This window comes from Geodermatophilus amargosae, assembly GCF_041028265.1.
GTDB classification, from domain to species: domain Bacteria; phylum Actinomycetota; class Actinomycetes; order Mycobacteriales; family Geodermatophilaceae; genus Geodermatophilus; species Geodermatophilus amargosae_A.
Map to the genome: position 1 here is coordinate 1 of NZ_JABGCW010000003.1, position 115343 is coordinate 115343.

106 protein-coding genes and 1 pseudogene (1 of these 107 running past the window's edge) are annotated in these 115343 nt (G+C 74.9%); 30 read left to right on the forward strand and 77 right to left on the reverse strand.

The genetic code is table 11. The features are described from left to right. A partial coding sequence (locus HLV61_RS03390; protein ID WP_369252979.1) for a hypothetical protein occupies positions 1-327 on the reverse strand: 327 nt, incomplete at its 3' end. Positions 328-622: 295 nt separating this feature from the next. Here HLV61_RS03390 and HLV61_RS03395 point away from each other — a divergent pair. Beyond that, entirely contained in the window at positions 623-1387 is a 765-nt protein-coding gene (locus HLV61_RS03395; RefSeq protein ID WP_369252980.1) for a hypothetical protein, read from the forward strand. A gap of 183 nt (positions 1388-1570) precedes the next feature. Here the strand turns inward: HLV61_RS03395 and HLV61_RS03400 are convergent, their stop codons facing one another. Beyond that, positions 1571-2452, reverse strand: coding sequence for a glycerophosphodiester phosphodiesterase (locus HLV61_RS03400; protein ID WP_369252981.1), 882 nt, complete (start codon positions 2450-2452; stop codon positions 1571-1573). Positions 2453-3245: 793 nt separating this feature from the next. Between HLV61_RS03400 and HLV61_RS03405 the strand changes: the two genes are divergently transcribed. Next, the gene (locus HLV61_RS03405) at positions 3246-3974 is read left to right on the forward strand and encodes an alpha/beta fold hydrolase (protein ID WP_369252982.1); all 729 of its coding nucleotides are present in this window, start codon (positions 3246-3248) and stop codon (positions 3972-3974) included. A 187-nt stretch (positions 3975-4161) separates the two neighbouring features. After that, entirely contained in the window at positions 4162-4842 is a 681-nt protein-coding gene (locus tag HLV61_RS03410; RefSeq protein ID WP_369252983.1) for a GntR family transcriptional regulator, read from the forward strand. A 126-nt stretch (positions 4843-4968) separates the two neighbouring features. On the opposite strand, the gene HLV61_RS03415 is transcribed toward HLV61_RS03410, so the two are convergent. Both HLV61_RS03415 and HLV61_RS03420 read right to left on the reverse strand, forming a co-directional pair. After that, positions 4969-5487 (reverse strand): hemerythrin domain-containing protein, encoded by a 519-nt coding sequence (locus HLV61_RS03415; RefSeq protein ID WP_369252984.1) that lies wholly within the window; start codon positions 5485-5487, stop codon positions 4969-4971. 130 nt (positions 5488-5617) lie between these two features. Then, positions 5618-6448, reverse strand: a complete 831-nt coding sequence (locus tag HLV61_RS03420) for an oxidoreductase (RefSeq protein WP_369252985.1) — start codon at positions 6446-6448, stop codon at positions 5618-5620. 301 nt (positions 6449-6749) lie between these two features. Here HLV61_RS03420 and HLV61_RS03425 point away from each other — a divergent pair, with 301 nt between their 5' ends. Further along, positions 6750-8150: a glucose-6-phosphate dehydrogenase gene (locus HLV61_RS03425; RefSeq protein WP_369252986.1), complete on the forward strand. Its 1401-nt coding sequence runs from the start codon at positions 6750-6752 to the stop codon at positions 8148-8150. 23 nt (positions 8151-8173) lie between these two features. On the opposite strand, the gene HLV61_RS03430 is transcribed toward HLV61_RS03425, so the two are convergent. Continuing rightward, entirely contained in the window at positions 8174-8317 is a 144-nt protein-coding gene (locus HLV61_RS03430) for a hypothetical protein (protein WP_369252987.1), read from the reverse strand. A gap of 282 nt (positions 8318-8599) precedes the next feature. On the opposite strand from HLV61_RS03430, the gene msrA reads away from it, so the two are divergent. Continuing rightward, positions 8600-9115 (forward strand): peptide-methionine (S)-S-oxide reductase MsrA, encoded by a 516-nt coding sequence (gene msrA, locus HLV61_RS03435; RefSeq protein WP_369252988.1) that lies wholly within the window; start codon positions 8600-8602, stop codon positions 9113-9115. Positions 9116-9566: 451 nt separating this feature from the next. Continuing rightward, on the forward strand, positions 9567-9761 hold the full coding sequence (locus tag HLV61_RS03440) for a hypothetical protein (protein ID WP_369252989.1): 195 nt from the start codon (positions 9567-9569) through the stop codon (positions 9759-9761). Between the two features lie 19 nt (positions 9762-9780). Here HLV61_RS03440 and HLV61_RS03445 read toward each other — a convergent pair whose 3' ends face one another. The 5 genes and pseudogenes from HLV61_RS03445 to HLV61_RS03465 all read right to left on the reverse strand — a co-directional run bounded on the left by HLV61_RS03445 (position 9781) and on the right by HLV61_RS03465 (position 12369). Beyond that, positions 9781-10272, reverse strand: a complete 492-nt coding sequence (locus HLV61_RS03445) for a tryptophan-rich sensory protein (RefSeq protein WP_369252990.1) — start codon at positions 10270-10272, stop codon at positions 9781-9783. Further along, positions 10269-10709, reverse strand: a complete 441-nt coding sequence (locus HLV61_RS03450) for an SRPBCC family protein (RefSeq protein WP_369253391.1) — start codon at positions 10707-10709, stop codon at positions 10269-10271. The genes HLV61_RS03445 and HLV61_RS03450 overlap by 4 nt, the downstream gene beginning before the upstream one ends. Positions 10710-10784: 75 nt before the next feature. Then, positions 10785-11285: pseudogene (locus HLV61_RS03455) on the reverse strand (alpha/beta hydrolase fold domain-containing protein); the annotation flags it as partial. A 52-nt stretch (positions 11286-11337) separates the two neighbouring features. Then, complete coding sequence (locus HLV61_RS03460) at positions 11338-11895, reverse strand: hypothetical protein (RefSeq protein ID WP_369252991.1); 558 nt, start codon at positions 11893-11895, stop codon at positions 11338-11340. A gap of 9 nt (positions 11896-11904) precedes the next feature. Next, the gene (locus tag HLV61_RS03465) at positions 11905-12369 is read right to left on the reverse strand and encodes a hypothetical protein (RefSeq protein WP_369252992.1); all 465 of its coding nucleotides are present in this window, start codon (positions 12367-12369) and stop codon (positions 11905-11907) included. Between the two features lie 207 nt (positions 12370-12576). Between HLV61_RS03465 and HLV61_RS03470 the strand changes: the two genes are divergently transcribed. Then, entirely contained in the window at positions 12577-15873 is a 3297-nt protein-coding gene (locus tag HLV61_RS03470) for a BTAD domain-containing putative transcriptional regulator (RefSeq protein WP_369252993.1), read from the forward strand. Here HLV61_RS03470 and HLV61_RS03475 read toward each other — a convergent pair. Beyond that, the gene (locus HLV61_RS03475; RefSeq protein ID WP_369252994.1) at positions 15834-16268 is read right to left on the reverse strand and encodes a GNAT family N-acetyltransferase; all 435 of its coding nucleotides are present in this window, start codon (positions 16266-16268) and stop codon (positions 15834-15836) included. The genes HLV61_RS03470 and HLV61_RS03475 overlap by 40 nt on opposite strands. Positions 16269-16419: 151 nt before the next feature. Here HLV61_RS03475 and HLV61_RS03480 point away from each other — a divergent pair, with 151 nt between their 5' ends. The 4 genes from HLV61_RS03480 (at position 16420) to HLV61_RS03495 (ending at position 19457) form a co-directional block, all read left to right on the forward strand. After that, positions 16420-17208, forward strand: a complete 789-nt coding sequence (locus HLV61_RS03480; protein ID WP_369252995.1) for an SDR family oxidoreductase — start codon at positions 16420-16422, stop codon at positions 17206-17208. A gap of 5 nt (positions 17209-17213) precedes the next feature. Then, positions 17214-18914, forward strand: coding sequence for an FAD-dependent oxidoreductase (locus HLV61_RS03485; protein ID WP_369252996.1), 1701 nt, complete (start codon positions 17214-17216; stop codon positions 18912-18914). A gap of 123 nt (positions 18915-19037) precedes the next feature. Beyond that, positions 19038-19193 (forward strand): Zn-dependent oxidoreductase, encoded by a 156-nt coding sequence (locus HLV61_RS03490; RefSeq protein WP_369252997.1) that lies wholly within the window; start codon positions 19038-19040, stop codon positions 19191-19193. A gap of 39 nt (positions 19194-19232) precedes the next feature. Further along, entirely contained in the window at positions 19233-19457 is a 225-nt protein-coding gene (locus HLV61_RS03495) for a LuxR C-terminal-related transcriptional regulator (RefSeq protein WP_369252998.1), read from the forward strand. Here HLV61_RS03495 and HLV61_RS03500 read toward each other — a convergent pair. The 3 genes from HLV61_RS03500 to HLV61_RS03510 all read right to left on the reverse strand — a co-directional run bounded on the left by HLV61_RS03500 (position 19450) and on the right by HLV61_RS03510 (position 21170). Beyond that, positions 19450-19857, reverse strand: a complete 408-nt coding sequence (locus tag HLV61_RS03500) for a RidA family protein (RefSeq protein ID WP_369252999.1) — start codon at positions 19855-19857, stop codon at positions 19450-19452. The two genes, HLV61_RS03495 and HLV61_RS03500, sit on opposite strands and share 8 nt — an antisense overlap. After that, positions 19854-20186 carry an NAD(P)H-binding protein gene (locus HLV61_RS03505; RefSeq protein WP_369253000.1) on the reverse strand — a complete coding sequence of 111 codons (333 nt, stop codon included), beginning with the start codon at positions 20184-20186 and terminating at the stop codon, positions 19854-19856. Before HLV61_RS03505 ends, HLV61_RS03500 begins: the two co-directional genes overlap by 4 nt. 297 nt (positions 20187-20483) lie before the next feature. Further along, a complete protein-coding gene (locus HLV61_RS03510; RefSeq protein ID WP_369253001.1) occupies positions 20484-21170 on the reverse strand; it encodes a GOLPH3/VPS74 family protein in 687 nt (228 codons plus the stop codon). A gap of 147 nt (positions 21171-21317) precedes the next feature. Here HLV61_RS03510 and HLV61_RS03515 point away from each other — a divergent pair, with 147 nt between their 5' ends. From HLV61_RS03515 to HLV61_RS03535, 5 genes are all read left to right on the forward strand, one after another. Beyond that, positions 21318-21689, forward strand: a complete 372-nt coding sequence (locus HLV61_RS03515) for a CBS domain-containing protein (protein ID WP_369253002.1) — start codon at positions 21318-21320, stop codon at positions 21687-21689. Positions 21690-21913: 224 nt separating this feature from the next. Further along, positions 21914-22519 carry a dihydrofolate reductase family protein gene (locus HLV61_RS03520; RefSeq protein WP_369253003.1) on the forward strand — a complete coding sequence of 202 codons (606 nt, stop codon included), beginning with the start codon at positions 21914-21916 and terminating at the stop codon, positions 22517-22519. A gap of 93 nt (positions 22520-22612) precedes the next feature. Continuing rightward, entirely contained in the window at positions 22613-23584 is a 972-nt protein-coding gene (locus HLV61_RS03525) for a quinone oxidoreductase family protein (protein WP_369253004.1), read from the forward strand. Between the two features lie 285 nt (positions 23585-23869). Next, positions 23870-24421, forward strand: a complete 552-nt coding sequence (locus HLV61_RS03530) for a hypothetical protein (RefSeq protein ID WP_369253005.1) — start codon at positions 23870-23872, stop codon at positions 24419-24421. Continuing rightward, entirely contained in the window at positions 24418-25899 is a 1482-nt protein-coding gene (locus tag HLV61_RS03535) for a glycosyltransferase family 2 protein (protein WP_369253006.1), read from the forward strand. The genes HLV61_RS03530 and HLV61_RS03535 overlap by 4 nt, the downstream gene beginning before the upstream one ends. Positions 25900-26071: 172 nt before the next feature. Here HLV61_RS03535 and HLV61_RS03540 read toward each other — a convergent pair whose 3' ends face one another. The 8 genes from HLV61_RS03540 to HLV61_RS03575 form a co-directional block, all read right to left on the reverse strand. Next, entirely contained in the window at positions 26072-27031 is a 960-nt protein-coding gene (locus HLV61_RS03540; RefSeq protein WP_369253007.1) for a VWA domain-containing protein, read from the reverse strand. Positions 27032-27062: 31 nt separating this feature from the next. Then, a complete protein-coding gene (locus tag HLV61_RS03545; RefSeq protein ID WP_369253008.1) occupies positions 27063-28112 on the reverse strand; it encodes a DUF58 domain-containing protein in 1050 nt (349 codons plus the stop codon). After that, entirely contained in the window at positions 28109-29434 is a 1326-nt protein-coding gene (locus HLV61_RS03550; RefSeq protein ID WP_440284465.1) for an AAA family ATPase, read from the reverse strand. Before HLV61_RS03550 ends, HLV61_RS03545 begins: the two co-directional genes overlap by 4 nt. A 316-nt stretch (positions 29435-29750) precedes the next feature. Beyond that, positions 29751-31193, reverse strand: coding sequence for a C40 family peptidase (locus tag HLV61_RS03555; RefSeq protein ID WP_369253009.1), 1443 nt, complete (start codon positions 31191-31193; stop codon positions 29751-29753). A 172-nt stretch (positions 31194-31365) separates the two neighbouring features. Beyond that, positions 31366-32901 carry an AMP-binding protein gene (locus HLV61_RS03560; RefSeq protein WP_369253010.1) on the reverse strand — a complete coding sequence of 512 codons (1536 nt, stop codon included), beginning with the start codon at positions 32899-32901 and terminating at the stop codon, positions 31366-31368. Between the two features lie 64 nt (positions 32902-32965). Next, positions 32966-33394, reverse strand: coding sequence for a DUF1772 domain-containing protein (locus HLV61_RS03565; RefSeq protein ID WP_369253011.1), 429 nt, complete (start codon positions 33392-33394; stop codon positions 32966-32968). Beyond that, positions 33391-33717, reverse strand: coding sequence for a hypothetical protein (locus HLV61_RS03570; protein ID WP_369253012.1), 327 nt, complete (start codon positions 33715-33717; stop codon positions 33391-33393). Before HLV61_RS03570 ends, HLV61_RS03565 begins: the two co-directional genes overlap by 4 nt. Beyond that, positions 33714-34472 (reverse strand): SIR2 family NAD-dependent protein deacylase, encoded by a 759-nt coding sequence (locus tag HLV61_RS03575; protein WP_369253013.1) that lies wholly within the window; start codon positions 34470-34472, stop codon positions 33714-33716. Before HLV61_RS03575 ends, HLV61_RS03570 begins: the two co-directional genes overlap by 4 nt. Before the next feature lie 202 nt (positions 34473-34674). Between HLV61_RS03575 and HLV61_RS03580 the strand changes: the two genes are divergently transcribed. Genes HLV61_RS03580 through HLV61_RS03590 form a run of 3 tightly spaced genes read left to right on the forward strand, consistent with a single transcriptional unit; the run spans position 34675 to position 39003 of the window. Further along, positions 34675-37539, forward strand: a complete 2865-nt coding sequence (locus tag HLV61_RS03580) for an aconitate hydratase (protein ID WP_369253014.1) — start codon at positions 34675-34677, stop codon at positions 37537-37539. 13 nt (positions 37540-37552) lie between these two features. Then, a complete protein-coding gene (locus HLV61_RS03585) occupies positions 37553-38308 on the forward strand; it encodes an SDR family oxidoreductase (RefSeq protein ID WP_369253015.1) in 756 nt (251 codons plus the stop codon). Continuing rightward, on the forward strand, positions 38305-39003 hold the full coding sequence (locus HLV61_RS03590) for a sirohydrochlorin chelatase (protein WP_369253016.1): 699 nt from the start codon (positions 38305-38307) through the stop codon (positions 39001-39003). The genes HLV61_RS03585 and HLV61_RS03590 overlap by 4 nt, the downstream gene beginning before the upstream one ends. Before the next feature lie 34 nt (positions 39004-39037). On the opposite strand, the gene HLV61_RS03595 is transcribed toward HLV61_RS03590, so the two are convergent. The 5 genes from HLV61_RS03595 to HLV61_RS03615 form a co-directional block, all read right to left on the reverse strand. Further along, on the reverse strand, positions 39038-39505 hold the full coding sequence (locus tag HLV61_RS03595; RefSeq protein WP_369253017.1) for an SgcJ/EcaC family oxidoreductase: 468 nt from the start codon (positions 39503-39505) through the stop codon (positions 39038-39040). Between the two features lie 43 nt (positions 39506-39548). Further along, positions 39549-41441, reverse strand: a complete 1893-nt coding sequence (locus HLV61_RS03600; RefSeq protein ID WP_369253018.1) for an ABC transporter ATP-binding protein — start codon at positions 41439-41441, stop codon at positions 39549-39551. A gap of 76 nt (positions 41442-41517) precedes the next feature. Continuing rightward, positions 41518-42291: an enoyl-CoA hydratase/isomerase family protein gene (locus HLV61_RS03605; protein ID WP_369253019.1), complete on the reverse strand. Its 774-nt coding sequence runs from the start codon at positions 42289-42291 to the stop codon at positions 41518-41520. Next, entirely contained in the window at positions 42288-42515 is a 228-nt protein-coding gene (locus tag HLV61_RS03610) for a helix-turn-helix domain-containing protein (protein WP_093578674.1), read from the reverse strand. The genes HLV61_RS03605 and HLV61_RS03610 overlap by 4 nt, the downstream gene beginning before the upstream one ends. A gap of 174 nt (positions 42516-42689) precedes the next feature. Beyond that, positions 42690-44291 carry an ABC-F family ATP-binding cassette domain-containing protein gene (locus HLV61_RS03615; RefSeq protein WP_369253020.1) on the reverse strand — a complete coding sequence of 534 codons (1602 nt, stop codon included), beginning with the start codon at positions 44289-44291 and terminating at the stop codon, positions 42690-42692. A 131-nt stretch (positions 44292-44422) separates the two neighbouring features. Here HLV61_RS03615 and HLV61_RS03620 point away from each other — a divergent pair, with 131 nt between their 5' ends. Further along, positions 44423-46537, forward strand: coding sequence for an SCO7613 C-terminal domain-containing membrane protein (locus tag HLV61_RS03620; protein WP_369253021.1), 2115 nt, complete (start codon positions 44423-44425; stop codon positions 46535-46537). Between the two features lie 45 nt (positions 46538-46582). After that, positions 46583-48421, forward strand: coding sequence for an SCO7613 C-terminal domain-containing membrane protein (locus HLV61_RS03625; RefSeq protein ID WP_369253022.1), 1839 nt, complete (start codon positions 46583-46585; stop codon positions 48419-48421). A gap of 99 nt (positions 48422-48520) precedes the next feature. Here HLV61_RS03625 and HLV61_RS03630 read toward each other — a convergent pair whose 3' ends face one another. Genes HLV61_RS03630 through HLV61_RS03665 form a run of 8 tightly spaced genes read right to left on the reverse strand, consistent with a single transcriptional unit; the run spans position 48521 to position 55483 of the window. Next, positions 48521-48895 (reverse strand): metal-sulfur cluster assembly factor, encoded by a 375-nt coding sequence (locus tag HLV61_RS03630; RefSeq protein WP_369253023.1) that lies wholly within the window; start codon positions 48893-48895, stop codon positions 48521-48523. Then, positions 48892-49359, reverse strand: a complete 468-nt coding sequence (gene sufU / locus HLV61_RS03635; protein ID WP_369253024.1) for a Fe-S cluster assembly sulfur transfer protein SufU — start codon at positions 49357-49359, stop codon at positions 48892-48894. The genes HLV61_RS03630 and sufU overlap by 4 nt, the downstream gene beginning before the upstream one ends. Beyond that, entirely contained in the window at positions 49359-50690 is a 1332-nt protein-coding gene (locus HLV61_RS03640; protein WP_369253025.1) for a cysteine desulfurase, read from the reverse strand. The genes sufU and HLV61_RS03640 overlap by 1 nt, the downstream gene beginning before the upstream one ends. Continuing rightward, positions 50687-51490: a Fe-S cluster assembly ATPase SufC gene (gene sufC, locus HLV61_RS03645; protein WP_369253026.1), complete on the reverse strand. Its 804-nt coding sequence runs from the start codon at positions 51488-51490 to the stop codon at positions 50687-50689. Before sufC ends, HLV61_RS03640 begins: the two co-directional genes overlap by 4 nt. Positions 51491-51505: 15 nt before the next feature. Beyond that, positions 51506-51859, reverse strand: coding sequence for a non-heme iron oxygenase ferredoxin subunit (locus tag HLV61_RS03650; RefSeq protein WP_369253027.1), 354 nt, complete (start codon positions 51857-51859; stop codon positions 51506-51508). Between the two features lie 2 nt (positions 51860-51861). Continuing rightward, entirely contained in the window at positions 51862-53196 is a 1335-nt protein-coding gene (gene sufD / locus HLV61_RS03655) for a Fe-S cluster assembly protein SufD (RefSeq protein WP_369253028.1), read from the reverse strand. Further along, complete coding sequence (gene sufB / locus HLV61_RS03660; RefSeq protein ID WP_369253029.1) at positions 53196-54638, reverse strand: Fe-S cluster assembly protein SufB; 1443 nt, start codon at positions 54636-54638, stop codon at positions 53196-53198. Before sufB ends, sufD begins: the two co-directional genes overlap by 1 nt. Beyond that, a complete protein-coding gene (locus HLV61_RS03665; protein ID WP_369253030.1) occupies positions 54635-55483 on the reverse strand; it encodes a helix-turn-helix transcriptional regulator in 849 nt (282 codons plus the stop codon). Before HLV61_RS03665 ends, sufB begins: the two co-directional genes overlap by 4 nt. A 248-nt stretch (positions 55484-55731) precedes the next feature. Here HLV61_RS03665 and HLV61_RS03670 point away from each other — a divergent pair, with 248 nt between their 5' ends. Further along, positions 55732-56673, forward strand: a complete 942-nt coding sequence (locus HLV61_RS03670; RefSeq protein WP_369253031.1) for a COX15/CtaA family protein — start codon at positions 55732-55734, stop codon at positions 56671-56673. A 219-nt stretch (positions 56674-56892) separates the two neighbouring features. Here the strand turns inward: HLV61_RS03670 and HLV61_RS03675 are convergent, their stop codons facing one another. Beyond that, on the reverse strand, positions 56893-57807 hold the full coding sequence (locus HLV61_RS03675) for a heme o synthase (protein WP_369253032.1): 915 nt from the start codon (positions 57805-57807) through the stop codon (positions 56893-56895). A gap of 357 nt (positions 57808-58164) precedes the next feature. Here HLV61_RS03675 and tkt point away from each other — a divergent pair, with 357 nt between their 5' ends. From tkt to pgl, 5 genes are all read left to right on the forward strand, one after another. Next, positions 58165-60390 carry a transketolase gene (gene tkt / locus HLV61_RS03680; RefSeq protein ID WP_369253033.1) on the forward strand — a complete coding sequence of 742 codons (2226 nt, stop codon included), beginning with the start codon at positions 58165-58167 and terminating at the stop codon, positions 60388-60390. Positions 60391-60423: 33 nt separating this feature from the next. Next, positions 60424-61530, forward strand: coding sequence for a transaldolase (tal, locus tag HLV61_RS03685; RefSeq protein ID WP_369253034.1), 1107 nt, complete (start codon positions 60424-60426; stop codon positions 61528-61530). A 231-nt stretch (positions 61531-61761) separates the two neighbouring features. Next, positions 61762-63279 carry a glucose-6-phosphate dehydrogenase gene (zwf, locus tag HLV61_RS03690; RefSeq protein WP_369253035.1) on the forward strand — a complete coding sequence of 506 codons (1518 nt, stop codon included), beginning with the start codon at positions 61762-61764 and terminating at the stop codon, positions 63277-63279. Positions 63280-63310: 31 nt separating this feature from the next. Then, positions 63311-64480: a glucose-6-phosphate dehydrogenase assembly protein OpcA gene (locus HLV61_RS03695; RefSeq protein ID WP_369253036.1), complete on the forward strand. Its 1170-nt coding sequence runs from the start codon at positions 63311-63313 to the stop codon at positions 64478-64480. Beyond that, positions 64477-65307 carry a 6-phosphogluconolactonase gene (gene pgl, locus HLV61_RS03700; protein ID WP_369253037.1) on the forward strand — a complete coding sequence of 277 codons (831 nt, stop codon included), beginning with the start codon at positions 64477-64479 and terminating at the stop codon, positions 65305-65307. Before HLV61_RS03695 ends, pgl begins: the two co-directional genes overlap by 4 nt. A gap of 54 nt (positions 65308-65361) precedes the next feature. On the opposite strand, the gene HLV61_RS03705 is transcribed toward pgl, so the two are convergent. The 23 genes from HLV61_RS03705 to HLV61_RS03815 all read right to left on the reverse strand — a co-directional run bounded on the left by HLV61_RS03705 (position 65362) and on the right by HLV61_RS03815 (position 89927). Continuing rightward, positions 65362-65745, reverse strand: coding sequence for an RNA polymerase-binding protein RbpA (locus HLV61_RS03705; protein ID WP_430537323.1), 384 nt, complete (start codon positions 65743-65745; stop codon positions 65362-65364). A gap of 106 nt (positions 65746-65851) precedes the next feature. Then, on the reverse strand, positions 65852-66085 hold the full coding sequence (gene secG / locus HLV61_RS03710; RefSeq protein ID WP_369253038.1) for a preprotein translocase subunit SecG: 234 nt from the start codon (positions 66083-66085) through the stop codon (positions 65852-65854). Positions 66086-66120: 35 nt separating this feature from the next. Next, entirely contained in the window at positions 66121-67932 is a 1812-nt protein-coding gene (locus HLV61_RS03715; protein WP_369253040.1) for an ABC transporter substrate-binding protein, read from the reverse strand. 28 nt (positions 67933-67960) lie between these two features. Next, complete coding sequence (tpiA, locus tag HLV61_RS03720; protein WP_369253041.1) at positions 67961-68776, reverse strand: triose-phosphate isomerase; 816 nt, start codon at positions 68774-68776, stop codon at positions 67961-67963. Positions 68777-68788: 12 nt separating this feature from the next. Next, on the reverse strand, positions 68789-69982 hold the full coding sequence (locus HLV61_RS03725; RefSeq protein WP_369253042.1) for a phosphoglycerate kinase: 1194 nt from the start codon (positions 69980-69982) through the stop codon (positions 68789-68791). Continuing rightward, on the reverse strand, positions 69982-70989 hold the full coding sequence (gap, locus tag HLV61_RS03730; RefSeq protein ID WP_369253043.1) for a type I glyceraldehyde-3-phosphate dehydrogenase: 1008 nt from the start codon (positions 70987-70989) through the stop codon (positions 69982-69984). Before gap ends, HLV61_RS03725 begins: the two co-directional genes overlap by 1 nt. Positions 70990-71066: 77 nt before the next feature. Beyond that, positions 71067-72797 carry a histidine kinase N-terminal 7TM domain-containing diguanylate cyclase gene (locus HLV61_RS03735; protein ID WP_369253044.1) on the reverse strand — a complete coding sequence of 577 codons (1731 nt, stop codon included), beginning with the start codon at positions 72795-72797 and terminating at the stop codon, positions 71067-71069. A gap of 153 nt (positions 72798-72950) precedes the next feature. Next, the gene (gene whiA / locus HLV61_RS03740; protein ID WP_425454189.1) at positions 72951-73925 is read right to left on the reverse strand and encodes a DNA-binding protein WhiA; all 975 of its coding nucleotides are present in this window, start codon (positions 73923-73925) and stop codon (positions 72951-72953) included. Positions 73926-74037: 112 nt separating this feature from the next. Next, the gene (locus tag HLV61_RS03745) at positions 74038-74970 is read right to left on the reverse strand and encodes a gluconeogenesis factor YvcK family protein (protein ID WP_369253045.1); all 933 of its coding nucleotides are present in this window, start codon (positions 74968-74970) and stop codon (positions 74038-74040) included. A gap of 41 nt (positions 74971-75011) precedes the next feature. Then, a complete protein-coding gene (gene rapZ, locus HLV61_RS03750; protein ID WP_369253046.1) occupies positions 75012-75995 on the reverse strand; it encodes an RNase adapter RapZ in 984 nt (327 codons plus the stop codon). After that, on the reverse strand, positions 75992-78067 hold the full coding sequence (gene uvrC, locus HLV61_RS03755; RefSeq protein ID WP_369253047.1) for an excinuclease ABC subunit UvrC: 2076 nt from the start codon (positions 78065-78067) through the stop codon (positions 75992-75994). The genes rapZ and uvrC overlap by 4 nt, the downstream gene beginning before the upstream one ends. Before the next feature lie 56 nt (positions 78068-78123). Then, positions 78124-79044, reverse strand: coding sequence for an alpha/beta fold hydrolase (locus HLV61_RS03760; protein WP_369253048.1), 921 nt, complete (start codon positions 79042-79044; stop codon positions 78124-78126). Between the two features lie 122 nt (positions 79045-79166). After that, positions 79167-79448 (reverse strand): hypothetical protein, encoded by a 282-nt coding sequence (locus HLV61_RS03765; protein ID WP_369253049.1) that lies wholly within the window; start codon positions 79446-79448, stop codon positions 79167-79169. Positions 79449-79536: 88 nt separating this feature from the next. Then, complete coding sequence (locus HLV61_RS03770; protein ID WP_369253050.1) at positions 79537-79950, reverse strand: universal stress protein; 414 nt, start codon at positions 79948-79950, stop codon at positions 79537-79539. After that, positions 79947-81515: a tripartite tricarboxylate transporter permease gene (locus tag HLV61_RS03775; RefSeq protein WP_369253051.1), complete on the reverse strand. Its 1569-nt coding sequence runs from the start codon at positions 81513-81515 to the stop codon at positions 79947-79949. The genes HLV61_RS03770 and HLV61_RS03775 overlap by 4 nt, the downstream gene beginning before the upstream one ends. After that, complete coding sequence (locus HLV61_RS03780) at positions 81515-82102, reverse strand: tripartite tricarboxylate transporter TctB family protein (RefSeq protein WP_369253052.1); 588 nt, start codon at positions 82100-82102, stop codon at positions 81515-81517. The genes HLV61_RS03775 and HLV61_RS03780 overlap by 1 nt, the downstream gene beginning before the upstream one ends. Beyond that, positions 82099-83094 (reverse strand): Bug family tripartite tricarboxylate transporter substrate binding protein, encoded by a 996-nt coding sequence (locus HLV61_RS03785; protein WP_369253053.1) that lies wholly within the window; start codon positions 83092-83094, stop codon positions 82099-82101. Before HLV61_RS03785 ends, HLV61_RS03780 begins: the two co-directional genes overlap by 4 nt. Positions 83095-83193: 99 nt before the next feature. Then, positions 83194-83613 (reverse strand): VOC family protein, encoded by a 420-nt coding sequence (locus tag HLV61_RS03790; RefSeq protein ID WP_369253054.1) that lies wholly within the window; start codon positions 83611-83613, stop codon positions 83194-83196. Between the two features lie 10 nt (positions 83614-83623). Then, the gene (locus tag HLV61_RS03795) at positions 83624-84043 is read right to left on the reverse strand and encodes a helix-turn-helix domain-containing protein (RefSeq protein ID WP_369253055.1); all 420 of its coding nucleotides are present in this window, start codon (positions 84041-84043) and stop codon (positions 83624-83626) included. A 158-nt stretch (positions 84044-84201) separates the two neighbouring features. Further along, the gene (locus HLV61_RS03800; RefSeq protein WP_369253056.1) at positions 84202-84381 is read right to left on the reverse strand and encodes a hypothetical protein; all 180 of its coding nucleotides are present in this window, start codon (positions 84379-84381) and stop codon (positions 84202-84204) included. Positions 84382-84644: 263 nt separating this feature from the next. After that, a complete protein-coding gene (locus HLV61_RS03805) occupies positions 84645-85445 on the reverse strand; it encodes an MBL fold metallo-hydrolase (protein WP_369253057.1) in 801 nt (266 codons plus the stop codon). A 14-nt stretch (positions 85446-85459) separates the two neighbouring features. Continuing rightward, complete coding sequence (uvrA, locus tag HLV61_RS03810; RefSeq protein ID WP_369253058.1) at positions 85460-88357, reverse strand: excinuclease ABC subunit UvrA; 2898 nt, start codon at positions 88355-88357, stop codon at positions 85460-85462. A gap of 139 nt (positions 88358-88496) precedes the next feature. Further along, positions 88497-89927, reverse strand: a complete 1431-nt coding sequence (locus HLV61_RS03815) for an amidase (RefSeq protein WP_369253059.1) — start codon at positions 89925-89927, stop codon at positions 88497-88499. 46 nt (positions 89928-89973) lie between these two features. Between HLV61_RS03815 and HLV61_RS03820 the strand changes: the two genes are divergently transcribed. Then, on the forward strand, positions 89974-90648 hold the full coding sequence (locus HLV61_RS03820; RefSeq protein ID WP_369253060.1) for an MBL fold metallo-hydrolase: 675 nt from the start codon (positions 89974-89976) through the stop codon (positions 90646-90648). 22 nt (positions 90649-90670) lie between these two features. Here HLV61_RS03820 and HLV61_RS03825 read toward each other — a convergent pair whose 3' ends face one another. The 3 genes from HLV61_RS03825 to HLV61_RS03835 form a co-directional block, all read right to left on the reverse strand. Next, the gene (locus HLV61_RS03825) at positions 90671-91435 is read right to left on the reverse strand and encodes a CPBP family intramembrane glutamic endopeptidase (protein ID WP_369253061.1); all 765 of its coding nucleotides are present in this window, start codon (positions 91433-91435) and stop codon (positions 90671-90673) included. Continuing rightward, the gene (locus HLV61_RS03830; protein WP_369253062.1) at positions 91432-92373 is read right to left on the reverse strand and encodes an NAD(P)H-binding protein; all 942 of its coding nucleotides are present in this window, start codon (positions 92371-92373) and stop codon (positions 91432-91434) included. The genes HLV61_RS03825 and HLV61_RS03830 overlap by 4 nt, the downstream gene beginning before the upstream one ends. 176 nt (positions 92374-92549) lie before the next feature. Continuing rightward, positions 92550-93506 carry a TerD family protein gene (locus HLV61_RS03835; RefSeq protein WP_369253063.1) on the reverse strand — a complete coding sequence of 319 codons (957 nt, stop codon included), beginning with the start codon at positions 93504-93506 and terminating at the stop codon, positions 92550-92552. Between the two features lie 97 nt (positions 93507-93603). Between HLV61_RS03835 and HLV61_RS03840 the strand changes: the two genes are divergently transcribed. After that, entirely contained in the window at positions 93604-95310 is a 1707-nt protein-coding gene (locus HLV61_RS03840) for an Hsp70 family protein (RefSeq protein WP_369253064.1), read from the forward strand. 1923 nt (positions 95311-97233) lie between these two features. Here the strand turns inward: HLV61_RS03840 and HLV61_RS03845 are convergent. The 5 genes from HLV61_RS03845 to HLV61_RS03865 all read right to left on the reverse strand — a co-directional run bounded on the left by HLV61_RS03845 (position 97234) and on the right by HLV61_RS03865 (position 102921). Next, positions 97234-99309, reverse strand: coding sequence for a S9 family peptidase (locus HLV61_RS03845; RefSeq protein WP_369253065.1), 2076 nt, complete (start codon positions 99307-99309; stop codon positions 97234-97236). 70 nt (positions 99310-99379) lie between these two features. After that, the gene (locus HLV61_RS03850; protein ID WP_369253066.1) at positions 99380-100354 is read right to left on the reverse strand and encodes an AIM24 family protein; all 975 of its coding nucleotides are present in this window, start codon (positions 100352-100354) and stop codon (positions 99380-99382) included. Between the two features lie 11 nt (positions 100355-100365). Continuing rightward, positions 100366-101010 (reverse strand): AIM24 family protein, encoded by a 645-nt coding sequence (locus HLV61_RS03855; RefSeq protein WP_369253067.1) that lies wholly within the window; start codon positions 101008-101010, stop codon positions 100366-100368. A 3-nt stretch (positions 101011-101013) separates the two neighbouring features. Next, positions 101014-101631: an AIM24 family protein gene (locus HLV61_RS03860; RefSeq protein ID WP_369253068.1), complete on the reverse strand. Its 618-nt coding sequence runs from the start codon at positions 101629-101631 to the stop codon at positions 101014-101016. A 165-nt stretch (positions 101632-101796) separates the two neighbouring features. Next, positions 101797-102921, reverse strand: a complete 1125-nt coding sequence (locus HLV61_RS03865; RefSeq protein WP_369253069.1) for a DUF475 domain-containing protein — start codon at positions 102919-102921, stop codon at positions 101797-101799. A gap of 271 nt (positions 102922-103192) precedes the next feature. On the opposite strand from HLV61_RS03865, the gene HLV61_RS03870 reads away from it, so the two are divergent. Then, a complete protein-coding gene (locus tag HLV61_RS03870) occupies positions 103193-104494 on the forward strand; it encodes a hypothetical protein (protein WP_369253070.1) in 1302 nt (433 codons plus the stop codon). Between the two features lie 11 nt (positions 104495-104505). Here the strand turns inward: HLV61_RS03870 and HLV61_RS03875 are convergent, their stop codons facing one another. From HLV61_RS03875 to uvrB, 10 genes are all read right to left on the reverse strand, one after another. After that, positions 104506-105324 (reverse strand): HAD family hydrolase, encoded by an 819-nt coding sequence (locus tag HLV61_RS03875; protein ID WP_369253071.1) that lies wholly within the window; start codon positions 105322-105324, stop codon positions 104506-104508. Beyond that, positions 105321-106448 (reverse strand): cysteine protease StiP family protein, encoded by a 1128-nt coding sequence (locus tag HLV61_RS03880; protein ID WP_369253072.1) that lies wholly within the window; start codon positions 106446-106448, stop codon positions 105321-105323. Before HLV61_RS03880 ends, HLV61_RS03875 begins: the two co-directional genes overlap by 4 nt. Next, on the reverse strand, positions 106445-107746 hold the full coding sequence (locus tag HLV61_RS03885; RefSeq protein WP_369253073.1) for a phosphoribosyltransferase domain-containing protein: 1302 nt from the start codon (positions 107744-107746) through the stop codon (positions 106445-106447). The genes HLV61_RS03880 and HLV61_RS03885 overlap by 4 nt, the downstream gene beginning before the upstream one ends. Further along, the gene (locus tag HLV61_RS03890) at positions 107743-108945 is read right to left on the reverse strand and encodes an HpcH/HpaI aldolase/citrate lyase family protein (protein WP_369253074.1); all 1203 of its coding nucleotides are present in this window, start codon (positions 108943-108945) and stop codon (positions 107743-107745) included. Before HLV61_RS03890 ends, HLV61_RS03885 begins: the two co-directional genes overlap by 4 nt. Before the next feature lie 23 nt (positions 108946-108968). Further along, a complete protein-coding gene (locus tag HLV61_RS03895) occupies positions 108969-110330 on the reverse strand; it encodes a VWA domain-containing protein (RefSeq protein WP_369253075.1) in 1362 nt (453 codons plus the stop codon). A 33-nt stretch (positions 110331-110363) separates the two neighbouring features. Continuing rightward, positions 110364-111008, reverse strand: coding sequence for a TerD family protein (locus HLV61_RS03900; protein ID WP_369253076.1), 645 nt, complete (start codon positions 111006-111008; stop codon positions 110364-110366). A gap of 117 nt (positions 111009-111125) precedes the next feature. Further along, positions 111126-111722: a TerD family protein gene (locus HLV61_RS03905; RefSeq protein WP_369253077.1), complete on the reverse strand. Its 597-nt coding sequence runs from the start codon at positions 111720-111722 to the stop codon at positions 111126-111128. A 236-nt stretch (positions 111723-111958) separates the two neighbouring features. Beyond that, positions 111959-113128 carry a TerC family protein gene (locus tag HLV61_RS03910; protein ID WP_369253078.1) on the reverse strand — a complete coding sequence of 390 codons (1170 nt, stop codon included), beginning with the start codon at positions 113126-113128 and terminating at the stop codon, positions 111959-111961. A gap of 263 nt (positions 113129-113391) precedes the next feature. Beyond that, positions 113392-114447: an alpha/beta hydrolase domain-containing protein gene (locus HLV61_RS03915; protein ID WP_369253079.1), complete on the reverse strand. Its 1056-nt coding sequence runs from the start codon at positions 114445-114447 to the stop codon at positions 113392-113394. Positions 114448-115027: 580 nt separating this feature from the next. Next, positions 115028-115343 carry the 3' end of an excinuclease ABC subunit UvrB gene (gene uvrB / locus HLV61_RS03920; protein ID WP_369253080.1) on the reverse strand. The gene runs 1811 nt beyond the window's last position, so the window shows 316 of its 2127 coding nt (coding positions 1812-2127); its start codon lies off the right edge, out of view — the gene reads right to left on this strand; its stop codon occupies positions 115028-115030.

Genomic DNA, 115343 nt, shown 5'->3' on the forward strand with positions numbered 1-115343 from the left:
GTCGACGGCGTCCCCGCTCAGGAGGGTCGCGTCCGGCCAGTCGAGGGGCTCTCGGAGCGTCGTCGACACCACCGTCGCGGGCGTGTTCGTCATCCGGGTGACCCAGGGGTCACGTACCTCGGACTCCTCGGTGCTCGAGGCCAGCATCTCCACGAACTGGCGGAACGTGGTGGCGCCGAAGACCATCCGCTGCTCCTCGCCGAACAGGTCGAGGCGGTGGGCCAGCAACTCGGGGCCCTGCTTGCCCCAGTAGCCGGTCCAGTCGCCGCCGGCGGCGCCGTAGCCGTCGAGGCTGGAGAAGACGTCGAACGTGTAGGTCGCGGTCATGACGCTGCCCTCCGGTGCGCTCGGTTCCCGTGGGTGCAGACCGGGACCACCGCGAGGACTCATCGCCGTCGAAGTCATCGCCCACACGACCACCAGCGGCACCCAGGAGCGGCAGCCGGCGGGCCTCGACTGCCCACGCCCGTGACGGCTGGGCTCGTGCGCCCACTCGGATGTCGGGGCCACGGGATCCCGACCCCGGACCATGCCCTGCAGGCGGACACCCCGGGGCCGCCGTCCGGCGATCCACGCGACCGGCTGACATCCTCCAGGAGTCGACGACGGACAGGAGCCCGACATGACCGGCGCTTTCAACCTCCCCAAGCCGGAGTTCGACATCGAGGCGACCGTCGACCGCGCGATGGCTCTGATCAACCGGACTCTCCAACCCTCCCTCGAGGAGGCCCAGAAGGTCGTCGACAAGGTCCGTGCCGGCAGGCCCCTGGTCGCCCCGGGCGATCTGGTCAATCCCGTGACGCGGGGCAACCGTCTCAGGGCGGCGCGAGCGGTCTCCTACTCCCTGCCGTCGATCCTGCCGGGTGTGGGAACGGCGATCTCGGCAGCCGCGGTCCCCGTCGCGTTGAGGGAGGTCCTGAAGGAGGCCGTCAGTGCGACGATCAAGGTGGGCCTGCTCCACGACAGGGACCTCACCGACCCCGACCTCACGCGCATCGCCGTCCTCCTGGTACTCACCGAGGGAGCGGGCAAGCTCGACAAGACCGGGAAGATCCGTCCCGCCGCCGTCCTGGGGCGTCACGCCTCGCTGGTGGGCAGGCCCGCCGCGTACGACGCCGTGGCGGCCCTGACGGCGGAGGAGCGGCGGGAGATCGTCGCCTCGCAGTCGGAGGTCCTCCGGGCATGGGCGCTGGCGGTCGGACCGCCACTGCTGGCCGGGACGTTGCCCTTCGGCGTGGGGCCCATGGCCGCCGCCAACTACATGCAGTACGTCCTGAAGGGCACGATCGCGGCCGCCTCCAGGGTCTTCGGGCCCGCTGCACCCGCGCCGGTGACCGTCGAGGAGATCCCCGAGAGCGAGGTCCGCCAGGACGATCCCCGGTCCTGAGCGACACGTCGGCCGTTCCGGGCAGACCTCTGCCGCCGGGAGCGACGGCCTCTGGTCGCCCGCGTACCGGCGCGATCGCGTCACCCCCTCACCGTCGCCGCCCAGGAGCCGTGCGGATCACCCGCTCCGGCGGCCCCGAGGTCCTCGACGTCGACGACCTCCCCGATGCCGTCCCGGCGACGGTCAGCCCGTGCTCATCGAGGGCCGCGGTCCGTCCCGTCCCAGGAGCTGCATCAGCAGCGCGGCCTCGTCCGTGATGATCGCGTCGACCCCCAGGGACAGCGCGAACTGCATGTCGCGCGGGCGGTTGACCACCCACACGTGGACCTGCAGGCCGGCCCGGTGCAGCCGTTCGACCAGGCCCGGGTCCTGGCGCACCAGCGCGAGCGACGGACCGACGGCGGTGCCGGCCGGGAGGACGGTCCGCGTCCGCGTCCGCGGCAGGATCTGGCGGACCAGGTGCACGGTGGGGAGATCCGGCGCCAGGACACGGACCCGCCGCAGTGCCGTCGGGGAGAAGCTCATGACCCGGACCGCCGGACGCCCCGACCACTCCAGCGGACGTCCACCGGCGAGCAGTCCGAACCGCCGGAGGCTCGTGATCAGGGCCGCCTCGACCTGGCCGGCGTGACGGGTCGGGTGCTTGGTCTCGATCGCCAACCGCACGCGCCCGGGCGAGGCCGTCACGTACTCCAGCAACCGGTCCAGGGTGAGCACCCGTCCGGCGTCCTCGTCGGGCTCCTCGTCGTCCTCGACCACGGGAGGCGACGGGCGGCCCCGGATCGCGGCACCCCGCGGTCGCCGGCGGACGACGCGGTGCTGCTCCAGCTCGGCGAGGTCCAGCGCCGAGACCACACCGCGGCCCGTGGACGTCCGGTTGATGCGGCGGTCGTGCACGCACACGAGGACGCCGTCGCGGGTCATCCGGACGTCGCACTCCACGGCGTCCGCCCCCAGGGTCAGCGCCTGCTGGTAGGCCGCGAGGGTGTGCTCGGGAGCCTCCGCCGAGACGCCGCGGTGGGCCACGACCTCGATCTCGGACGGTGCGCGCGGCGGCAGGCTCACGACGTCCGGGCCGCGGCCACACGGAGCCCGGTACGGGGCACACGGTCTCCTCGAACGGTCCGGGCACCGGGCGCGAGCACCGGGTCACTGTCGTCCGGCGCCAGGTCCCCCGTCCTGCCGCCGCTGGCACCGGCGACTACCCGGCGTCGGCCGGGTGACACGTGCGTCGGTCGCCCGGTACGTGGCCCCGCCCCGCGACGGGGTGGTGGGCCGGTCGTGAGCCACCGGCCGCCATCCCTGCCCTCGGGGAGGAGCCCATCGCCCCCGCTGTGTGCAAGGCGTGCAGATCGCCCGCTCCGGCGGCCCCGAGGTCGGTCCCGGAGGAAGGCCAGCAGATCCGCGTTGATCGTCTCGGCCTGCGTGGTGGGCATGCCGTGCGGGAGGCCGGCGTAGGTCTGCAGCGTCCCGTTCGGCAGCGGCTCGGCCGAGAGCGGCCCGGAGTCGGCGTAGGGCACGACCTGGTCGTCGTCGCCGTGCATGACCAGCACGGGCACGGTGACCTTCTTCAGGTCGTCGGTGAGTCGGTCCGGGAGAACGCGACGACCCCGTCATGTGGTCCTTGGCGCCGCCCATCGTCCCCAGCCGCCACACCATGATCGGCGGCACCGCGCTGATCAGCACCACCTTCGCGACCCGGTCCTGGCCGTGCCGGGTGACGTGGTGCGCGACCTCGCCGCGTAGGAGGGGCTTGACACCGTTGCCGGGATTGCCAATATATTGCATTTCTAGACCGCACGGGGCTGGCGACCGGTCTGGGAAGCGGCGCACGACAACCCCCGGAGGGATCGACGCGATGAACACCTCATCCGGCAAGCAGACGATCGTCCTGGTCCACGGTGCCTACGCGGACTCCTCGAGCTGGAACGGCTCGATCTCGGCCCTCCGGCGGGCCGGCCACCCCGTGGTCGCAGCCGCGAACCCGCTCCGCGGACTCGAGAGCGACGCCGAGTACCTGCGCGGTGTCCTCGCCGGCATCGAGGGACCGGTCGTCATCGCGGGCCACTCGTACGGCGGAGCCGTCATGAGCCACGCGGCCGACGGCAACCCGGACGTCACCGCCCTCGTCTACGTCGCGAGCTTCCTCGCGGAGCCCGGCGAGAGCCTCGCCGAGCTCGTCGCGAAGTTCCCGGGTGCCGAACTCGGCAGCGCCGCGCAGCCGGTTCCGTACCCCACCCCGGACGGTGGGACGGCGACCGAGCTCTACATCGACCGGTCGAGGTTCCCCGCCCTGTTCGCCGGGGACGTCGCGACCGACGTCGCGGAGCGGATGGCGGTCACCCAGCGGCCGCTCGCCCTCGCCGCGTTCGAGGCACCGGCCACGCGGGCCGCCTGGAGGTCCATCGAGTCGTGGGTGCTGCTGGCGGCACAGGACCTCGCCGTCCCCGCCGAGCTGGTGCGCTTCATGTCGGAGCGGGCGAACGCCCACCTCGTGGAGGTCGACGCCTCCCACGCCGTCACGGTCTCGCAGCCCGGCGCCGTCGCAGACGTCATCCTCGAGGCCGCGGAGAAGACCGCTCGCTGAGCCTCCGCCCCGGCCCCGGCGCGCGGGACCACACACGTCCGCCGGGGCCGGGGCGCCCTCGCCGGAAGACGATCCGGACGATCCCGATCGTGCCGTCCGGGATCCCGCGCGTCCCGGAGCACCCGCGACGGCGCTCGACCGGAGGAGCCTCGTTGCCGGGGACGCGCCCCGCGGTGCAATGTACTGCGTGCCGATCCCTCCAGGCGATCCTCGCCTCGACCGCAGCCTGCTCCGCGACGACGTGTACCGCCGCCTCCGCGACGGCATCGTCGACGGCACGTTCGCACCCGGCGAGCAGCTCAAGGACCTGGAACTCGCCACCTGGCTCGGCGTCAGCCGGACGCCCGTCCGGGAGGCGCTGCTGCGGCTCGCGCAGAGCGGCCTCGTCCTCGCCCAGCCGGGCCGGTCGACCGTCGTCAGCCCGCTCGACGTCCGGGAGGTCCGGGACGCCCGGGACGTCGTCGCGGCGATGCACGAGGTGGCGGTCCGCGAGGCCGTCCTGGCCCTCACCGAGGCGGACGTGGCGGCCATGCGCGAGGCGAACCGGCGTTTCGCCGCCGCCGTCGAGGCCGGCGACGTCGAGGCGGCCGTCCGTGCCGACGACGCGCTGCACGGCGTCCTCGTGACGATCTGCGGCAACCGGGCGCTCGCCACCGTGCTCGAGCAGTTCACCCCCACGCTGCGCCGCGCGGAGCGGCTGCGGTTCGGCTCGACGCAGGGCCGCGCATCGGTGGCACAGCACGACGAGCTGATCCGGCTCTGCGCCGCGGGTGACGTCGAGGGCGCCGCAAGCGTCGCCTACGACACCTGGCACAGCCTGCCGGCCGGCGACGAGCCGACCACCGACCCCTCGGACGGCGACGGATGACGCCGGGCGGCGGCGCTCGACAGCTCGTGGCAGTGCATCAGGGCGGAGCGCCCGGGCCCCAGGACGGCCGGCGCGCACAGGGCGTGTGCGGTGATCTCGCCGGAGCGGGGCCACCGGGGGTCCTGCTCAGAGAGACGGATCCCCCTCCGGCACCTCGGTCGTGACCACCTCGGCCACCTCCGCGTCCTCGCCGGACAGCCCGGCGGCCTGCTCGTGCTCGTCGTGGAACGCCAGCCAGCGCATCCCGAGTGCCTCGCGCTGCTCGTCGTCGACGGCCTCCTTGAACGGAGGGAAGAAGTCCGTCTCCTCCTCGCTCATGTGGTCGGCGTTGACCTGCCGCACGGCGCGCACCGCCTCCCACCAGTCCTCGCTGCCGATCTCGTGCTCCTCGACGGCGGCCGCGGCGTGCCGGATCTCGTTGTGGTCGTGCACGCCCTCCGCCGTCTCCTCCTCGCCGTCGGCCTCCTGGGCGAGCAGCGGGTAGAACAACTGCTCCTCGGCGACGGCGTGCACCTCCAGCCTGGCGTGCAGTGCCTCCCACGCGGCGGCGAGCTCCTGGCCGGACAGGTCCTCGAGCGCTGAGAACTCCCGCCGGAAGACCTCGTGCTCGGCCAGGACGAGGGCGGTGATCTCGAAGTCGGACACGCCGGACACCTACCCGCGCCGAGGTGAGGTAGGCGGACGGAGCAGGCCCGGTGCTCGACCACTCGTCGGCGACGTCTCCGGCCACGACCAGGGCCGCCGCGGTCATGCGCAGACGCTCGAGCGCTGGGGATCAGTCCGGGAAGTCGGTGCTGACGCTCAGCTCTTCCCACTCGTCGGCCTCGGCGAGGGCCGCGCGGAGCACCTGCCGGTAGCTGCTCAGGGCGTCGCTGCCCAGCAGCAGCACCGCCGGCGGATCGGCGGACTCCACGGCGGTGAGGATGGCCCGGCCGGCCCGCGCCGGGTCGCCCGGCTGGGTCCCGTGCGTCGTGTCGCGTTCCTTGCGTCGCCTGCCCGCCGTCTCGGCGTAGTCGTCGATCGGGGTCCGGGACTGGGTCAGCGAGCGACCGGAGAAGTCCGTGCGGAACCCGCCGGGCACGACGACGGTCACCGAGATGCCCAGCGGCCGCAGCTCGCCGCGCAGGGAGCCGGACATCCCCTCGAGTGCCGCCTTCGCCGCCGCGTAGTAGCCCGATCCCGGCGGGGTGACGTGCGCCCCGATCGACGAGACGTTGACGATCGCCCCCGCACGGCGCGCCCGCATCCCGGGCAGCACCGCCTTGATCATGGTCACCGACCCGGAGAAGTGGGTCTCGAACAACGCACGGACGTCGGCGTCCTCACCTTCCTCGACCGCGGCGCGGTACCCGTATCCCGCGTTGTTGACCAGGACGTCGACGGCGCCGAAGCGGTCCTCGGCCTGTCGGGAGACGGCCGCCGCCCGCGCCGGGTCGGTGACGTCCAACGCCGCGCCCAGCACGCGGTCCGGAGCCAGCTCCACGAGGTCGGCGACCGTCGCCTCGTCGCGCGCGGTGACCACCGCGTGGTGGCCGGCCCCGATGACCGCCTCGGCGAGGGCTCGACCGAGCCCGGTCGAGCAGCCGGTGATCAGCCAGGTGGGCATGCTGTTCCTCTCCGAGGGTGGTCCTGTGCGGGCTGCCGGGGCCCGGACGGGCGACCGCGACCGCTCCCGGTCCGCCGGCAGGTTCCCCAGCCGGGAACGGTCCCAACCACGCGGGCAGCCGCCGGCGGGCGGTCCACCGCGCACCGGTCGCCATGCGCGGACGGTCCCCTGCCGCGTGGGCGCCCGTCGCGGGGCACGGGGAGGATGGTCGGGCCATGGTCACAGCCCCGCTTCCTCCGCGACCGGACCCGTGGCCGGGACGCAGCCGACCCCCCGCCGTTCCCGTCCTCGGGGAGCACCGGTGATCGACCGGTTGCTCCTGCTGGGTGCCACGGGCGACCTCGCCGGGCGGTTCCTGCTGCCGGCGCTCGCCCGGCTGTCGGCCGACGGCCGGATGCCCGACGGTCTGCAGGTCGTGGGCGGCGCCGCGCAGGACTGGGACGACCGGACCTTCCGGTCGCACGTGGCGAGCCGGTTGCGCGAGCACGCCGGGGACGTCCCGCCCGCGGTACGGGACGCGCTGGTCGGTCGCCTGCGGTACCGGGCGGTCGACCCCGGAGCGGCCGGCACCGTCGCCGCCGCGGCGCGGGCCTTCGGCGACGACGGCGATGCCGCTGACCGCGCGGCGGTGGCCGTCTACCTGGCCCTGCCCCCGGCGCTGTTCCCCGCGATGCTGGGCGCGCTCGGCGACGCGGACCTGCCGGCCGGCAGCCGCATCGCGGTGGAGAAGCCGTTCGGTACGGACCTGGCGAGCGCCGTGGCACTGAACGGCCTGCTCACCCGCGTGACCGGCGGCGTCGAGGAGGCTGCGTTCCGCGTCGACCACTTCCTCGGGATGCCCACGGTGCAGGCGCTGCTGGACCTGCGCGCCCCCGGCCACCCGCTGGCACCCGTCTGGGACAGCGCGTCCATCGCGGAGGTCGAGGTGCTGTGGGAGGAGACGCTGGGGCTCGAGGGCCGGGCGGACTTCTACGACCGGACCGGTGCCGTCAGGGACGTGATGCAGAACCACGTGCTCCAGGTCCTGACCCTCGTCGCGATGGAGCAGCCGGCTCGGCAGACCGAGGGTGACCTGCACGCGGCCAAGCTGGAGCTGTTGCGGTCGGTCCGCGCGCTCTCCGCCGCGGAGGTCCCCGTCCGGACCCGACGGGCGCGCTACACCGCGGGGACGCTGAGCGGGACGGGCACCGCCGGCGGGCGGACCGTGCCCGGGTACACCGACGAGGACGGCGTCGACCCCGCTCGCGGCACCGAGACCTACGCCGAGGTGGTCCTGGAGCTGGACACCCCCCGGTGGGCGGGCACCCGGTTCGTGCTGCGCACCGGGAAGGCACTCGGAACGCCCCGCAAGGGAGTCGCCCTCCACTTCCGGACCGCCGCGCCGGCGGGCGACCCGGGAGACGCCGAGCGGGTGGCGGCCGACCGGTGGTGGATCGAGCTGGACGCGCCGGAGGCGGGCCGGCAGCCCGGTGCGCAGGTGGCAGCTCCGGGCGAGCGCACCGCCTACGGCCAGGTCCTGACCGACCTCCTGTCCGGCGGGAGCCGACTCTCGGTGAGCGGCGAGGAGGCCGAGCAGGCCTGGCGGATCGTCGATCCGGTCCTGCAGGCGTGGGCGCAGGACGCCGTGCCGATGCTGGAGTACCCCGCCGGCGCGGCCGGCCCTCCCCCGCTCGGGGAGAGCGCCGCCGCGAGGCGGGGGTGAGCGCTCCGGCGCGACCGGCGTCCTCAGCGGTCCGGCAGGGTGCTGAGCGACCGTGACCGCCGCTCCACGAGTTCGGCGTCCGTACCGCCGCGCTCGGCCCATCGGTGCGCGAGCACGCCCCCGACGAGGACCTCGTGCGGCGTCGGTTCCACGGCCAGCAGCGCCATGACCCCTCGTCGAGGTGGGCGTCGAGCGGTGGAGCCGCCGGGTCGACCTCCTCCTGTCCCGCGGCGGCGACGGCTGGCGGCACCAGCTCGGCCACCTCGACGCCGGTCCCCCGCGAGCTGCGCACGGAGGGCCTCGGGAGGAGGCGGCCGAGCGGTCGCCGGCGGGTCCTGCGCCGGGGGAGGCCGCCCTCGCCCGGGACGCCGACGGGGCGTCGGAGTCGCTCGTCCACCACCTGACGGGACCGGCGGGAACGCCGGGTACCGGCACGGTGTTCACCTGTCGTGACCACCGAGACCGCGATCCTCGCCGGCGGCTGCTTCTGGGGCGCGCAGGACCTGCTGCGCAAGCGCCCGGGCGTGCTCTCCAGCCGCGTCGGCTACTCCGGGGGCGACACGCCCCATGCCACCTACCGCAACCACGGTGACCACGCCGAGGCGGTCGAGATCGTCTTCGACCCCGGGGTGATCTCGTTCCGGGAGCTCCTGGAGTTCTTCTTCCAGATCCACGACCCGTCGACGAAGGACCGACAGGGCAACGACGTGGGCCGCAGCTACCGCTCGGCGGTCTTCTACACGAGCGAGGAGCAGCGGCGCGTCGCGCTCGACACGATCGCCGACGTCGACGCCTCGGGTCTGTGGCCCGGCAAGGTCGTCACCGAGGTGCAGCCGGCCGGCCCCTTCTGGGAGGCCGAGGAGGAGCACCAGGACTACCTGCAGAAGATCCCGTTCGGCTACACCTGCCATTACGTGCGGCCCGACTGGGTGCTCCCGCGCCGCGAGGCGCAGACCAGCCGATGACGACCTGAGGTCCCGTGGGTGCCGGCACCGGCACCCACGGGGCCGACACCCCGGTCACCGATCCCCCGGGGCTCCCTCCGCTGGCCCGCTGCCCCGACCCGCCGGCCCGTGGTCGAGGGCAGACGGGACCCGGCGCCGACGGGACCGCGTGTGGCCTGCCCCCCGGTCGAGGTGCACGCGTGCCGTCCAGACCACCGAAGACGGTGGACCCGAGGTCCTGGACGTCGTCGACCTCCCCGTCCCCGGCGACGGCCGGCAGCTCGAGGTGAGTACAGCCGGCGTCGACTTCGCCGACACGCACCACGCCCGGTACGGCGACTGACCTCATCCGGACCGTGCCGGTGACCCGGCCGATCTCTCCCCTCCTGTGGGAGCAGCACTCCTGGGGCGACTGTCATCCCAGCGGGTGGACGGCTCGACCCGCAGCACCGTCGATCGACGAGGAGACGCCGTGGCAGTGCTCGTGCTCGGTGCCGTCGGCAGGACCGGTGGTGCCGTGGTCCAGCGGGCGCAGACCGTCGGACACCAGGTCACCGCCTTCGTCCACCACGCCGGCGCCTGCGACCGTCCGGCCGGAGTGGTGGTCGCGGAAGGAGACGCGGACGCCGTGGCCGCCGTGGCCGCCGCCGCCGCCGTGGGTGGGTGATGGGATCGGTGCCGGCACGTCAAGCCCGGGGGGCGGGACGATGCCCCCGCGCGGGTGTCGGGTTCAGTCGCCACAGCCGGTAGGTCCACGGCAGGTCGTACAGCAGCACGTAGGCCGTGTACGGGGCCAGCGCGTTGCGCGAGCGTGCGTCCCCGGCGACCGACCACTGGAGCGCCACGAGCGGGACCACGAAGGCGCACAGCCCGACGAAGCCCGCACGAGCACTCCGGCGGCCGAAGAAGACCCCGTTCCAGGCCTCGTTGCCCATGAGGACCGCCAGGCCCCACGCCGTGCTGCGGGCGTCTCGACGGTCGATGGTCCGTGCCAGCACGTAGCCGACGATCCCGTAGTAGAGCGCCCCCACGCCCAGGAAGGCGGGCATCGGCAGCTGCCAGCGCGGCGCGGTGAGGCCATGGAACCAGGCCATCGCCGGCTTCCCGATGAAGGCGTTCCCCACGACGGCGGCCGCGCCCGCGCAGGCGCTCGCCCGGAGCACGGATCGCCGCCTCACGCCGCACTCGTCCCCGTGCCGCCGTCGGCGACCGCGCCGGTGTGCGCGACCGCGCGCGCCGGGTCCTCCGCCCGCCTCTCGAGCGCCTCGTTCATCGCCACGAAGGCGGGCAGGGTGTTGCGGTCCAGCGACGCAGCCACGAACGGGACGAGGACACCCCGGAAGACCTCCGACTGGACCAGCCGGGTGCCGCCTGCCCGCGGCTGCAGCGCGAACGTGTGCTCGGCGTCCGTCAGCCCGGGCAGGCCCAGCCTGCCACGCCACCGGAGCAAGACCGGCTGCATCGTCGACGTCAGCCGCCGGCCCGGGCCGACGGCTCCCTCTGCCCACACGATGAACGGGTTCCACGCCGGGTACGCGGCGAGATCGGTCAGCACCTCCCACACCCGCTCGGGCGTGGCTCCGACGTCGATCGGGGCGGACAGTCGCGTGGACACGACGTTCTCCTTCGAGGGTCGAGGGGTGTTGCGGGACGTGACAGCGGCACCGAGGGTGGGGTGGGCGTGCAGGGCGCCGGGCTCCGCGAGGGAGTCGACGGCCACACCCCCGTCCAGGAGCCGCTGTCGTAGCAGGCGGGCGTCGTGGACGAGGATGTCGCGGGTCCCCGCGGTGACCTGCACGGGCGGGAGTCCGGCCAGGTCGCTGTGCAGAGGGGACAGCCGGTGGTCGCCCAGCCGGTCCGGCCGGCGTAGGCCGCGACCGACGGTTGCAGGAACCGGCGGCTGAGGACCGGGTCGTCCGGCTCGGTCCCGGGGATCTGCGGATCGGCGAGGCCGGGTCGACCCACGGCGCCACGAGCACGAGTGCCGCGGGCAGGGACTCTGCGTGGCGAGCGGGGTCTGGGTCGCGGCGAGCGCGAGGGCGCCGCCGGCGCTGTCCCCCGCCAGCGCCCAGCGCCCCGGTCGGAGCGCCCCGGCCGACACCAGGGCCTGCAGGGCGGCGACGACGTCGTCCAGGGCCGCCGGGTGCGGGTGCTCGGGCGCCAGACGGTGGTCGACCATGACGGCCGCCATCGACAGCGGTCATGGTGTCCTCCTCCGAGCCGGGGACGAGCGGCGCGGGCGGTCAGGAGGAGATCGACGACAGGACAGGCGGAGCTGACGGCTCCCCTGCCGGTTGCGGCCGGCGCGCCCGGAACCGCCGCAACCCCCAGAGGACGGCGGTGTCGCAGATCAGCAGCCCGACCAACCCGGGCACGGTCATCGCCCATCCGGTGCCGTCGCCGACGACGACACCCCACAGCAGCTTCCCGCCGGCCATGGCGTTCAGGAGGACCAGGCCCCAGCCCACCGACCGCCGCCAGAAGGCCAGGCAGTAGGCGGTCAGCGCCAGGGGTGCGAGCGTCGCCTGCACGAACTTCTCGAGGTCCCAGGTACCGGTGATCCACTCCCGCTCGAAGTCGAGGAACTCCAGGATCTGCGGATCCGGCTGGGCGGGCGCCGGGAACCAGAAGATGCTGGTGGCCAGCGCGACGAGTGTGCCGGCGATGCCCCAGCCGCTGCGCCGGTGGGCGAACCAGGCCAGTGGGATCAGGAAGAGCGGCCTGATGTACCAGCTCAGCGGGTTGGCGTGCCGGTCGAAGGCCCAGTCGCCGAAGTCGGCGAGGAGCTGCGCGAGGTCCATGACGTTCTCCTAGAGGTGGGTCGGTGCGGGTGCGCGGGGACCTGACTGCGGTGCCGTCGAGGCGGAGGCGGGCAGCCGGGAGGCCAGGACCACCAGCGCGACGGCGGCCAGGCTGACCGCGGCGAGCGAGATCGACTGCAGGACCTGGTCGGTGACGGTCGGCAGGACCGACACGTGCGCCTGGTGGTAGAGCTGGTGCGGCAGGTTCGTCACGACCACGGCCAGGCCGACGGCGCGGGCGAGCCAGACCCCTCCGGTGAGCAGCGCGACGAACGCGACGGTGCCGACGGCGAGGTTGCCGAGACCGACGTCGCGGAGCAGGTGCTCGTTGTAGGGACCGTCCGGGCTGACCCAGTGGTGTCCCATCCCGGGGAAGTCGGCATAGAAGGACGCCGGGAGGACGGCCTGCCAGAGGCCGATCCCCAGTCCGAACAGGGCGAACCACCCCAGCAGGACCTTGACGGCGAGACGCATGGGGCCTCCGGAGGAGCGCGGATCCGGGCGGGGGTCGGTGGGTCACCGGCGTCCCCGGGGAGACCGTCGGGCCCGGCCCTTGACGGATCCGGGGCATCCGCTTGACGGGACGCGGAGGGCGGCGACGGCAAGGGGCCGGGATCGGGCCGCCGCGCGGCAGGATGGCCCGACGGCGAGCCCGGCGGGTGCCGGAGAGGCAGGTGCGCGGTGCAGTTCGACGTCCTCGGACCGCTCCAGGTCCTCGATGCTGGTCGCCCGCTGGCCCTCGGGCGGCCCAAGCAGCGCGCCGTCCTCGCGATCCTGCTGCTCGACGCCGGCACGGTGGTCCCGCTCGACCGGTTGGTCGAGGAGCTGTGGGGCCCGCACGCGCCACCGCAGGCCCTCGCCTCGGTGCAGGCGTACGTCTCCCACCTGCGCCGGCTGCTGGAACCGCAGCGCCTACCCGGGGCGCCCGCGACGGTGATCGTGAACCAGGCGCCGGGCTACCGCCTCGTGGTCGGCCCCGACGACGTCGACGCCGCGCGCTTCGAGGCCCTCGCGCGGACCGGACACGACCTCCTGCAGCAGGGGGAGGCACCGCGCGCGGCGGAGACGCTGCAGACGGCACTCGGGCTGTGGCGCGGGCCGGTCCTCGCCGACCTCGCCGATGCCCCGTTCGTGCAGGCCGAGCGGGCCCGGTTGGAGGACCTCCGGCTGACCGCGCTGGAGGACCGGCTGACGGCCGACCTCCGCACCGGTCGGCACGCCCGGATCGTCGCCGAGCTCGAGCAGCTGACCGGCGAGCACCCCTTCCGGGAGCGCCTGCAGGGTCTGCGCATGGCCGCGCTCTACCGCTGCGGGCGGCAGGCCGAGGCCCTGCAGAGCTACCAGCAGTTCCGCGCGCAGCTGCGCGAGGAGCTCGGCCTGGACCCCGGCCAGGCGCTCCGGCACCTCGAACGGGACATCCTCTGCCAGGACCCGCGACTTGACGGGACGGCGACTGCCACGGACTCCGGGAGCACGCCCGCGCCGGCGCCCGTCCCGACGCAGGTCGTGTCCCGCACCACCGTCGGGGCCGCGGACGTCGGAGCCCCGGCCAGGCCCGGCGGTCCGGTCGGGCGCGAGGCACAGCTGCGGGTGGTCGACGAGGCGCTGGCTGGCACGGCGACCGGCCGGGGACGGATCATCCTGGTGGCGGGCGAGCCCGGGATCGGGAAGACGAGGCTGGCCGAGGAGGCGGCGCGGCGCGCCCGCGCATGCGGGGTGGCGGTGGGCTGGGGGCGCAGCGACCAGGACGCCGGGGCCCCGCCGTTCTGGCCGTGGACGCAGGTGTTCCGGACCCTGCTCGGTGACGGGACGCCCGGAGCTGCCGGCGCCGGGCCGGGCCCCCACGCCGTCGAGCTCGCACCGATCCTGCCGGAACTGGCCGACGGCGGCCCCCGGCCCCCCGCACCCGTGATCGACCCGGAAGCGGCCCGCTTCCGGGTCTGCGAGGCAGCGACCGCGGTGCTGAGGGGCCTCGCCTCCGGCCGACGCCTGCTGGTGGTCCTCGACGACCTGCAGTGGGCGGACGTCGCCTCCCACCGGCTGCTGAGCCACCTGGCCACGACGGTGGCCGACGCACCCGTCGTGGTGCTGGTGACCTACCGGGACCCCGACCTCGACGCCGGGGAGCCACTTGCCGACACGCTCGCCGAGCTGGCACGGGCGGTCCCGGTGGACCGGCTGGAGCTGGGCGGTCTGGAGGTCGCGGACGTGGCCCGGGTCATGGCGTCCCACGCCGGCACGGACCCCGACGACGAGCTGGCCCGGCTGGTCGGGGACCGCACCGGCGGCAATCCGTTCTTCGTCATCGAGGTGCTCCGCCTGCTCGCCGCCAACGGCTGGCCGGAGCGGACCGCGGGCGAGGCGGCGGCGCTGGTCGCGCAGCAGGTCCCCGCCGGCGTGCGCGACGTCCTCCGCCGGCGACTCGGCCGGCTCCCCGACCAGACCCACACCGTGTTGCTCGTCGCGGCGGTCATCGGTCAGGAGTTCGACCTGGACGCCGTCCGTGCCGTGACGGGGCTGGACGACGACGACGCGCTCGCCGCCGTCGAGCTCACCGTGTCGGCCGGACTGGTCGTCGAGGACCCCGCGACGGTGGGCCGCTTCCGCTTCGCCCACGCGCTCATCCGCGAGGCCATCTACGGGGAGATCAGTCGCGCCCGCCGGGCCCGGCTGCACGCCCGGGTGGGACAGGCACTGGTGGACCACCGGGGCGAGGACGTCGACTCCGTCCTGCAGCTGGCCCAGCACTGGTGGCTGGCCGCACCGGTGGTCGGCGCCGAGCGGGCGGTCCCCCACGTGATCGCCGCGGCGGAGCGGTGCCTCGACACGCTGGCGCACGAGGAGGCCGAGCGGCAGCTGCGACGCAGCCTGGACCTGCTCGCCACCATGCCCCCGACACCGGGACGCGCTGCCTCGGAGCTGCACGTCCAGATCCGTCTCGGCACGCTGCTGGTGCAGCTGCACGGGAGCGGCTGCGAGCACGCCTGGGTCCACTTCAGCCGAGCCCGTGAGCTGGCCGACGACCTCGGCGACAGGTCAGCCCTGCTCGCCGCCAGCCGCAGCCTGTACGAGGTGGCCTTCGCGCGGGCCGACCACTCGGCCGCTGCCGCCCTGGCCGAGGGCATGCTCGACGTCGCCAGGAGCAGTGACGACCCGGCCGCGCTCGTGGTGAGCCACCTGTCGCTGGGCCGCACCCTGTGGTCCCAGGGCCGGCTGACCGCCGCCAGGGACCACCTCGAGCAGGGCCTGCGGGTGGCGGGCCCGGTGGACGGCCGCGAGTTCCTGCCGCCGCGGATCGTGTTGCAGCTCCAGCTGGCCGCGGTGCTCACGTCCCTCGACGAGCCGGACGCGGGGATCGAGCTGCTGGCGACGGCCGTCAGGGACTCGCGCGGTGGATCCCCGTTCGCGCAGGCCCTCACCCTCACCGGGGCGGCCCTCGTCTCCGCCATGCGCCGCGACCCTCCTGCAGCCCGGAGGTGGGCCACCCAGACGTTGGAGCTGGTGGAGCGCTGGAACCTGCCCTGGCCGGCCGGGTACGCGGCCGTGGTGCTGAGCTGGGCGCGCGCGATCGAGGGTGATCCCGTGGACGCGATCCCCGCCCTCCGCGGTCACCTCGCGCGGACCGAGGCCGGTGGCACACAGCACCTGGTCGGGTGGGGCCTCGGCCTGCTGGCGGAGGCGCACCTGCGCAACGACCAGCCCGTCGAGGCCCTGCACCTGCTCGACGACGCGCTGGCCCGGGTCGCGCGCACGGGTGAGCGCTCCTACGAGTCCGAGCTGCACCGCCTGCGGGCGCTGTCCCTGGCCGCGCTGACACCCCCGCGCTCCGAGGAGGCCCGCAGCGCGCTCCGGCAGGCGGCTGCGGTCGCCCGCGAGCAGGGGTCGGCCATGCTGCTGCGGCGCGCTGCGGAGACCTGCCGCGCGGTCGCGCCCGATGGTCACAGCGGCAGCCGCGACCACCCCGATCCGCAGCCCTGAACCGGCTCCCGCGGGGAGAAGCCGGCCCCGGTGAGCAGCGCGGCGACCCGGCGGTCGGCAGGGGGCGCCGCGGTGAGCTCCTCGACGCCCGACGCCCGGAGCCGGTCCACGACCTCACACACCAGCCGGCGTCCGAGGGAGGGGTCCCGGTAGGCCGCCGACAGGGCGAGGCCGCACAACCGAGCCGTCGTGGGATCCACGGAGCGCACCACCGCCACCCCCGCGAGGCCGCTCGCCGTCGCGGTCAGATCGCACAGGCCGTACCACTCGCAGGTGGCGTCGTGGTCGGCCAGCGCACAGGCGGACAGCAGCCCTTCGGCCTCGCACCGCTCGGGAGCTGCGTCGAGCCGCCGGAAGACGATGCCGGCCGGTGAGCCACGCGGGATCGGCGCCATCGTCCCTCCCCTGACCGCGGATTCCGGCCCGACGGTCCCCGCGGTGGCTTGACGCCCGCTTGGCGCCGCGCACGCGCGGTGAGCCAACCGAGCGTCAAGGCCGGGCGGCGACGCTCCCTCCACCTACCCGCCCTGACGGAGGGGACCTCCCGTGGACAGCGTGCTCGTCACCGGCGGCACCGGACTGCTCGGGCGCCGGGTGGTCCGCGCCCTGACAGCCGACGGCCGTCCGGTGCGGATCCTGAGCCGGAGCCCGGCCTCGCCGCCGGTTCCCGGCGCGGAGGTGACCGTGGCCGACCTCCGCACCGGAGTCGGCCTGCCCGGAGCGGTGGCGGGCGCGAGCGCGGTCGTGCACTGCGCCACGGACCCGCGGAACTCCCGGGCGGTCGACGTGGAGGGGACCGAGCGGCTGCTGGAGGCCGCACGCGAGGCCGGCCGACCGCACCTCGTCCACGTCTCCATCGTCGGCATCGACCGCATCCCGGTGACGTACTACCGGGCCAAGCTGGCCGCCGAGGAGGCGGTCGCGCGGTCCGGGCTGCCGTGGACCGTCCTGCGCACCACGCAGTTCCACGGGTTCGTCGAGGAGCTGCTCGGCCGCCTGGTGCGGCTGCCGGTCGTGCCCGTGCCGCGCGGCTGGCGGATCCAGCCGATCGACGTCGAGGAGGTCGCCCGCCGGCTGGCGGACGCCGTGGCGGCTGAGCCCGCCGGCCGGCTGCCCGACCTCGGCGGTCCGGAGGCGTTCACCGTCGCGGAACTCGTCCGCGACCGCCTCCGGAGGACCGGGCGGCACCGCCCGGTGGTGGAGCTCCCCCTGCCCGGCGCGCTCTCCGCGGCGCTGCGAGAGGGCGCGAACCTCGTCCCGGCGAACCGCTCCGGCGGGCGCACCTGGCGGGAGTTCCTCGACGGCCGTTCCCCGTCCCCGCTCCCGGAGGGCTGACCACCATGGGCACCAGCACGGACGTCCTCGTCGTCGGCGCCGGCCCGACGGGGCTCACGCTGGCCTGCGACCTGCGTCGCCGTGGCGTCGACTGCACGGTCGTCGACCGGGCCACGACCCACCACACCCGGTCCCGCGGCAAGGGACTGCAACCGCGCAGTCTCGAGGTCTTCGACGACCTCGGGATCGCCGAGGCGGCCCTGGCCGCCGGCCGGACCCACCACCACGTGCGCCTGTACTCGGGCGGACGGCTCGCCCTGGACCTCGACGTACCCGCCCGCCCGCCGCAGCCCGGTGTCCCGTACCCGAACCTGGTCGTCCTGCCGCAGTGGCGGACCGAGCAGCTGCTGCGGACGCGACTGGTGGAGCTCGGCGGCGTGGTCCGGCTCGGACAGGAGCTGGTCGACCTCCACCATGACGACGACGGTGTCACCGCCACCGTGACCGACGGCTCCACCGGGACGGTCGAGCGGATCCGGGCCGCCTTCGTCGTCGGGTGCGACGGCGGGAGCAGCCGGGTACGGACGCTGGCCGGCATCCCCATGCGCGGCGAGAGCCACGAGGAGCACTTCGTCCTGGGTGACGTCCGGATCGAGGGCCTGCCGGCCGACGGCCCGTCCTACGCCTGGTTCGACGACGACGGGTACCTCGCCGCCGACCCGCTGGACGGGAGCGGGACGTGGCAGGTGCAGGCCAGCGTCCGGCCCGACGCCTCCGGCACCCTCCAGACGGCGTCCCTGGAGCTGTTCCGGCGCCTGTTCGCCGAACGGGACCTCGGACACGCGCGGTTGAGCGACGCCACCTGGCTGTCCGACTTCAGCCCCCGGGTCGCCATCGTCGACCGATACCGGGCGGGACGGGTGCTCCTGGCCGGCGACGCCGCCCACGTGCACAGTCCGGCGGGCGGGCAGGGCATGAACACCGGCATCCAGGACGCGTACAACCTCGGCTGGAAGCTCGACGCCGTCCTGCGTGGACGGGCTGGCCACGCCCTCCTCGACACGTACCAGGAGGAGCGGAGGCCGGTCGCCCTCGCGGTCCTCACGAGCAGCGACCTGGGCCACAGCGCCTTCTTCTCCCCCCGTCCCGTCATGACCTTCCTACGCGACCGGGTCCTGGTGCCCGCGCTGCGGCTGCCGGTCGTCCTGGACCGGCTCCTCGACGGCGTGGCCGAGCTCGACGTGGGCTACCGGAACAGCTCGTTGGCCCGCGAGCTGGCCACCATGGACCTCGCCGGCCACGGGGAGGCGGCCGGCGTGGTCGACCACATCCGGTTCCGTTCCGGCCCGCGCGCCGGCGACCGCGCACCGGACGCCCGGGGACGAGACGGCGACAGCGGTGCGCCGACGCGGCTGTTCGACCTCTTCCGGGGCACACATCTCACGCTGCTGCTGTTCGACGGCTCGGCCCCGACGGGCGTCGGGTACCGGCGGATGGCCGAGACCGCCCGACGGGTGCGCGCCGCCCTCGGGGACGACGTCCGCACCTGTGTCGTGGTGCCTGCTGACCGCAGGCCCGACCACCTCGACGACGTCGCGGTGCTCCTCGACCCCCACCGGGACGCCCACCACCGCTACACGGCCGCGGCCGAGTCGCTCTACCTCGTTCGACCCGACGGCCACATCGCCTTCCGCAGCCAGCCCGCCGCCGCCCGACCCGTGCTCGACTACGTGAACTCGGTGTTCAGGACCCGTGCGCCGGCGTGAACCCGTCGGTGTCGTCGTCCCGTACCCCTCCGACACCGCTCTCCCGGGTGTCGAGGCGGTCGAGCGCAGATCCGGACCACACCGCCGGGGAGGCGGGGCGTGGGCGGCCATGGCCTCAGCTGCATGCGAGCCGTGCCGATCACCCGCTTCGGCGGCCCCGAGGTCCTCGACGTCGTCGACCTCCCCGACCCCGTCCCCGGCGACGGCCAGCAGCTCTACGAGGTGAGCGCCGCAGGAGTCGACGTCGCCGACACCCACCACCGCCTGTACTGGAACTGACCTCTCGGCACAGGCGCCCGGCCGGTCGGCGCCCAGGAGGTGCACATCGCACGACTGGTGGCCACCGGAGTGACGTCCACGGAGGTGGGCGAGCAGCTGTTCCTCAGCCCGCGCACGATCGTGGCCCGCCTGCGCGACATCTTCCGCAAGCCAGGCATCGACGCCCGCCGGCAGCTCGAGGGGTGCGGCTCCCCTGAGCTGCCGGCGGCGCGCCGACGTAGCGGGCGTCCGGGGCGACCGCGAGCGCTCGTGGTGATCAGGTGAGGACGGCGGTCGCTTCGATCTCGACGAGGAGGTCCGGGGTCCACAGGGCCTGGACACCGATGACGGTGCAGGGTGGCAAGGGAGAGCTGAGACCGTCGGATTCCTGGGCCCGAGAGAGGCCCTCCTCGAGTCCCTCCACCAGCGCCGGCGTCCAGTCGACGACGTAGAAGGTCAGTCGAGCGACGTCGCTGACGTCACCTCCAGCGCCTCTCACCCCGAGGGCGACGTTGCGCAACGCGGAATGGACCTGGCCCGGGAAGTCTGTCGCTCCCAGTTCGCCGGCGGGCGTCACCGCCACCTGTCCGGCGAGCAGCAGGAGGCGGGATCCCGTCGCTGGGGCGACGGGCGCGTACATGGCCTGCTGGAGCAGGCCGTCGGGGTGGCTGAGCTGGACGCTCACGTGGCTTCCCTCGTCCCGGGCGTGTCGTGCAGTGGCTGAGGCCTGGGCCGGAGGACGTCGCTCCGGCGCGTCATCGGACGTTCGATCGCACAGCGGCGGCGATCGGCGCCTCCCCCTCCGTTGCGCTCGAGGAGCTGCCAGCGGATGCGGGGTTCGTGCAGCAGTCCGGCCAGGGTGGCGGCGACGTCCTCGCGCGCGATCTCGTCGTGGGGCTGGGCCGGACCGAGGGAGACCCTCCCGGTCCCAGGGCGATCCACGAGCATCGAGGGCCGGAGGATCAGGCAATCGAGGTCGCTCAGGCCGACTTCGACGTCCGTGAGCTCCTTCACCGCGACGTAGTGCTCCTCGTCGGCGTCGCGGGCACGCGACGGGCCCGGCCCAGCCTCCACTCGTCCCTCGCCGGATCACCGGCGGAGCCGGTCACGTCGAGGTGCTCGGCCGCCGGGCGCCCGAGAGGGCGGATGGTGCGTCGATCCGCCATGCCTGCCCCTGTCGCGCCTGAGCCACGCCGACCGAGCCGGACGTCCGGCGGGCCGCGGCGGACCTGACGGCCCCGATCACGGGAGTCCGCGGCGAGCTGGCGCGACGCCGTGATCGACGCGGGCTCGATACTGGTCATCGGGTGCTCACCTGGTGGCGATCGAGACGCTGATGGCTGCTGCGGCGCTGGACGCGGCGATGGTCGCGGCGGTCCGCGTCACGGCGGTCCCCACGGCCGCGGTGCCCCACTCCCCGCGCTGGAGTTGCTGCGCGCGGGTCACCGTCTGCGTCGACCAGGGCAGCGGTGGCCGCAGGGACGGCAACGACCCGCTGGCGTACAGCAGGCCGATGACGGCTGCGGTCCGGGCGTCCGGCTCGTCACCGTCCTCCAGCACCCGGCGGATCCGCACCCGCAGCTGCGCCTCGTGCCGCTCGTCGTCGGCCGGCCACCTCGTGCTGCGGAACACGCCGAGGACGCGGCGCTCCTCCCGGCGCAGCAGCCCGCGCTCGACCAGTCGGGCGCCGACCACGCGCCACAGGTCGCCGCCGAGGGCGAGCAGCAGGGGCTGGACCCGCTGGGTCTTCCCGGCCACCGTGTCGTAGGCGGACTGCAGCAGCGGGTCGGGGAGCGGGCCCGCGCCCGCGGGGTCGACCCGTGGGCCGTTCACGATCCTGGTGTCGTCGGTCACCACCCGGCCGAGCAGCGCGAGCTCGGTGAGCAACGCGCCGGCCAGCGTGTAGTGCAAGGTCCCGGCGCCCTGCACCGAGGCGCCGTCGTCGTCCATCAGGAGCAGCATCAGGTCGTCGACGATCAGCAGGTCGTCCGCGGTCATCGGCGCGGCTCCCAACGGAAGAACCGCGCGGCGAGCACGACCGCCACGACGACCCAGGCGGAGGTCGGGACCAGCAGGGCAGGGCACCGACCCGAGCGTGGATGCGTCAGTGCGCCGACGTGGACGGCCCCCAGGTACCGCTGGACCGTGGGGCAGCTGATGCGCCCGCCGATCGCGAGGATCGAGCCGGCGGCACGTCTGGCTGCGGCCGCCTACCTGATCGAGCATCTCCGCGCGCCGGCGCTCGTCGTGACGACCGACGACGACCGCGAACCCGTTGTCGTGATCCGCGACGAGGACGTCGCCCAGGCGATCGCCGACGGTCGGGACCCTGAGCGCACACGCGTCTGGCAGGTGGTCGAACAGCAGCCGCTGACCGTCGACAGCCATGCCGCCGCCGCCGATACGGCCCGGTTGATGCTGGCGCAGGGCGTGCAGCACGTGCTGGTCGAGGACGGCAGGCGCCTCGTGGGCGTCGTCGACCTGGACGATCTGTGCCAAGCCGCGCAGGGCGCGTGAGACCGCAGGGCGGCTGCGCCGGACACGCCGTTCGCGACGCCGGTAGGCGCTGGCGACGCCGGTAGGCGCTGGCGTCGTCGGCGAGTCGACATCGCCGCCTGACGGACGGGCGGGCAGGGACGATCGGCTGCCGCGTCACGGATTCCTCGTCACCCGCAGCACGCCGATGAGTTCGTGGCTCCCGACCGGTCCAGGCTCGTGACACCCCAGAAAGGGACGCCACCATGTCTGAGCTCCTCGTCGACTTCATCACCTCCCTCGACGGCTACGCATCGGGAGAGGGCTGGCCCGGGTTCTGGGGCCTCGAGGGCCCGGAGTACCTCGCTTGGCTCGCCGAGCAGCCCGAGGCCACCTACCTGATGGGAGCGAACACCTACCGCCTGATGTCGGGCTTCGCCGCCGGCGAGGTCCCGGATGGCCAAGCGGAGTTCAGGCCAGAGGAGGAGGCGTCCGTCGACGAGCTCACCCAAGCGTCCAAGGTGGTGTTCTCCTCCTCGCTCGAGGAGCCACTGGCGTGGGCCAACTGCACGCTCGTCCGCGGCGACGCCGTCGAAGCGGTCCGGGCCATGAAGGAGAACGGCTCGGGGCTCCTCAGCACGATCGGCAGCCTCAGCCTGTGCCGGTCCCTTCTACGAGCCGGACTCGTCGACCGCTTCCGGGTCGGGATCTTCCCGGTGATCACCGGGGCCACGGGCGAAGAACGCATCTACGACGGCTACCCGGACGTCGCCCTCGAGATGATCGAGCACCGCACCTTCGACGGCCGCATCCAGCTGCTCGAGTACGAGCCACGGGTGCTCGAGCACCCGCCCCTCATCGCCTCTGCGTGACGTCGCGGGGACGTCCATCGTCTACGAGGAGCACAGCGTCGGATCCTGGATGGCAGGAAGTCTCGTCAGCTCCGAGGACCTAGGGTCACGGGCATGCGCGCAGTCCAGATCACCGAATTCGGCGGTCCCGAGGTCCTGAACGTCGTCGACCTCCCCGACCCCGTCCCCGGCGACGGTCAGCAGCTCTACGAGGTGAGCGCCGCCGGAGTCAACTTCGCCGACACCCACCAGACCGAGGACAGCTACCTGGCGCCGCAGCAGCTCCCGCTCGTCCCCGGCGCGGAGTTCGTCGGCCGCCCCGCCGGCGGCGGCGAGCGCGTCGTCGGCCTGCTCGAGGGCGGCGGCTACGCCGAGAAGGTGGTCGCGAACCCGCGGCTGACCTGGCCGGTGCCCGAGGCCGTCACCGACGAGCAGGCCCTCGCCGTGGTGCTGCAGGGCACCACCGCCTGGCACCTGCTGCGCACCAGCGCGCACCTGGCCGCGGGCGAGTCGGTCGTCGTCATCGCCGGCGCCGGCGGGGTCGGCTCGCTCGCCGTCCAGCTGGCCAAGCGGTGGGGCGCCGGGCGGGTCATCGCCACCGCCTCCAGCGCGGAGAAGCGGGCGCTGGCCGAGGAGCTCGGCGCCGACGCCACCGTCGACCCCGCCCTGGCCGACGACGATCCCAAGACGTTCGCCGCCGCACTGCGCGAGGCCAACGGCGGCAAGCGGGTCGACGTCGTCCTGGAGATGACCGGCGGCAACGTGTTCGACGGGTCGTTCTCCGCGCTGGCGCCCTTCGGCCGGCTGGTGGCCTACGGCATGGCCGGCCGGACCCCGCCGAAGCCGGTGCAGGCCCCGGCGCTCATGGGCACCAGCCGCGCGGTCATCGGGTTCTGGCTGGCCCACTGCATGAACCGCCCGTCGATGATGGACGACGCCATGACCGAGCTGCTGTCCCTCGTCGCCGACGGCGCGCTGAAGCCGGTCGGCGGCGGCCGCTACCCGCTGAGCGCCGTCCGCGAGGCGCACCAGGACATCCTGTCCCGCCGCACCAGCGGCAAGCTCGTCCTCGACCCCACCCGCTAGTCACTGCGCGTCACCGCCCGGGAGGCCCGTTCCTCCCGGGCGGTGGCCCGTCTCCCCCACAGGGGTCAGCACCCCTCGTCCGTCCGCATGCCCGCTCCTAGCGTCGTCACCGACCACTGCTGGGGGTGTGCAACGACGCCCGGTCCCGGCGATCACCGATCGCTCCCTGGGGGGACCGTGCCCCGACCCACACCCCGATCCCGTGCGGCCGCGACAGCCGTCGGCGCCGCCCTGCTGGCCGGCCTGACCGGCTGCGACTGGCCCGACGTGAGCATGAGCCCCGGCGTGTCCGACCGAGCAGCGGAGACCACGGCAACAGCGACCGAGGCCCGGGTCACCGTCGCCGACGGGGACTCGGCCACCGGGGCCCCCGAGTCCCCCGCGCCGACCGGGGCCACCCGCCCGGCGGGCGACCTCGACAGCGGTTCCCTCACCTCCACGCTGGCGGCCGGCGACCGCACCGTGGTCATCGACTACTGGACCGCCGACCGGGCGACCACCTGGACCGCTGCCGACGACAAGACCATCCAGCTCGCCGCACACGTCGAGGGCGGCGACGCCGACACCGAGGTGCTGGTCACCCGCTTCGCCGCCACGACCGACGACGGGACGGCCCGCGTCCTCGCCGCCGAGGACCGCGGGGAGTTCGCGCTCACCCCGCCGTTCAGCTACACCACCGCGCTCAGCCTGCCGGGGACGGCGTCCACGGCCACGTCGCTCACCGTCTCGGTGCAGTTCGACCTCCTGGTCGAGACCGAGCCGGGCTCGGAGCGCTACTTCCGCCAGACCGTGCTCGACGCCCTCGAGCTGCCGCTCCTGCAGGAGGACCCCTCGTGACCCAGCTCCTCGTCCACGGCAACCGGCGGTCCACCGACCGCGCGCACCTGCTGGCCCGCGGCGCTCAGCAGGTCCCCGACATCAGCTCCCTGGTGCCGGAGGAGTTCGGCGGCACGGAGGCGCACGAGCAGCAGCGTCACGCCACCATCAGCTGCGTCATCCCGGCGTACAACGAGGAGTCGACGATCGCCGACGTCCTCGTCTCGCTGCTGTCGCAGACCCGGCCGCCGGACGTCGTCCACGTCGTCATCAACAACACCGACGACGACACCCCGGAGATCGCCGCGCAGTTCGTCGGCGAGCACACCCGCGTCGTCAAGGGCGAGACCTACCGGACCGTCGTCCACGTGCACGACATCGGCGAGAACCCGGACAAGAAGGTCGGCGCGCTCAACTACGGCTACTTCGTCAGCCGCGGCCACGACTACATCCTGGGCGTCGACGGCGACACCACCCTGGAGCGGCGCTGCGTCGAGTGGCTGGAGAAGGAGATGGTCACCGACCCGCGCATCGGCGGGTTGTCGGCCATCTACACCTTCGACAAGTCGAGGGTGCACGGCGCGATGGCGAAGTTCCTCGTCGCCGGCCAGCGTGCCCAGTTCGCCGGCTTCAACATGGACAACCTGGTGCGCGGGCGGAACATGGCCGTGCTCGGCGGCCAGTGCAGCCTGTTCAGCGTCCGCGCGCTGGAGTCCGTCATGTACCGCCACCACCAGTCCGCGCCGTGGGTGCGCGACTCGGAGGTCGAGGACTCCAAGCTGTCGCTGCAGATCAAGGACGCCGGCTTCAGCACCAAGATCAGTGCGCGGGCCCGGGCCTTCGTCGGCCCGATGACCACGCTGCGCGCGCTGCACGGCCAGCAGGTGAAGTGGAACTTCGGCGGCATCGACCTGCTGTGGCCGGGCCAGCGCGGGGACAGCAAGGGCCAGCCGCTGCACCCGAACCTGCGGCTGCGCTGGTACGAGAACATCTCGATGGTCTTCAACATCGGCGCGCGCATGGGCTTCCTGCTGCTGCTCGCGGCGGCGCTGTCGATCGACGCCTTCGTGTTCAACCCCGTCTGGCTGATCCCGCCGGCCGTGGCCACGCTGCTCAACCTGCGCATCGCCCTGGCGATGCACGACAAGAGCGCCGTCGACCTCTTCTACGCCGTGCTGATCGCACCGGCCGAGCTCTACATGTGGGTCCGGATGGGCCACTTCCTCACCGCCTGGGTGCAGTTCTTCGCCCGGGTCGAGAAGGACAACTGGGCGGCCCAGGCGGCGGCCGAGCGCGGACGGGGCTCGGCCTACGTCATGCCGGCGGTGTGCGCGGCGGCGACCTTCGTCGTCCTGATCTTCGCCTGGAGCCAGCAGAGCATCGGCGTCCAGTCGGCGATCCTGTCGATCGGCTGGCCGGTGCTGTACCTGCTCACCGTGCTGCAGACGATCTTCATGCTGAAGAAGCTCGTCCGCCGCCAGCGCGGCTTCACCGTCTGAGGCCAGGAGTGACCGGGCCCCGCGACCTGCAGGTCGCGGGGCCCGTTCCCGTTCAGAAGAGGCCCGGTCAGAAGAGGCCCGGTCAGAAGAGGCCCGGTCAGAAGAGGCCCGGTCAGAAGAGGCCCGGTCAGAAGAGGCCCGGTCAGAAGAGGCCCGGTCAGAAGAGGCCCGGTCAGAAGAGGCGTTGCAGGCGCCAGGCGGCGAGCCCGAGGCCGAGCGCGAGCAGCAGCGTGGCCACCCGGACGAACCAGTACGAGACGTCCTGCGGCTCGGTCGTGTAGCCGATCTGGCTGCCCAGGTCGTCGTAGACGGCCTCGAGCTCGGCGCGGGTGCGGGCCTCGTTGTACTGGCCGCCGGTCTCGTCGGCGATCTGCCGCAGCGCGTCGCGGTCGATCGGCACCGGCGTCACCTCGCCGCCGATCTCGATCGAGCCGTAGTCGGTGCCGAACGCGATCGTCGACACCGGCACCCCGGCCCCCTGGGCCGCGGCGATGGCCTGGGTGTTCTCCCGGCCCACGGTGTTGTAGCCGTCGGACAGCAGCAGGATCCGCGCCGGCGGCAGCTGCTCCTCGTCGTCCACGTCGAGCGTGGACTGGAACGTGGTGATGGTGGTCAGCGAGGTGAAGATCGCCTCGCCGATGGCGGTGGCCTCCGACAGCTCCAGGTTCTGGATCGCGCCGCGCACCTGGTCGCGGTCGGTGGTCGGCGCCACCAGCGTCGCGGCGGTGCCCGAGAACGACACCAGCCCCAGGTTGATCCGCTCCGGGAGGAGGTCGACGAAGTCGGCGGCGGCGTCCTTCATCGCCTCGAAGCGGCTGGGCGTGATGTCCTCGGCCTGCATCGACAGCGAGACGTCCAGCGCGAGGACGACGGTGGCGGTCTCCCGCGGCACCCGCACCTCGGTGCTCGGCTGCGCCAGCGACAGCACCAGCCCCAGCAGCGCGGCCAGCGTCAGGCCGAACGCGACGTGCCGCACCCAGCCGGCCCGCCTGGGCAGCAGGCTCTGCGCCAGCCCGGTCTGGGAGAACCGCGCCGCGTACACCCGCCGGCGCATCTGGCGGACCACGTACAGGACCGCCAGCGCGACGACGGGGACGAGCGCGATCAGCCACAGCGGTGACTGGAAACTCACGGGCGGGCCTCTCTCGTACTGCGGGGGGTGCTCACCGGGACGCCCCGCCGCTGCCGGCGCGCCGGCGGTCGGCGACGAACCGGACGACGTCCATCACCCAGTCGCGGTCGGTGCGCAGCTGCAGGTGCCCGGCGCCGGCGCGGCGCAGTCCGGCGGCGATGGCCCACCGCTGCTCGGCCGCGGCCTCGGCGAAGCGGGCGCGGAACCGCGGGTCCCCGGTGGGCACCTCGAGGGTCTGGCCCGACTCCGGGTCGACGACGGTCAGCGGGCCGACGTCGGGCAGCTCCAGCTCCCGCGGGTCGACGACCTCGATGCCCAGCAGCTCGTGCCGGGTGCCCAGGCCGCGCAGGGGCCGCTCCCAGTCGGTGTCGCCGAGGAAGTCCGACACGACGACGACCAGCCCGCGGCGGCGCGGCGGGCGGCGCAGCGTCTCCAGCGCGGCGGCGAGGTCGCCGCGGCGCCCGGTCGCGGCCCGCGGGGTGGCGACGACGGCGCGCAGCAGCCGGTCGGCGGCCAGGCGCCCGGGCTGCGCCGGGTAGCGGTCGACGCGCTCGCCGGTGGTGACGACGGCGCCGAGCCGGTTGCCGCCGCGCACGGTGAGGTGGCTGACGGCGGCGAGCCCGGCGATGGCGAGGTCGCGCTTGTCGCACAGGCCGGTGCCGAAGTCGAGGCTGGCCGACAGGTCGACCACCGCCCAGGTCTCCAGTTCCCGGTCGGCGATCGTCTCGCGGACGTGCGGCACCTGGGTGCGCGCGGTCACCGGCCAGTCCATGCGCCGGACGTCGTCGCCGGGGTGGTAGCTCCGGGAGTCGCCGGCCTCGCTGCCCGAGCCGGGCACCAGGCCGAGGTGGTCGCCCTGCAGCAGCCCGTCGAGCCGCCGGCGGACGGTGAGCTCGAGCCGCTGCAGCAGGACGTCGGCCGGGCCCTCGCCGAAGTGCGGGGGATCCGTGTCGGCGTCCCCGGCCGTCGCAGCGGGGGCCGCGTGCGTACCCGTGCCGGCCGCCGGTGCGACGGCGTCCGGCTCGTCCGCGGGCGGGGCCGGGTCCGCCCCCGCCCGTGCCCGGCCGCGCCGGAGGATCACGCCTGCGGGTTCCCCGGGCCGTGCCCGTTGCCGCCGGGACCGGTCTGGCCCTGCGGCGCCTGACCGTTCGGGACCTGGCCGTTGGCGGCCTGGCCGTGCGGCGCCTGACCGTGGGGAGCCTGGCCGTTGGGCAGCTGACCGGCCTGGGGCTGCGGAACGGGCGGGAAGCCCTGGCCGTAGGGACCCTGCGGACCGCCCTGCGGCGGGCCGAACTGCGGCGCACCCGGGGGCGGGACCTGCGGGCCGCCCGGACCGGCCGGGCCGAAGCCGCCGGAGCGCTGGCGCGGGGTGACCTGGGGCAGCGGCACGGTCTGCAGGATCCGCTTGACGACGTGGTCGGCCGGCACGCCGTCGGCCAGCGCGTCGTAGGAGAGCACCAGGCGGTGGCGGAGCACGTCGGTGGTGACGTCGAGGACGTCCTGCGGCAGCACGTAGTCGCGCCCGCGCACCAGGGCCAGGGCGCGGCCGGCCGCGATGAGGCCGAGCGAGGCGCGGGGGCTGGCGCCGTAGGACACCCAGGAGGCGACGTCGTCCATGCCGTGCTCGCGCGGCTGCCGGGTGGCCACGACCAGCCGCACCACGTAGTCGACCAGGGCGTGGTGCACGAACACCTGTGAGGCGGTGCGCTGCATGCGGCGCAGGTCGTCGGGCCCGAGGATCGTCTCGGCCACCGGCGGGTTGGCGCCCATCCGGTAGATGATCTCGCGCTCCTCCTCCGGCGTCGGGTAGTCCACGAGCACCTTCATGAGGAAGCGGTCGCGCTGGGCCTCGGGCAGCGGGTAGACGCCCTCGGACTCGATCGGGTTCTGGGTGGCCAGCACCAGGAACGGGTCGGGCAGCTTGTGGGTGACGCCGCCGATGGACACCTGCCGCTCGGCCATGACCTCCAGCAGCGCCGACTGCACCTTCGCCGGCGCGCGGTTGATCTCGTCGGTGAGGACGAAGTTGGCGAACACCGGGCCGAGCTCGGTGTCGAAGGCGTCCTGTCCGGCCTTGTAGATGCGGGTGCCGAGGATGTCGGCGGGCACGAGGTCGGGGGTGAACTGCAGCCGGGCGAACTTCCCGCCCACGACCCTGGCCAGCGTCTCGACCGCGAGGGTCTTGGCGACGCCGGGCACGCCCTCGAGGAGCACGTGGCCGCGGGCCAGCAGGGCGACCAGCATCCGCTCGACGAGCCGGTCCTGCCCGACGATGACCCGCTTGATCTCGAACAGGGCCCGCTCCAGCCGCGCGGCGTCCACCGAGGGCGGGACCGGCGCGCCGGCGCCCACGGCGCTGGCGCCGGCGGGCTTCTCGAGCGGGGTGCTGGCGGCGGTGGTCACAGGGCTCCCTGTCGTGCCGGTCCTCGGCCTCCGGCAGCGACACGGGAGGCCGGCGACGGGGCAACTCGCCCGTCCCGCCTGCCAGTGTCCTACACGGAGCTGGCAGTCCGTCCCTCGTGCACGCGGGCACGCCGGGGGCTCCGCACCGCCCGGGGGCGCGACGCGCCGGGCGACGCGCCGGGCGTCCGCCGGACGCGCGGAACGGAGCGCGCGCAACCCCTGCACCGCTGCCCGCGTGACTGCTAGCGTGGTCGGTGCGTCGGGCAGCTCCCCCCGTGGCTGCCCGACGCCCCGACTCCCCGGTGCGACCGCCGGTTCAGGCGGTCGGCCGCACGGCGCCGAAGTAGTCGCTGCCGAACCACATCGACGAGACCCGGACGACGTCCCCGCTCTGCGGCGCCTGGACCACCTTGTTGTCGCCCAGGTACATCGCCACGTGGTAGATCGACAGGTACGAGCTGCCCGAGCCCCAGAAGACCAGGTCACCGGGGCGCAGGTCCGCCCGGGCCACCGTCTTGCCGCGGTTGAGGTACCACTGGTCGCGGCTGGTGCCGCCGACCCGGATGCCGGCCTGCGCGTAGGCGTACTCCATCAGGCCCGAGCAGTCGAAGCCGTAGACGCGGGTGTCCGGCGGGATCCCGAGGCTCGGGCCGTTGGCGTTGCCGCCGCCCCAGCTGTAGGGCAGTCCGCGCTGCGAGAGCGCAGCGGTGATGGCGGTCTGCACCGCCGAGGCCGAGGGAGCGCCGGCCGTGGTGGTCGGCGGCGGCGTCGGGTTGCCGGTCGAGACCCCGCCGGTCGACGGCGTCGAGGTCCCGGAGGACGACGAGGAACTGCCCGACGAGCTGCTGCGCGGCGGCGCCGCGGCCGTCGGCGGGGCCGGGGTGACCGGCCGCGGGGCGGTGGAGCGTGCGGCTGCGGCGGCCTGGGCGGCCTGGGCGGCCTGGGCGGCCTGGGTGGCGGCGGCCTGCTCGGCGGCCCGGGCGGCGGCCTGCTCGGCGGCCCGGGCGGCGGCGGCCTCGGCGGCGTCCTGCTCGGCCTGCATGCCGGCGACCTCCTGGCCGGCGGCCTCGGCCTGCGCGGCGACGGCGTCGCGCTGCTCGCCGAGGGCGGCGGTCTGCGCGCGGGCGGAGCTCTCCTGGGCCTGGGCGTCGGCCAGCGCGACGGCGGCCTGCTCCTGCAGCTCCTCGGCCTCCACGGACGCGGACTGCGCCTGCTGCTCGGTCTGGTCGGCCTGCGCCTGCAGCACGGTGAGCTCGGCGACGACGTCGACGCGGTGGGTGCCGGCCGCCTCGAGCAGCGCGGCGCGCTCGATCAGCTGGGCCGGGCCGTCGGCGGACAGCAGCGCCGTGGCGCCGGGCGCGGTGCTGCCCTGGATGTAGGTGGTACGGGCGTATCCGGCGACCTGCGCCACGCCCACGGCGACGTCGGCCTCGGCCTGCGCGGCGGCGGCCACGGCGGCGTCGGCGGCGGCCTGCGCGGCCTCGTAGGCGGCCTGGGTCTGCTCGTAGTCCTGCAGGGCGATCTGCGCGCCCTGGTGCGCCGCCGCGGCGGCGGCCTCGGCCTCGGCCAGCTGGGCGCTGAGCACGCCCACCTGGGCGGCGGCCTCGTCGCGGGCGGCCTCGGCCGCGGCGATCTCGGCGTCGGTGGGCGCCGCGGAGGCGGTGCCCGGCGTCAGCCCGAGGACGACCAGCCCGACGACCGCCGTGCCGGCCGCCCGGACCGTCCAGTGCTGATGTCGCGTACGCGTTCCGGTACCCACGTGCCGATGCCTCCCGGTGCGCCCGGCACATGCCGGACGCTCGTCCTCGGGCGCCCGTACGGGCGCCATCCGGACCGGGCATCGGGACCATCGGGCAGGGCCTTGAACGGCCCTCCCCCGCAGGGGTGAGGGATCTCCACCCCTGCGGGTCGGTTGGTGACCTACGTCACCGCTAGTGGACCTGGCGCTCCCCCGGCTGCCAGAACGACTCCCGCAGCTTGAACTTCTGGATCTTGCCGGTGGCGGTGCGGGCCAGCTCGTCGCGGAACTCGACCCGCTTGGGCGCCTTGTAGCCGGCCAGCCGCGACCGGCAGTGGGCGATGATCTCCTCCTCGGTGGCGGTCTCGCCCTCGGCGAGCACCACGAGCGCGGTCACCAGCTCGCCCCACTTGTCGTCGGGGATGCCGATGACGGCGACCTCGGCGACGGCGGGGTGGCTGAACACGGCGTCCTCGACCTCGATGGAGGAGACGTTCTCGCCGCCGGTGATGATCACGTCCTTCTTGCGGTCGGAGATCGTGAGGTAGCCGCCGTCGTCGACGCTGCCGCCGTCGCCGGTGTGGAACCAGCCCTCCTCGAGCGCCTCGGCCGAGGCGTCGGGGTTCTCCCAGTAGCCGGCGAGCACGGTGTTGCCCTGGGCGAGCACCTCGCCGCTCTCGCTGACCCGGATGCGGGTGCCCAGCGCCGGCACCCCGGCGCGGGAGAGCCGCTTCGCCCGCTCCTCCGGGTCGAGCGCGTCGTACTCGGCGCGCGGGCGGTTGACGGTGAGCAGCGGCGCGGTCTCGGTGAGGCCGTAGATCTGGTTGAACTCCCAGCCGAGCTCGGCCTCGACGCGGGCGATGGTGCGCGAGGGCGGCGGCGCCCCGGCGACGACGATGCGCACCCGGTCGCGGCCGGGGACCTCGCCGTCCCAGTCGGCGGCGGCCTCGAGGACGGCGTTCCAGACGGCCGGCGCCCCCGACATCATCGTGACGCCGTGCTGCTCGACGCGGCGCAGGATCTCCGCGCCGTCCACCTTGCGCAGCACCACCTGGCGGGCCCCCAGACCGGCCATCGTGTACGGCAGGCCCCAGCCGTTGCAGTGGAACATCGGCAGCGTGTGCAGGTAGACGTCGCGGTCGCTGACCTGCATGTGCATGCCGAAGGTCACCGCGTTGACCCAGATGTTGCGGTGGGTCATCTGCACGCCCTTGGGCCGCGCCGTCGTCCCGCTGGTGTAGTTGATCGTGGCGGTGGCGTCCTCGTCGGGCTCGCCCCACGGGCGCGGCTCGGCGTCGAACGCCAGCAGCTGCTCGTACTCCTCCCCGGTGCCGAACCGGTGCTCGGCCTGCACGCCCTTGAGCGACGTCTCCAGCTCCGGGTCGACCAGCAGCACCTTCGCGCCGCAGTGCCCGACGATGTAGGAGACCTCCTCCGGGTTGAGCCGGAAGTTGACCGGCACCGCCACCCGCCCCGACGACGGCACGGCCAGCAGCACCTCCAGCAGGCGCGCGGCGTTGTGGCTGACGATCGCGATGCGCTCGCCCTCCCCCACTCCCAGCGCGTCGAGCCCGGCCTGCAGCGCGCGGCCGCGGCGGGCCACCTCGCCGTAGCCCACCTCGCCGAGCGACGGCGCCGGCTGGGCGGGTTCGTCGACGATGCCGACCCGGTCGCGGTAGACCAGCTCGGCCCGGTCGAGGAAGTCGCGGGTGGTCAAGGGCACGCGCATGCCGGGCTCCCGGTGGCAGGGCTGCCGGCGCCCCGGTCAGCCGCTCGACGTGGTCGGGGTCACGCTAGCCGCTGGCGAGCAGCAGCCACGCGGCCACGACCGTCCCGGCGCTCGCGGCGAGGGCGCGGCCGGTGTCCACCCGCAGGAGCCGGGCGAACGCGCCGTCGTCGAACCCCTCCCCCAGTCGCCGGTGCAGCGGCACGGCCAACAGGCCGGTGAGGCCGAGGACGACGGCCAGGCACACGCCGCCCGCGAGCACCGGCAGCAGCGGCACCCCGTCGGGCCGGGCGGCCAGCAGCCACAGGGTGGTGATCCCCTGCCCGGCGAACAGCGGGCCGACGACGGGGGTGATGAGCCGCTGGTGCGCCCGCTCGTAGGCGGGGAACGCCGCGGCCGGCACCCGGGCGAACTGCGGGTAGACCACGGCCCGCACGGTCCACTGGAAGCCGGCGTAGGCGGCCGTCAGCACCAGGTGGACGACGAGCAGCGTCACCGCTGCGTCGTCACCGGCGTGGGCGGCTTGCCGCGCCAGGCGAGGCTCCGCGCGTCCAGCTCGCGCAGCAGCGGGTCGCCCTCGGTGAGCACCCGCTCGGCCATCGCGACCGCGCCGGCCAGCTGCTCGTCCGACAGCTGGGCGAAGGCCGGGGAGCGCCGGCGGTCGAGCACGTCGTACCAGCGGCCGCCGACGGCGTGGTCGAGCACGATCCGGCCGAAGCAGTGGTCGTTCGTGACCACCCAGCGGCCCTCCCGCGCCCGTCGCGGCAGCTCGCGGAGGACCAGCTCGCGGTAGCGGCTCTCGAGCTCGGCGCGGCTCACGCCGTCCCCAGCAGCCGCGGCAGGGCATCGGAGATCGGCTCGCGGACGACGAGCTCGGCCAGCCCGTCGTAGGGCGTGGGCTCGGCGTTGACGATGACGACGCGGGCACCGTGCGCGGCGGCGACCTCGACCAGCCCGGCCACCGGGTACACGACCAGCGACGTCCCGACGGCGAGGAACACGTCGCAGTCGGCGGCCGCCTCGGCCGCCGCGGCGAGGACCCGCTCGTCGAGCGCCTGGCCGAAGCTCACCGTGGCCGACTTGAGGATGCCGCCGCAGACGGCGCACGCCGGGTCGTCCTCGCCGGCGTCGAGGCGGGCCAGCGCGCTGTCCATCGACGTCCGGTCGCCGCAGGACAGGCACTCGACGGCGTGCACCGTGCCGTGCAGCTCCAGCACCTGATCCGGCGAGGAGCCCGCGGCCTGGTGCAGCCCGTCGACGTTCTGGGTGAGCAGTGCCCGCAGCCGGCCCTGCGCCTCCAGGCCGGCCAGCGCGCGGTGCCCGGCGTTCGGGGCGACGTCGGCGGAGCGCATCTCCGCGCGGATCCGCCACGCCTTCCGGCGGATCTCCGGGTCGCCGACGTAGTAGGACAGCGTCACGAGCTTCTCGGCGTCGGGGTCGCGGGTCCAGACGCCGTTCGGGCCGCGGTAGTCCGGGATGCCGCTGTCGGTGGAGACGCCGGCGCCGCTGAGGACGGTGATCCGGCGGGCCTCGGCGAGCCAGCCGGGCAGCGGGTCGGGGACGGCACCGGTCACGCGCTCCACCGTAGGCACGCCGCCCGCGCGGGGGCACGTCCGCGGACGTGCACGGTGCACTCCCGCGGAAGTGCACGGGCACCGGGCGCCGGGACCGAGGTCACGGGAGAGGGAAGGGTCGCCTCACCAGGACCTCTCCGTCCCGGGCTGGGATGATGGAGGCATTCAAGCCCGATGGACACTCGAGGGTGAGGCGCAAGCAGTGGCAGCCAGCAAGGACAGCTTCGGAGCCCGGTCGACGCTCAGCGTCGACGGCACCGACTACGACATCTACCGGCTCGACGCGGTCGAGGGCGCAGGCGTGCTCCCCTTCAGCCTGAAGGTCCTGCTCGAGAACCTGCTGCGCACCGAGGACGGCGCGGACATCACCGCCGACCACATCCGCGCGATCGCGAACTGGGACCCGGCGGCCGAGCCCGACCAGGAGATCCAGTTCACCCCGGCCCGCGTGGTCATGCAGGACTTCACCGGGGTCCCCTGCATCGTCGACCTGGCCACCATGCGCGAGGCCATGGCCGACCTCGGCGGCGACCCGAACAAGATCAACCCGCTCGCCCCGGCCGAGCTGGTCATCGACCACTCCGTGATCGCCGACGTCTTCGGCACCCCGGAGAGCTTCGAGCGCAACGTCGAGATCGAGTACGAGCGCAACGGCGAGCGCTACCAGTTCCTCCGCTGGGGCCAGGGCGCCTTCGACGACTTCAAGGTCGTCCCGCCCGGCACCGGCATCGTCCACCAGGTCAACATCGAGCACCTGGCCCGCGTGGTCTTCCCGCGCCAGGAGGGCGACCGCGTCGTCGCCTACCCCGACACCTGCGTGGGCACCGACAGCCACACCACGATGGTCAACGGCCTGGGCGTGCTCGGCTGGGGCGTCGGCGGCATCGAGGCCGAGGCCGCGATGCTCGGCCAGCCGGTGTCGATGCTCATCCCGCGCGTGGTCGGCTTCAAGCTCACCGGTCAGCTGCCCGACGGCGCGACGGCGACCGACCTCGTCCTCACCATCACCGAGATGCTGCGCCAGCACGGCGTCGTCGGGAAGTTCGTGGAGTTCTACGGCGCCGGCGTCTCCGCCGTCCCGCTGGCCAACCGGGCCACGATCGGCAACATGAGCCCGGAGTTCGGCTCCACCGCGGCGATGTTCCCCATCGACGAGGAGACCATCACCTACCTGCAGCTCACCGGCCGCTCGGCCGAGCAGGTGGCGCTGGTCGAGGCCTACGCCAAGGAGCAGGGCCTCTGGCACGACCCGTCGCGCGAGCCGGCCTTCTCCGAGTACCTCGAGCTGGACCTGGCCACGGTCGTCCCCTCGATCGCCGGCCCGAAGCGGCCCCAGGACCGGGTGGCGATCACCGACGCCAAGCACGCCTTCCGCGCCGCCCTGGCCGACTACGTGCAGGACGACGAGACCGGCGGCGACGACCGCAAGCCCGGCGTCCCGCAGAACGAGCAGCCCTACGGCGTCGAGTCCTCCGTCGACGAGGCGTCGGCCGAGTCCTTCCCGGCCTCCGACCCGGCCAGCTCCGCACCAGGCAGCGAGGGCGGGAACGGCACCGCCGGTCAGCCGCACCACTACGAGAACGACGCGGTCTCCGGGCGGCCCTCGAAGCGGACCCGCGTGGTCATGGAGGACGGCACCGAGACCTTCGTCGACCACGGCTCGGTCGTGATCGCGGCGATCACCTCGTGCACCAACACCTCCAACCCGCAGGTGATGATCGGCGCGGCGCTGCTGGCCAAGAAGGCCGTCGAGCGCGGGCTGAGCTCCAAGCCGTGGGTGAAGACGACGCTGGCCCCCGGGTCGTCGGTGGTCATGGACTACTACGAGAAGGCCGAGCTCACCCCGTACCTGGAGAAGCTCGGCTTCTACCTGGTCGGCTACGGCTGCACGACCTGCATCGGCAACTCCGGCCCGCTGCCCGAGCCGGTCTCGGCCGCGGTCAACGAGGCCGACCTCGCCGTCGTCTCGGTGCTGTCGGGCAACCGCAACTTCGAGGGCCGGATCAACCCCGACGTCAAGATGAACTACCTGGCCAGCCCGCCGCTGGTCATCGCCTACGCCCTGGCCGGGTCCATGGACGTCGACCTGAACAACGACCCGCTGGGCCAGGACGCCGACGGCGACGACGTGTTCCTGCGCGACATCTGGCCGTCCCCGCAGGAGGTCCAGCGGGTCATCGACCACGCCGTCTCGGCGGAGATGTTCGACCGCAGCTACGCCGACGTCTTCGCCGGCACCGAGCAGTGGCAGGCGCTGCCGACCCCGACCGGCGACACCTTCGAGTGGGACCCGCAGAGCACCTACGTGCGCCGTCCCCCGTACTTCGAGGGCATGCCGGCCGAGCCGGCGCCGGTCCAGGACATCACCGGCGCCCGCACGCTGGCGGTGCTCGGGGACTCGGTGACCACCGACCACATCTCGCCGGCCGGCTCGATCAAGGCCGACAGCCCCGCCGGGAAGTACCTGCGCGAGCACGGTGTGGACCGCCGCGACTTCAACTCCTACGGCTCGCGCCGCGGGAACCACGAGGTCATGATCCGCGGCACCTTCGCCAACATCCGGCTGCGCAACCAGCTGGTGCCCGGCACCGAGGGCGGGGTCACCAAGAACCACCTGACCGGCGAGACGACGACGATCTACGACGCCTCGGTCGCCTACCAGGAGCAGGGCATCCCGCTGGTCGTGCTGGCCGGCAAGGAGTACGGCTCGGGCTCCTCGCGCGACTGGGCGGCCAAGGGGACGGCGCTGCTGGGCGTCAAGGCGGTCATCGCCGAGAGCTACGAGCGGATCCACCGCTCCAACCTCATCGGCATGGGCGTGCTGCCGCTGCAGTTCCCCGAGGGCGAGAACCGCGAGTCGCTCGGCCTGACCGGCGACGAGGAGTTCACGATCACCGGGATCACCGCGCTGAACGACGGCGAGACGCCACGCACGGTGAAGGTGGAGGCCGGCGACGTGGAGTTCGACGCCCGCGTCCGGATCGACACCCCCGGCGAGGCGAACTACTACCGCAACGGCGGGATCATGCAGTACGTCCTCCGCTCGCTGCGGGGCACGGCCGCCTGATCGGGGCTGAGTCGTGGATCTGGGCCTGGGCGGTCGCGGCTTCCTGCTCACCGGCGCGAGCCGGGGGCTGGGGCTCGCGACCGCCCGGGCCCTCGTCGCCGACGGGGCCCGCGTCCTCGTCAGCTCCCGCTCGCCCGACTCGGTCGACCGCGCGGTCGCCGGGCTCGGCGAGGGCGCGTCCGGGGTGGCCGCGGACCTCGGCGACGCCGGCGCCGCCGACACCCTGGTGACGACGGCGCTCGAGCGGCTCGGCCGGGTCGACGGCGTGCTGGTCTCCGTCGGCGGGCCGGCGCCGGGCACGGTGCTGCAGACGGCGGAGGACGACTGGCGGGCCGCCGTCGACAGCGTGCTGCTCGGCCCGCTGCGCCTGCTGCGCGCGCTGGTGCCGCACCTGACCGAGGGCGCGGCCATCGGCATGGTGCTGTCGACGTCGGTGCGCCAGCCGATCGGGCACCTGGCCATCTCCAACGCGCTGCGCCCGGGCCTGGCCATGACGCTCAAGGCGCTGGCCGACGAGCTCGGCCCGCGCGGGATCCGGGTGGTCGGCCTGATGCCCGGCACGATCGCCACCGACCGGATCACCGAGATCGAGGCCGCCTCCGGCGACCCCGGCGCGGCGCGCGCCCGCACCGAGGCCGGCATCCCGCTGCGCCGCGTCGGCGACCCCGACGAGTTCGGCAGGGTGGCCGCCTTCCTGCTCTCCCCCGCCGCGTCCTACGTCACCGGCACGATGGTCGCCGTCGACGGCGGCGTCCTGCGCACCCCGTGACGGCTCCGGTCCTCGTCGCGTGCGCCCACGGCACGCGCAACCCGAGCGGGCGGCGGCTGGTGGCCGAGCTCGCGCTGGCCGCGCGCCGGCTGCGCCCGGGCCTGGTGACGACGGCGGCGTTCGTCGACGTGCAGCCGCCCACGGTGGTCGACGTCGTCGCGGGGCTCGCCGCGGACGGGCAGCCGGCCGTCGTCGTGCCGCTGCTGCTGTCCGGCGGCTACCACGTGCACGTCGACATCGCCGGTGCCGTGGCCGCGCACGACTCCGCCGTCGCCGCCCGGCCGCTGGGCCCGGATCCGCGGCTGGCCGCGGTGCTCTCCGACCGGCTGGTCGAAGCGGGCGCCGACCCGCGCGACCCGCTGACCGCGGTGGTGCTGGCCGCCGCGGGGTCCTCCGATCCGCGGTCGGTGGCCGACGTCGAGGACACCGCCGACCTGCTGCAGCGCTCCTGGGCCGGGCCGGTGACCACCGGTTACGGCTCGGCCGCGCAGCCCCCGGTGGCCGACGCCGTCGCCGCGGCGCGCCGCGGAGGGGCCGAGCGGGTGGTGGTCGCCTCCTACCTGCTGGCACCCGGGCACTTCCACGGCAAGCTGGCCGAGGCCGGCGCCGACGTCGTCACCGCTCCCCTGCTGCCCGACGAGCGGATCGCCGCCGTCCTGCTCGACCGCTACGACGCCGCCCTGAGGAGCCCTTAGCGCGACACAGGCGGCTCAGGGCCCGCCGGCACGCTCAGCGGGAGGTGGCGAGCAGCTCGCGCAGCTCCTTCGTCAGCGCGTCGCGGGCGTCACGGCGGCCCAGCCACGCGGCCGGCGTCGCCTGGAACAGCGTGGTCTTCCACCGACCGCCGCCCTCGTCGACGGCGACCAGCGTGTGGATGCTGTGCAGCCCCGGGTCGATGTCGTCCTCCCCGGGCGGGATCATCCCGGCGTGCGCGTGCAGCACCGCCACACCGTCGCTGATCGCTCGCACGGACCGGACCAGCGCCACGTAGGTCGCCGTCGGGTGGCTGCCGAACACCCGCCGCAGGTCCGAGGCGATCGACAGCCGGCCGCCCACGGTCGTGCCGTCGTAACCGACCATGTCACCGTCGTCGGCGAACACCGCGGCCACCGCTGCGCCGCTGCGCCGGTTCCAGCCGTCGACGAACGCGGCGTAGAGAGCGCGGATCTGGGCGTCGTACGGGTGCGCGGACGTCACGGAACTCCTCCTGGTGCTGCTGGGGCAGGAGGAACGCTAGTTGCTACGCCGCACCGACCGTCCGACGCTCGCCGTCGGCGAACTGGGTCCGGTAGAGGTCGGCGTAGCGCTGCCCGAGCGCCAGCAACTGCTCGTGAGTGCCCGACTCCACGATGCGACCGCCGTCGACGACGAGGATCTGGTCGGCGCTGCGGATCGTGGACAGCCGGTGGGCGATGACCAGCGACGTCCGGCCCGCCAGCGCGGTGTCCAGCGCGTGCTGCACGGCCACCTCGGACTCGCTGTCGAGGTGCGCGGTCGCCTCGTCGAGGATGACGATCCCCGGCGCCTTGAGCAGCACCCGCGCGATGGCCAGCCGCTGCTTCTCCCCGCCGGAGAGCCGGTGGCCGCGGTCGCCGACCACGGTGTCGAGGCCGTCGGGCAGCGAGGCGATCAGCGCCGCGATCCGTGCGCCGGTCAGCGCCGCCCACAACTGCTCCTCGGTGGCCTCGGGGCGGGCGTAGAGCAGGTTGGCGCGGATGGTGTCGTGGAACATGTGCGCGTCCTGGCTGACGACGCCGATCGTGTCGCGCAGCGAGGCCAGCGTCGCCTGCCGCACGTCGACCCCGCCGATGCGCACGGCCCCGGCGGTGACGTCGTAGAGCCGCGGCACGAGGTTGACGATCGTCGACTTGCCGGCCCCGGAGTGCCCGACGAGGGCCACCAGGTGCCCGGGCTCGACCCGGAAGGACACGTCGTGCAGCACCGCGGTCGGCCCGCCGTGCTCGGGCAGCGACACGTCCTCGAGCGAGGCGACCGAGACGTCCGCGGCCGCCGGGTAGCTGAAGGAGACGGAGTCGAACTCGATGGACCGGTCGTCGGCCGGGAGCGGCACCGCGTCGGGGGCCTCGGTGATCATCGGCGGCAGGTCGAGCACCTCGAAGACGCGGTCGAAGCTGACCATGGCGCTCATGACGTCGACCCGGACGTTGGACAGTGCCGTCAGCGGGCCGTAGAGCCGCGACAGCAGCAGGGCCAGCGCGACGACGTCGCCGGGTGAGAGCGACCCGTCGAAGGCCAGGAAGCCGCCGAGGCCGTAGACGAGCGCGGTGGCCAGCGCCGCCACCAGCGTGAGCGCGGTGAAGAACGTGCGGCCGTACATGGCCGACAGGACGCCGATGTCGCGGACCCGCGCCGCCCGGCCGCGGAAGCTCTGGGCCTCGGCCTCGGGGCGGCCGAACAGCTTGACCAGCAGCGCGCCGGCGACGTTGAACCGCTCGGTCATCGACGCGTTCATCGACGCGTTGAGGCCGTAGGACTCCCGGGTGATCTCCTGCAGCCGCTTGCCGATGCGGCGGGCGGGCAGCACGAACAGCGGCACCATCACCAGCGAGAGCAGCGTGATCTGCCACGACAGCGAGAACATGACGCCTGCGGTGAGCACCAGGCCGATGACGTTGGAGACGACGCCGGACAGGGTCGAGGTGAAGGCCTGCTGCGCGCCGACGACGTCGTTGTTGAGGCGGCTGACCAGCGCGCCGGTCTGGGTGCGGGTGAAGAAGGCGACCGGCATCCGCTGGACGTGCTCGAACACGCGGGCGCGCAGGTCGTAGATGACGCCCTCGCCGATGCGCGCGGAGTACCAGCGGGTGGCCACCGAGATGCCGGCGTCGACGACGGCGAGGCCGGCGATGAACAGCGCGATCCGGACGATGCCGCCGGCGGTGCCGTCGAGGCGGGCGATCCGGTTGATGATGTCGCCGGCCAGCAGCGGGGTGATCACGCCGATCACCGAGGACGCGACGACCAGCAGCAGGAACGACGTCAGCTCGCGGCGGTAGGGCCGGGCGATGCCGAGGATCCGGCGCACCGTCCCCTCGGGCAGTTCGCGGGAGGTGACCGAGGGGTCACGTCGGAACGAGCGCATCGCCGCCATGGAGGTCATGGGACTGCTCACGCGGTGACCTCCTCAGCCGGAGACGGGGACCGGCGGCAACGAGAACAGCCGCCGGTCCCCCGCTGTTCCGGTCGCCTCAGCGGGCCGTCAGCTCGGCCAGCCGCCGTGCCTGGGCGGCCCGCTCGGCGGCGTCCTGCGCCTCCGGGGTGTTCCGGACGGCGGAGCGGACCAGCGCCGCGGTCTCGCGGACCGCGCCGGCGGGCGGGGCGGTGAGCGCGGCGACCAGCGTGGCCACCGCCGCGTCGAGGTCCCCGGGCGGGACGACGGCGTTGGCCACGCCCCACGTCAGTGCCTCCGCCGCGGTCACCGGACGGCCGGTCACGCAGACCTCCATCGCCCGCGCGTGGCCGACCAGCTCCGCCAGGTTGCTCGTGCCGGTGAGGTCGGGGACGAGCCCGAGCGTGGCCTCGGGCAGCCGCAGGGAGGCGTCCTCGGTCATCACCCGCAGGTCGCAGGCCAGCGCCAGCTGCGCGCCGGCGCCGATCGCGTGGCCCTGCACCGCGGCCACCGACACGATCCCCGGCGCGCGCAGCCAGCGGAACCCGGCCTGGTACTCCCGGATGCGCTCCTGGGCCTGCTCGGCCGGCATCGACCCCAGCTGGCCGAGACCGCCCGCGGTCGCGGGGTCGGCGCTGAACAGGCTGCGGTCCAGGCCCGCGGAGAAGGACCGGCCCTCGCCCCGCACCACGACCACGCGGACGTCGTCGTCGAGCGAGTCGCCGACCGCCTTCAGCGCCGTCCAGGTCGCCGGCGTCTGGGCGTTGAGCTGGTCGGGACGGTCGAGCGTGACGGTCAGGACGGCGCCGTCGCGGCTGGTCCGGACCCAGCCGTCGGTGTCGACCGCCGTCACGCGCTCTTCTTGCTGTTCCGGTTGGCCCCACCACGACTGCGGAGCGTGGCACCGGACTCCGACAGGAGCCGGTGCACGAACCCGTAGGAGCGGTTCGTCGAGGTGGCCAGCGACCGGATGCTCTCCCCGCCGTCGTAGCGCTTCTTCAGCTCGTCGGCCAGGGACGTGCGGTCCCCTCCGGTGATGCGCTTGCCCTTGCCGAGGTCCGTGCTCGAGTCGGCCATGACTCCCCTCCGTCGCAGCCCTCGGCGCCGGCGCGGGTCGCCGGCCCATCGGGTGCTGGCTCGCGTGGTGCCGCCGTCCCCGTGACGCCGGCCTCCCGCGTCGATGATCACCCAGCCCGGGCCACCCGGCCACGCGAGCGGGAAAGTGCCAGGTCGGCTGACGCCGACCCGCTGTCAGGCCAGCTCGACGAGGTCGGCGAGGTCCTCGCTCCAGGCGTCCTCGGTGCCGTCGGGCAGCAGGATCACCTTGTCCGGGTCGAGGGCACGGACGGCGCCCTCGTCGTGCGTGACCAGCACGATCGCGCCGCCGTAGGTGCGCAGCGCGTCGAGGACCTGCTCGCGGCTGGCCGGGTCGAGGTTGTTGGTCGGCTCGTCGAGCAGCAGCACGTTGGCGCCGGAGACGACCAGCGTGGCCATCGCCAGCCGCGTCTTCTCACCGCCGGAGAGGGTGCCGGCACGCTGGTCGGCGGCGTCGCCGGAGAAGAGGAAGGCGCCGAGGATCCGCCGCAGCTCGGTGTCGGTGCTCTGCGGCGCGGCGGCCCGCATGTTCTCCAGCAGCGAGCGGTCGTGGTCGAGCGTCTCGTGCTCCTGCGCGTAGTAGCCGATCCGCAGCCCGTGGCCGGGCAGCACCTCGCCGGTGTCGGGCACCTCGGTGCCGGCCAGCATCCGCAGCAGCGTCGTCTTCCCGGCGCCGTTGAGGCCCAGGACGACGACGCGTGCGCCCCGGTCGACGGCGAGGTCGACGTCGGTGAACACCTCGAGCGAGCCGTAGCTCTTCGACAGGCCCTCGGCGGTGAGCGGCGTCCGCCCGCACGGCGCCGGGGTGGGGAACCGGAGCTTGGCGACCCGGTCCTGCACGCGCACCTCGTCGAGGCCGGCGGCCAGCCGCGCGGCGCGCTTGTCCATGCTCTGCGCGGCCCTGGCCTTGGTGGCCTTGGCGCGCATCTTGTCCGCCTGCGAGGTCAGCGCGTCGATCTTGCGCTCGGTGTTGGCCCGCTCCTGTCGGCGGCGGCGCTCGTCGGTCTCGCGCTGCTGCAGGTAGGCCTTCCAGCCGAGGTTGTAGACGTCGACGACGGCGCGGTTGGCGTCGAGGTGCCACACCTTGTTCACGACGGCGCCGAGCAGCTCGACGTCGTGGCTGATGACCACCAGGCCGCCCCTGTGCGAGGCCAGGAAGGTCTTCAGCCAGGTGATCGAGTCGGCGTCGAGGTGGTTGGTGGGCTCGTCGAGCAGCAGCGTCTCGGCGTCGGAGAACAGGATGCGGGCGAGCTCGACCCGGCGCCGCTGGCCACCCGACAGCGTCCGCAGCGGCTGGCCCATGACCCGGTCGGGCAGGCCGAGGGCGGTGCAGATGCGGGCGGCGTCGCTCTCGGCGGCGTACCCGCCGAGCGCGGCGAACTGGTCCTCCAGGCGCCCGTACCGGCGGACGGCGCGGTCGCGCTCGGCGTCGTCGGCGGGCTCGGCCATGGCCACCTGCGCCTTGACCAGCTTCGCCCTGAGGACGTCGAGGCCGCGGCCGGAGAGCACGCGGTCGCTGGCGGAGACGTCGAGGTCGCCGCTGCGCGGGTCCTGCGGGAGGTACCCGATCTCGCCGGTCACCTCCACCGTGCCGGCGTGCGGCAGGCGCTCACCGGCGAGCGTGGTGAGCGTGGTGGTCTTGCCGGCGCCGTTGCGCCCGACCAGACCGATGCGGTCACCCGCCTGCACGCGCAGGGTGACGTCGCCGAGGAGGATGCGGGCGCCGGCGCGCAGCTCGAGGCCGGTCGTCGTGATCACTGATCCCAGGGTAGGCGCTCCGCGGCCGGAACCCGAGCGGGTTGCCGGGTGATGTCCACAGCAGCCCGCCGTGTCCCCAGTCCGGACGAGACCGGTACCGCTGCCGCCCGCCGCACGTCACCATCCGGGCCATGAGCACGCCGACCTGGGGTCTGCCCTGCCCCGTCTGCGGGACACCGGCCGCACCGGCCCCCGCACGCTGCGCCACCTGCGGTCTGCCCGCCGTCGCGCAGGCCGCCACGGTGGTGGCCCGGATCGGGGCGACGATCGACGCGTTCTCCCGCGACCGGGACGCCCTGGTGGCCACGCTGCGCGCCGCGGCCCCGGGTGCGGCACCGGCGCAGGCTCCCGCACCCGCACCGGCGTACGCGCCGGCTCCCGCGTCCGCCCCTCCGCCCGCCTGGTCCCCTGCACCGCCGCCCCCTCCGGCCGCGCCCGTGCTCCCGCCGGCACCGCGCCGGCGGCTCAGTCCGCAGCAGGTGCTCCTGGGCCTGGGCGCGCTGCTCGTCGTCGCCGCGGCCGTCGCCTTCGTGGCGGTCGCGTGGACCCGGCTGGGCGTGACCTTCCAGGCCGCGGTCATGGCCACCGTCACCGCCGCGGCGTGCGCCACCTCCGCGTGGAGCGCCCGGCGCGGCCTGCGGGCGACCGAGGAGGCCCTGGCCGCGGCCGGCGCCGCGCTGCTGGCCGTCGACCTCGCCGCCGCGCACGCGCTCGGCCTGTGGGGCGCCGACGCCGTCCCCGGCCGACTGTGGGCGGGCGTGTCCTGCGCGGTCACCGCCGCCGTCGCGCTGGGCCTGGGACGCCTCACCCGCAGCACCGTCACCTGGCCGCTGGCCGCCCTGCTCGCCGCGCAGCCGGCCGGCTGGCTGCTGCTGCCCGCCGGCCTGGCCGACGGCGTCGCCGGTGTGGCCGTGCTGCTCGGCACCGCGCTGGTCGACGTCCTCGTGCTGCTGGTGCTGCGCCGGCTCCTGCACCGGGTGGCCCTGGTCCTGGGCGGGCTGACCGGGGCGGCCGGCGTGCTGCTGGGCGTGCCGCTGGCCTGGGGAGGCGGTGCGGTCGACGGCTGGGGCGCGACCGCCGTCCTCGCCGCGGCGGCGGCCGGTGCGGCGGTGCTGCTGCGCGAGCCGCGACTGGCCCCCCGGTTGCCGGAGCGCCGCACCGCCTCGGCCGCCGTGGCGGGCGTCGTCGCCCTGGCCCTGGCCGGGTCGATGGCCGGCCTCGGCGTCGGCGGGACCGTCGGGGCGGCCGGGCTGGGCCTGCTGCTCCTGACCGCGGCGGCGGCACCCCGGGTGGCCGGACCGGCCCTCGTCGCGGTGCTCGCCGCCGGCGCCGTCCTGGCCGGCGCGGGCGCGACGGTGCTCGACGCGGACGGACGCGACGGCCCGCTGGCGACGCTGGTGCTCACCGCGGCCGTGCCGGCGGTCCTCGCCGCGGTCCTGCGCCCGCAGGTGCGTCCGGCCGCCACGGCGGCCGCGCTGTGCGCGCCCGGGCTGGCGGTGCTGGTGGCGCTGGAGGGCCGGCTGCTCGACCCCGTCCCCGCTGCCCTGCTGCTCGCGCTCACCGGGGCCACGGCGTTCGCGGTGGCCGCGCTGCGCGCCGGGACGCCGGAGGAGTTCGCCGCGGCGGTCCCCGGGACGCTCGGCGGGCTCGTCGCCGGCGGGGTCGCCGCGGACGTCGGCGCGTGGGGTCAGACGGCCGTCGGCCTGGCGGTCGTCGGCGCGGCGGCCGGCTGCTACGCCCTGGTCGCCCGCCGGCGGCCGGTGGCGGTCCTCGCGGTCGCCGACCTGGTGCTCGCCGGGTGGATCGCCGCGGCGGGTGCCGACGTCCGCACGCCGGAGGTCTACTCGCTCCCGGCCGCCGCGGGACTGCTCCTGCTGGCCGTCCCGGCGCTGCGCGCGGGCGCGGCGTCCTGGGCCGCGGAGGGTCCCGGGCTGGCGGTCGCGCTGCTGCCGTCGGCCGTCGTCGTGGTCGCCGAGCCGACGGCGGCGCGCCTGGTCGTCGTGGTCGCCGCGGCCGCGGCGCTCGCCGTGGCCGGCACGTTGACCCACCGGCAGGCGCCGTTCGTCGTCGGGGCGGGTGCGCTGCTGCTGGTCGTGCTGGGCCGCCTGGCGCCCTATGCCCCGCTCGTCCCGCGCTGGGTCACGCTGGCCACCGCCGGCCTGGTGCTGCTCGTCGTCGGCGCCACCTACGAGCGCCGCCGCCAGCAGGCGCGCGAGGCCGTGGCCTGGGTCGCGCAGATGCGCTGACCGCCCCTAGCGTGGAGCCCGACGGGCGGGCGAGGGGGGACGGCGATGACCAGCGCGCCGGTGCCCCCGCTCCCGTACGCGAGCCCGCCGGTGGCCGCCGTCGAGCCGGCTCCGCTGCCCTCGCTGCCCGCGCGCATCCGGCCGCCGCAGGTGCTGCTGGCCGTCGGCGTCGTGCTGCTGGTCGCCGTGGCGCTGGTCGGGCCCTCCCTGGGCGGGAACACCGCCCGGATCGGGGTGCTGCTGGGCGCCCTGGTCGCCGGGTGTGCCTCGGCGTGGGCGGCGCGGGCGGGACTGGGGAACACCGAGGAGGCGTGCGCGGCGGCCGCCGCGGCGCTCGCCCTGACCAGCGTGGCCACCGGGAGCCCTCCGCTGGGCGGCGGTCCGCTGCCGGCGCTGGGGCTGGCCGGGGTCCTGGTCAGCGTCCGGGTGCTGCTGCCCTCCCCGCTGAGCTGGCCGCTGGGGGCGTGGGGAGCACTGCAGGTCGCCGCGCTGCGGTGGCTGGCGGTGGTGCCCGCCGGCGTGCCGCGCACCGTCCTGCTGCTCGGCGTCGCGCTGACCGGGCTGGCGCTCGTCCTCGGCACGCGCCGGGCGCTGGCCCGCGTCGTGCTGCTCACCACCGCACCGTGGCTCGTGACCGGCGTCGTCGGGGGGCTGCTGACCGCCGCCACCGCCGAGGGGCCGGTCCGCTGGCTGTCGGCCGGGCTCACCGTCGCGGTCGCCGCGGCCCTGCTGCCGGTGCGCCTGGACCGCGCCGTCGACCCGCTGCTCGGGCCGCCCCGGCTGGTGCCCGTGGTCGCCGGGCTCGTGGCCGGGGGCGCGGTCGGCGCGGCGCTGTCTCCCGGCGGTCCCGTCTCGCTGCCCCTCGCCGGCTGGCTCGGCGTGCTGCTGGCGAGCACCGCCGCGGCCCTGCTGACCGGCTGGCGACGGGGGCTGCTGCTGCCGGCCGCCTCCGCTGCCGGGATCGTCCTGGTGGTCCTCGCGGTCGCCCAGCTGGTCGCCACCGCCCGCTGGCCGGCGCTGGTGACGCTGCTGGTGCTCACGGCACTGCCCGCGGCCGGGGTGGCGGCGGTCCGGCGCGACGAGCGGCCCGACGCGGTCCCGGCGGCGGGCGGCTGCCTCGCCGGGGCGGCGGTGCTGTCGGTCCCCGCGGGGCTGCTCCCGCCCGCTGCGGCCGCGGCGGTGCTCACCGGGCTGTTCGCCCTCACGCTGGCCGCCCGGCCCGGGATCGCCGCCGACCTCCGCGCCCCCACCGGCACCGTCGGGGCCGTGTGCGCCGGCGCGGCGCTCGTCGTGCTCGCGCTGGACGGCGCCTGGGATCAGCTGGCCCTGCACCTCGCCGTCCAGGGCCTGCTGTGCTGCGGCTGGGGAGCGGTGCTCGCCCGCGGGCGGGACGAGTCCCCCGAGGAGGCTGCCGCGTGGCGCACCGGCGCGGCGGAGCTCGGCGCGGCGGGCTGGACGGCGGCCGCGCTGGCCGGGACGACCGTGGTCGAGGCGTGGAGCCTGCCCGCCGCCGCCGCGCTGCTGGTCGCTGCCGGACCGCGGCTGCTCGACGGGCCGTCCTGGCCGGCGTGGGGCCCGGGCCTGGCCGCCGCCGCGGCACCGTCGACGGTCGCCGCGGTGCTGCAACCCGGTGCGCTGCGCCCGGCGCTCGTGCTGCTCGCCGCGGCCGCGGCGATGGCGCTCGGCGCCCGCACGGCGGTCCGGGCGCCGCTGCTCACGGGCGCGGTCACCGCGGTCACGCTCACGGCCGGGCTGGCGGTCACGGCGCTGCCGCTGCCGCTGGCCGCGGTCCTCGTCGTCGGCACGGGCCTGCTGGCGCTGGGCGCCCGCCGGGAGCTGCGGCCGGTCGCCGGTTCCGGTGCCCGCCTGGCCGAGCTGCGCTGACCCCCGACGGCGACTGCCCGCGCCCCGGAGGGCGCGGGCAGCACGGTCGTGCCGGCGGCCGGGACGTGCCCGCCGGCCGGACGGGTCAGGAGGTCGCGGTCAGACCCGGAAGCCGAGCGCGCGCAGCTGCTCGCGCCCGTCGTCGGTGATCTTGTCCGGGCCCCACGGCGGCATCCAGACCCAGTTGATCCGGATGTCGTCGACCAGGCCGGGGCCGGGGCCGCCGGTGAGCGCCTGGCGCGCCTGGTCCTCGATGACGTCGGTCAGCGGGCAGGCCGCCGAGGTGAGCGTCATGTCCAGGACGGCGACGTTCTGCTCGTCGACGTCGATGCCGTAGACCAGGCCGAGGTCGACCACGTTGACGCCGAGCTCGGGGTCGACGACGTCGCGCATGGCCTCCTCGAGGTCCTCGAGCAGCGCGGACTTGTAGGCCGGCAGCTCGGCCGGGGTCTCGTTCTCGGTGGTCTCGCTCATGCCTGTCCTCCGGTCGGTGTGGCCGCCAGCGCACGGGCGGAGGCGTCCTTGAGTGCCATCCAGCTCATCAGCGCGCACTTGATGCGGGCGGGGTACTTCGAGACCCCGGCGAAGGCGACGGCGTCCTCCAGCTCGTCCTCGAGCTGCTCGGCCACCGACGCGTCGCCCTTGCTCTGCATGAGTGTCATGAAGTGCTCGCCGGTGCCCAGGGCCTCGGTCACCGACCTGCCGACGACGAGGTCGTACATCGCCGACACCGACGCCTGGCTGATCGAGCAGCCCATGCCCTCGTAGGAGACGTCGGCGATCGTCTCGCCGTCCAGGTGCACCCGCAGGGTGACCTCGTCCCCGCAGGTCGGGTTGACGTGGTGCACCTCGGCGTCGAACGGGTCGCGCAGTCCGCGGCCGTGGGGGTTGCGGTAGTGGTCCAGGATGATGTCCTGGTACATCGACTGCAGCTGCATCAGGCGGTGGCCTCCTCGGGCGTCACTCCGAAGAAACGCTGCGCGGCCCGCACACCTTCCACGAGCGCGTCGACGTCGTCGTAGCCGGTGTGCACGTAGAACGTGGCCCGCGTGGTCGCCGGGACGCCGTAGCGCCGGACGACCGGCCAGGCGCAGTGGTGGCCCACCCGGACAGCGACGCCGAGGTCGTCGAGGACCTGCCCGACGTCGTGCGGGTGGATGCCGTCCACGGTGAAGGAGACCGCTCCCCCACGCGCGACGGTGTCGGGCGGGCCGATCACGGTGACGCCCGGGATGGCCTGCAGCTGCTCGAGGGCGTAGCCGGTGAGGGCCTCCTCGTGCGCCTGCACCCTGTCCATGCCGAGGGCCTGCAGGTACTCGACGGCGGCACCGAGTCCGACCACCTGCGCGGTCATCGGCACGCCGGCCTCGAAGCGCTGCGGCGGGGGCATGAACGTGCTGCCCTCCATCCGCACGACCTCGATCATCGAGCCGCCGGTCAGGAAGGGCGGCAGCGCGTCGAGCACCTCGTAGCGGCCCCAGAGCACGCCGACGCCGGTGGGCCCGAGCATCTTGTGCCCGGAGAACACCAGGAAGTCCGCGCCGAGGGTGGCGACGTCGACCGGCTGGTGCGGCACGGACTGCGCGCCGTCGACCAGCACCAGGGCACCGACCTCGTGCGCCCGGGCGACGATCTCCCCGAGCGGGTTGATCGTGCCGAGGATGTTCGACTGCTGGGTGACCGCGACCAACCTGGTCCGCTCGTTGACCACGGTGCCGAGGTCGGAGAGGTCCAGGCGGCCGTCGTCGGTGAGGCCCAGCCAGCGCAGCGTGGCGCCGGTGCGCTCGCACAGCTGCTGCCAGGGCACCAGGTTGGCGTGGTGCTCCATCTCGGTCACGACGATCTCGTCGCCCTGGCCGACGGCGTACCGGCGGAAGGAGGGCTCCTTCGCCGTGGCGGCGTTGGACAGCGCGTAGGCGACGGTGTTGATCGCGTCGGTGGTGTTGCGGGTGAACACCACCTCCTCGACGGCGGCGCCGATGAACTCCGCGATCTTCGCCCGGGCCGCCTCGTAGAGGCCGGTGGCCTCCTCGGCCAGCTGGTGCGCGCCACGGTGCGGAGCGGCGTTGTGGTTCTCGTAGAAGTCGCGCTCGGCGTCGAGGACGCTGCGCGGCTTCTGCGAGGTGGCGCCGGAGTCGAGGTAGACCAGCCGCTTCCCGTCACGCACGGTGCGGGTCAGGATCGGGAAGTCCGCCCGGATCGCCTCGACGTCCAGCGGCAGGGGCGGCTCCTGCGCCCCGGCAGCGGGACGCGAGACGGTCTGGGTCATGCGGATGCGACCTCCGAGGCGGCCTTCTCGGCGCTCGCCTGCTCGTTGGAGTCCTTGACGTAGGCGGCGTAGCCCTCGTCCTCGAGCTTGGCCGCCAGCTCCGGGCCGCCCTCGTCGACGACCCGGCCCGCGACGAACACGTGCACGAAGTCGGGCTGGATGTAGCGCAGGATCCGCGTGTAGTGCGTGATCAGCAGGACGCCGACCTCCCCCTCCGCGCGGGTGCGGTTGACGCCCTCGGACACGACCCGCAGCGCGTCGACGTCGAGGCCGGAGTCGGTCTCGTCGAGGATCGCGACCTTCGGCTTGAGCAGCCGCATCTGCAGGATCTCGTGGCGCTTCTTCTCACCGCCGGAGAAGCCCTCGTTGACGTTGCGCTCGGCGAACGCCGGGTCCATCTCCAGACCGGACATCTCGGTCTTGACGTCCTTGACCCAGGTGCGCAGCTTCGGGGCCTCGCCCTTGATCGCGGTGGCGGCGGTGCGCAGGAAGTTCGACACCGAGACGCCGGGGACCTCGACCGGGTACTGCATGGCCAGGAACAGGCCGGCACGGGCGCGCTCGTCGACGGTCATCGCGAGGACGTCCTCGCCGTCGAGCGTCACCGTGCCGCCGGTGATCGTGTACTTCGGGTGGCCGGCGATCGAGTAGGCCAGGGTGGACTTGCCCGACCCGTTGGGCCCCATGATCGCGTGGGTCTCACCCGACCGGACGGTCAGGTCGACGCCGCGGAGGATCTCCTTGGCGTCGTCGCCCTCGCCCACGCTGACGTGCAGGTCGCGGATCTCCAGAACGGACACTTCTCTTCTCGCTCCTCAGTTGCCGGACGCCAGGGGCAGGCGGCCGTCGGACTCGGTGTCGACGAGCACGGCCTCCCCCTGCACGCGTACGGGGTAGACGTCGACCGGCTCGGTGGCCGGCAGGTTGGTGGGCTCGCCGGTGCGCAGGTCGAAGCAGGACCCGTGCAGCCAGCACTCGATGGTCGGGGCGCCGTCGAAGGTCTCGACGTCGCCCTCCGACAGCGGGACCTCGGCGTGCGAGCAGAGGTCCTGCAGGGCGTAGACCTCGCCCTCGTAGCGGACGACGGCGACGTCGACGTCGACGAGCTCGACGCGCAGGGCACCGCCCTCGGGGACGTCGGACAGGGCGCAGACCCGCTCGAAGGCCATGGTCAGGCCCCCTCGACCGGCTGCTCGTCCAGACCGGGCAGGGCGCCGAGCCGCACCTCGATGGACTGCATCAGGCGGTCCTGCAGCGCGTCGATGCCGATGAGCTGGACGACGTCGGCGAAGAAGCCGCGCACCACCAGGCGGCGGGCGGTCTCGGCGTCGATGCCACGCGAGCACAGGTAGAACAGCTGCTCGTCGTCCAACCGGCCGGTGGCGCTGGCGTGGCCGGCGCCGACGATCTCGCCGGTCTCGATCTCCAGGTTGGGCACCGAGTCGGCGCGAGCGCCGTCGGTGAGCACCAGGTTGCGGTTGAGCTCGTAGGTGTCGGTGCCGGTGGCCTCCGGGCGGATGCGGACGTCGCCGATCCACACCGTGCGCGCGCCCTCGCCCTGCAGCGCGCCCTTGTAGAGCACGTTGCTGGTGCAGTTGGGCACCGCGTGGTCGACCCACAGGCGGTGCTCCTGGTGCTGCGTCTCGTCGGAGAAGTAGACGCCGAACAGCTCCGCCGACCCGCCGGGGCCGGCGTACTGGACGTTGCTCACCAGCCGGACGAGGTCGCCGCCGAGGGTGACCACGACCTGCTTGTAGCTCGCGTCGCGGCCGACGACGGCGTCGAACTGGCCGCCGTGCACCGTGCCGGGCGCCCAGTCCTGGACGGACACGACGGTCACCTGCGCGCCGTCGCCCACGAGGACGGCGACGCCACCGGCGTAGCGGGCCAGGCCGGTGTGGTCGAGGACGACGGTCGCCTTCGCGAACTGCCCGACCTCGACGACCAGCTGGCCCCACACGACGGGCATGTCCGCGGCAGGGGCGGACCCGGTGCCGGCCAGGCCCAGGGTGACCGGGCGGTCGAGCTGGGCCTCGCGCGCCACGCGGACGACGGCGGCGCCGCCGCTGCGCTGCCGCGCGAGGGCGGCCAGCCGGTCGACCGGCTCGGGCAGGCCCTTGAGCAGCGGGTCGTCGGCGTCGACGGAGACGAGCTCGACGCCCTCGGGCAGGTCGGTCGTCCACGTCAGGTGCGCGTCGGAGGGAGCGCCGTCGAGCAGCGGGCGGATCCGGCGCATCGGGGTGAAGCGCCAGGCCTCCTCGCGGCCGGTGGGCACGCCGAAGGCGTCCGGGTCGGTCGAGGTGAACCGCTCGGCCGGCGAGCCGGTCGGCGCCGGCCCGCCGTGCGAGTGCGAGCCGGGCGTCGCCTCGCCGGCGGTGCCGGTGCCGGACGCGGGGACCGACGGCGGGCCGGCCTGGGTGCCGACGCCCTCGCCGAACAGCTCGCCGGCGAGGACGGCCGACTCGGTGGTGAGACCGGTGGTGCTGGGGCTGTTCTCTGCCGACATCAGCCGACGGCACCTTCCATCTGCAGCTCGATGAGCCGGTTCAGCTCGAGGGCGTACTCCATGGGCAGCTCGCGGGCGATCGGCTCGACGAACCCGCGGACCACCATCGCCATGGCCTCGTCCTCGGACAGGCCGCGGCTCATCAGGTAGAAGAGCTGGTCCTCACTGACCCGGGAGACGGTCGCCTCGTGACCCATGGCGACGTCGTCCTCGCGGACGTCGACGTAGGGGTAGGTGTCCGACCGGCTGATCGCGTCGACCAGCAGGGCGTCGCACTTGACCGTCGACTTCGAGCCGTGCGCACCCTCGTCGATCTGCACGAGGCCGCGGTAGGAGGTCCGGCCGCCGCCGCGCGCCACCGACTTCGACACGATCGTCGAGGAGGTGTTGGGCGCCGCGTGCACCATCTTCGCGCCGGCGTCCTGGTGCTGCCCCTCGCCCGCGAAGGCGATGGACAGGACCTCGCCCTTGGCGTGCTCGCCGGTCATCCAGACCGCCGGGTACTTCATGGTGACCTTGGAGCCGAGGTTGCCGTCGACCCACTCCATGGTCGCGCCCTCGTGGGCGATCGCCCGCTTGGTGACCAGGTTGTAGACGTTGTTCGACCAGTTCTGGATGGTCGTGTACCGGCAGCGGGCGTTCTTCTTGACGATGATCTCGACGACCGCGGAGTGCAGCGAGTCCGACTTGTAGATCGGCGCGGTGCAGCCCTCGACGTAGTGCACGTAGGCGCCCTCGTCGACGATGATCAGCGTCCGCTCGAACTGGCCCATGTTCTCGGTGTTGATCCGGAAGTAGGCCTGCAGCGGGATGTCGACGTGCACGCCCTTCGGCACGTAGATGAACGAGCCACCCGACCACACCGCGGTGTTCAGCGCGGCGAACTTGTTGTCGCCGGACGGGATCACCGAGCCGAAGTACTCCTGGAAGATCTCCGGGTGCTCCTTGAGGGCCGAGTCGGTGTCCAGGAAGACGACGCCCTGGTCCTCGAGCTCCTTCTGGATCTGGTGGTAGACGACCTCGGACTCGTACTGGGCGGCGACGCCGGAGACCAGGCGCTGCTTCTCCGCCTCCGGGATGCCGAGCCGGTCGTAGGTGTTCTTGATGTCGTCGGGCAGGTCCTCCCACGAGGCCGCCTGGGCCTCGGTGGAGCGCACGAAGTACTTGATGTTCTGGAAGTCGATGCCGGACAGGTCCGAGCCCCAGTCGGGCATGGGCTTGCGACCGAACAGCTTCAGCGCCTTGAGGCGCCGCTCGAGCATCCACTCGGGCTCGTCCTTGCGGGCCGAGATGTCGCGGACGACGTCCTCGGACAGGCCGCGGCGGGCGGAGGACCCGGCCACGTCGGCGTCGGCCCAGCCGTACTGGTAGCGGCCGAGCTGGTCGATCTGCTCGTCCTGCGTCAGCGGCGTGCCGGTCACCGGCTGCTGGGTGCTGGTCATGCGGGCGTCCTCTCCCGGTCGTTCGTGGGGGTGGTGCTGGTGGACGGTGCGGTGCGCGGGACCCGCGCTGCTCGCTCACCTGGTACAGGGCGTGCGGAGGTGCTTCTGTTCCCCGCGCGCATGTGAGTAAGGACCTCATCCCCCTCACCCCTCGCACGCTCGGGGTGAGCCTCTGGACGAGGCCGCAGGTGCCCAGGGCCGGCGTGCGGCGGCCCGGGGATGTGGGTGGTGCAGACGCCGTCGCCGTGGGCGATCGTGGCCAGGCGCTGTACGTGCGTACCCACCAGCCGGCCGATCACCGCCGTCTCGGCCTCGCACAGCTGCGGGAACTCCGCCGCCACGTGGGCGACGGGGCAGTGGTGCTGGCACAGCTGCCCGCCGCTGGCGATCGCGGAGGCCGAGGCAGCGTAGCCCTCGGCCGTCAGCGCCTCGGCCAGCGCCTGGGCCCGCTCGACGGGGGCACCGGACGTGCGGGCCACGGCGTCGGAGGCGCGCTGCTCGAGGCCGGCCAGCTGGGCCTGGGCGACGGCGCGGACGGCGTCGGGACCGCCGGAGGCCGCGACGTACCGCAGCGCGGTGAGCGCGAGGTCGTCGTAGGCGTGGGCGAAGCCGGAGCGACCGGCGTCGGTGAGGTGGAAGTGCCGGGCGGGCCGGCCCCTCCCCCGCTGGGCGCCCGCGGCCGTGCGCTCCTCGACCCGCCCCTGCGCCTCGAGCGCGTCGAGGTGGCGGCGGACGGCGGCGGGGCTGACGCCCAGCCGGCCGGCGAGCTCGCTGGCGGTCTGCGGGCCGTGCTCGAGCAGCAGCGAGGTCACGCGGTCACGGGTGCGGACGTCGTCGGTCCGCACCGTCCCCACCTGCCCTGCGCCGCTTTCCACAACACGATTGTGTCCTATTTCGGGAGGCCTGCAAGCAAGGCCGCCCTAAGTCACCCGGCCCCTGACCGCGCAGGTCAGGGACGGGTGACGGGGATCACCCGGGCGGCTCCCGCCGGCCGCCCGGCTCCCCTGCAGCGCCTCCCGGCGCCGGCTCCTCCCGCGCTGTGACCTGCCCCGAGCGGACCGGGGAGGGGCCCGGCCGCGGCTAGCATCGGGACGTGCCGGTCCTGCCCAGGTTCTCCCCCACCGTCATCACCCGCCTGGCGCTGGCCAACGTGGTGGCCAACGGCGCGATCGTGGTCACCGGCGGCGTCGTCCGGCTGACCGGCTCGGGCCTGGGGTGCCCCACCTGGCCGCGGTGCACCGACGACAGCTTCGTCACCACCCCGGAGATGGCCGGTCACGGGCTCATCGAGTTCGGCAACCGGCTGCTGACCTTCGTGCTCACCGCGGTGGCCGTCGCGGTGCTGGTGGCGGTGTGGCGCTCGGCGCGGCGGGACCTGCGCCCGCTGGCGGTGCTGACCTTCCTCGGCATCCCCGTCCAGGCCGCGATCGGCGGCGTCACCGTGCTCACCGGGCTCAACCCGTGGACGGTCGCCGTCCACTTCCTCGTCTCGACCGTCCTCGTCGCCGTCTCCACCGTGCTGTGGCTGCGCTCGCGCGAGCCCGGCGTCGGCCGGCCGCTGCTGCGGCGCCCGCTGGTGCTGCTGACCGGCGGGATCGCCGCGGTGACCGCGGTGGTGCTGGCGCTGGGCACCGTCGTCACCGGCAGCGGCCCGCACAGCGGCGACCTCGACGAGAGCGGGCAGCCCTCCGGCGGGCGCATGGGCTTCGACCCCGAGACGGTCAGCCAGCTGCACGCCGACGTCGTCTTCCTGCTCCTCGGGCTCACCGTCGCGCTGCTCGTGGCCCTCCACGCCACCGACGCCCCCGGCCGCGTCCGCCGGGCCGCCCGCGACCTGCTCGTCGTCCAGCTGCTGCAGGGCGTGGTCGGCTTCGTGCAGTACTTCACGCACCTGCCGGTCGTGCTGGTGCTGGTGCACATGCTCGGCGCGGTGCTGGTGACCGTCTACACCGCGCGGCTGGTGTGGTCGGTCCGCGGCCCGGCGTCCGAGCGGCCCCTCGACGCCCCCGCCACCCAGGTCCCCGCCTCCCGCTGACCCCGGGGCGTCCGTGGTCCGTCCGCTCCTCGACGACGGGCTCGTGCACCCGTCGTCGACGTGCGGCTGTCTCGAGCCCGCCGGGACGACCGCAGGCCGACGGGCGGCGCCCCGTCGCGGACGGTGCGCGCCGGGCCCGGAGACGGCGAGATCCCGTGATCTCGCACGCCGGGACGGGCCGGGACGTGCGAGATCACGGGATCTCGACGGGGAGCGGGGTCAGGCCAGGACGTCGATGGCGATGGCGATCGACAGCAGCGTCATGTGCGAGATCGACACCGAGAAGAGCCGCATCGGCCGGTCGGGCACGTCCTCCTGGATGCGGGTGAGCCACTGGTGGGACTCGGCCACGTACCAGGCGCCGAGGAGCCCCCCACCGATGGCGAAGGCCCAGCCCAGCACGGGGGTGATCGATCCCATGAGCAGGGTGGCACCCAGCGTGGCCCACGCCCACGCGACCGACTGCCGGCCCACGCTCGCCGGGCCGGCGACCACGGACAGCATGGGCACGCCCGCGACGGCGTAGTCCTCGCGGTACCGGCTGGCCAGGGCCCAGAAGTGCGGCATCTGCCAGCAGAAGACGACGGCGAAGAAGGCGAGGGCCGGCCAGTCCAGCGAGCCGGTCACCGCCGCCCACCCGATGAGCACCGGCGCCGCCCCGGGGAAGGCCCCGAAGACCGTGTTGTGCCGGGTCCGCCGCTTGAGCACCATCGTGTAGACGACGGAGTAGGCCAGGATCGCGACCGCGGCCAGCGCCGTGGCCAGCGGCGTGGTGGCCACCCACAGCAGCGTCAGCGACGCCGCGGCGAGGACCGCCCCGAAGGCCAGGGCCGCCCGCGGGGACACCGTCCCCGACGGGATCGGCCGGTCGCGCGTGCGGGACATCAGCCGGTCGATGTCCCGGTCGTACCAGCAGTTGAAGGTGTTGGCCGCACCGGCGGCGAACATCCCGCCCACCATGGTGGCGGCCACCAGCCGCCACGAGGGCCACCCGTCGGCGGCCATCATCATCGCCGGCAGCGTCGTGACCAGCAGCAGCTCGACGAGCTTCGGCTTGGTCAGCGCGACGTAGGCACCCACCACACCGGACAGCCGGCGGGCGGAGACGGCCGGCCGCTCGGAGAGTGCCGTCACCGGACGGCCTCGTGCCCGACGGCCGCGGCCGTGCGCACCCACGGACGGCAGGGGGCCACCGGGCACGGAGACAGCACGGGGGTCCCTTCGAACCGGGGATGGAACGGGCCCACTGTAGCCCGCGGCCACGCCGGGGACCGCTCCGGATGACTAGGGTCTGATCACGTTGACGCCGCGGGAACTGCGGGTACGGCCGTCGACGACGACGGAGGGTCACGGGTCGATGAGGACCCCGGACACAGCCGCACCCGCTGCGTCCCGCACCGCCCCCGCACCTCCGTAGTCCGCCCGGGAGCACGGGACACCGGTCCCCCGGACGGCCCCGCGCACGGCCGACCACGAGGAGCCCCGCCCGTCATGACCCAGGCCAACGACACGAAGAGCACGGAGTCAGAGGCTCCCGCCGAGGCCGCCAGCGACTCGCCCACCGGCTCGCCGCGCCAGCCGCACCCGACGCTGCCCGAGGGCTTCGGCGACCTCGACCGGCGGGCCATCGACACCGCTCGCGTGCTGGCCATGGACGCCGTCCAGAAGGTCGGCAACGGCCACCCCGGCACCGCGATGAGCATGGCCCCCACGGCCTACCTGCTGTTCCACAAGTGGCTGCGGCACGACCCCACGGACCCGAACTGGGTGGCCCGCGACCGCTTCGTGCTCTCCATGGGCCACTCCAGCCTGACCCTGTACGTGCAGCTCTACCTCGCCGGCTACGGCCTGGAGCTCGAGGACCTGCAGGCCCTGCGCACCTGGGGCTCGAAGACCCCGGGCCACCCCGAGGTCAACCACACGCCCGGCGTGGAGACGACGACCGGCCCGCTCGGCCAGGGCGTCGGCAACGCCGTGGGCATGGCGATGGCCGCCCGCCGCGAGCGCGGCCTGCTCGACCCCGACGCCCCCGAGGGCGAGAGCCTCTTCGACCACACCATCTGGGCCTTCGCCTCCGACGGCGACCTGGAGGAGGGCGTCAGCGGCGAGGCGTCGTCGCTGGCCGGCACCCAGAAGCTCGGCAACCTCGTCCTCGTCTACGACGACAACGAGATCTCCATCGAGGACGACACGAACGTCGCCTTCACCGAGGACGTCGGCAAGCGCTACGAGGCCTACGGCTGGCACGTGCAGCACGTCGACGACGGCGAGGACCTGGCCGCCGTCGACGCGGCCTTCGCCGCCGCCAGGGCCGAGACCGGCCGCCCGTCGATCGTCGTGCTGCGGACGATCATCGGCTGGCCCTCGCCGAACAAGCAGAACACCGGCGCCGCGCACGGCTCCGCCCTCGGCGAGGACGAGGTGCGCGCCACCAAGGAGGTCCTCGGCTTCGACCCGGAGAAGACCTTCGAGGTCGACGGCGAGGTGATCGCGCACGCCCGCTCCGTGGTGGAGAAGGGGGCGAAGGACCACGCCGAGTGGCAGGAGCTCTTCGCGGCGTGGGAGTCCGACCAGCCCGAGCGCGCCGCCCTGCTGGCCCGGATGGGCGAGCGCGAGCTGCCCGAGGGCTGGGCCGACGCCCTGCCGTCCTTCGACGCCGACCCCAAGGGAGTGGCCACCCGCAAGGCGTCGGGCAAGGTGCTCGCCGCCCTCTACCCCGGGCTGCCGGAGCTGTGGGGCGGGTCGGCCGACCTCGCGGAGAGCAACAACACCGCCGTCGAGGGCGAGCCCTCGTTCCTGCCGGCCGACCGCCAGACGAAGATGTGGAGCGGCGGTCCCTACGGCCGGACCCTCCACTTCGGCGTCCGCGAGCACGCCATGGGCGCGGTCATGAACGGCATCGCGCTGCACGGCGGCACCCGCGTCTACGGCGGCACCTTCCTCACCTTCTCCGACTACATGCGCGGTGCGGTCCGCCTGGCCGCGCTCATGCAGCTGCCGGTCACCTACGTGTGGACGCACGACTCGATCGGCCTGGGCGAGGACGGCCCGACCCACCAGCCGATCGAGCACTTCGCCGCGCTGCGCGCCATCCCCGGTCTCGACGTCGTCCGCCCGGCCGACGCCAACGAGGTCGTCGTCGCCTGGCGGACCGTCCTCGAGCACAACGACCGCCCCGCCGGGCTGCTGCTGTCGCGGCAGAACCTGCCGGTGTTCGACCGCTCGCAGATGGGCTCGGCGGAGGGCACCGCGCGCGGCGCCTACGTGCTGGCCGACGCCTCGGACGGGCAGCCCGAGGTGATCCTGCTGGGCACCGGCTCGGAGGTGCAGATCGCCGTGGCCGCCCGCGAGCGGCTGGAGGCCGACGGCGTCCCGACCCGCGTGGTCTCGGTGCCCTGCGTCGAGTGGTTCGCCGACCAGGACCAGGCCTACAAGGACGAGGTGCTGCCGCCCACGGTCCGCGCGCGCGTCAGCGTCGAGGCCGGGGTGCCGATGGGCTGGCGCGAGTTCGTCGGCGACGCCGGCCGGATCGTCGGGCTGACCCACTACGGCGCCAGCGCGTCCTACTCCGTCCTGTACGAGGAGTTCGGGCTCACCGACGAGGCCGTCGTCACCGCCGCGCGTGAGTCCCTCGAGGCCGCCCGCTCCGGGAACGCCGTCCCGGCCGGCCCGGTTGCAGCCACCGGCGGCCTCCCCCACCCCACCGGCGACCGGTAAGGCCCCGGCCCAGTCCGAACGGAAGGCACAGAGATGGCACAGAACGAGAACCTGGCCCAGCTGTCGAAGGCGGGCGTCGCCGTCTGGCTCGACGACCTGTCCCGCGACCGCATCCGCAGCGGCAACCTGCAGTCCCTGGTCGACGAGTTCTCCGTCGTCGGCGTGACCACCAACCCGACCATCTTCGCCGCGGCGATCAGCGGGTCGGAGTCCTACGACGACCAGCTGCACGCGATGGCCGTCCGCAGGGTGAGCGTGGAGGAGGCGCTGCGCACGATCACCGCCGCCGACGTCCGGGACGCCTGCGACCTGCTCGCGCCGGTCGCCGAGCGGCAGCCCGGCGACGGCCGGGTGTCGCTGGAGGTCGCGCCGGGCCTGGCGCGCGACACCGACGCGACGGCGGCCGAGGCCGCGCACCTGTGGTGGCTGGTGGACCGGCCGAACCTGTTCATCAAGATCCCGGCGACCGAGGAGGGGCTGGCGGCGATCACCACCTCGATCGCGCGCGGCATCAGCGTCAACGTCACCCTCATCTTCAGCTCCGAGCGGTACCGCGCCGTCATGGACGCCTACCTCTCCGGCCTGGAGCAGCGGCTGGCCGAGGACGCCGACGCCGACCTGACCCAGATCGCGTCCGTCGCGTCGTTCTTCGTGTCCCGCGTCGACACCGAGGTCGACAAGCGGCTGGACAAGGCCGGGGCCGACCCCTCGCTCAAGGGCAGGGCCGCGCTGGCCAACGCCCAGCTGGCCTACCAGGCCTACGAGGAGGTCTCCTCCTCCGACCGCTGGAAGGCGCTGGAGGCCAAGGGCGCCCGCCCGCAGCGGCCACTGTGGGCCTCGACCGGCGTCAAGAACCCGGAGTACTCCGACACGCTGTACGTCAGCGAGCTCGTCGCCCCGGGCACGGTCAACACGATGCCGGAGAAGACGCTCAAGGCCTACGCCGACCACGGCAGCCCGGGCACCCCGGTACAGGAGAGCTACGAGGACGCCGCGGCCACGATGAAGGCCATCGCCGACGCCGGGGTCGACCTCGACGACGTCTTCCGCGTCATCGAGGACGAGGGCGTGCAGAAGTTCGTCGACTCCTGGGACGAGCTGACCGACTCGGTGAAGGAAGAGCTCGAGGACAAGGCGTGACCTCGCGGTCCCGCTGCTGCGGCCCCGGGATCCCGGAGGACCTCCCCTCCGGGGCCCCGGGGCCGGGCGCGGGGCCCCGATGACCGTCCGGGCCGCCGGCGACCGCCGGACGCCGGCCGGCCGGCGACGCCCACACCCGCACCCGCACCCGACCGACCGGCCCGCCGGCCCCGGTCCGGTGCCCGATCCCCTCGGCTGAGCGTCCGCTCTCCAGCCCCACGAGGAGGGCCTGTGATCCCCAATCCCCTGCGCGACCCCCGGGACCGGCGGCTGCCGCGGGTCCCCGAGCCGTGCGCCCTGGTCGTCTTCGGCATCACCGGCGACCTGGCCCGCAAGAAGCTGCTGCCGGCGGTCTACGACCTGGCCAACCGGGGGCTGCTGCCGACCAACTTCGCGCTGCTGGGCTTCGCCCGGCGGGACTGGGGGGACCAGGACTTCGCCGAACTGGCCCGCGACGCCGCCCGCAACGCCGCCCGCACCCCGTGGCGGGAGGAGGTCTGGGAGCGGCTGGCCGGCAACGTCCGTTTCGTCCAGGGCTCCTTCGACGACGACGACGCCTTCGACCAGCTCGCCAACGCGCTGTCGGACCTGGAGAGCAGCCACGGCATCGGCGGCAACGCCGCGTTCTACCTGTCGATCCCGCCGGCGATGTTCCCGGTGGTGCTCAAGCAGATGCAGCGCACCGGCATGGCCGAGAGCACGCCCGACCGGTGGCGGCGGGTCGTCGTCGAGAAGCCCTTCGGCACCGACCTGGCGTCCAGCCGGGAGCTCAACGAGCTGGTCGACTCGGTGTTCAGCGCCGAGGACGTCTTCCGCATCGACCACTACCTGGGCAAGGAGACCGTCCAGAACCTCATGGCGATGCGGTTCGCCAACGAGCTGTTCGAGCCGGTGTGGAACGGCCACCACGTCGACTCGGTGCAGATCACCATGGCCGAGGACGTCGGCATCGGCGGCCGCGCGGGCTTCTACGAGAAGACCGGCGCGGCCCGCGACGTGCTGCAGAACCACCTGCTGCAGCTGCTGGCGCTGACCGCCATGGAGGAGCCGGTCGAGTTCTCCGCCGACGAGATCCGCACCGAGAAGCTCAAGGTGCTGCGCGCGGTGTCGCTGCCCGAGGACCTGCGCCGCTTCGCCGTCCGGGGGCAGTACGAGCAGGGCTGGCTGGCCGGCCAGCGGGCGAGGGGCTACCGGCAGGAGGAGGGCGTCGACCCCGAGTCGGCCACCGAGACCTTCGCCGCCGTCCGGCTCGGCGTGGAGACGCGCCGCTGGGCCGGGGTGCCGTTCTACCTGCGCACCGGCAAGCGGCTGCCCCGCCGGGTCACCGAGATCGCGCTGGTGTTCAAGCGGGCGCCGCACCTGCCCTTCGCCGACACCGACACCGAGGAGCTGGGCAACAACCAGCTGGTGGTGCGCGTGCAGCCCGACGAGGGCGTGACCCTGAAGTTCGGGTCGAAGGTGCCCGGCAGCGTCATGGAGGTCCGGGACGTGTCCATGGACTTCCTCTACGGCGAGCAGTTCACCGAGGCCAGCCCCGAGGCCTACGAGCGGCTGCTGCTCGACGTCCTGCTCGGCGACGCGACGCTGTTCCCGCGCAACGCCGAGGTCGAGGCGTCCTGGGCGGTCATCGACCCGCTGGAGGAGTTCTGGTCCGGCAGCACGCCGCACCCGTACCGGGCCGGAGAGTGGGGCCCGCGCGCCGCCGACGAGATGCTGGCCGCCGAGGGGCGCCGGTGGCGGCGACCGTGAGCCGCCGGCCCACCCGAGCAGAGGAGACCCCGTGACGACGTTGTGGGACACCACCGGTTCCGCGGTGGTCAAGGAGCTGGCCGCGCAGCGGCGGACCGGCGGGGCGGTGCTCTCCGGCGTCGCCCTGACCCTCGTCGTCGTCGCCGACGAGGGCCGCGTGGCCGAGGCCGAGGAGGCGGCGACGATCGCCGCCGAGCAGCACCCCTGCCGGATCCTCGTCGTCGTCCGCCGGCAGATCGAGGCCCCGGTGCCCCGGCTGGACGCCGAGGTGTCCATCGGCGGGCGGCTGGGACCCGGCGAGGCGGTCGTGATGCGCATGTACGGGCGGCTGGCACTGCACGCCGAGTCGGTCGTGCTGCCGCTGCTGGCCGCCGACGCGCCGGTGGTCACCTGGTGGCACACCGAGCCGCCGCGGCAGCTCACCACCGACGCGCTGGCGGTCATCGCCGACCGGCGGATCACCGACAGCAGCGCCTCGGCCGACCAGATCGCCGCGCTGCGCATCCGGGCCCAGGACTACGCCCCCGGCGACACCGACCTGGCGTGGACCCGCGCCACCGGCTGGCGGGCCACGCTGACCTCCGCGCTGGACTCGGTCTCCGGCCGGCGGGGCGACGCCGTCCGGGTGCTCGGCGCCCGCATCGAGGGGGACCCCGGCGCGGGCACCGCGCAACTGCTCAGCGGCTGGATCGCCGCGCGCACCGGCATCACGTCGGAGGTCGTGCAGGGCGCCCGCCACCCCGGGCCCAGCGGCGTCGACTCGGTGCTGCTGACCCTGGACCAGGACGAGGAGGTCCGGGTGCACGCCGACCGCCGCGGCGGCGCGGTGATCAGCCAGCCCTACCGGCCCGACGCGACGATGGCGCTGCCCGACCGCCCGCTCGGCGACCTGCTGGGCGAGGAGCTGCGCCGGCTGGACTCCGACGAGCCCTACGCCGAGGCGCTGGAGGCCGCGACCGGCCTCAGCGGCCTGGTCGGCCGCGCCCCGGTCCGCGCCCACGTCTGGGTCGACCCGGCCGAGCAGACGGGCGCACCGTTCGCGGGGGACGCCGTCGGCGAGGACAGCCCGCACGGCGAGGCGCCGACGGTCCCGCTGGACTCCGAGGGGGCCGACGAGGTGGCCGAGCAGGGCGAGCACGACTCCCCGGACCCGACGGCACCCGAGGCAACACCTGAGGCCGCGCCCGAGGCGGCCCGGTGACGCTCCCGCCCGGGGACCGGATCCTGGCGGCGCTGAGGGAGGCGGCCGACGGTCCCGTTCCCGACGTCCCCGGTCTCCAGGTGGTGGTGGAGCCCGACGCGGAGGTGCTGGCGCGGGTGGTGGCCTCCGCTCTCGTCGCCCGGCTGGCCGCCGCGCAGGCGGTGCACGGGACGACGTCGGTGGTCCTCACCGGCGGCGGCATCGGCACGGCGGTGCTGCGGCACGTCGCGGAGCTGGCCGAGGAGCCGGCCCCCGGCCAGCAGGTCGACTGGACGGCGGTCGACGTGTGGTGGGGCGACGAGCGCTTCGTGCCCGCCGACGACGACGAGCGCAACGAGAAGGGCGCCCGCGAGGCGCTGCTGGACCGGGTGGGGGCCCCGCCGGAGCGGGTGCACCCGATGCCCGCCTCCGACGCCGGGTTCGACACCCCGGAGGAGGCCGCGGACTGGTACGCCGGGGCCCTGGCCGACGCTGCCGGCGACGGTCCGCTCCCCCGCCTCGACCTCCTGCTGCTGGGGATGGGCCCGGAGGGCCACGTGGCGTCGATCTTCCCGGACTCCCCGGCGGTGACCGACGAACGCCCGGTGGTCGCGGTCCGGGACTGCCCCAAGCCGCCGCCGACGCGGGTGAGCCTCGGCTTCTCGGCGATCACCGCGGCCGAGGAGGTCTGGCTGCTGGTGTCTGGCGAGGGCAAGGCCGAGGCCGTCGCGCGGGCCCTCGGCGGCGCCGACCGCACGGAGGTGCCGGCCGCCGGCGCCCGCGGCCGCCGCGCCACCCGCTGGCTGCTCGACGCCGCGGCGGCGGGCCGGCTGCCCGGCGTCGACTGAGGGCCGCGCCCCGGCGGCGCGGCACCGCACCGCCGGGGCGATCGGCCGGGTCCGCTAGGCGCCGCGACGTGCGCGGAGCTTCGCCAGGGCCTCCTCGAGGAGGGCGTCGCCGTCGGCGTCGCTGCGCCGCTCCCGCACGTAGGCGAGGTGGGTCTTGTAGGGCTCGGTCCGCGGCGCCGGCGGCGGCGCCTGCGCGTCCTGCCCGGCCGGGAGGCCGCAGCGCGGGCAGTCCCAGGACTCGGGGATCTCCGCGTCGGCGGCGAAGGCCACCCGGGTCTCGTGACCCGAGCTGCACCAGTAACCGACCCGGTGCCGCGGCGCTGCCTCCCCGCGTTCGGCCTCACCCATCGGACCCGCACCGACCCGGGTTCCCCGGATCGCGTTGCCACCAGCCACGAGCGCCCCCTTGTGGACGGACCTGCACGGCGCTGGGCGCACCGCCGGGGCAGTCTATGGCCTGGAGCGTGTTCTCTCGATCACGTTTTCGCTCCGACCTGCGGCGCGACCCGACGAGGGGCTCCGCCGGGGGCAGCGGGGTCCTCGTTCAGACCTTCTGCAGGATGCCCAGCGTCACGATGCAGACCGCCCAGACGAACCCCACGATGACCGTGAGCCGGTTGAGGTTCTTCTCGACGACGGAGGACCCGGCCAGCTGCGAGGAGACCGCGCCGCCGAACATCGAGGACAGGCCGCCGCCCTTGCCACGGTGCAGCAGGATCAGCACCACCAGCATCACGCTGGTGAGGACCAGCAGCACGTTGAGGACGAGTTCGAACACGGCCCCAGCGTAACCGGAGCGCCCGGGCGTCCCGGTCAGCGCACGCCCGCGGTGGCCAGGTCGTGGCCGGCGTAGGGCTCCATGACCAGCCCGTTGTGCAGCCGCTGCCCGGCCAGGAGCTGGACCCGCGTCTCCACCAGCGGCACGTAGGCGCCGGTGGCGCCGGCCGCCGTCGCGACGTCCCGCCAGGCGCCGCGCGCGGCCTCCGGGTCGGCGGCTGCCGCCCGGGCGGCGTCCACGAGCCCCGAGATCGCCGGGTCGGCCAGCCGGGCGTAGTCGGTGTTGCCGACCAGGCTGATCGAGCGCCCGTCGACCAGCGGCACGAGGAACGAGCCGGGGGTCGGGAAGTCGGCGGTCCAGGTGGCCAGGACGATGCCGAAGCCGTTGCGGGCCACGTTGTCCGGGCTGCCGACGTCGGTGGCGTAGAAGGTCGTCGCCGGCAGCGGCCGCACCTCCACGGTGATCCCGACCGCGGCGAGCTGCTCGGCGACCTCGTCGGCGACGAGGAGGCTCGCCGAGGCGTCCGGGACGGCCAGCACGGTGCTGAAGCCCTGCGGCTGCCCGCAGGCCTGCAGCGCGGCCCGGGCGGCCTCGGGGTCGGGGCCGGGGTCGGGGTCCTCGGGGCCACCGCCCAGCGACCGCGGCCACAGCCGGGAGGTCCGGACGGCGTCGTCGGCACCCCCGACGGTCTCCTGGACGGCGCGGCGGTCGATCGCGGCGGCCACCGCGGTGCGGCAGGCGGGGTCGTCCATCGGCGCGACGTCGGTGGGCAGCGCGAGCAGCCGCACGGCGCCGGTGGTGAGGTCGTCGACGCGGTCGGCCAGCGGCACGTCCCCGCCGGTGCCCTCGGCGAGCCGGGACTCGGTCGCGGCGTGCAGTCCGGTGCCGGAGACGTCGACGTCGGCCGAGCCGGCCAGCAGCGCCTGGTCCCGCTCGAGGTTGGACAGGCCGGTGCGGACGACGACGCGGTCGGGCAGTGCGGTGCGCACGTCGTCGGTCGCTGCGTCCCACTGCGGGTTGCGGTCGAGCACGATGCCGGTCTCGGGGTCGACGGTGGTGATCGCGTAGGGGCCGGAGGAGACCGGGTCGCTGCCGTAGGCGGCGCCGGTGTCGTCGGCGACGGGCACCGGGCTGCTGGACGGCAGCGCCAGGACGTAGGGGAAGTCCGGCTGCGCCGACCGCAGCCGGAAGGTGATCGTCGCGTCGTCGGGCGTCTCGATCGCCGCCAGCCCCAGCTTGTCCGGGGCCTCGTCCTGGTACGGCCCGGCGTAGGGGTCGGCGGGGTCGTCGAGCAGGTCCACGACGTAGGTGGGACCGCCGACGACGACGTCGGAGGCGAACGACCGCTCGATGCCGTACTTGACGTCGCGGGAGGTGATCGGCGCCCCGCCCTCGAACAGCACGCCCGGCCGGAGGGTGAACGTCCAGGTCAGCCCGCCGTCGGGGGTGGTGCCGAGGTCGGTGGCGAGGTCGGCCACCAGCTCGCCGGTGTGCCCCGGCTCGCTGGCGTAGGTGACCAGCGTGCGGGTGTAGAGCCGCATGAGGTTCCAGACGCCCGGCTGGTAGGACCGCTGCGGGTCGAGGCTGTCGACCTCGCCGGTGACCACGCGCAGCGTGCCGCCCGCGGCGTCGGAGGGCGCGCGGACGCCGTCCACGCCGGCGTCGGGGCCGTCGCCGAGCACCGGGACGCCGGAGTCGCCGCTGCCGCCGCCGCTGCAGCTGACCGCCACGGCGACCACCAGCAGGACGACGAGGACCAGGCCCAGCACGCGCCCGGCGGTGCCCCGGAGCAGCTCCGCCGGCCGGGAGGAGCGGGGGCGGGTGGGTCGCTGCAGCGTGCTGCCCACCCACCCACCCCCGTTCGGCCGCGGGCGGCTAGCTGCTGCTGCCCCCGGCGGCGCTCCGACAGATCTGCGCGAACTCGTCGGCGTCGAGGCTCGCGCCCCCGACGAGTGCACCGTCGACGTCCGGCCCGGCCAGGATCCCGGCCGTGTTGGCGGCCTTCACCGACCCGCCGTAGAGGATACGGACCGCGGCGGCCGTCTCCGGGCCGAAACGCCCGTCGAGCCGCGACCGGAGTGCGCCGCAGACCTCCTGGGCGTCGTCGGGGGTGGCCACCTCGCCGGTGCCGATCGCCCAGACCGGCTCGTAGGCGAGCACGATCCCGCGGACCTGGTCGGCCGTCAGCCCCTCGAGCGCGGCGTCGAGCTGGGCGGTGCAGTGCCCGACGTGCTGCCCGGCGCGGCGGACGTCGAGGCCCTCCCCCACGCACAGGATCGGCGTGAGGCCGTGCCGCAGGGCGGCCTGCACCTTGGCCGCCACCGTGGCGTCGTCCTCATCGTGCAGCGCGCGCCGCTCGGAGTGGCCGACGACGACGAACCCGCAGGCCAGCGCGGCGAGCATCGCGCCGCTGACCTCACCGGTGTAGGCGCCGGAGTCGTGCGCCGAGAGGTCCTGCGCGCCGTAGCCGACGGGCAGCTTGTCGCCGGTCACGAGCGTCTGCACGCTGCGCAGCGCGGTGAACGGCGGCAGGACGACGACCTCGGCGTCGTCGAGGTCCTTCTCGGTGAGGCTGAAGACGAGCTTCTGCACCAGGCCGATGGCCTCCAGGTGCGTCATGTGCATCTTCCAGTTGCCCGCGATCAGCGGCCGTCGGCCGGTGCGCGGCGCCCGGGGGGCGGTGCGTGCCATCGCTGTCGCTCCTCAGTCCGCCAGCACCGCGAGGCCCGGCAGCTCCCGGCCCTCGAGGTACTCCAGCGACGCGCCGCCGCCGGTGCTGATGTGCCCGTAGGACGCCTCGTCGAGGCCGAGCTGGCGGACCGCGGCGGCGGAGTCGCCGCCGCCGACCACCGACAGCCCGTCGACGGCGGCCACGGCCTCGGCGACGCCGCGGGTGCCGGCCTGGAAGGGCGCCAGCTCGAACACGCCCATCGGGCCGTTCCAGAACACCGTGCGCGCCCCGGCCAGCTCGCCGCCGAAGGCCTCGACGGTGCGGGGGCCGACGTCGAGGCCCATCTGCCCGTCGGGGATCTGCTCGACCGGGACGACGGTGGTCTCGGTGTCGGCGCTGAACTCTGGCGCGCAGACGACGTCGATCGGCAGCACGATCCGCTCCCCCGCCTCGGCCAGCAGCCGGCCGCAGGTGTCGACCTGGTCGGCCTCCAGCAGCGACGTCCCCACGCCGTGGCCCTGCGCGGCCAGGAAGGTGAAGCACATGCCGCCGCCGACGAGCAGCCGGTCGACCTTGGGCAGCAGCGCCTCGATGACGGCCAGCTTGTCGCTGACCTTCGATCCGCCGAGCACCACGACGTAGGGCCGCTCGGGGTCGCTGGTCAGCCGGGTGAGGACGTCGAGCTCGGTGGCCACCAGCCGGCCGGCGACGTGCGGCAGCCGCTGCGCGACGTCGTACACCGAGGCGTGCCTGCGGTGCACCGCGCCGAACGCGTCGTCGACGTAGACGTCGGCGAGGGCGGCCAGCCGGTCGGCCAGCTCGCCGCGCTCGGCGTCGTCCTTCGAGGTCTCGGCGGCCTCGAAGCGGACGTTCTCCAGCAACAGGACGCCGCCCTCGGCCAGCGACGACGCCCGTGCGCGGGCGTCGTCCCCGGCGACGTCGGAGGCCAGCGGGACCTCGGTGCCGAGCAGCTCACCGAGCCGGGCGGCGACCGGCGCCAGCGAGTACCGCGGCTCGGGCGCCCCCTTGGGCCGGCCCAGGTGCGCCGCGACGACGACGCGGGCGCCGGCGTCGCGCAGGGCCTGCAGGGTGGGCAGGCTGGCGCGGATCCGGCCGTCGTCGGTGATCGCCCCGGTCTGCTTGTCGAGGGGGACGTTCAGGTCGGCGCGCAGGAGCACGCGCCGGCCCGACACCCCCTCGGCGAGCAGGTCGTCGAGGGACCGCATCAGAGCGAGGCGCCGACGAGCTCGACGGAGTCGACCAGCCGGTTGGAGTAGCCCCACTCGTTGTCGTACCAGCCGAGGACCTTGACCATCGGGCCGAAGACCTTGGTCAGCTTCGCGTCGTAGATGCACGAGGCGGGGTCGGTGACGATGTCGGAGGAGACGATCGGCGCCGAGGTGTACGTCAGGATCCCGGCCAGCGGGCCGGACTCGGCGGCCGCGCGGTAGGCGGCGTCGACGTCGTCGGCGGAGGCCTCGCGGGTCAGCTGGACGGTGAGGTCGGTGGCCGAGCCGGTGGGGACGGGCACGCGCATGGCGTAGCCGTCGAGCTTGCCCTGCAGCTCCGGCAGCACCAGGCCGATCGCCTTCGCGGCGCCGGTGGAGGTCGGGACGATGTTGAGCGCGGCGGCGCGGGCGCGGCGGAGGTCCTTGTGCGGACCGTCCTGCAGGTTCTGGTCGGCGGTGTAGGCGTGGATCGTCGTCATCAGGCCGCGCTCGATGCCGAACGAGTCGTGGAGCACCTTGGCCAGCGGCGCCAGGCAGTTCGTGGTGCAGGACGCGTTGCTGATGATCGTCTGCGAGCCGTCGTACTGCTCGTGGTTGACGCCCATGACGATGGTGAGGTCGTCGCCGGTGGCCGGCGCGGAGATGACGACCTTCTTCGCACCGCCCTTGTCCACGTGCTTGCGGGCGTCGTCGGCCTTGGTGAAGAAGCCGGTGGACTCCACGACGACGTCGACCCCGAGGTCGCCCCACGGCAGCGAGGCCGGGTCGCGCTCGGAGAGCACCTTCATGGTCGTGCCGGCGATGTCGATGCCGCCGTCGGAGGCCGCCACGTCCTCGCTGAGCACGCCCAGGATGCTGTCGTACTTGAGCAGGTGGGCCAGGACCTCCGGGCTGGTCAGGTCGTTGACCGCCACGATCTCGATGTCCTTGCCGCTGGCCGCGGCCGCCCGCCAGAAGTTGCGGCCGATCCGGCCGAACCCGTTGATGCCCACGCGTACGGTCACGACTGACCTCCATGTGTCCCGGCGACGCCCGTCGCCCCGGTGGGCCGCACGGCGCGCGGCCTCGATCGGCGTCGACCCTATCGGCCGGGACGGGAGGCGTCCGGGTGAGGTCCGACCCCGGGGACGAGCTCCTGCAGGTCGCCGGGCGGGGTGGGGACGGGCAGGAACGGGGCGGGCGGCACCGGGACGTCGGACGGCGGGGCCGCCTCGGCGGCGACCACGCGGTCGCGGCCGGTGGCCTTGGCCGTGTAGAGGGCACGGTCGGCGGCCTCGAGCAGCGCGGCCGCCGAGGTGCCGTCGGCCGGGCAGACAGCGACGCCCACGCTCACCGTCACGGCGACCGTCTCGCCGTCGAGCAGGTGCCGCGCGGCGGCCACCTCGCGGCGGACCTGCTCGGCGCGGACGAGCGCCTGCTCGTGGCCGGCGCCGGGCAGGACGACGACGAACTCCTCGCCGCCGAGGCGGGCGGCCGTGTCTCCGTCGCGGACCGCCGCGGACAGGGTGCCCGCGACGGAGGTGAGGACCCGGTCGCCCGCGGCGTGGCCGAACCGGTCGTTGACGGTCTTGAAGTGGTCGATGTCCACGACGAGCAGGGACAGCTGCCCGGTGCGCGGGCGGTGCGCGAGGTCGGCGTCCAGCGCCCGGTCGAGGTAGCGGCGGTTGTGCAGCCCGGTCAGCGGGTCGCGGACGACCTCCTCGGCGAGGACCGCGCGCAGCCGCTCGATCTCCTCGACCTGCTCGGCGAGCCGCCGGTTGAGCCGCTCGACGGCGACCTGCCGCTCCTGCTGCTCGCTGACGTCGCGGACGACGAGGATCCGGCCCAGGGCGCGGCCCCGCGGGTCGGCGACGGCGGAGTCCCGCACGTCCAGCCACAGCCCCGGCCGGACCTCCGCGACGCGGTGGCCGTCGAGCCGCTCGGTGGTGCCGAGGACGGCGACCGTCTCGGGACCGGCGGCCTCGGTGAGGGGCCGGCCGACCAGCTCGGCGCCGAGGTCGGGGCGCAACCGCTGCAGCATCCGCTGCGCGGCCGGGTTGACGTCGATGAGGACGCCAGCGGGGTCGACGACGAGCACGGCGTCGGGGACGGTGTCGACGACCTGCTCCCGGGCGACGGGGACCAGCCGCAGGATCCCGCCGCGGAAGATCGCCCAGCAGTCGATCAGCCCGGTGACCAGGAAGAACAGCGGGGTGACGTCGGTGCCCTGCCCGTCGAGCTGGGTGACCACGGCGACGACGTTGCCGGTGGTGGACAGCACCGCCGACCCCAGCAGGATGCCGATCTGGCTGCGGAAGGCGCCGGCCGAGCCCGCCCAGCGGCGGGCCAGGTGGGTGTAGGCCACGCCCACCAGGACGTAGGAGTAGACGGTGTGCGCCAGGAACAGCGGCCCGAAGACGACCCGGGTCTCCCCGCCGGCCGGGGCGTCGGCCAGGCCGGACATGACCAGGTCCCGGGTCGCCGGCAGGGTGGCGAGCAGCACCATGAGCAGCGGCTCGACGAGCAGCAGCGCCGCCCGCCTGCGGGCCAGCCGCCAGGACGGGTCGGAGACGGTGCGGGCGAGGACGTAGGTGCCGAGGACGACGAGTCCGACCGAGGCGAGCAGCAGCGGGACGTAGACCCGGCGGACCAGCTCGGTCTGCAGTCCGTAGACGGCGACGTCGGCCAGGGACCAGACGGTGACGCCGGCCATCGTGGCGGCGAGCGCGGTGGCCGCGGGGGTGCGGTCGCGCCGTCGCCAGGCCAGGACCCCGGTGCACACGGCGACCAGCGCCGCGCAGGCGAAGACCACCGCCCACAGCTGTGGTGTCATCCCGGCTCCTCGTGGCCACGGGCGGGCCTCCGTCGACCTGCCGCTGCCGGGAGATTCGGCTCGGTGGCGTCCGTTCTGGAGCCGGGTGCCCCCTCGGGGTGAGGCGGGGCGCCCCCCGCTGCCGCGGGGAGCGCCCCGGAGGGCTGCGTCCCGTTACTGCGCGAGCATGTCCTCGGTGACGACCGACTCGGTGTCGGGGATGCCGAGGTCCTTCGCGCGCTTGTCGGCCATGGCCAGCAGACGCCTTATGCGGCCGGCGACGGCGTCCTTGGTCATCGGCGGGTCGGCGCGCTGTCCGAGTTCCTCCAGCGAGGCCTGGCCGTGCTCGAGCCGCAGCCGGCCGGCCACCAGCAGGTGCTCGGGGGCGTCGCCGGCGAGGATCTCCAGCGCCCGCTCCACCCGGGCGCTGGCCGCCACCGCCGCGCGCGCCGAGCGGCGCAGGTTGGCGTCGTCGAAGTTGGCCAGGCGGTTGGCGGTGGCCCGGACCTCGCGGCGCATCCGCCGCTCCTCCCAGGCCAGGACCGCGTCGTGCGCGCCCATGCGGGTGAGCAGCGCGCTGATCGCGTCGCCGTCGCGGACGACCACCCGGTCGGCACCGCGGACCTCGCGCGCCTTGGCGGCGATGCCGAGCCGCCGCGCCGCGCCGACCAGCGCCATGGCCGCCTCCGGGCCCGGGCAGGTCACCTCCAGCGAGGAGGACCGGCCCGGCTCGGTGAGCGAGCCGTGCGCGAGGAAGGCGCCCCGCCAGGCGGCCTCGGCGTCGTTGATGCTGCCGGAGACGACCGACGGCGGCAGGCCGCGCACCGGGCGGCCGCGCTGGTCGACCAGCCCGGTCTGCCGGGCCAGGCCCTCGCCGTGCTTGGCGATGCGGACCAGGTAGCGCACGCCGCGGCGGATGTTGCCGCCGGCGAGCACGCTGACGCCGCTGGTGTAGCCGTAGACCTCGCTGATGTCCCGGCGGAGCCGGCGCGCGACCGAGCCGGTGTCCAGCTCGGCCTCGATCACGACGCGGCCGCCCACGATGTGCAGCCCCCCGGAGAAGCGCAGCAGCGCGGTCACCTCGGCCTTGCGCTCGGAGGTCCGCGTGCACTCCACCCGGGACAGCTCGTCCTTGACCATGGCGGTCATCGCCACGACGACCACCCCCTGCTCTGCTGCGGCGCCATCCTCGGCGTCACCTCTCCCCCTCGTACCGTCCGCGCACCACCGTTCCCGGTGCACCGGTTGGGACCGTTCCCCCTCACCGTGCCCCGACCACCGTGGCCAGCGCGGCCGACAGCCGCGCGGGGTCGTGGCGTGGTGAGCCGTCGGGCGCGGCGACCGGAGCCAGGACCAGCTCGGCGCCGCACTCGCGCACCGCAGACAGGAGACCACAGCGGTCAACAACCGATTCCGCATCCGCGACCACGGTGTGCAGCGCCACACCGCCCAGATGGGCCTGCAGCACCCGCAGGTGCTCCTCCGGGGAGAACCCGTCCGTCTCCCCCGGCTGCGGCTCCAGGTTGAGCACCACGACCACGCGGGCGGGGGTGGCGGCCAGCGCGGCGCGCAGCCGCGGCACGAGCAGGTGCGGCAGCACCGACGTGTACCAGGACCCCGGCCCCAGCGAGACGACGTCGGCGGCGGCGATGGCGGCGAGCACGTCGGGGTGCACGGGCGGGTCGGGCGGCGACACGAGGATGTCGCGGACCCGGCCGGGCGTGGAGGCGATCGCGACCTGCCCGCGGATGGTGCGGGTGCGGGCGGGGTCGTCGGGGTCGACGGTCTGCACGCGGGCGACGAGGTCCAGCGGCACGTCGGCCATCGGCAGCACGCGGCCGCACGCACCGACGAGCGTGCAGACGGCGTCGAGGGCGCGGACGGTGTCCCCGCCGTGCAGCTCCACCAGCCCGGTGAGGACGAGGTTGCCGACCGGGTGCCCGGCCAGGACGCCGGTGCCGCCGAGGCGGTGCTGCAGCAGCCGGGCCATCTCCTGCCGCGCGGGGTCCTCGTCGGCGAGCGCGGCCAGCGCCATCCGCAGGTCGCCGGGGGGCAGCACCGGCATCTCCCGCCGGATGCGCCCGGAGGAGCCGCCGTCGTCGGCCACCGTGACGACGGCGGTCAGCTCGGGGGTGAGCCGCCGCCAGGCGCCCAGCGCGGCCGCCAGCCCGTGCCCGCCGCCCAGGGCGACCACCTTCGGCGGAGCCCCGGCGCCCGGTGCTGCCGGGCCGCCCACTACTCGCGGCCCAGGTCGCGGTGCCGCGCGACCGTGTCGATGCCCTCGCCGGCCAGCCGGCGGGCGAACTCCTCGGCGATGGCGACGCTGCGGTGCTTGCCGCCGGTGCAGCCGACCGCGAGCGTCAGGTAGCGCTTGCCCTCGCGCCGGTAGCCGGGGATGAGCAGCCGCAGCACCTCGGTGTAGCGGTCGAGGAAGGGCTCGGCGGCCTCCTGGCCCAGCACGTAGTCGCGCACGTCGGGGTCCTGCCCGGTGTGCGGGCGCAGCTCGGGCAGCCAGTGCGGGTTGGGCAGGAACCGGGCGTCGACGACGAGGTCGGCGTCCAGCGGCAGCCCGTACTTGAAGCCGAAGCTGAGCACGGTCGCCGTCAGCGGCGGGGTGCGGCCCTCCCGGGCGAAGGCGTTCTCCAGCGTGGCGCGCAGCTGGTGCACGTTGAGGTCGCTGGTGTCGACCCACAGGTCGGCCTCGCCGGCGATGCCGGTGAGCAGCGCCCGCTCGGCGGTGATGCCGTCGAGGATGCGGCCCGAGCCCTGCAGCGGGTGCTCCCGCCGATTGGACTCGTAGCGCCGCACCAGCACCTCGTCGCGGGCGTGCACGTAGACCACCCGCGCCCGGTGCCCGGCGCCGGCGAGCACCCGGACGGCCTCCTGCAGGTCGCTGGAGAAGGCCCGGCTGCGGACGTCGACCACGGCGGCGAACCGTCGGACGTCGCCGCGGGCGCCGAGCTCGACCATCGGCAGCAGCAGCGCCGGCGGCAGGTTGTCCACCACGAACCAGCCGAGGTCCTCGAGCACCCGCCCGGCGCTGTTCTTGCCCGCGCCCGACAGCCCGGTGACGACGACGACCTCGACCGGCGGCAGCTCGGTGCTGGCGGGGTCGAGCGCCGGGGGGATGGGATGCGGGACGGCCGGCGGCTCGGACGGCTCGGACGGGGCGCCGTTGCCGGCGGGGACCGTCGTCCCCGCGTCCTGCGCACGGCTCACGAGGCGACCCGGCCGACCTCGGCGGTGGCGCCCGCCGCCGGGCGGGGCGTGCCCCGCTCGGCCGGCCCGCTGGGAGCCGTCGTGCTGGGGACCGTCGTGCTGGGTGCCGTGCTGTCCTCGACCGTGTCCTCGACCGTGTCCTCGGTCGCCGGCTGCTCTCCCGCGGGCTCGGCGACGGCCGCCAGCACCGCCTCCGCGGTCCGCCGACCGATGCCGGGGACGGCCGTCAGCTCTTCTACCGAGGCCGCCCGCAGCCGCTTGAGGGACCCGAACTGCTTCATCAGCGCCTTCCGCCGCGTCTCCCCGAGACCGGGGACGTCGTCCAACAGGGAGACCAGCATGCTGACCGAACGCTTCTGCCGGTGGTAGGTGATCGCGAACCGGTGCGCCTCGTCGCGCACCCGCTGGAGCAGGTACAGCGCCTCGGAGGTGCGCGGCAGGATCACCGGGTCGCTCTCCCCCGGCAGCCACACCTCCTCCATCCGCTTGGCCAGCCCGCAGACGGCGACGTCGACGACGCCCAGCTCGTCCAGCGAGCGCGCCGCGGCGGCCACCTGCGGGGCGCCGCCGTCGACGACGAGCAGGTTCGGCGGGTAGGCGAAGCGGCGCGGCCGGCCCTCCTCGGCGGCGATGCCCTGCTCGTCGCGCCGGTCGGCCTCCTCCTTGAGGTGGCGGGCGAAGCGGCGGCGGACGACCTCGGCCATGGCCGCGGTGTCGTCGGTGCCCTCGTGCACGGAGAAGCGCCGGTAGTCGGCCTTCTTGGCCAGGCCGTCCTCGAACACGACCATCGAGGCGACGACGTTGGTCTGCTGCACGTGGCTGACGTCGATGCACTCGATGCGCAGCGGCGCCTCGGGCAGCTCGAGGGCCTCCTGCAGCTCCGCCAGCGCCAGCGAGCGCGCGGTGAGGTCGCTGGACCGCTTGACCCGGTGGCGGGCGAAGGACTCCTTGGCGTTGCGCTCGACGGTCTCCATGAGGCTGCGCTTGTCGCCGCGCTGCGGGACCCGCAGGGACACCCTCGACCCGCGCAGCTCGCTGAGCAGCTCCTCGTAGACGTCGGCGTCGTCGGGCAGCTCGGGGACGAGCACCTCCCGGGGCACCGCCTCGCCGGCCTCGGTGGCGCCGGTGGCCTCGTCGACCCCGCCGTAGACCTGCAGGAGGAACTGCTCCACCAGCTCGCCGGTGGTGACCTGCTCGACCTTGTCGATGATCCAGCCGCGCTGGCCGCGGACCCGGCCGCCGCGCACGTGGAAGACCTGGACGGCGGCCTCGAGCTCGTCCTGGGCGAAGGCCACGACGTCGGCGTCGGTGCCGTCACCGAGGACGACGGCCTGCTTCTCCATGGCCCGCCTGAGCGCGCCGAGGTCGTCGCGCAGCCGGGCGGCCTTCTCGTACTCCATCGCCTCGGCGGCCTCGGCCATCTCCCGCTCGAGCCGGCGGATCATGGCGTCGGTGCGGCCGGCCATGAAGTCGCAGAAGTCGTCGACGACCTGCCGGTGCTCGTCGGCGCTGACCCGGCCGACGCACGGCGCCGCGCACTTGCCGATGTAGCCGAGCAGGCAGGGCCGGCCGATCTGCCCGGCCCGCTTGAAGACGCCGTTGGAGCAGGTGCGCGCGGGGAAGACACGGGTGAGCGTGTCGAGGGTCTCGCGGATGGCCCAGGCGTGCGCGTAGGGGCCGAAGTAGCGGACGCCCTTCTTCTTCGGCCCGCGCATCACCTGCAGCCGCGGGTACTCCTCGTTGAGGGTGACGGCGAGGCTCGGGTAGCTCTTGTCGTCGCGGTACCGGACGTTGAACCGCGGGTCGAACTCCTTGATCCAGTTGTACTCGAGCTGGAGGGCCTCGACCTCGGTGCCGACGACGGTCCACTCGACGCTGGACGCCGTCGTCACCATCTGGCGGGTGCGCGGGTGCAGGCCCGCGACGTCGGCGAAGTAGCTGTTCAGCCGCTGGCGGAGGCTCTTGGCCTTGCCGACGTAGACGACCCGGCCGTTCGGGTCGCGGAACTTGTAGACGCCCGGGCTCTCGGGGATGCTCCCGACCGCCGGGCGGTACGTGGACGGGTCGGGCACCCCTCCACAGTAGGTGGGACCCCCGACGGTCCGCCGGGGAACTCCACCGGTGTCGTTCAGGTCAGGCGCGCCTCCAGCCACGACAGCAGGTCGGCGGTCACCTCGTCCCGGTTGGTCTCGTTGAAGACCTCGTGCCGGGCGTCGGGGTACACGTGCTGCTCGACCGGCAGGCCGCGGTCGCGGAGCAGGCCGGCCAGCGCGGTCACCTGGGCGGCGTCCTCGCCGCCGACCGGGTCCCGCTGCCCGGCCAGCAGCAGCACCGGCAGGCCGTCGGGCAGCTGCGCCACGGCCTCGGGGCTCGCGCCGCGGGCGACGAGGGCGAACATCCCGGCCCCGTAGCCGTACGTCGGCGGGAAGTCGTCGCCGCAGAGCGGGTCGGCCACGTACGCGTCGACCTCGGCCTCGTCGCGGCTGAGCCAGTCGAACGGCGTGCGGGCGGGCTCGAAGGGCGCGTTGAACGCGCCGAGGGCGTCCATCGGCTGGTCGCCCGCCCCGCCGGCCACCGCGGCCTCCAGCTGCGGCACGGCCGCGGCCATGTGCGGCGCCACGCCGATCGGCCCGGAGAGCACCAGTCCCGCCAGGCCGGCACCGTCGCGCTCGGCCGAGGCCAGCGCCACCGCCGAGCCGAGCGAGTGGCCGAGCAGGAACCGCGGGACGCCGGGGTGCTCCCCGGCCAGCCGCCGGCCGAGGTCACGGACGTCGTCGAGGACGTCCGCGCTCGTCGCGCCGTCGCCGAAGCGGCCGGCGCCCGTGGACTCCGCGGTGCGCCCGTGGCCGCGGTGGTCGAGTGCGGCCACGGCGAACCCGCGGGCGGTCAGGGCCGCGGCGAGCCGCCCGTAGCGGCCGGCGTGCTCGGACAGCCCGTGCACCAGCTGGATCGTCGCGCGCACCTCACCACCGGGCGCCCAGCGGCGCTCGGCCAGGCGGGCGCCGTCGGCTGCGGTGGTGACGGTGGGCTCGGCGGCGGGCAGGGTCATGGGGCGGGCCTCCTCGGACGTCGTCGTCGGAGGTCAGCCTGCCGGTCGGCACCCGCCGCCGCAGCCGGACCGCCACGTCGAGGGGCCGGCACGGCGGGGGCCGGCACGGCGCGGGCCGGCGGTCAGCCCGCCGGGTGCGAGCGGTGCAGCGCGGGCAGGTGCACCGCGGCGACGGCGCGCTGCCCCAGGCGGACGGTGCGGGCGCCGAGCACCAGCGCCGCGACCAGCCCGGCGCCACCGGCCAGGAACGCCACGGCACCGGGCACGGCCAGCTCCCCGGTGACGCTGAGGACAGCCACGGTGACGAGCGCGGCCAGGACCACGGTCGACCGGATCCGCGGGCCGGTCACCGGTGATCCGCAGTTGGACAGGTCGGGATCGCAGTCGGGCGTGAGCGCGCTCATGGGCGTCTCCTCCATCGGGGACGCCGTCACGCCGGACCGACGGCGTGACATCCGTCACAGAGAAGATAAGCGCAGTGACGCCCCGGACTCAAGGGGGACCGGGCGGCCCCTTCACCGTGAGGATCGGGCACTCGACGGTCAGCAGGATCCGCTGGGCGGCGCTGCCCATCAGCAGCTTCCCGACGGCCGACCGCCGGCGCAGGCCGATGACGAGCAGGTCGGCGCCGGTCTCGGACACGGCGTCGGCGAGCTCCTCGGCGACGTCGCGGCCCACGGGCCGGCGCAGCTCGAAGGGCACGCCGGAGACGGTGAGCTCGTCCTCCAGCCGGCGCAACGGGTCGCCCTGCAGGTACTCCTCGTCGACCAGCGCGTCGCCCCGGCTGCTGTTGACCACCACCAGCCGGGCGCCGCGGCGGTGCGCCTCGGCCACGCCGTGCTCGAGCGCCGCGCGCCCGCGCGGGGTGGGCACGTGCCCGACGACGACCACCGGCTGCCGGCTCACCGCTCGTCCTCCTCCCCGGGCGGGGCACCGACGGTCTCCCGGTGCCGCAACGGCTCCCCCGCCTGCAGCTCCTCCGGCGTCGCCCGCCGCCCGCGCACCGCCCGGAGCACCACGGGCAGCACCAGGGCGAGCAGCGCCAGCCCGAGCACGACGCGGCTGAACCAGGTGTCGAACAGCACGCCGAGGTCGCCGCTGCTGATCGCCAACGCGCGCCGGAGGTTGGTCTCGGCCACCGGGCCGAGGATCAGCCCGATGACCGCCGGCGCCACCGGCCAGCCGTAGCGGCGCATCGCGAAGCCGAGCAGGCCGATGACGAGCAGCAGGAGGAGGTCGAGCGGGTCGGCGTTGACCGCGTAGCAGCCGAGCGAGGCGAACAGCAGGATCCCGGCGTAGAGGTAGGGCCGCGGCACCCGCAGCAGCTGCACCCACACCCGTGCCAGCGGCAGGTTGAGCACCAGCAGCATGAGGTTGCCGATGAGCAGCGAGGCGATCAGCGTCCAGACCAGCGTCGACTCGGTGGACAGCAGCGTCGGGCCGGGCTGGATCCCGTACCCCTGGAACGCGACCAGGATGATCGCCGCGGTGGCCGAGGTGGGCAGGCCCAGGGTGAGCAGCGGCACGAGCACCCCGGCGGCCGCGGCGTTGTTGGCCGCCTCCGGGCCGGCGACGCCCTCGATGGCGCCGCGGCCGAACTCCTCCGGGTGCTTGGTGAGCTTCCGCTCGGCCGCGTAGGACAGGAACGTCGGGATCTCCGCACCCCCGGCCGGCAGCGCGCCGAGCGGGAAGCCCAGCGCCGTCCCGCGCAGCCACGGGCCCACGGAGCGGCGCAGGTCCCGCCGGGTGAACCACGGCCCCGACGCCGCCAGCACCTGCACCGGCCCCCGCCGCAGCCGGGAGGCCACGTAGAGCGCCTCCCCCACCGCGAACAGCCCCACGGCCACCACGACGACGTCGATGCCGTCGGACAGTTGCGGGATGCCCAGGGTGAACCGCTCCTGCCCGGTGAGCACGTCGGTGCCGACCAGCCCGAGGTACAGGCCGACGCCGAGGGAGGCCAGCCCGCGCAGCGGCGAGGACCCGAGCACCGTGGCCACCGCGACGAACGCCAGGACGGCGAGGGCGAAGTAGTCGGCCGGCGTGATGCCGACGACCAGGTCGACCACGGTCGGCGCGACCAGCGCGAGCAGCAGTGTGGCGATGGTGCCGGCGACGAAGGAGCCGATCGCCGCGGTGGCCAGCGCGGCGGCGCCGCGGCCGGCCTTGGCCATCTTGTTGCCCTCGAGCGCGGTCATGATCGAGCTGGACTCGCCGGGGGTGTTGAGCAGGATCGACGTCGTCGACCCGCCGTACATGCCGCCGTAGTAGATGCCGGCGAACATGATGAACGCCGCCGTCGGCTCGAGGGTGTAGGTGACCGGCAGGAGCAGCGCGACGGTCATCGCCGGGCCGATGCCGGGCAGCACGCCGACGGCGGTGCCGAGCAGCACGCCGAGCAGCGCGAAGAGCAGGTTGACCGGGGTGAGCGCCTCGGCGAATCCGCCGAGGAGGTCGGCCAGGGCGCCCATCAGAACCAGCCCGTCGCGAGCTCGAGGAGCGTCCCACCGGGCAGCGCGATGCCGAGGCCCTTGACGAACACGATCCACACGACGACCGACAGCACGCCGCCGGCCAGCAGCGGCCGCACGACCCCGCGGGCGCCGAGGGCCCAGGCGACCAGCGCGAACATCAGCGTCACCGCCAGCGGCCAGCCGACGACGTTGATGAGCACCGCGTGACCGAGGAACGCGACGGCGATGATCCCGACCGCGGTCCACGACGTCGGGGCGTCGGGGTCGACGTCCTCGCTCTCGTCGGAGGGCCCGCGGTCGCCCTTGAGCACGCGGAAGCCGAGCGCCAGCGCGGTGGCCAGCACGACGCCGCCGATGAGGTAGGGGAAGAAGCGGGGGCCGATGGTGTTCGACGAGCCCGGGATGGCGATGTTGGCGGCGTCGAGCAGCAGGTAGAGGCCCAGCGCACCGAGCAGGACGACCATCGCCAGCTCGCCGCGGCTGACGCCGGTGCGCGGCGGTGCGGGCGGGCGCCCGCCGGCCGCGGCGTGCGAGCCGGTGGCGTCCCGGGTGGAGACGTCGGGATCGGGCGACCCGCCGCTCACTGCACCAGCCCGATCTCGCGCAGGATCGCCAGCACCCGCTGCTCCTCCTCGACCAAGAAGCGCGCGTACTCCTCGCCGGCCAGCAGCAGGTCGTCCCAGCCGTTGGCCTCCAGCGCCTCGGTCCACTCGTCGCTGTCGTGGACGTCGACGACGAGCGCCGTGAGGTCCTCGCGCGCCTGGTCGGACATGCCCGGCCGGGCCATGAGCCCGCGCCAGTTGGAGACCTCGACGTCGAACCCGGACTCGACCAGGGTCGGCACGTCGGGCACCTGGCCCGAGCGCTCCGCCGTCGACACGGCCAGGCCGACCAGGTCGCCGGTGCGGACCTGCTCGCCGTAGTCGGCGGTGCCGGAGATCCCGGCGGCCACCTGGTTGCCGAGCAGGGCCGCGAGCGACTCGCCGCCGCCGGAGTAGGCGATGTAGTTCACCTGCCCGGGATCGATGCCGGCGGCCTGGGCCAGCAGCCCCGCGAGGATCTGGTCGGTGCCCCCGGCCGAGCCCCCGGCGATCGGGGTGCCCGCCGGGTCGGCCGCCCAGACGTCGACGAAGCCCTGGATGTCGGAGTACGGCGCGTCGGCCGGCGCGACGATGAGCTCGGTCTCGCCGATCAGCCGGGCGATCGGGGTGACGTCGCTGAGCCGGGTCGTGGAGTCGTTGGTGTCGACGGCACCCACCATGACCAGGCCCATCATCATGAGCAGCGCGTCGTCGGTCTCCCGGGCGAGCTGGCCGAGGCCGATGGTGCCGCCGGCGCCCTCGACGTTGAACACCTGCACGTTGCGGGCCAGGCCGCTGGTCTGGACGACGCGCTGGAAGACGCGGGCGGTGGTGTCCCAGCCGCCGCCGGGGCTGGCCGGCGCCATGAGCCGCAGCCGGGACAGGTCGCCGGGCTGCACCACCGTCCCGGCGCACCCGGCCAGCACCCCCGCCGCCGTCGCCAGCACCGGCGCGGCGAGCGCCCCGGCGAGGAACCGTCTCCGGTCGAGCGGCACGGACGGCTCCCCTCGACCGTGACGGTGGTCACACCGGACGCTAGACCCGCGCCGCCGCCGGCTCAACCGCGGTGGGGCGCCGGCCGGCCGGGCCGGCGGTCAGGCCGGCGGCGGGGTCATCTGGGCGATGCGGACGGAGTTGCCGAAGGGGTCGCGGAGGCCGAAGTCGATGCCGTAGGGCTGCACGACCGGCTCCTCGGGCAGGTCGACGCCCTTCTCCGCGAGCTCCGCGTGGGTCTTGTGCGCGTCGTCGGTGGTGAGGAAGAGGTGCCCGCCGCCGGCGCCCTTGGTGACGAGGTCGCGCACCTGGTCGGCGACCTCGGGGCCCACGGACGGCGGGGCGGGCCGCTCGAGCAGCACCGCGTGGCCGGGGTCGCTGGGGAGGGCGACGGTCAGGAAGCGCATCGGCCCGAACTGCTGGTCGGTCTGGACCTCGAAGCCCAGCTTGCCGACGTAGAAGTCCAGCGCCTGGTCCTGGTCCAGCACGTAGAGGGAGGTGATCGAGATGGAGGTCAACATGCCGACGACGCTAGGGGTGGGCGCCGTCGCCGGACTTCTCCGGAACTGCTGTCTTCTCGCTGGGCCGCGTCTTCTCGCTGGGCCGCAGCCACCGCATCCCGAAGCAGCTCGGCACCGGCGCGAGCGGACCGCGCCGCCGGTAGACGCTCGGCGGCTCCCCCACGACGTCGGCGAACACCCGGCTGAACGTGCCGAGGCTGGAGAAGCCGACGGCCATGCAGATGTCGGTGACGGTCCGGTCGGTGCTGCGGAGCAGGAGCATCGCCCGCTCGACCCGGCGCCGCTGCAGGTACCGGTGCGGCGTCTCGCCGAAGGTCTGTTTGAAGGTGCGGATGAAGTGCGCCGGGGAGACGTGCGCGACGCGCGCCAGGGCCGGGACGTCGAGCGGCTCGGCGTAGGAGCGGTCCATCTCGTCCCGCGCCCGCAGCATGCGACGGTTCGAGTCCTCGCCGGCCCGGCTCACCGCCGCGGCAGGACCGCGGGCACCGCGAGCCCCGCGGCCGCCGGCGCGACCGTCGTCCCCGGTCCCATGCACCCTCCTCCTGGCCGGGGCCAGCATCGCACCGGCCGGGTGCCCGAGGTGGGACCTCAGGTCGCGAGGTCGCGGCACCTCGGGCACACGCCGGTGGTGTCCGTCTCCGGCCACGGGTCGTCGAGGACGGCGACGATGACGCCGCACAGGGCGACCTCGGGCTCGCCCATCAGTTCCTCGGCGTTGCGGTGCACCTCGACGGCGTGCAGTGCGTCGGCAGCGGCGTCCGGGTGCATGCGGCGGGGCCAGCGGGACCGCGGTCGGCCGCAGAGGAGCCGGAGACCGACCGCGCCGGCTGTTCGATCGGGAGTCACGTGACCACCGTGCCCTGGATCACCTTTCCCCAATCGGCCGGACCGTCTCCGCAGGTCACCCGCTCGCGCGCCGGACCGCTCCAACGGGTGACCGAGTGCGTGGACGACGTGCTGACCGCTCCGCCTCCGGTGCCCGCCGGCCGGGTCGTCGTCCGGTCCGCCGGGTGCGGTGCAGGCACGGGCGGTCAGTCGTCGGACCGCCAGAGCCGTGAGCCGGTGACGCGGCCGCGGGCGAGCTGGGGGAAGTGGGCGCCGACGCCCGCGTCCCCTCCTCGCCCAGCGCCCGCCACAGCCGCGCGCGGGTGCGGTCGGCCAGACCCGGGTCGACGTCCGCGAGGGACCGCCAGCCCGGCTCGGCGAGCTGGACGGGGCAGGTGATCGCGTCGCCGAGCAGCAGCAGGCGCTCGCCGGCCGAGGTCACCGACACGGTCAGGGAGCCGGGCGTGTGCCCGGGCGTCAGCACGGCCTCGACCCCGGGCGCGACGGCGGCGTCCCCGGGTGAGTGGCCGCAGCCGGGGCGTGCCCGCCCACCGCCGGAAGCCGGTGCGGACGTGCGCGGCCATCTCCCCCGGCCCGTCTCCGGAGTGCGCCCCGTCGGCGGCGCCGAACCAGACCGTGGCGCCGGGGGACACCGGCTCGCCGTCCGGGCCGAACAGCCACCCCACGTGGTCGGGGTGCAGGTGGGTGCACACGCCGTCGGTCACGTCGTCCGGCCGCACCCCGAGCGCCCGCAGGCCGGTGGGCAGCTGCCCGCCGGCGAGGAGCATGCCGTCCGGCAGGGACTGCGCCTCCGGTCCCGGCCCGGCGTCGACCAGCACGACGCGATCGCCGGTGCGGACGACGAAGCAGCCGATCGGCAACCACGCGGCGTCCCGGTCGAAGACCTCCGGATGCGCGCCGGCGGGCACCGCCTCGCCGAAGTGGCTCCGGCGGGCGACGAACGTGCCGTCCGCGACCGCGTCGACCCGGACCTCCCCGACGCGCATCCGTCCTGCTCCGGTCAGCTGGCGCGCTTGCGCGTCGCCCGCTTCTTCGGCCCGGCGGCCGCCGCCTCGACCGCGGCGGGGTCGAGCAGCGGCACCAGGTACCGGCCGGTGTGCGACTCCGGCACCGACGCCACGAACTCCGGCGGTCCCTCGGCCACGACCGTGCCGCCCCGGAACCCGCCCTCGGGCCCCATGTCGATCAGCCAGTCGGCGCTCTTGATGACGTCCAGGTTGTGTTCGATGACGATCACCGAGTTGCCCTTGTCGACCAGGCCCTGCAGCACCATCAGCAGCTTGCGGATGTCCTCGAAGTGCAAGCCGGTGGTCGGCTCGTCGAGGACGTACGCGCTGCGGCCGTTGGACCGCTTCTGCAGCTCGCTGGCCAGCTTCACCCGCTGCGCCTCACCACCGGACAGCGTCGTCGCCGGCTGGCCGAGCCGCACGTAGCCCAGGCCGACGTCGGTGAGCGTGCGCAGGTACCGGGCGATGCCGGGGATGGCGGCGAAGAAGTCCGCGGCCTCCTCGATCGGCATGTCGAGGACCTCGGCGACCGTCTTGCCCTTGTAGTGCACCTCGAGGGTCTCCCGGTTGAACCGGGCGCCCTTGCACACCTCGCACGGGACGTAGACGTCCGGCAGGAAGTTCATCTCGATCTTCAGCGTGCCGTCGCCGGAGCACGCCTCGCAGCGCCCGCCCTTGACGTTGAAGGAGAACCGCCCCGGCTGGTAGCCGCGGATCTTCGCCTCCGACGTCTGCGCGAACAGCTTGCGGACCTGGTCCCAGACGCCGGTGTAGGTGGCCGGGTTGGACCGCGGGGTCCGTCCGATCGGCGACTGGTCGACGTGCACGACCTTGTCCAGGTGCTCGAGCCCGGTGACCGTGCGGTGCCGCCCGGGGACCATCCGTGCCCGGTTCAGCTGGTTGGCCAGGACCGTGTAGAGGATGTCGTTGACCAGGCTGGACTTGCCGGACCCCGAGACGCCGGTGACGCCGACCAGGCACCCGAGCGGGAACGTCACGTCGACGCCCTTGAGGTTGTGCTCCCGGGCGCCCTTGACCACCAGCTCGCGGCCGGGCTGGGGCTGCCGCCGCACCTTCGGCACGGTGATCTCCATCCGGCCGGACAGGTACTGCCCGGTGAGCGACCGCTCGCTGGCCAGCAGGTCCGCGACGGTGCCGCTGACGATCACCTCGCCGCCGTGCTCGCCGGCGCCGGGACCGATGTCCACCACCCAGTCGGCGGTCTTGATCGTGTCCTCGTCGTGCTCCACGACGATGAGGGTGTTGCCCATGTCGCGCAGCCGGACCAGCGTCTCGATCAGCCGGGTGTTGTCCCGCTGGTGCAGTCCGATCGAGGGCTCGTCGAGGACGTACAGGACGCCGACCAGCCCCGATCCGATCTGGGTGGCCAACCGGATGCGCTGCGCCTCGCCACCGGCCAGCGTCGCCGCCGGCCGGTCGAGGGACAGGTAGTCCAGGCCGACGTCGACCAGGAAGGACAGCCGGGCCTGGATCTCCTTGAGCACGCGGTCGGCGATCGCCCGCTCGCGCTCCCCCAGCTCCAGCGCGCCCAGCCACTCGGCGGCCTCGCCGATCGACAGGCCGGTCACCTCGGCGATCGAGCGGTCGTTGAGCTTGACCGCGAGGATCTCCGGCTTGAGCCGGGTGCCGTGGCACACGGGACACGGCACGTCGCGCATGTAGCCCTCGTACTTGTCCCGCATGTACTCGCTGTCGGTGTCCTCGTGGCGGCGCTCGAGGAAGGGCAGCACGCCCTCGAAGGCGGCGTAGTAGCTGCGCTCGCGGCCGTAGCGGTTCTTGTAGCGGACGTGCACCTGGTCCGGCGAGCCGTGCAGGACGGCCTTCTGCACCTTCGCCGGGAGCTTCTCCCACGCGGTGGACATGGAGAAGCCGAGCTGGTCGGCCAGGCCGGACAGCAGCCGCTGGAAGTACTCGTTGCTCATCGAGCCGGCCCACGGGGCGATCGCGCCGTCGGCCAGGCTCTTCTCCGGGTCGGGCACGACGAGGTCGGGGTCGACCTCCTTGCGGGTGCCGATGCCGGTGCACTCGGGGCAGGCGCCGAACGGCGAGTTGAACGAGAAGCTGCGCGGCTCGAGCGCCTCGAACGACAGGCCGTCGTCGACGCAGGCGAGGTGCTCGGAGAAGGTCCGCTCGCGCTCGGGGTCGCCCTCGGGCAGGTCGACGAAGTCGAGGACGACGAGGCCGCCGGCGAGGCCGAGCGCGGTCTCGACGGAGTCGGTGAGGCGGCGCTTGGCGCTCTCCTTCACCGTCAGCCGGTCGACGATGACCTCGATCGTGTGCTTCTCCTGCTTCTTGAGCTTGGGCGGCTCGGTGAGCGGGTGCACCGTGCCGTCGACCCGGACGCGGGAGAAGCCCTGGGTCTGCAGCGAGCTGAACAGGTCGGCGTACTCGCCCTTGCGCGCCCGCACGACCGGGGCGAGCACCTGGAACCGGGTGCCCTCCTCCATCGACAGCACCTGGTCGACGATCTGCTGCGGGGTCTGCCGGGCGATCGGCTTGCCGCAGTTGGGGCAGTGCGGCTGGCCGGCGCGGGCGTAGAGCAGCCGGAGGTAGTCGTAGACCTCGGTGATCGTGCCGACCGTCGAGCGCGGGTTGCGGTTGGTCGACTTCTGGTCGATCGACACCGCGGGCGAGAGGCCCTCGATGAAGTCGACGTCGGGCTTGTCCATCTGCCCGAGGAACTGGCGGGCGTAGGCCGACAGCGACTCGACGTAGCGCCGCTGACCCTCGGCGAAGATGGTGTCGAAGGCCAGGCTGGACTTGCCCGATCCGGACAGCCCGGTGAAGACGATCAGGGCGTCGCGGGGCAGGTCGAGGTGGACGTCCTTGAGGTTGTGCTCACGGGCGCCGCGGACGACGAGACGGTCCAATGTGATCCCTGTCGGTCAGCCGGGCCGGCCGGTCGTGCCGGGGCCCACGGTGGTGGTGTCGAGATGTCGATACGGCCAACGCCGTCACGGCCCGCGCGCAATCCGTGACGACGGCGACGTTGCCGCCTGGTGCGGGTGCTCAGGCGGGAGCCGGGGACGGCGCTCCGGCGGGGTCGAAGACCGGCGCGTGACGGCGCCAGGGCGCACGGCGTTCCAGCTCTCCGGCCAGCCAGAGTAGTCGCGTCTCGCTCCCCGGGGGGCCGACCAGCTGGACCGCCAGCGGGTGCCCCTCGGGACGCGTCCCCGCAGGCAGCACGACCGCCGGGACCCCGGCCAGGTTCCACGGCGAGGCCCACGGCGCCCAGCGCGCGTTGGCCGTGACGTTGGCCAGGAACCCGCGCTCGTGCCACGGCCGCGCGGGCAGGGGCGGACCGTTGGTGATCGGCGTGAGCAGCACGTCGAGGTCGTTCTCGGCGAAGAAGGCCGCCGTCCGCTCGCGGAACCGCTCGGCCGTCGCCGGCCGGACCAGCCCGGCCCGGCGCGCGAGCCGGCCCAGCCGCGCGTGCGTGCGGCTGCGCGGCTGCAGCGCGGCCCGGTCGACGCCCAGGGACGCGGCGTCGTCCTCCGCGCCGGCCAGCCAGCGGGCGATGGCGCCCAGCGCGGCTCCGGGCGGGACGACCGGCTCGCGCTCGACGACGACGTGCCCGGCGCCGCGCAGCATCCGGACCGTCCGCTCGACCGCCGACCGCGCCGGACCGTCGGGCCCGGCACCCGGCACCGGCGAGCGCCGGGCGACGGCGATCCGCAGCGGCCGCCCCGGGTCCGACGGCCCCGACCAGTCGAGCGCCGAGGTCGCCCCCGCCAGCACGGCCGTGCCCAGCGCGACGTCGTCGACCGTGGTGGCCAGGACGCCGTTGACCGCCATGCCCGACCAGTCGTCGGCGCCGATGCCGCCGGGCAGCACGCCGCGGCCGGGCTTGAGCGTGACCAGGCCGCACGCCGCCGCCGGCAGCCGCAGCGAGCCCATGCCGTCGTTGCCGTGCGCCAGCGGGACCACGCCCGCGGCGACCGCGGCGGCGCTGCCCCCGGAGCTCCCGGCCGGCGAGCGGGCGGTGTCCCAGGGGTTGCGGGTGACCGTCCCCGGGCCGTCGGTGGCGGCGTAGAGGCACAGCTCGGGGACGCGGGTGATCCCGACGACGACGGCGCCCGCGGCGCGCAGCCGGGCGACGACCTCGTGGTCGGCGTCCGCCGGGCCCGCGCCGGACGCGGCGCAGCCGTCGGTGGCCACCTCACCGGCCACCGCGACGTTGTCCTTCACCGCGACCGGGACGCCGGCCAGCGGCAGGGTGCCCCGCCGGGGGTCGGCGTCGACCGCGGCCGCCTCGGCGAGCGCCGCCTCGGTGCGGACCACGCGGAAGGCGCCGATGCGGGGCTCGACCTCGGCGAGGTGGGCCAGGTGTGCGCGCACCACGTCGACGGCGGACAGCTCCCCGGAGCGCACCCCCGCGGCGATGACGGAAGCGGGCAGGCCGACGAGCCGGGCGCCGCCCGGAGCTCCGCTAGCGTCCATGCCGCGACCGTATCCGCGGTCGCCGACAGTTCCGAACGGAGGCCCGATGAGCCCCAGCGGCGACGTCTACAGCGGCGAGGTCGAGGTGGGCGGCCCGGCCGACGTGCGGGAGCTGCCCGGCCTGACCATCAGCAAGGTCGCGGTCAGCGAGATGGCCAACAACGCCTACCTGCTGCGCTGCACCGCCACCGGGCAGGCACTGCTGGTCGACGCCGCCGCGGAGCCCGAGACGCTGCACCGCCTGATCGGCGGCGCCGACCTGCGCACCGTCGTCACCACGCACGGGCACTGGGACCACCACCGCGCGCTGCCCGACGTCGTCGCGGCCACCGGGGCGCAGACGGTGGCGCACGCTGCCGACGCCGGCGACCTGCCCGTCCCGGTGGACCGGACGGTGGCGCACGGCGACACGGTCGCCGTCGGCGAGCAGGAGCTCGAGGTGGTGCACCTGCGCGGGCACACGCCGGGCAGCATCGCGCTCGTCTGGCGCGGGGACGGCGACGCCGGCACCCACGTGTTCACCGGCGACAGCCTCTTCCCCGGCGGCGTGGGCAACACCCAGCAGGACCCGGATCGGTTCGCCAGCCTCATCGACGACGTCGAGCAGCGGCTGTTCGCCGTCCTGCCGGACGACACGTGGGTCTACCCCGGCCACGGGAAGGACACGACGCTCGGGGCCGAGCGCCCGCACCTCGGGGAGTGGCGCGCCCGGGGCTGGTGACGGGCCGGCCGGGCTCAGGGCCTCAGGCGGCCGCGGGGCGCGGGTCGTGCACGTCGGGGCGGTCGTCGAACAGCGACGGCAGGAAGCGCAGCATCAGCGCCGACCAGGTGACGTGGGTGAGCACCGGGGCCTGGATGCCGCCGGTGACCCGCCGCTGCACCCCGAAGAGCGCGCCCATGGCCACGGAGGCGAGCAGCAGGGCCGGGTTGCGGGTTGCCGCGGTGGCCAGGCCGTAGACCGCGGTCGAGGTGAGCACCGGGCGGTCGGCGCCGATGGCGGCGTACAGCGCGCCGCGGAAGAAGACCTCCTCGGCCACGCCGTTGGCCAGTGCCGTCGTCGCCACCAGGGGGGTCGAGCCCTGGTGCGCATAGCGCATGACCCGGGTGATGGACCGGTCGAGGACGGGGATCCGGCGGGCCACCAGGGCCGCGCCGTAGAAGGCGCCGAAGGCGCCGACCCCGGTGAGCACCGGCGTCACCACGGGGCGGCGCAGTTGGTGGTCGGGGGTGAGCATCCAGCCCAGGTGCAGCGGACCCGAGGCCAGGCCGCCGGTGACCCAGGTGCCGGCCACGGCCAACGTGAGGCCGTAGAAGCTCGGTGAGCCGGGCTTCGTCGACAGCGAGACCCCGAGCAGCCCGGCACCCCCCAGCGCCACTCCCGCGGTCACCCTCCGGCGACGCCGGAAGGCCGCGTCGGTCTCGCGGTGGTCGCGCGGGACCGGCTCGACCAGCCAGGCCGGCAGCCGGTCGGCCGCTCGCGCCAGCAGTCCGCCGCGCCGTCGGCTCACGAGCGGGCGCCGCGGGCGAGCAGGCCGGCGCGACGGACGCGGGCCGCGCGCCGGCGGTCGGCCGCCCGCTCGCCCAGCGCCACCAGCACCATCTCGTCGTAGTCCATCGGCTCGAAGGGCACGACCGTGCGGATCGCGTCGTCGGTGACGACGACCTCGTTGATCATCGAGTCGACCAGCGAACGGCCGGTGGTCAGGTCGACGTCGGTGACCAGTGCGAGCCAGCGCGAGGACAGGCTCGGGGTCAGCAGCGGCACGGGGACGACGAACAGGTGCCTGCCCTGGATGTCGGCGACCCGGCTGAGCATCTGGAGGTAGGTGAGCACCTCGGGGCCGCCGACCTGGAACACCCGGCCTGCGGCGTCGGGCGCCTCGAGGACGCCCACCAGGTAGCGGACGACGTCGGCGACGGCGATCGGCTGCGTGCGGGTGTGCACCCACCGCGGGGTGACCATCGCGGGCAGGTGCGCCACGAGCTGGCGGGTCATCTCCCAGGAGACGCCGCCGTGCCCGACGACGATGCCCGCGCGCAGGGTCGTGACCGGGACGCCGGTGGAGGCGAGCAGCCGCTCCACCTCGCGGCGGCTGCGCAGGTGCCGGGAGAGGTCGTCGCCGTCGCGCCCCAGGCCGCCGAGGTAGACGATCCGCTCGACGCCGGCGTCGGCAGCGGCGCGGGCGAAGGTCCGCGCCGCCTCGGCGTCCTTGTGCTGGAAGTCGGCGTCGCCGAGGGAGTGCACGAGGTAGTAGGCGGCGTCGCAGCCGCGCATCGCCTGCCGCAGCGACGCCTCGTCCGTGACGTCGCCGGCCACCGGCGTGCCGGCGCCGCCGTAGTGGTCCGGCCGCCGGGTCATGGCGCGCACGTCGTGACCCGCCTTCACCAGGGCCGGCGCGAGCCGGCCGCCCACGAACCCGGACGCGCCGGTGAGGAGGAGTTGCACGACCACCGGGTACCCGGGCGTGCCGACCGGAACCCCGCCCGCCCGCGCGGCGGGGATGGTCCGCGGCCGCGACGCCCGCTGCCGTCCCGGCCGCCTGGGGTGCTGTCCGTCCTCCGGGGGTCCTGCAGGACCCCCGGAGGACGGGGACCGCTCGGGGAGCGGACCCGCTCAGCGCGTCACTTGCGGCCGGGCGTCCAGTCCATGCCCCAGCCGTACTGGCGGTCCAGGACGTCCTGGCCGCCGTGCACGTAGCGCACCTCGCGGTTGACGACGAGCTGGCCGCCCTGGTTCTCGATCATCGCGATCGCGCAGATCCGGGCGCGGGGGTCGTGCTCGTCGAGGCGCACCTCGATCTGCGGCCCGTTCGCCGGGAACATCGTGACGACGGCGTCGGCCTGGCCCCAGTTCGGCACGCCCTCGTAGATGAGCGCGAACACGAGGATCCGGCGGATCAGCGCGGTGTGCTGCAGGTCGACCATCAGGTTCTCGCCGCCGCTGTTGGCACCCGACCGGTCGTCACCGTCCAGCCACACGATCGACTGCCCGTCGCCCAGCGTGTGCTGGCCGCGGAAGGCGTTGCCGAGGGCCTGGATGACGCCCTTCGAGCCGTCGGCGTACTCGTAGAGACAGCCGAGGTCCAGGTCGATCGCACCGGAGCCGGCGGCCGAGGCGAGCCGCTTGAGGAAGCCGCCGCCCCCGCCGCCGCCCGGCCTCGAGTTCCAGTTGAGGTTGACCCGCAGGACGCCGGTGGTGCCGGCCGTCTTGGTCAGCGAGACCGACGGGGACGCCTTGGTCAGCGACACCTTGCCCAGGTCCACGCCACCCTGCTGGGGAGGCGGCGGAGCCTGCTGCCCGTACTGCTGCTGCCCGTAGGGGTCCTGCGGCGGCTGGGGCGGCTGCCCGTACGGCTGGCCCGGCGGCGGGTACGGCGGCTGCCCGTACGGCTGACCCGGCGGCGGGTAGGGCGGCGGGTGCTGCCCCGGCGGGGGGTACTGCCCGGGCGGCGGGTACGGCGGCTGCCCGTACGGCTGCGTCGGCGGCGGGGGCTGCGCCGGCGGCGGCTGGTACGGCGGCGCCGGAGGGGTCTCCGGCTGCGGCGGCGGGGACTTCGGGCGCTTCGTGTAGTCGACCAAGGAGGGCCTCCCCGCAGGTCACCCACGGGGGCAGACCTGCGCTCTGAGCGGCGGACACGTCCCGTCGAGACTAGGGGGCGCCGCTACCCTCCGGCCCATGCCGGCCGGTGCGCCCTCGCCCTCCCCCACCGTCTACGGGATCGACCTCGGCACCACCTACAGCTGCCTGGCGCAGCTCGACGACGACGGCACCCCCCGCGTCGTCCCCCTCCTCGACGGCGCACCCACGCTGCCCAGCGTGGTGCTCTTCGTCGGCCCCGACGACTACGTCACCGGCGAGCGCGCCCGCGTCCTGGCCCGCGCCCAGCCCGACGACGTCTGCACGCTGGTCAAGCGGCGCATGGGCGACAGCACCTGGCGCTTCGTCAGCCACGGCCGGTCCTGGTCGGCACCGGCCGTGAGCAGCCTGGTGCTGAGCGCGCTGGTCAGCGAGACGGGCTTCTCCACGGCAGGACGGGTGCAGGACGTCGTCATCACGGTGCCCGCCTACTTCGGCGACGAGGAGCGGCGGGCCACCCGGCTGGCCGGCGAGTACGCCGGCCTCACCGTCCTCGACGTCATCAACGAGCCGACGGCGGCCGCGCTGTCCTACGGCTTCGCCCGCCTCGACGGCGGCGGCCCCTCGGACCACCTCGAGGAGGTCGCGCTCGTCTACGACCTCGGCGGCGGGACCGTGGACGTCGCGGTCGTGGAGCTGGCCGACCGGCGGCTGGCCGTCGTCGCCACCGACGGCGACCACGAGCTCGGCGGCGCCGACTGGGACGAGAAGCTGGCCGTCCACCTGTCGCGCGCCTTCCTCGCCGCCCACCCCGACGCCGAGGACCCGCTCGACGACAGCGCCGGCGGCCAGGCTCTGGTGCTCGCCGCCGAGCGGGCCAAGCGCGAGCTCAGCGTCCGCGACTCCGTCGTCGTGCCCGTCGAGCACGACGGCCGCCGCGCCGACGTGCCGGTGACCCGCGTGGAGTTCGAGCGGCTCACCGCGGGCCTGCTCGACCGCACGACGGCGCTGACCCGCGCGGCGGTGGCGGCGGCCCGCGCCCGCGGCGTCGACCGGATCGACCGGGTGCTGCTCGTCGGCGGCTCGACCCGCATGCCCGCCGTCGCGCAGCGGCTGACCGCCGAGCTGGGCGTGCGCGCCGAGGTGCACGACCCCGACCTCGCCGTCGCGAAGGGCGCCGCGGTCTACGGCCGCAAGAAGCAGCTGGAGCGGCTGCTCACCGCCGACCTGGTCACGCGCGGGCAGCTGCGCGCCGGCATGCCGCTGGAGTACGCCGCCCCGGCTGACGTCGACGCCGCCTGCGCCCGCCTGGGCGACGCCTTCGGGCTGTCGGCCGCGCAGGTCCGGCGGACGGTGGAGACACAGGTCCTCAACACCGTCTCGCGCGGCTTCGGCGTCCTGGCGCTGGACCGGTTCGGCGAGCCGGCCACCGTCTTCCTCGTGCACCGCGACGACCGGCTGCCGGTGGCCGTGCGCCGCTCCTTCGGCACCGTCCACGACGACCAGCGGCAGGTGACCATCCGCGTCGTCGAGCAGGGCGGCGGGACCGAGTCCACCCGGCCCGAGGACGCCAAGCTGCTCGCCGAGGCCTCCATCGAGGACATCCCGCCCGGGTATCCCGCCGGGACGGAGATCCAGGTGGTGCTGCGGATGGGCTTCGACGGCATCCTCGAGCTCACCGCCCTGCACGAGGGGCTCGCCGACCGCCCGCTCACCGTGCGCGTGGAGACCGGCGCGGCGCTCAGCCAGGCCGACGTCGCCCGCGAGCGCGCGCAGGTGGGCCGGGTCCGCCGCCGGCAGGACTGAACCGGTGCTGCACCCCTTCGACGGCAACGGCTACCGCAAGCGGGTCCTCGCCGCGATCGAGGCCCGCGGTGGCCCCGACGCGTCCGACCCCTTCGAGGTCTACGACCTCCCCCTGGACGTCCCCCTCTCCGACGACGAGGTCGCCCGCCGCGTCGACGACGTCTGGGCGTTCTGGCAGAAGCAGCGCGACCACCCCAAGTACCGCGGTCTGGTCACCGCGCTGCTGCAGACGCACGACGCGCTGGCCGCCCGGCTGCGCACCGCGGACGGACGCCGCCTCCTGGCCGAGCAGACCCGCGCCGAGCGGGCGCGGCGGGAGGCCGCCCGGTACGCCGAGATCGACGCCGCGCTGGAGCGGCTGGCCGAGCGCTTCGGCGGGGTGCCGGCCGACAAGGTCGAGGGGCTGCGCGGGCTGGCCGCGGCCGCGGGCATCGACGACGCCGCGTTCCAGGCCCGCCTGCGCCGGCACCGCGTCCTCGGGGACGCGCCCGCCACGGACGCCGCCGTGCTGCGGCAGGTCCGGGACGGCCTCGAGGAGCTGGGCCGGATCGAGGGCGTCCGCGTGCCGAGCCTGCACGCCTTCCTCGACCTGCCGCCGACGGCGGACCCGCCGACCGTGCGCCGCCGGCGCGACGCGCTGCTCGTCCTCAACCGGCAGCGCCGCCCCGACCGGCGGCGCGCGCTGGTCGACGACCTGCTGGCCGCCGTCGGCGCGCTCCTCGTCGACGGCGACCCCGGCCGCTACCTCGACGCGCTGGCCGACGACGTCCGCGAGGCGCTGCGCCCGCGGGTGGCCGCCGCGGTGCTGGTCGAGGACCGGCTGACGCCCGCCGACGCCGCCGTCCTCGTGGAGGAGGCGATGGCGGCCGGTCTCGATCCGCAGCGGGCCTCCGCGGTCGTCACCGGGCTGGCCGGGGGGACCGGCGCCCCGGTCGCCCCCGCTGTCCCGCCGCCTCCCCCACCGGCCGTGCGCCCGGGCGGGACGCCGGACTGGCCCGCCGAGGTGTCCGCCGCCCGCGCCGCGCTGCGGGCCGGCCGGCCGCGTGCCGCCGCCCGGCACGCCGCTGCCGCGCTGGCCGCGGCCGGGGGCATGCACCCGCCGATCCGCGCCGTGCAGGACGAGGCCGCCGAGGCCGCCGCCCGCGCCGAGGGGGCATGGCGCACCGTCGGGTCCGCGCTGGCCGCGCGCCGGCACGCCGCGGCCGCTACCACGCTGGAACGGCTGGCCGCCGAGGCCGCGGACGTGCCCGGGCCGGCCGGCGAGGACGCCGCCGGGCTGCTGCGGGCCTCCCACGCCGCGCTGGCCGCCGCCGACGCCGCCCTGGCCGCCGCGCCGGCGTCCGGACGCGAGCGCGAGGTCGCGCTGCTCGCCGCCCTCGGCGCCGTCGCCGACCACCCGCCGGCGCAGGCGGAGCTCGCCGCGCTGGGCGTCGCGCCGCCCACCGCTGTCGTCGCCGTCCCGGCGCCCGGTGGCGCCCGCGAGGTGCGCTGGACGGCGTCGGCCTCCCCCGGCCCGGTCGAGTACCGGGTGCTGCGGGTGCGGCCCGACGGCAGCCGCCAGGTGGTCGGGTCGACCGCCACGACGGCGCTGGAGGACGGCGGCTACGGACCGGTCGCCGGCTACGTCGTCGTCGCCTCGCGGCTGGGGATCGCCTCCCCCGAGGCGTCCAGCCCGGTCGCAGCATCCCCGGTCGCAGCACCCCCGGCCGCAGCACCCCCGGCCGCACCGCTCCCCGCCCCCGCCGCGGCGGGCGCCGGCGCCGTGTCCCTGCCGCCGGTCACCGGCCTGGTCCGCGCCGGGGACCGGCTGCGCTGGACCTGGCCGGCCGGCTGCACCGAGGTGGTCGTCCTGGTGCGGCCCGACGCGCCGCCCGAGGGCCCCGACGACCCGGCCGCCACCCGCCGCAAGGTGACCAACTCCCGCTACGACATCGACGGCGGCCTGCCGGTCCCGGCCGGCGACCCCGGCCACGTGGCGGTCTTCCCGTGCACGCGGGTGGGTGGCCGGCTGGTGGTGTCCGCCGAGGCGCCGGAGGGGGCGCGGCTGCGACCGGCGTGAGCCCCGCCGGCCGCGACCGGCAGCCAGCGGTCCCACCAGGCGAGCAGGTGCTCGAAGCGGGACAGCCGGTGCCGGGGGCGGCCCGAGCGCGACAGCTCGTGGCCCTCGCCGGGGAACAGCAGCAGCGCGCTCGGCACGCCCCGCTGCTGCAGCGCGACGAACAGCCGCCGGCCCTGCTCGACCGGGCAGCGCTCGTCCTGCTCGGAGTGGACGACGAGGGTGGGCGTGCGGATCGAGGCCGCCTCCGCGAGCGGGCTCACCGGGTCGGTCCCCAGGTAGGCGGCGGCATACCACCAGCCGATGTCGCTGGAGCCGACGAACGACACGGGGTCGGTCACCGCCCGCTCCACGACGGCGGCGGCGAACCGCTGGGTGCGGGTGAGCAGCAGCGCGGTGAGGAAGCCGCCGTAGGAGCCGCCGTGCACGCCCACCCGGTCGGCGTCGAGCGCGGGGTCGGTGAGCGCGGCGTCGAGGAAGGCCAGGACGTCGTCGGCGTCCCGCTCGCCCCACGCCCCGACGACGGCGCGGGCGTGCTCCTCCCCGTAGCCCGAGGACCCGCGCGGGTTGCACTGCACCACCGCGTAGCCGGCCGACGCGTAGACCTGGGTCTCGTCCGACAGCGACCAGCCGTCCTGGGTGAACGGCCCGCCGTGCACGGTCAGCAGCACCGGGTGCGGGCCGGGGCCCTCGGGCACGGTGACCCAGCCGTGCACCTGCGTCCCGTCAGCGGTGACCACGGTGCGCTCGGCGCTCCGGTGCAGCCGGCCGGTGGCGCCGAGCGCGGTCCCGAAGCCGGTGAGCAGCCGCCGGCGCCCGGACGTGAGGGCCACCAGCTCCCCGGCGGACCGGTCGTGCGCGACGGTGGCGACGACGACCCCGCCGCCGGCGCCGAACCCGCGCACGGTGAACGGCCCGTCGACCAGCGTCTCGTGCGCCCCGCCGTCGAGGGGCACCCGCAGCAGCGCCACCGAGCCCCGCCGCTCGACGCCGATCAGCGCCGCTCCCCCGGCCAGCACCGTCGCCGGGGTGTCGTCTCCGCGGTGGGTGTCCCGCGGGTCGAGCACCGGCCGGAGCGGGCCGCCGGCGGCCGCCACCCGGCACAGGGTGAGTCCCCGCGCGGCGACGTCGAGGCCGTCGGGGCCGAGGTCGGGACGGGCGGTCACGTAGATCCACGCGCCGGCCGGGTCGAACGCCGGCAGCCGGCACTCGCTGCGGCCGCGGGTGACCCGCCGCGGCTCGCCGCCGGTCGCCGGGACCAGCCAGACGTCGCGCACCAGGTCGCGGTCGGCGCGGGCGTGCCGGGCGGAGACGAACGCCAGCGTCCGGCCGTCGGGTGACCAGGTGACGTCGGTGTCCTCGCCGCGGCCGTCGGTGACCTGCTGCGGCTCCGGCAGCTCGGCGGTGTCGTCGAACGGGTCGCCGGGCAGGTCGAGGACGAACACGCAGCTGGGCCGGTCCGCGGTGTACCCGACGTCGTCGACGCGGTGCCGCAGCCGGGTGACCAGCCGCGGCGGCTCGGCCTCCGGCGGCACGTCCTCGGCCGTGCCGTAGCGGCCCGCCTCCGGGACGCGGGCCACCCACGCCAGCCGGCGGGAGTCCGGGGACCACACCGGCGCGCCGGTGCCCAGCGGGGCGTCGGTGAACCGGCGGGGCGCGCCGCCCGCGGTGGGCAGCAGGTGTAGCTGCGGGTGGCCGCCGTCGGCGGCCGACAGGTAGGCCAGCCAGCGGCCGTCCGGGGAGAACGCCGGCGCGGAGTCACGGGCGCCGGAGGTCAGCGGGCGGGCCGGCGCCGAGCCGTCGGTGGGCACGGCCCAGAGCTGGCCGCGGTAGGTGTCGGCGTCGAGGTCGGGCCGGCCGACGGCGACCACCGCCATCCGCCCGTCCGGCGAGACCGTCGGCGTCCCCGGCGTGCGCAGCAGGGCGAGGTCGGCGGGCCGCATGGCGCACTGAGCGTAGTGCAGTCGTCACCCTGGCCGGGCCCCGTGCGGGGGCCCGGCCGGGGTGTGGCGCTCACTGCTGCTGCGCCCGCGCGACCAGCCGCTGCCCCAGACTGCCGGCCTGGGCGTTGGTGAGCAGCTGCGTCTGCGACTCCACCAGCCGCAGCACCGCCGGGTCCTCGCGGGCCACCTCGGAGGACTGCAGCAGGATCGTGCCCTGCCCGGTGAAGTCGTACTGCCGCTCCTCGCCCGAGGCGCGGCCCAGCGCGCCGGACAGCATGCCGCGGATGTTCTGCGTCATCCACTGCGCGTCGTGGTGCACCGACGGCGAGGGGCAGTCGGCCCAGCCCAGCAGCGCGTCGGGGTCGGCCCGGAACGGCGGCTCCACGAAGATCACCGGCCCGTTGGACGAGGCGATGAACTTGCCCGTGCCGATCAGCGTGACGAAGCCGGGCACGATCGACTGCTTGAGCTCCAGCGCCGGGGAGAAGGCGCAGAGGTTGCCCGCCTTGATCGTCAGGTTGCCGGCGTCGAGGTCGTAGGCGTTGAGGTCGAACCCGCGGTCGCCGATGAGCACCTTGCCGTGCCCCTGGGCGACCACCCAGTCCTGCACGTAGATCGGGCTGGAGAACTTCGCGGCCACCCAACCCTGCACCGAGGAGTACTCGGTGACGGCGTCGAACTGGACGTTGCCGTAGTAGGCCAGCATCGCGCCCTTGCTCATGAACCACTCGCCGTTCAGCGCGATGCAGAAGACGTAGGGGTTGACGTTGTCGTCGTCGGGCAGCGACCGCGCGTCGAGCGTGGTCGGCACGCCGGCGGGCGGGCCGGACGGCGGCGGCGGCGGCTGGCCGTAGCCCGGCTGGGGCTGGCCGTACCCCGGCTGCGGCTGGCCGCCGTACGGGGGCTGGCCCCCGTAGCCGGGCTGGGGCTGGCCGTACCCCGGCTGGGGCTGGCCGTATCCCGGCTGGGGCTGGCCGTACCCGGGCTGGGGCTGGCCGCCGTAGGGGTTGCCGCCGCCGTAGGGGTTGGTGGGCGGGTACGTCATCGTCGCCGTCCTCAGAACTTCTGCTCGCTGGCCTGCACGTACACCGTGCCGGAGCCGCTGATCTTCAACTGGAAGGCCTCGCCGGAGCCCCGGCCGACCACGTCGCGGAAGCCGACCTTCGCCGCGAGGTCGACCGAGAGCTGGCCGACGTGTCCGACGTAGGCCTGCGGGTCGACGCCGACCTGGGTGCCGTTGAGCTGCAGCGGGAAGGCGCCGCCGTGCGAGAGCAGCGCGACCGAGCCGCGGCCGTGCACGTTGGTGGTGAACAGCCCCTGCCCGGTCATGGCGCCGGAGATCGCCGACTTCACCCCGCCGGAGCCGAGGAACTGCACGCTGGTCTGCAGGCTCGCGTCGTGGGCCAGCAGCCGGTCGGCCTCGCAGACGAGCGGGGCGCCGCCGTCGAGCTCCAGGACGGTGACGTGCAGGCCCTTGTAGCCGTAGAGCACCTGCCCGGTGCCCTCGGTGGCCATCATCGGGTTGGACTCGCCGGACATCGCGGCGCCGACCATCCCGCCGATGCCGCGGCCCTGCCCGTGCACCGGGCGGAAGGTGACCTGGCCGGAGTAGCCGAGCATCGCCCCGCGGCGGGCCAGCACGGGGGTCGCCGGGCCGACGTGCGCGCGCACGACCTTGCTGTTGACCGTCTCGAACGACACCGCTCAGCGCTCCGAGGACTGGACGAGCACCAGGCCGTGCCCGGTGAAGCGGAGGGAGAAGGGCTCGCCGGAGCCCTCGCCCACGAGGGACTTCCAGGAGACGCCGCTCACCAGGTTCATCGACAGCTGGCCGCGGGACCCCACGTAGGCGTCGGGGTCGACCACCAGGTCCTGACCGGGCGCGACCTCCAGCGCCATGACCGGACCCTCGGACACCAGCGCGACCTGGCCCTGGCCGCTGACGGTGGTGGTGGCCAGCCCCTGGCCGCTGGTGACGCCGCGCAGCCCGGAGAACTGGACGTCGAGGCGCAGGTGCTCGGTGTGGGCGAGGATGTGCTCGCTCTCCACGGTGAGCGTGTCGCCGCCGAGGTCGACGACCAGGACGTCCATCGCGTCCTTGGCCAGGTACACGCGGCCGTGCCCGGCGCAGTCCATCAGCGAGATGCTCTCGCCGGCGACGGCCCGCTTGAGGGCGGCCCGCATGCCGCCGCCCCCACCCATCCCGGAGTTCTTGAAGTCGACGTTGCCCTCGTAGGCGACCATCGAGCCGCTGGCGGCCCGGATGCGGTCCCCGTGCAGGTCGGCGTGCAGGACGCGCTTCTGGGCGGTGAGCTGTGCCACGGATGCCTCTCGGTGCAGGGGACGGGACCGGCCGGACCGTATCCGGCGGCCCCTGCCCGCGGTAGGTCCCCCGCCGTCGCCGGCGGGACGCCTGCCCCGGACGCACCAGCGGCCCCGGGGCGGGTGCCCCGGGGCCGCTGCTGCGGTGTCGCTGGGACCGGAGGGTCAGCGCCGGCCGGCGGTGACCTCGTCGCGCTCGTCCTCGATCCGCGCCGGCTCCTCGGCCTTCTCGCGCCGGGAGACGACGACGCTGCTGATCACCGCGGCGACGATGAAGAACAGGCCGGTGAGGCCGGTGACGTACTCGCTGATGTGGAACCGCAGCTCCAGGATCATGATCGTGGCCAGGAAGCCGATGGCCCACATCGCGCCGTGCTCGAGGTAGCGGTACTCGTCGAGCGTGCCCTTGTCGACCATGTAGATGGTCAGTGACCGCACCCAGAAGGCGCCGATGCCCAGGCCCAGCGCGATGATGAAGATGTCGCTGCTGATGGCGAACGCGCCGATGACGCCGTCGAAGGAGAACGACGCGTCGAGCACCTCGAGGTAGAGGAACGCCGCCGCGCCGGCGCCGGCCACGGCCTTGGTCGCCGTCCCGCCCGCGTTGCCGCCCGAGGTCGACTGCCCGGTCGCGGTGACGTCGGCGTCGTCGTCGTCATCGGTCTCCGGGGCCTCCATGAGCTCGTTGAGGCCACCGATGAGCAGGTAGGTGAACAGACCGGCCAGGCCGGAGACGAGCACCGTGGAGTACTTCTCGGGGTCGGCGATCTGCGAGCCGACGTAGATGACCGCCAGGGCGATCACGATCGCCAGGTAGGGCAGCTTGCCGGCCTTGGCCAGCGGCTTCTCGATCCAGGACAGCCAGTGGATGTCCCGGTCCTCGTCGAAGACGAAGTTGAGGAAGATCATCAGCAGGAAGATGCCGCCGAAGGTGTAGATCGCCTCGGCCGCGGCCTCGACGTTCTCGCCGTAGGCCTGCTGGTCGGTCAGGGCGAGGTCCCAGACCTCGGGGATCGACAGCGAGGCGGTCACCGACACCAGCACGATCGGCAGCAGCAGGCGCATGCCGAAGACGGCGATGAAGATGCCGACGTAGAGGAACAGCTTCCGCCAGAGCGGGCTCATCCGGCGCAGCACCTTGGCGTTGACCACGGCGTTGTCGAACGAGAGACAGACCTCGAGCACACCGAGGACGGCGACGGCCAGCAGGGCGGCCGGTCCGCCGAAGAAGACGGCGGTGACGAGCGCGGCCACCGTCAGACCGACGGAGAAGCCGAAGTAGCGGAGCATCAAGATTTCCTTTCCGACGCCTGACGGGCGAGGCGGCGACGACGGACGAGCCGGATCGGCCGGGAGGCGGGCCCTGCGTCCAACGGATCCAGGGGGGCAGACGTTCCCGCCGCCCTCCGGCGGGGCGACGGGCGGGGTGGGCTCAGCGGACGGGGCGGTGCCGGCCGCCCGTTCCCGCGTCCGCGGCCGCGGCGTGGTATCCACAGGCCGCCGGGCCGCGCGGGCGCCGGACCGCCCCGCCGGACGCGGGACACCGCGACGGGAGGCGGCCGTGAGCGGACCGGTCGGCACCCCGTGGTGGCGCCGCGACCGCGAGGCGCCCCGGCGGGAGGCCACCGCGGCGCGGGAGGCCGCGGCCGCGGCGATGCTCGAGCTCGACACCGCGCTGGCCGACCTGCCGGACGCGGTGGCCGCGGCCGAGGAGGCCGGCGGCCCCGGCGAGCGGGACCGCGGGCGGACAGGCGGGCGGGTAGGCGGGCGGGGGGCTCAGCACCGCATCTCTGCTCCCGACTCGTTGACCCGTGACTGGCGGGACCTCTCGACCCACGCCGACACGGTGATCGGACACTACCTGCAGGCGCTCTCGCGGCACGACGCCGCCGCGGACGCCGACCCCGGCCGGGCGCGGGCGGCCGCCACCGAGCTGGGCGCCGCCGCGGCCGCGCTGCGCGACGTGCACGGCCAGGTGCTGCGGTTCCGCGAGCAGTACGGCGAGGTGCTCGCGACCGCCGCGCGGGCACGGGCCGCCGCCGCCCGCTCGGTGTCCGCCGCGCGGGAGACGACCGCCGCCGCCCGCGCCGCCCTGGACGCCGCGGCCGCCGCCGGGCTGGCCGATCCCGGTCTCGACGGCGCCCTGGCCACCGCCGACCGCCTCGCCGCGAGCGCCGCCGCCGAGCTGGCCGCCCGCCGCGCCGGACCCGCGCTGGACGCCGCGGAGCAGGCCCGCTCCGCCGCGGAGTCGGCGGCCGAGCGGGCGCGGGCACTGCCGGGGCGGGCCGCCGAGGTGCGCCGGGGCGCGGCCTCGGTGCGCACCCGCCGGGAGGCCCTGGGCACCCGGCACGAGCGGCTCACGCCGGTGATGAGCGAGCTGCGGCGCCGCTATCCCCTGTCGGCGTGGGCCGACGTCGAGCGCGCCCCCGCGCGGGCGGCCGAGGCGCTGGCCGAGGCCGACGAGGCACTGGCCGCGCTGCAGACCGCGCTGGGCGCCCCGGTCCTCGACGTCCCCGCCGCCGCTGCGCTGCTGGCCCGGGTGCGGGCGGCCGCCGGCCGGGTCGACGACGAGGTGCGCTCGGCGACCGGCCGGCTCGAGCGGCTCGACGCCGTCGCCGCGGACCCCGGGGCGCTGCTCACCGAGGTGCAGCGCGCCGTCGTCGACGCCCGGCGGTTCCTGGCCGGACTGCCCGAGGACCGGGCGCGCCGCTTCCGCCGCACGTTCGAGGACCTCGCCCGCCGGCTGCCCCCGCTGGAGGAGTCCGCCCGGGGCCGCCGTCCGGACTGGGGGGCGGTCCTGCGGGAGGCGCAGGCGATCGAGGACGCGCTCGACCGGCTGGTGCGCACGGCGCGGGCGGACTAGGCGGGGTCCGGTCAGGCGCGGTCGAGCAGCCAGCGCACGATCTCCTCGCCGGCGGCGGCGCCGCTGGCGGCGGTGACCGCCACCCGCGCACCGGTCCAGTCCTGCTCGTGCAGCTCGCCGTGCGCGGGCCGGACGGCGGCGTCGGCGGCGAGCAGCATCGGCGCGTCGAGCAGGCTGTCGCCGGCGCACAGCAGCCGCGGCGCGGGTCCCTCCCCCGCGAGCAGCCGGCGCAGCCGCAGCAGACCCGCGGCCTTCGACAGCCCGGCGGGGACGACGTAGACCTTGCGACCCTGCACCGACAGCGTCGCCCCGGCCGCGGTGACGGCGGCGCCGGTGGCGGCCAGCCATCCGGCCGGGATGGCCTCCCGCGCGTGCGCGACGAGGTAGCAGAAGAGTCCCTCGGCGGCGCGGACGGTGCGCACCCACGGCTGGCCGGCCACCGCCTCGAGCAGCCCGAGCAGCTCCGGCAGCGGGGCGGCCTGCGCCGCGGTGTCCGCCGCCCAGTCGTCCCAGGCGGGGTCGCGGACGCCGTCGGCGAGCAGGACGCCGCCGTTGGCGCACAGGGCGTACCGCGGGACCACGGGCAGCCGGACCCGCTCGTACTGCGCCACGGTGCGGGTGGTCACCGGCACGAGCAGCGCGCGGCCGGCCAGCTCCGCCAGCAGCCGCCACGACGCCGGGGTGGCGTGCGACAGCGGCACGCCGTCGAGGTGCTCCACGACCTGCAGGCCCTCGGCGGCCCCGGCCGCGGCAGCCGAGTAGATGAGCGTGCGGTCGAGGTCGACGGCGGCCAGCGTCGTCGCCCGGTCGCCGGCCAGGACCGCGGTCACCGGCCGACCGGCCGGATCAGCCCGACGCAGGAGTACGGCAGGTCGGGGACCTCGACCAGCGGCACGCCGCGGGCCCGGGCGAGCGCGGCGACGTGGCGCAGGTCCCCGGCGCGGTCGGGCCGCACCAGTACGCGCCACGGCACCCGGCGCAGCAGCACCCGCGTGGTCTCCCCCACCCCGGGCTTGACCAGGTTGACGTCGGCGATGCCGGACTGCGCGGCGATCCGCTCGACGGCCGCCCAGCCCTCCCAGGTGGGGCGCCGCTCCCCGGCGGGGACGTCGTCGGGCGGGGCGACGGCGGGGAACGCCGCGGCCACGGTGTCGACGAACAGCGCGGAGACGTCGGCGCCGGCGAGCTCGGCGTAGTACTTCGCGCCGTGGAACATGCCCGGGCCGATGAGGTCCTCGCGCAGCACCGTCCGGCTCACCAGGCCCGACACCGTGCTGTTGAGGCAGGCGCTCGGGACGAGGAAGTCGTCGCGGGTGCCGTACAGGTCGGTGCAGACGCCGGGGTCGGCGAGGACGGCCAGCCGGTCGTCGAGGGCGGCGTCCCGCGGGCGGGCGGCGGTCCAGGCGGCGACGGCCTCGGTGAGCTGGCGCTGGATGGCGCCCTTGCCGGTCCACCCGTCGACGAAGCGCAGCGCCGCCGCCGGGTGCCGGGCCAACACGTGCGCGAGCGCCACCTCGTCGATGCCACGGCCGCGGATGATCGAGATCGTGTAGTGCGGCACGTCCACGCCGCGCGAGGCGAGGAACCAGCGGCGCAGCAGCACGCCGACCGGCGTCCCGGCGCGGGCCAGCGACACCAGCACCGGCGTCTGCCCGTGCGCGGCCGCGGCCTCCCACACCAGCTCGCCGACCCGGGCGACGGCGTCGGCGAGCCGGCCGGCGGACTGCTCGAGCGCGGCGGTGAACAGCGCCAGGTAGTCGTCGTCGGGCTGGTACTCGACCGGCAGCATCTCCGAGTAGTGGGTGCCGGACTGGATGGCCTCCTCGCGGTCCTCGGTGCCGCGCTCGAGCGCGACCGACGACAGGTCGGTGAGCAGCCAGGTCACCTCCTCCGGCGCGTAGGAGCCGAACCGGCCCGGGACGGCGGGGGCGAGACGGGCGCCGAGGGCCGTCACGCCGCGGGCTCCGCGAGCGGCACGGTCACCAGGTGCACGGCGCGGGCGGCGAAGGGCCGCAGCGCCTCGGCCATCGGCGCGCAGTCGGCGGCGGGCGCGTCCACGACCACCACGACGTCGTCGGCGCGCTGGTCCGACCACGGCCCGGCGGCGGGGACCGCGGCCGGGTCGGCGAGGTTGTGCACGCGGGAGACGCGGGCGGGGTCGTCGGGCGCGGGGAAGGCCAGGCTGCGGCGCAGGGCGTAGCCGGGGTCGTCGGCGGCGTGCACGGGGCTCCGGGTGGTCGACTGGGTGGTGACGGGGACGCCGGGCAGCCGCCCGGCCAGCCGCGCCCCGATCACGGTGGGCGCGTGCATGAGCTCCTCGGTGCCGAGGACGAGGACGCCGCGGCTGCCGGCGAGGACGGGCGCGAGGGCGGCGGCGACCGCGTCGGCGGCCTCGGCGAGGCGGGCGCTGCCGGCGGGGGTCAGGCCGTGCCGGGCGCCGGTGGGGACGCCGGCGGGCCACAGTCCCCCGTGCACGACCACGGCCCCCGGCGCGCCGGGCGGCGGCGGCGCCGCGGCGGGCAGCGCGGCGCGGGCGGCCGCGGCCCGGTGGAGGACGTCGGCCGGGAGGGCCAGCTCCGTGGCGAGGACGGCGGCGACGTCGACCCGTACGCCCAGGGCCGCGGCGCGCTCGGCGAAGGCCGCCCGGGCCGCGCGGGTGCGCGCGTCGAGCAGCGTGGCGACGACGTAGCGGTCGCGCGGCCAGCGGGCGTGCAGCTCGGCGATGGTGTTGAGGGCGGTGCGGCCGCTGGTGAGCTCGTCGTCGACCAGCACCAGCGGCCCGGGCGCGTCGAGGGTCACGGACCCGGCCGGCTGCAGCGCCTGCGCCACGGCGTGCGAGTGCTCCTCCTCGAACGCCGCGGCCACCGGGACGCCGGGGTGCAGCCGCCGGGTGGTGTGCAGGTAGGCGGCGCCCAGGCGGTCGGCGGCGGCGTGGCCGAGGCCGGTCGCCGTCTCGCAGTAGCCGACGACCAGGCCCGGTACCTCACCACCGAGGACCGCGGCGACGGCGCCACCCACCGCTGCCCCGGCACCGAGGACGGCGTCCGGCGCGGCCGGCACGTGCTTGCCGAGCACGCGGGAGACGACCAGGTGGGCGCGGCGCGGGTTGTCCCGCAGCGCCAGCCCGCACAGCTGCGCGAACCGGTCGCGCGAGGCGACCTCGACGTCGAGCAGGCCGGACACGGTGCCGCCCAGCCAGGCGACACCGTGGACGTCCCCGCCGGGTCCTGCGGCACGGAGGGTGGTGGTCACGCGCGCTGCGCCTCCCCGCCGGCGAAGACCTCCGCCAGCCGGCGCTGCCCGGTGGAGAGCAGGTCGACCAGCGCGGCCTCGTCGGCGACGACGCCGTAGACGGCGGCGCGGCGGCTGATCAGCTCGGCCCACAGCGCGTGCGGCCCGATCTCGTTCATCCGGCCGTTCGTGGACACCGCGATGCCGCCCCGGCCGCGGGCCGTGAGGATCTCGAGGGCGTCGTCGTACTCCGAGCGCGAGACGGTGAGCAGCGCGTTGACCACCGAGACGTGCGCCGGGTGGATGACGGTCTTGCCCAGCACCCCGTTGGCCTTGTCCAGCGTCACCTCACGGATCAACCCGTCGAGGTCGCCGGCGATCATGCGCTGCCGCAGGCCGCCCTCGTGCTGGTCGCTGAACGGCGTCGAGCGCAGCTGCGGCTTGAACAGCCGGGGACCCGGGATGTGCTCCCACACGGCGCCGGTGACCACCTGGTCGCCGCCGCGGGTGAACCGGTTGACCACGTCGGCCAGGCAGTCCCGCACGACGGCGACGTCCCAGATCGTGGTGTCGCGGTCCCGCCGCAGGCCGAACAGCCCCGACAGGTCGGTGCCGCCGACCCGCAGGCACAGCACCGACTCGCGGTGCTCGTCGACCACCGCGGACAGGGCGGCCAGCGCGTCGGCGCGGGTCTCCCGCCAGGCGAGGTCGGCGGTCTCCAGGATCGGCATGCCGTACAGCGGCTGACCGGTCGCGGACCCGACCTCGGCGATGGCGGCGAGCATCGGCGCGAGCGTGGCGCCGGTGGCCTTGGGCAGGCTGAAGCCGGTGAGCCAGGCGAGCGCCGGCCCGGCGGCCAGCGCGATCGAGCGGATCTGCTCGGCCGAGCGCACCCGCACGAACAGCAGCGGCAGCGGCGGCTGCTCCCCGGCGGCGGCGCGGCGGCCGATGCGCCGCAGCGCGGCGACGACGTTGGCCTCGGCGTCGGGCACCGCGGCGTGCGGGATGGCGTCCTCGAGGCACCAGACCACGCTGGTGGCCCCGACGGTGGCCGCCCGGGCCGCGTCGGCGTCCAGCGCCGGGCGGGTGCCGGGGCTGTAGAGCGTGGCGCCGAGGGCCAGCGCCAGCATGCCGCGCGGCGTCGCCGGCCCGACCTCGCCCGGCGGGACGGCGAACAGCCGTTCGCGCTCGTCGTCGGTCAGGTACGAGAAGTGGCGCACGGTCGTTCCCTCCTGCTGGGGACTCACCGGACGAGGAGGCCCTGGGCACGCGCCCGCCGGAGCCAGTCGGGGTACTCGGTCATGAGCCGGTCGAACAGCGCGTCGTCGCTGATGGGCCGCCGGCCCATGAGGTCGTCCTGGGAGACGGCGAAGAAGTCGGCGTTGTCGGTGTAGCGGCCCTCGAGGTCGTCGAGTCGCTGCAGGTAGCTGAACTGCCGCTCCGGGCCGATGCCCATGAACTGCCAGAACACCGGCTCGAAGGACGCCGACCTGATCTGCCTGGTCGCCACGGACTTGTCGCTGGGGGCGCCGTCGGTCAGGAACATGACGTAGACCGGCACCTGCGCCGGCTGTGGCTCCACCCGCTCGCGGCTGTCGCCGAAGTAGGCCTGCCGGACGGCGGCCATCGCCGCGCCGTAGCGGGTGTCGTACTCCAGCGGGTACTCGCGGGAGAGGTCGGCGATGTACTGCTGGTGGCCCTCCAGGCGCAGGCCCGGCTCGGGACGGTGCACGTCCTTGCCGAAGAGGAACACGTCGACGACGCCGTCGTCGTCGAAGCGCAGCCCCAGTGCCAGGACCCGCTCGGCCAGCCGCTGCACGGCGCCGGCGCGGTAGAGCGCGGCCATCGACCCGGAGATGTCGAGGACCAGCGCGACGCGGGCGGTGTGCTCGCCCAGCCCGCGCTTCTCCAGGCTGACGCCGGCGGTCTTGACCAGGCTGAGCATCTGCGGCGCCGACGTCGCGAGCTTCTTCTCGAGGTCGACGATGCGGCGCTTCTCCGTGCTGACCGGCGCGGCCGCGGGAGCCGGCGGCGCCGGGGCGGCCGCCGGCTGCGGTGCGGGCTCGTCGTCGACGCTGACGCCGACGTCGGTGGCCATGCCGGCCAGGCCGTTCGTGTAGCCCTGCCCGACGGCGCGGACCTTCCACTCCGCACCGCGGCGGTAGACCTCGGCGAAGACCAGCGCGGTCTCCGGCCCGGCGCCCAGCTCGCACCGGACGGCGGGGACGGCGGCGCCCTCGGCGGCCACCTCGACGGCGAGCCCGGACAGCGCGCCGAAGGAGCCCGCGCCGTCGAGGGAGGCGCCGATGACGACCTTCTCGACGTCGGCGGGCAGCGCGGCGGGGTCGATGCGGACCTGGTCGACGGTCGCGCCGCCGCGGGCGGTCTTGCCGAGGTGGCGCACCGCGCCGCCGGCGCCGCCGGGCTGGTTGTAGAAGACGAAGTCGCCGTCGCTGCGGACCTTCCCCGCGGCGGTGGTGAGGAACGCCGACAGGTCGGCGTCGACGCCGGGAGCCGGCGTCCAGGTGAGCGTGACGACGACGGGGCCGGTCAGGCCGGCCTGGGCGAGGCCGACGTTGCCGCCCCGGGTGAGGACGTGTACCACTGGGCGCCGATCAGGCGGGGGTCGCGGCGGCGGTCACTTGCGCCCGCTCGTCCAGTCGAGGCCCCAGCCGTACGCGCCGTCGAGGTCGCGCTGCACGCCGGGCAGGTAACGGATCTCGCGCTGCACGGTCAGGGCACCGCCCTGGTTGGTCAGCAGCGCGATCGCGCAGGAGCGGGCGCCCTGGGCGTGCTCGTCGAGGCGGACCTCGATCGGTGCCGCGCCCTGCGGGTACAGCGTGACGACGGCGTTCGCCGCGGCCCAGTTGGGTGCGCCCTCGTAGATGTAGGCGAAGACGAGCACCCGGCGGATCGAGTCGAGGTGGTCGAGGTTGACGAGCAGGTTCTCACCGCCGCTCTTCGCGCCCGAGCGGTCGTCGCCGTCGAGCAGCACGTAGGGCGGGCGGTCGAGCGCGCCGAAGGCGTTGCCGAGCGCCTGCACGACGCCCTTGCGGCCGTCGGCGGTCTCCCACAGGCAGCCCAGGTCGAGGTCGACGGCCGAGCCCTTGGAGAACAGGCCGCGCCGGCCGGACTCCCAGTTGAGGTTCACCCGCATCTGCCCGCCGGCGCCGCGGCCCTTGGTGAGGGAGACCGACGGCGCGCTCTTGGTGAGCGTCACCTTGCTCGCGCTGACCGGGCTGCCGCCGGACGGCGGAGGGCTCGGGCGGGTGTAGTCGACCATGGCGGGATCTCCGGGTCTCGGGGGCTGGGTGCGGGCAGGCGGGACCCGGCGGCCGGGGTGGCCGGCCGCCGGGGGTGCCGGGCCCGGACGCGGGAGGGCGCCCGGACCCGGCGGGGATCAGCCGACGTTGACGCCGAAGTCCTGGGCGATGCCGCGCAGGCCGGAGGCATAGCCCTGGCCGACGGCGCGGAACTTCCAGTCCGCGCCGTTGCGGTAGAGCTCACCGAAGACCATGGCGGTCTCGACCGAGGCGTCCTCGGTGAGGTCGTAGCGGGCGACCTCCTGGCCGTTGGCCTGGTTGACGATGCGGATGAACGCGTTGCGCACCGCGCCGAAGTTCTGCTTGCGGTTGTCGGCGTCGTAGATCGACACCGGGAAGACGATCTTGTCGACGGTCGGCGGGACGCCGGCCAGGTTCACCTGGATGACCTCGTCGTCGCCCTCGCCCTGGCCGGTGAGGTTGTCACCGGCGTGGGAGACGGAGCCGTCGGGGCTGCGCAGGTTGTTGAAGAAGATGAAGCCCGAGTCGTCGGGGGTGACCCTGCCACCGGCGTCGAGCATGATCGCCGACGCGTCGAGGTCGAAGTCGCCGCCGGCGAACGTGTTGACGTCCCAGCCGAGGCCGACGTTCACCGCGGTCAGGCCCGGCGCCTCCTTGGTCAGCGAGACGTTCCCGCCCTTGGAGAGGCTGACACCCATCAGTTGGACTCCCATGTCACTGTCGGGGGCGTAGCGGCGGTCGCCGCTGCGCTGGACACCGGACGATGCCGGCGCCGCCGGGGCACGCCGTGGGCGCGGACGCCCGGCGTGGTGCTCCCGGCACCGCTGCGCGGGGTGCCGATCGGGCACCCAGCGGAGCGGACGTGTCGAGGATCGTGCCGCACGACCACCGGCAGCAACAGGCTCACCGGCACGAGAGGGCCGGCGTCCGCCTGCTGGTCACCTGCGTGTCACCGGGAGCCGCCGTCGGGCCGTTCGGCGGGCGCCGCGGCCGGTGCGCCGCGGTCGGGCTCGGGTCCGGCGGCCGGTCCGGCGGCCGGCCCGGCGGTGTCCGCGGCGACCTCGGCCGTGCCGCCGGTCGTGCCGCCGGTCGTGCCGCCGGTCGTGCCCCCGGTCGGACCGCCGACGGCACCCGCCGCGGCCGCCTCGCGGGCGTCGCGCCGGCTGCGGGCCAGGCTCGCCACCGTGGTCACGAACAGGGTGACGACGATGACCGACAGGGACAGCCAGGTCGGGATCTCCGGGACGAACGTGACGTGCTCACCGCCGTTGATGAACGGCAGCTCGTTCTCGTGCAGTGCGTGGATGAGCAGCTTGATGCCGATGAAGCCGAGGATCACGGCCAGGCCGTAGTGCAGGTAGACCAGCCGGTCGAGCAGACCGTCGATGAGGAAGAACAGCTGGCGCAGGCCCAGCAGGGAGAAGGCGTTGGCGGTGAAGACGAGGAAGGTCTCCTCGGTCAGCCCGAAGATCGCCGGGATCGAGTCGACGGCGAAGAGGAGGTCGGCGCTGCCGATGGCGACCAGCGCGATGGCCAGCGGGGTGATGTACCGCTTGCCGGCGAGCTTCGTGGTCATCCGGTCGCCGTGGTACTCGTCGGTCGTCGGGATGATCCGGCGGGTCAGCCGGAGGAAGGCGTTCTCGGTGAACTCCTCCTCCTCGCCGCCACCGGCGCGGGCCTGCGCGATCGCGGTGTAGATGAGGAAGGCGCCGAAGAGGTAGAAGACCCAGCTGAAGTTCTCGATGGCCGCGGCGCCGAGGAAGATGAAGACCGTCCGCAGGGCGAGCGCGAAGGCGATGCCGAACAGCAGCACCTTCTGCTGCAGCTCCCGGGGCACGGCGAAGCTGGCCATGATCAGCACGAAGACGAAGAGGTTGTCGACCGACAGGCTCTTCTCGGTGATGTAGCCGGCGAAGTACTCCCCGCCGTACTGGCCGCCGGCGAAGATCCACACACCGATGCCGAAGAGGACGGCCAGGGCGACGTAGACCGCCGACCAGGTCCCCGCCTCGCGCAGCGTCGGTGCGTGAGGGGTGCGGACGTGCCCGACGAAGTCGAAGACGATCATGGCCACGATCGCGGCGACGGTGATCGCCCACACCCAGATCGGGACGTCCATACGAGTACCTCCGGTCGACTGGCAGCTGTCAGCACCGGAGGTCTCTCCCACCGGTGTCTGCAGCGACCGGCCGATGACGCCGGGGTGTCTCCACCCGTGTTGACGACGTCACCGCGAGCGGGATACTCCCCTCCACGGTTCCGCGGGCACGGCAGTGACGTTCCCTGCTGCCGGTCCCGGCGGAGTCACAGGCCACAACGGACGAGGGGCGCCCGGGGTTCCCGGGCGCTTCTCGCTCGTGTGCGGCGGCTGCGTGGACCGGGCTAGACGGCGGCCAGGTAGGCGGCGCGGGCGGCGGCCAGCATCCCCGCCTCCTCGCTCGCGTCGAGGTAGCCGTCGCGGACCTGGGCGTCGACCGCGGCGGCGTAGTGCGCGAGGTACCCGTCGACCGAGCCGTAGCGCTGCGCCAGCTCCGCCGCGGGAAACGGCTGCCAGCCACCCCAGTTGCCGCAGACGTCGGTGATCGACGTCGTGCCGACGGGGTCGAGCGCCACCAGGACCGGCCGGCCGAGCGGGACGACGGCGTCGGGGAAGCGCACCCCGCCCAGCGGCTGCAGGGTGACCGGGTCGGTCCGCGGGACCTGCAGCGCGACGCCGGGCAGGTCGTTGAACGACGCCGGGTGCCCGGCCGGGGCCGGCTGCAGCGCGAAGGTCGCCGACGGCGGGAGCAGCCGCCGGTCGCCCTGACCCGGGTGCCGGACGACCTGGACGACGTCGGCCACGAGCGTGCGCAGGTGGGGGTTGTAGGAGATCGGGTTCCGCGCCACGGGCACCCCGCCGTTGCACCGCAGCTGGCCGAAGACGACGGGGTCCGGGTAGGCGGCGGTCCCGGCGTGCGGGGCCGGCCAGTCGTAGCGGACGACGCCGCGCGGGCGGTCGGCCTCCGCGGTGACGCTCGCCCGCAGGCGGTGGTAGTCGGTGTAGGTGGCGACGTCGACGAACAGCGGGTCGCTCGTCCGGCGGGTGAGGATCTGGTCGTGGGTCAGCGGGACGCCGTCCTCGAGCACGTAGGGCCGCTGCGGCGCGCCGCCGGCGAGCTGGTTGATCGCCAGCCGGTTGCCGGCGCCGGAGACCGCGACGGCGGCGTCGAAGACCCCGCGGCCGGTGCGGTCGTCGACGTTGGAGCCCTCGGCGACCAGGGTGTCGACGAACCAGGCGCTCTGGCTGATGCCGGCCAGCACCGACGCCCGGCGGACCGGCAGCGCCGTGCCCGCGGGCCGCGGCGCGGTGCCCCGGAGCAGCCGGCCGAAGTCGCGGACGACGACCTGACCGATCCCCTGGGCGAGACCGGCACCCCCGCGGAGATGCCGGTCTCCCACTGCACGCGCGCGTAGGAGAGGTCCTGTCCCGCGAGCCAGCCGTTGCCGAGGCCCGGCGGGTGGACGACGCCGTCGGGCGAGGTGTCGCCGGTGGTCAGGAAACCCTGCAGAGACGGCAGCACCGCGGGGCGGCCGCGGTTCTCCGCCTCGACGAGGACGACGTCGCTGCCGCGCGGGTCGGCGGGCGCGATGAGCTCGAACTCGCTGCTGTAGGGCACCAGGCCCTCGGCGTCCCGCGGGAGCCCCGCGATCCCGTCGACCTGCTCGCGCGGGTCGACGACGCCGGACACGCTGCCGGCGGTGCGGATCCAGGACTCGCCGCCGACGGTGATCGGCGCGCTGGTGGCGGTGACGGCGGTGATCGCCGAGGCGAGCGGGGCGGGGTGCCCGTGGCCGCCGGGTGTGGCGAGCGCCGGTGCCGCCGTGCCCAGCGACAGGGCCGCCAGCGCGGTGGCGGCCACCACCAGGGCGGCCGGGCCGCGGCGCACCCCGGGAGATCGTGAGGACACGCGCAGGACTCATTCGTCCGGGACGGGCCCCGAACGTAACGCCCGCGCGAGGTGTGTCACACGCCGGACCCCTAGGCGTGCGCGGCGTCGAGCTGGCGCAGCTCCTTCTTGAGTTCGGTGAGCTCGTCGCGCAGCCGGGCGGCGACCTCGAACTGCAGCTCCCGCGCCGCGGCCAGCATCTGGTCGTTCATCTGCGTGATGAGGTCGGCGAGCTCGGCACGCGGCAGGCCCTGCACGTCGATGGCGCCGGCCTTGCCCTTGGCTCCTCCGGCCTTCTTCGACGACAGCCCCGGCACCGGCGCCTTGCCGCGGGACTGCTGCCGGCCCGAGCCGCCGAGCAGCTCGGCGCTGCCGGAGTCCTCGGCCTCCCGGTAGATGCCGTCGAGG

Excerpts from the sequence above, each read along its gene's own strand:
- sufD (WP_369253028.1), bottom strand. The coding sequence starts at position 53,196 with ATGTCGGCAGAGAACAGCCCCAGCACCACCGGTCTCACCACCGAGTCG.
- HLV61_RS03760 (WP_369253048.1), bottom strand. The coding sequence starts at position 79,044 with ATGACCCTGCCCGCCGCCGAGCCCACCGTCACCACCGCAGCCGACGGC.
- HLV61_RS03560 (WP_369253010.1), bottom strand. The coding sequence starts at position 32,901 with ATGCGCGTGCCCTTGACCACCCGCGACTTCCTCGACCGGGCCGAGCTG.
- HLV61_RS03765 (WP_369253049.1), bottom strand. The coding sequence starts at position 79,448 with ATGAGCGCGCTCACGCCCGACTGCGATCCCGACCTGTCCAACTGCGGA.
- HLV61_RS03800 (WP_369253056.1), bottom strand. The coding sequence starts at position 84,381 with ATGCACCCGGACGCCGCTGCCGACGCACTGCACGCCGTCGAGGTGCAC.
- tkt (WP_369253033.1), top strand. The coding sequence starts at position 58,165 with ATGACCCAGGCCAACGACACGAAGAGCACGGAGTCAGAGGCTCCCGCC.
- HLV61_RS03460 (WP_369252991.1), bottom strand. The coding sequence starts at position 11,895 with ATGGACCTCGCGCAGCTCCTCGCCGACTTCGGCGACTGGGCCTTCGAC.
- HLV61_RS03510 (WP_369253001.1), bottom strand. The coding sequence starts at position 21,170 with ATGACCGCGGACGACCTGCTGATCGTCGACGACCTGATGCTGCTCCTG.
- whiA (WP_425454189.1), bottom strand. The coding sequence starts at position 73,925 with ATGACCGCCATGGTCAAGGACGAGCTGTCCCGGGTGGAGTGCACGCGG.
- HLV61_RS03490 (WP_369252997.1), top strand. The coding sequence starts at position 19,038 with ATGCGAGCCGTGCCGATCACCCGCTTCGGCGGCCCCGAGGTCCTCGAC.
- HLV61_RS03475 (WP_369252994.1), bottom strand. The coding sequence starts at position 16,268 with ATGGCGCCGATCCCGCGTGGCTCACCGGCCGGCATCGTCTTCCGGCGG.
- HLV61_RS03905 (WP_369253077.1), bottom strand. The coding sequence starts at position 111,722 with ATGGGAGTCCAACTGATGGGTGTCAGCCTCTCCAAGGGCGGGAACGTC.
- HLV61_RS03630 (WP_369253023.1), bottom strand. The coding sequence starts at position 48,895 with ATGAGCGAGACCACCGAGAACGAGACCCCGGCCGAGCTGCCGGCCTAC.
- HLV61_RS03485 (WP_369252996.1), top strand. The coding sequence starts at position 17,214 with ATGGGCACCAGCACGGACGTCCTCGTCGTCGGCGCCGGCCCGACGGGG.
- HLV61_RS03640 (WP_369253025.1), bottom strand. The coding sequence starts at position 50,690 with ATGACCCAGACCGTCTCGCGTCCCGCTGCCGGGGCGCAGGAGCCGCCC.
- HLV61_RS03795 (WP_369253055.1), bottom strand. The coding sequence starts at position 84,043 with ATGCTGCGGGCGCGGGACGAGATGGACCGCTCCTACGCCGAGCCGCTC.
- HLV61_RS03790 (WP_369253054.1), bottom strand. The coding sequence starts at position 83,613 with ATGTTGACCTCCATCTCGATCACCTCCCTCTACGTGCTGGACCAGGAC.
- HLV61_RS03850 (WP_369253066.1), bottom strand. The coding sequence starts at position 100,354 with ATGACGTACCCGCCCACCAACCCCTACGGCGGCGGCAACCCCTACGGC.
- HLV61_RS03805 (WP_369253057.1), bottom strand. The coding sequence starts at position 85,445 with ATGCGCGTCGGGGAGGTCCGGGTCGACGCGGTCGCGGACGGCACGTTC.
- HLV61_RS03900 (WP_369253076.1), bottom strand. The coding sequence starts at position 111,008 with ATGGTCGACTACACCCGCCCGAGCCCTCCGCCGTCCGGCGGCAGCCCG.
- HLV61_RS03520 (WP_369253003.1), top strand. The coding sequence starts at position 21,914 with ATGTCTGAGCTCCTCGTCGACTTCATCACCTCCCTCGACGGCTACGCA.
- HLV61_RS03815 (WP_369253059.1), bottom strand. The coding sequence starts at position 89,927 with ATGGACGCTAGCGGAGCTCCGGGCGGCGCCCGGCTCGTCGGCCTGCCC.
- sufU (WP_369253024.1), bottom strand. The coding sequence starts at position 49,359 with ATGCAGCTGCAGTCGATGTACCAGGACATCATCCTGGACCACTACCGC.
- HLV61_RS03775 (WP_369253051.1), bottom strand. The coding sequence starts at position 81,515 with ATGGGCGCCCTGGCCGACCTCCTCGGCGGATTCGCCGAGGCGCTCACC.
- HLV61_RS03620 (WP_369253021.1), top strand. The coding sequence starts at position 44,423 with ATGAGCACGCCGACCTGGGGTCTGCCCTGCCCCGTCTGCGGGACACCG.
- HLV61_RS03865 (WP_369253069.1), bottom strand. The coding sequence starts at position 102,921 with ATGCTCCGCTACTTCGGCTTCTCCGTCGGTCTGACGGTGGCCGCGCTC.
- HLV61_RS03725 (WP_369253042.1), bottom strand. The coding sequence starts at position 69,982 with ATGCGGTCCCTCGACGACCTGCTCGCCGAGGGGGTGTCGGGCCGGCGC.
- HLV61_RS03735 (WP_369253044.1), bottom strand. The coding sequence starts at position 72,797 with ATGACACCACAGCTGTGGGCGGTGGTCTTCGCCTGCGCGGCGCTGGTC.
- sufB (WP_369253029.1), bottom strand. The coding sequence starts at position 54,638 with ATGACCAGCACCCAGCAGCCGGTGACCGGCACGCCGCTGACGCAGGAC.
- HLV61_RS03820 (WP_369253060.1), top strand. The coding sequence starts at position 89,974 with ATGAGCCCCAGCGGCGACGTCTACAGCGGCGAGGTCGAGGTGGGCGGC.
- HLV61_RS03845 (WP_369253065.1), bottom strand. The coding sequence starts at position 99,309 with ATGCGGCCCGCCGACCTCGCCCTGCTGCGCACGCCGGGGACGCCGACG.
- HLV61_RS03910 (WP_369253078.1), bottom strand. The coding sequence starts at position 113,128 with ATGGACGTCCCGATCTGGGTGTGGGCGATCACCGTCGCCGCGATCGTG.
- HLV61_RS03650 (WP_369253027.1), bottom strand. The coding sequence starts at position 51,859 with ATGGCCTTCGAGCGGGTCTGCGCCCTGTCCGACGTCCCCGAGGGCGGT.
- tal (WP_369253034.1), top strand. The coding sequence starts at position 60,424 with ATGGCACAGAACGAGAACCTGGCCCAGCTGTCGAAGGCGGGCGTCGCC.
- HLV61_RS03625 (WP_369253022.1), top strand. The coding sequence starts at position 46,583 with ATGACCAGCGCGCCGGTGCCCCCGCTCCCGTACGCGAGCCCGCCGGTG.
- HLV61_RS03430 (WP_369252987.1), bottom strand. The coding sequence starts at position 8,317 with ATGGCGCTGCTGGCCGTGGAACCGACGCCGCACGAGGTCCTCGTCGGG.
- HLV61_RS03525 (WP_369253004.1), top strand. The coding sequence starts at position 22,613 with ATGCGCGCAGTCCAGATCACCGAATTCGGCGGTCCCGAGGTCCTGAAC.
- HLV61_RS03420 (WP_369252985.1), bottom strand. The coding sequence starts at position 6,448 with ATGCCCACCTGGCTGATCACCGGCTGCTCGACCGGGCTCGGTCGAGCC.
- HLV61_RS03405 (WP_369252982.1), top strand. The coding sequence starts at position 3,246 with ATGAACACCTCATCCGGCAAGCAGACGATCGTCCTGGTCCACGGTGCC.
- HLV61_RS03465 (WP_369252992.1), bottom strand. The coding sequence starts at position 12,369 with ATGCGTCTCGCCGTCAAGGTCCTGCTGGGGTGGTTCGCCCTGTTCGGA.
- HLV61_RS03395 (WP_369252980.1), top strand. The coding sequence starts at position 623 with ATGACCGGCGCTTTCAACCTCCCCAAGCCGGAGTTCGACATCGAGGCG.
- HLV61_RS03610 (WP_093578674.1), bottom strand. The coding sequence starts at position 42,515 with ATGGCCGACTCGAGCACGGACCTCGGCAAGGGCAAGCGCATCACCGGA.
- tpiA (WP_369253041.1), bottom strand. The coding sequence starts at position 68,776 with ATGGCACGCACCGCCCCCCGGGCGCCGCGCACCGGCCGACGGCCGCTG.
- HLV61_RS03840 (WP_369253064.1), top strand. The coding sequence starts at position 93,604 with ATGCCGGCCGGTGCGCCCTCGCCCTCCCCCACCGTCTACGGGATCGAC.